Origin of the sequence: Bradyrhizobium sp. A5, assembly GCF_042076515.1 — a bacterium.
Classification (GTDB): Bacteria; Pseudomonadota; Alphaproteobacteria; order Rhizobiales; family Xanthobacteraceae; genus Bradyrhizobium; species Bradyrhizobium cosmicum.
In genome coordinates this window covers 3277379-3390416 of record NZ_CP148990.1, presented here as the reverse complement: position 1 = coordinate 3390416, position 113038 = coordinate 3277379, and the positions used below count along the sequence as shown (strand labels likewise).

Genomic DNA, 113038 nt, shown 5'->3' with positions numbered 1-113038 from the left:
CCTGGTCGATCCGCAAGATGCTGACGGACTCGCTGAAGAGCTGACCGGAGAACGCCATGAGCGAAATTATCGACAACAGGGCCCATCACCGCTACGAGCTTGAGGTCGAGGGCCATCTTGCGACCGAGCACTACAAGCTCGACGGCAACATCATCACGTTCGAGCACACCGACGTGCCGAAGGAGCTCGGCGGCAAGGGCGTCGGCTCGAAGCTCGTGCAAGGCGCGCTCGACCAGGTCCGCGCAGCCGGTTTGAAGGTGATCCCGGAATGCCCGTTCGTGAAGGCGTGGATCGAGAAGCATCCCGACTATCAGGACCTGGTGAAGACGTAGCCGTCATTGCGAAGTGGTCGAGACTGCCTAAATCAGGAAACATACACACCGCTTCTGAAGGACCACGCATGGCCGCATCGGTACGCGACAACAAGGACAGGAGCCGCTTCGAACTCGATGTCGGCAGCGAAATCGCTTTTGCCAATTACAGGCTGACGCCGTCGGCGGTGATCATCACCCACACCGAGACGCCCCGCGCGCTACGCGGCCGCGGCATCGCCTCCGAGCTGGTCAAGGGCGCGTTGGACTTGATCCGCCGCGACGGCAACAAGGTGATCGCCGGCTGCGGCTTCGTCGTCGACTATATCGAGAAGCATCCGGAGGATGCGGACCTCGTCGCCTGACGCAAAGAGGCCCGCGCGAGCGCGGGCCCCCTGGCAAACGAACTCGCGATCGGTCAGTGCTTGATCTCCGGCGGCAGCTTGCCGCCATTGGCAGCGAGCTTGGACATTACCTGCTTGTGCAGCCAGACATTCATGCTCGCCGAGTCGTTCATGTCACCGCTGTAGCCAAGCTCCTTGGCGAGATCCTTGCGTGCAGCGAGGCTGGAGTCGATGTCGAGCGCCTTCATGAGGTCGACGATCGAGGTGCGCCATTCCAGCTTCTCCTTCTGGGCTGCCACCAGCTTGTCGACGACGGCCGCCACGTCCACGGTTGCCATTGGCGCTGCTGCGGGTGCCGATCCGCCCGGCGCGGCTCCTGCAGGCGCGCCGCCTGCGGGTGCGCCACCGGCAGGCGCGGCGGAAGCCGGGTGGCTGCCAAAGATCGCGCCCATGATTTTCCCGAAAATGCTCATGTCTTCTCCCCGAAATGGATCCGCTGGAAGGGCCTTGAGTGGCACTTATAGCCGAAGTTACTGCGTTGCGCCCGCGAAGTTCTGCGAACCGACAGACAGCATCAGCTTATCTGCGGCGAAATGACGACCGAATGACATCGTCGAGGTTGCACTGCGGCATCGAATCTCACCCAAGCGTGAGGGACAGGACTCGGAATTGAGAGTAGCCTTCGCGTACAACTCGCGAGCCCGTCCGGAATTCGCGTCTGGTTGGAATCGCGAAACTCAGAGAAGAGCGGCCGCTCGCGCCGTTTGCTGGCGCAGGATTCGGCCGCCGGCAAGGGAGCTAGCGACAATGGCCACACTCTACCAGGGCAATGTCCCCACGATGGCCCCGCCCGCGGATGCGGCGGGACCGGTGATCCGAACCATCCAGCTCTCCGACCTTCACGACGCACTCAGGCGCGGCTGGGAGGATTTCAAGGCGGTTCCGAGCCACGCCATCATCCTCTGCGTGATCTATCCGGTACTCGGCCTCGTGCTCGCCCGCGTCGTGATGGGCTACTCGGTGCTGCCACTGTTGTTCCCGCTGGCTGCTGGCTTCGCACTGATCGGGCCCTTCGCGGCGCTCGGTCTGTACGAGCTCTCCAGCCGCCGCGAACGCTATGAGGAGGCCAGCGCCTGGGATGCCATGGAGGTGCTGCGCTCGCCTTCCTTCGGCGCCATGCTCGGCCTCGGCACGCTGCTGCTCGCCCTGTTCGTGACCTGGGTCGCGACGGCGCAGGCGATCTACATCGCGGCGTTCGGCTATGAGGGCGCGTCCGGCGTCTCCGATTTTCTGACGCGCGTGCTCACCACCCGGCAAGGCTGGTGGCTGATCGTGGTCGGCTGCGGCACCGGCTTCCTGTTCGCGCTCACCGCGCTCTGCATCAGCGCGGTATCGTTCCCCCTGATGCTCGACCGCCATGCCGGTGCGTTCGAGGCAATGGTCACCTCACTGCGCGTGGTCGCGAAAAACCCGGTGCCGATGGCGGCCTGGGGCCTGATCGTCGCGCTGCTGCTGGCGCTCGGAACGATCCCGGCCTTCCTCGGCCTCGCCGTGGTGATCCCCCTGCTCGGCCACGCCACCTGGCATCTGTACCGCAAGGTGATCGTCTCCGATCCCGGTGCGCGGCCGGTGCCGCCTCCGCCTCATCGCCCGCGCAAGCCGGCCGCCGACTTCCCCGCCAACCTCTTCCCCTGGCGCAATCGGACGGACGCCTGACGATATCGTGACAAGCGATCCTGCCCGGGCCCGGCTCGGGCAGGATCGCGGCCTGTCATACGCCTTGCTTTGGCCGCGGTTACAATCGAGATTGCGCCTGCCGGTCAGATCACTTCACGGAATCAATTTCATCTGATGTCCCCGACGATTTCTCGTCTCGCTCTCGCAGCCCTCGCCCTTTCCGCATCCATCCTGTCAGCCCAGCCCGCGCTAGCCGCCGTCGCTTGCGGATCGGGCAATTTCGACGCCTGGCTTGCGGACTTCAAAACCGACGCAGCGGCCAAGGGCATTTCGCAACAGGCCATTGCCTCGGGCCTGACAGGTGTGACGCTCGATCAGGCCGTGCTGAATCGCGATCGCTCCCAGAAGGTCTTCACCCAGACCTTCGAGGAGTTTTCCGGCCGCATGGTGCCGCCCCGCATGACGCGCGGCTCCAACATGATGAAGCAATACGGCTCGGTGCTTTCCCGCATCGAGCAGACCTATGGCGTGCCGGGCGAAGTGCTGGTCGCGATCTGGGGGCTCGAGACCGATTTCGGCGTCAACACCGGCAAGTTCGCGACGATCCGCTCGCTGGCGACGCTGGCCTATGATTGCCGCCGCTCCGAGCAGTTTCGCGCCGAGTTGCTGGATGCGCTGCGCATCGTCCAACGCGGCGATCTCGCGCCGGCCGACATGAAGGGCGCCTGGGCCGGCGAACTCGGCCAGACCCAGTTCATGCCGTCGTCCTGGATGAAATACGCCGTCGATTTCGACGGCAATGGCAAGCGCGACCTCTTGCACAACGCGCCCGACGTGCTCGCCTCCACCGCCAATTATCTCGCCGGCTATGGCTGGCAGAAGGGCAAGGATTGGCAGCCCGGCGCTCCGAATTTTGCTGTGCTCCAGCAGTGGAACAAGAGCGAGGTCTACTCCAAGACCGTTGCCTATTTCGCGACCCAACTCGCGCGCGCCCCTTAAGCGGACGCTCAATCAAACGCGTAGGGCCGATCGCCCGGCGACCGGCCCTCTCTTGGTGCGCTTGCCTACCCGTTTTACTTCCCCATGGTGGCGTGCATCGCCTTGTTCAGGTGCGCGCCGCACGCACCCATTTTTCCGTTGAGCATGGAGTCCTGCGCGGAAGCGATCTCCTTCTGCGCGACCATCTTGCCGTCACCGTCGGCCATGTTCTCGATCGCGGCCTCGGTCTTCTCCAGATTGGCCGAGCTGCAGCCGCCCATGGCGTGCTTGGCGGCCTGGGCCGGCGCGACGGCGAATGCGACGGCGGCAATTGCGATAACCCCGAGTAACTTCGTCATGATGTTACTTTCCTTCTCTTTTTCTTGAGACAGAACCAGCGACATTGCCGGAATCTGCGACATCACTTTCCTCCTGCCGCGGCAACATGCCGCAATAAAATCCCCGCGAGAATTGCGTGATGTTGCGTGAAGTGCAGAGCCGCATGCGAAATTTCTGACTTTCATTACGGCTGTGTAATCAAGCGCGCATGTCCGAGGTGCGTGCACTGCACTCGGGTGGATTCTCGACGGTAAATCGGTACGAATCCAGTTAGCCCCGCCCAACCGCCTCCTTCGCTGGATCACTTGCCCTAGCGGGGGGTGACGAATCGGTCGTCCATCAGATTGCGGACCAAATCCCATATAAATGAATATAAATTCATTTGTACGGTTCCTGCATCATGCGATTTATGCATGCGAGACTTGGGCGTAGAAGCTGCTTGATCGGCTTGCGAGCGAACCGCGCGCAACTTACTTCTCCTTCGACCAGAACCATCGACTTAGCTATAACTCCGTGGATTCACGGACATTTATGGCAGTTACTTCCTCGTTTCGCCCAACCTTTGGGCGGGCCTGCCCTCGGGTTAATCGTCTGTTACCGATGCCATGCGTTTTCCGCTTAGCTGCATCGCAACATCGGAACTTTCGCAGTGCACCACGCTCACCTATGTTCATTTCAACGATGACGCCCGGGCAAGGGCTGAATCGAACTACAGGAGACTACCAATGCTGCTCTCGCTCATCCGCATGATCCAGGCTTTCCGGGACTATCAGCGCAATGTTGCCGAGCTGTCCCAGCTCAGCGATCGCGAGCTGGCCGATATCGGCCTCGATCGCTCGGACATCCCGCGCGTTGCCGCCGGTCAGTACCAGGGCTGATATCGTTCAGCCCTCACGGGACCAACCGATAGCGCCCGCCTCGTGCGGGCGTTGTCGTATCCGGTGGCAGAAAACTCGATCTCGGCGATTCCACTGACCGCCGAAAAGCGCTACCTGTCCGCACATGACAGGACCCCAATCCAATTCCGTGCACGTCATCGGTGCCGGCCTTGCAGGCTCCGAAGCCGCCTGGCAGGTGGCCCAATCCGGCGTGCCCGTGGCGCTCCACGAAATGCGGCCGAGCCGCATGACTGAGGCACACCGCACCGATGGGCTCGCCGAGCTCGTCTGCTCCAATTCATTCCGCTCGGACGATGCCGCCAACAACGCTGTCGGCCTGCTCCATGCCGAAATGCGCCGACTGGGCTCGCTGATCATGCGAGCGGCCGATGCCAATCAGGTGCCCGCCGGCGGCGCGCTGGCAGTCGATCGCGACGGCTTCTCGGCGGCCGTCACCAAGGCGCTCAACGACCATCCGCTGATCGAAATCGTCCGTGACGAGGTCGCTGGCCTGCCGCCGGCCGACTGGACCAACGTCATCGTCGCAACCGGCCCCCTCACCTCCGCGCCGCTGGCCGACGCCATCCGCGAACTGACCGACGAGAGCGCGCTCGCCTTCTTCGACGCGATCGCGCCGATCGTTCACCGCGAATCCATCGACATGTCCGTGGCCTGGTTCCAATCGCGCTACGACAAGGTCGGTCCCGGCGGCACCGGCGCCGACTACATCAACTGCCCCATGACCAAGGATCAGTATGACGGCTTCGTCGCCGCGCTGATCGCCGGCGAGAAGACCGAGTTCAAGGAGTGGGAAACCAACACGCCCTATTTCGACGGCTGCCTGCCGATCGAGGTGATGGCGGAGCGCGGCCCCGAGACGCTGCGCCACGGCCCGATGAAGCCGGTCGGCCTCACCAATCCGCACGATCCCACCACCAAAGCCTACGCGATCGTGCAGCTGCGGCAGGACAACAAGCTCGGCACGCTCTACAACATCGTCGGCTTCCAGACGAAGCTGAAGTACGGCGAGCAGCAGCGCATCTTCCGCACCATTCCGGGGCTGCAGAACGCCGAATTTGCCCGCCTCGGCGGGCTGCATCGCAACACCTTCCTCAACTCGCCGAAGCTGCTCGACAGTCAGTTGCGCCTGCGCGCGCAGCCGCGACTGCGCTTCGCCGGCCAGATGACGGGCTGCGAGGGTTATGTGGAATCCGCCAGCGTCGGTTTGATCGCCGGCCTCTATGCCGCAGCAGAAGCCCGCGGCGAGACCCTAGCGAGCCCGCCGGGCACGACGGCGTTGGGATCGCTGCTCGGCCACATCACGGGCGGCCATATCGAGACCATCGAGCCGGGCACGCGTTCGTTCCAGCCGATGAACATCAATTTCGGCCTGTTTCCGCCACTTGCGAGCGCACCGACGAAGAAGCCGGACGGCACGCGCCTGCGCGGCAACGAGAAGACGGTGGCCAAGAAGCAGGCGATGAGCGCGCTGGCGCTCGCCGATCTCGATCGCTGGATCGCCGATCACCTGCGCATCGCCGCAGCAGCGTGAGCCTCATGAGTCTGCCGAAAGACGACGCCGCGGCACTGTCGGCGCGCTGGACCGAGGGCGTGCTGCTCAAGCGCGACGTGTTCTCGACCGTCGAGCGCGGCCGCTTTCGTAGTGACAATGGCGAGGTCGACGCCGTGCTGCGCCGGCTCGACGAGGTGCCGTGGTGGTCGTTCCTGCTCGCGCGCCATTTGTTCGCGCGCGAGAAGTATGCGTTGAGGTTGGCCAAGGGCCTGAACGTCGGTCCCGAGTTGCTGTGGGCCGGCCGCCGCGCGCTGGTGCGCGGCTTCGTGGACGGCGTCGCGCTGCATCTTGCAAAACCGCATGGCGACCTCGCCTATTTCCGCTCGGCCAAGGCGGCGCTGCGCAGGCTGCGCCGTGCCGGCATCTGCCACAACGATCTGGCCAAGGAACAGAACTGGCTGGTTGGCCGTGATGGCCGCGCCTATGTCACCGACTTCCAGCTCGCAGCCTGCTTTGAACGGCGCGGCCGGCTCTATCGTATCCTGGCCTATGAAGATCTCCGGCATCTGCTCAAGCACCAGCGCTCCTACGCGCCCGAAGCGCTGACGCCGCGCGAGCGCAAAATCCTGGCGAAGAAATCCTTCGCAGCGAGCCTGTGGCTTGCCACCGGCAAGAAGGTCTACCGGGCGATCACACGCGGCCTGTTCAATTTCACCGACCGTGAGGGCGGTGGCCGCCGGCTCGTCAACGACGCCCCGGTGCTGGCGGAACTGATCCGCAAGAACCCGGCTGTGCGCGACACCGCCATCGTCGCGTTCGCCGATCGACGGTCCGGCGTCGGGCTCTACGCGTTCGTCGAAGGCGATCAGGCTGCGCTCGAGGGCCAGCTCCGCAACGAGCTTGCCGCCGTCAAAGGTCCGAAGCCGCCGGAACACATCCAGGTCGTGCACGCGCTGCCGCGCGACAGCAGCGGCAAGCCCCGCACCGAGATCCTGCAGCTGGTCGCCATGAACCAGCTCGATCTGATCGAGCCGATGATGAAGAACGACCAGGACCGCGCATTCCTCAAGGACATCCTGGAGCAGCGCAAGAACCTGCGCGACCGCTTCAACTTCGAGGCGGACCTGCCGGCGAGCTAGCTCCGTGGTCCGCGCCATGAAGCCTCCACATTGGCGATAGAGAAGCGGTCGGATCATGCGGCTTGGCGGGCTTATGGGCATTCAGAGAACGACACATCGGGTGGTTGGCGGCATGATCGCCGGCCTTGTTCTGCTTGCGGCAGCGCCCGCGATGGCCGAATCCCCGGCCGAATTGATCTCCAGCTTCCGCCTCAAGCACGGTGAGGTCCGCGTCGTGCGCGACGCAACCCTCGACCGCATTGCCATGGACCAGGCGCGCGCGATGGCGGCGAAGGACGATCTCAGTCACGATGCACTCGGCCCGTTCAATCGCCGCGTCGCGCCGGCCGGCGCGGGGCGCGCCGCCGAGAACATCGCCTATGGCTACGACAATTTCGAGAAGACGCTGGGACAGTGGATCGACTCGTCCGGGCACCGCAAGAACCTCTTGCTGCACAACGCTTCCCGCGTCGGGATCGCGAACGCCAGGAATGCCAGCGGCAAGCGCACTTACTGGGCGATGGTGATAGCCGGCGATTACGAGCCGAAGAAGGGCAAGGGCAAGAAGGACACGGAGCCGCTGGTTGCCGTGAAGCGCGAGGCCGCGCCTGCCAGCAGGCCCAAATCGAGCAACTGCCACGTCAAGCTGCTCGGGCTCTGCATCTGAGACGAAGCCAGGCATCGACCCCCGGCCGCAACTTGCTAGCAGTCTCAGGTGCGCCTAATTCATGCAGGAGCATCGCGAGAGGTGGAGGCTCATTTGATTGACATCGACCGAATACGGGCTGACACGCCCACCGCCTCCCGGCTTGCCTATCTCCACAATGCGGGCGCGGCTCTCATGCCGGCGCCCGTCGTCGCAGCAATGAAGCAGCACATCGATCTGGAGAGCGAGATCGGAGGTTACGCCGCCGCTGATCGCGAAGCCGATCGGCTGGAATCGGTTTACGGCTCGGTCGCCCGGCTGCTGAATGCCGCGCCCGATGAAATCGCGCTCGTGGAGAACGCGACCGTTGCCTGGCAGATGGCGTTCTACGCGCTTCAATTTCGTCAAGGCGATCGCATCCTGACCGCCGAGGCTGAGTATGCGGCCAACTATGTCGCCTTTCTTCAGGTCGCCAAGCGCACGGGCGCGATCATCGACGTCGTGCCGAGCGATGCCAGCGGTGAGCTCGATATCGACGCGCTAGAACGCATGATCGACGGGCGGGTGAAGCTCATCGCCATCACCTGGGTTCCGACCAATGGCGGGCTGGTCAATCCGGCGACGGCGATCGGCCGGATCGCGCGGGCGCAGGCAATTCCCTATCTGCTCGACGCCTGCCAGGCGGTCGGCCAGATGGCGGTGGACGTGGAAGCCATCGGCTGTGACATGCTGTCGGCAACCGGCCGAAAATTCCTGCGCGGCCCGCGCGGCACCGGCTTTCTCTATGTCCGCCGGGCGCTGCTGCAACAACTCGAGCCGCCGATGATCGACCACTTCGCTGCACCCTGGGTCTCGCGCGATGAATATCGGCTGCGCGACGACGCGCGACGTTTCGAGACCTGGGAGAACAATTATGCAGCCAGACTCGGACTCGGCGCGGCCGTCGATTACGCGCTCGCCATCGGTTTGGGTCCTATCGAGCAGCGCTGCCGATTGCTTGCGGACCGTCTTCGCGGCGGCCTCGCCCGCATTCGCGGCGTCACAATTCGCGACCTCGGTCGACGTCCGGGCGCCATCGTCAGCTTCACGGTCGATGGACATGAGGCGGGCGCCATTGTCAAAAGCGCTGCCGCCGCCGGCATCATCATCGGCGCGTCGGATCCCGCCAGCACACGCATCGATGCCGAAGTCCGCGCGCTGCCACCGCTCGTGCGCGCCTCCCCGCACTACTACAACACGGAAGCCGAGATCGATCGGCTGATCGACCATCTGGCGAGCCTGGCGCCGCGATAGCGCGTGGTCGCGCGCCGCTCAGGTGCAGCGCGCGCTCAATCCGGATGCACTGAGCCGTGCCATGACCTCGTCGAGATGCGCGCTGTCGCGGGTCTCGATGACGAGTTGCAGCAGCGTCGCCTTGGCCGGAAGGTCGGAGAAGGTCCGCTGATGCGAGACCTCTATGATGTTGGCGCCGGCCTCGGCCAATAGCGCGGCCACGGCAGCCAATTGGCCGGGACGGTCCGGGATGTCGAGCGACAGCTGGGTCAGCCGCCCCTCGCGGGCCAGTTCGCGCGTGAGGACCGACGCAATCAGCCTCGTGTCGATATTGCCTCCGCTCAGGACCAGGCCAACCTTCTGGCCGGCGAAACGGGAGCGATCGGACATGAGCGCGGCGAGGCCGGCGGCGCCGGCGCCCTCCACGACGGTCTTCTCGATCGAGATCAGGGTCGCGACCGCGCGCTCGAGTTCGGCTTCGTTGACGAGCGCAATGTCGTCGACGAGGCGCCGGACGATTTCAGTCGTGATCTTGCCGGGCGATTTGACCGCTATGCCTTCGGCGAGCGTATCACCGCGCGCAGGCAGAGCGCCACCATGGATGGCATTGTACATCGAGGGATAGAGCCATGCCTCGACGCCCAGGATACGCAGCGAGGGCTTGATCGATTTCGCGGCGATGGCGATGCCGCTGATCAGGCCGCCGCCGCCGATCGGGACGACCAGCGTGTCGAGCTCCGGCACGGCCTTGAGCATCTCGAGCCCGACAGTCCCCTGCCCCGCGATGACAAGCGGATCGTCGTAAGGATGGACGAAGATCAGGCCGCGGGCTTCGCCGTGGCTGCGCGCGAATGCGGCCGCCTCCTCCAGCGTCGCACCTGTCACCAACACCTCGGCGCCGTGATGCTTGGTATTCTCGACCTTCACCATCGGCGTGCCGACCGGCATCACGATGGTGGCGGGGATACCGAGCCGCTTGGCGTGATAGGCGACGCCCTGCGCATGGTTGCCGGCCGACATCGCGATGACGCCGCGGGCGCGCTCCTCCGCCGTCAGTGCAGTCAGGCGATTGAGCGCGCCGCGTTCCTTGAACGAGGACGTGAACTGGAGATTTTCGAATTTCAGCCAGATGTCGCAGCCGCAAATATTGCTCAGCGTACGGCTGTAGCTACAAGGCGTCTCGACGACAGCGCCCCGGATGGTCTCGGCGGCAGCGAGAATGTCGTCAGATGCGACCGAAAAGTCGCTCGGATCGGAGGACATGGTTTGGGACAACTCGGCCATGGAACAGCATAGAGCATTTGGCAAATCGAGGCGATAAGCCAACCTCTATTTGGTAAATTCCCGCGATCGTGAGGCTCGCCACAACGTCCAGAGCGTGCGCAGCCGCGACGACGGCTGCGGCGTAAACGGATGACGTCCCGGCTGCGACAGGCGCTTGAGGTCGGCCCGAACCTGGCCGAGCGGCAGAAACGCAGACCGCGCCGATACCGGCACCTCCGGCAGCAGCGACAAGGCGGTGGTCAAATGTTGCTGCGCCTCGCTGATGAGCTGTTCAAGCACGGCATCGAGATTGGCGCTCTCCTTGCCGGCGAACACGTCCTCCATGCTGCAGCCATGGCTCGTCAGAAGTTGCTGCGGCAGGAACAACTGCCGGTGCGCGGCATCGCGCGGCAGGCTCGATATGATCTGCACGATGCCCTGGGCCAGCCCGGCATGCCTTGCCAGATGCTCGGCTGCCTGCGAAGGCGGCGCCATGATCCTCGCAGCGAGCGCGAACAGCACCGAACAGGTCGCCGCCAGATAGCCTTCCAGCGCCGTCAACGTCGGCATCGGATCGTTGTAGAGATCGAACTGGTGCTCGTCGGCGAGCAGCGACAGCGGCTCGACCGGCAGATCGAAATCGCGGATCGCACGCAGCAGCTCGGACGCCACCGGATTGCCCTCGGCGCTGCCATGGACCTGGCCCGACAGCATGTCGGTCCACCATTGCAGCCGGATTTCCCCGGGCAGTGGCTGGCTCACCTGGTCGCGGACGCGGACGATCTCGACGTTGAAGGCATAGAGCGCCAGCAGCGCGCGGCGCTCGGTCGCGGGCGCGAACAGGGTCGCGGCATAGCGCGGAAAGTCATGACTGCGCACGAGATCGGCGCAGAAGGTGACGGAATCGGCCGGAACAGCAGCGCCGCTCATGGCACGGCGATCAGCGCGGCCGCGACGCGCCGCCGTTCGCCGATCATGATGTTGTAGGTGCGCACGGCGGGGCCGGTCTGCATGGTGTCCAGCACCACCCTCACCGCTTTCAAGGCCTGGCGCAGTTCCGGCGGCGGCAGCCAGACCCCCGCTCCAGTGCCGATCAAAAGCGTGTCGATGCTGTTGGCGGCCGTGAACACCCGATCCAGCGAATAGCGGTCAATCTTCGCCGGGTCGGTCACGTCCCAGGCCCAGATCGCGTCCGGCAGGCACAGCAGCGAGCCGCGATGGGACATGCCCGCAAAGGCGAAGCCGCCCTTGCCATAGGCCTCGATCGGCGCGGAGCGCGGGAAATGTGGTGCGTTGGGATCGCCGGCCATCAGCCTCGTCCGAATGAGCTTACTGCCCCCGCAAACGCATGCGGGGCATGCGGTTCGGATCATGCCTTGTTTTTCTTTGCCGGCGTAACCGTATCGGGCGCATCCTCGCGATGCTCGCCGACTCCGAGATAGATCAGGATCGGAGCCGCGATGAAGATCGAGGTATAGGTGCCGACCAGCACCACGCCGAACATCATCACCGCGGTGAAGCTGTGGATGGCATGGCCGCCGAACAGCAGCAGGGCCAGCAGCGCCAGCGTCACCGTGAAGTGGGTGATGATCGAACGCGACAGCGTCGAGTTGATCGATTCGTTGAGAAGCTGCGGCATCGGCATCTTCTTGTACCGCCGCAGCATTTCACGGATGCGGTCGTAGATGACGACGGTGTCGTTGAGCGAATAGCCGAGAATCGTCAGAAGCGCGGCTATGCTGGTCAGGTCGAAATCGACCTGGCTGATCGACATGAAGCCGATCGTCAGCACAATATCATGCACGTTGGCGATCATGGCGCCGAGCGCGAACTGCCATTCGAAGCGGAACCAGAGATAGATCAGGATCGAGACGATCGCGAGCATCAGGCCGAGCATGCCGTAGGCAAGCAGCTCGCCGGCGACGCGCGGGCCAAGCACCTCGACACGGCGGTATTCAATGGAATCGCCAAGAGCGGTGCGCACCTTCTGCACGGCATCTTGCTGCGCCTTGTCGCCGCCGGGCTGCTCGGCGACGCGGATCAAGACGTTCTCGGGACCGCCAAATTGCTGCAGCTGGACTTCGCCAAGACGCAAACCATCCAGTGTCGTGCGCATCGCCGAGATGTCGGCGGCGCCGGATTTGGCCCGTACCTCCAGCAGCGTGCCGCCCTTGAAGTCGATACCGAGGTTCAGGCCGTGGGTAAAGAACAGCGTGATGGCGATGATCGACAGCGCCGCCGAGATCGGGAAGCTGATGCGACGGAAGCGCGTGAAGTCGAAATGCGTGTCGTCCGGGACGATACGCAGCGACGGCAGCAGGCCGAGGGCCGCGACCACGGTGAGAATGGCGATGAGGACGCCGAGCCCGATGAGAACGGTCTGAGTCACAATCAGGCTCCTAGATCGGCACGTTCTGCGGCCGCTTCCACCGCACCCACCAGGCAACGATCAGCCGGGTCAGGGTGAAGGCGGTGAACACCGTGGTGATGATGCCAATGCCGAGCGTCACGGCGAAGCCGCGTACCGGGCCGGTGCCGATGTAGAACAGCACGGCGGCGGCGATGAAAGTCGTGATGTTGGAATCGAGGATGGTCGCCAGCGCCCGCTTGAAGCCGGCGTCGATCGCCGAGATCGCGTTGCGACCGCCGCGCAGCTCCTCGCGGATGCGCTCGTAGATCAGCACGTTGGAATCGACCGCGATGCCGACGGTGAGCACGATGCCGGCGATGCCGGGCAGTGTCAGCGTGGCGTTGAGCAGCGACAGCAGGCCGAAGATCATGGCGACGTTGATGGCCACCGCGATGTTGGCGAACACGCCGAACAGCCGGTAGGTCAACAGCATGAAGATCACGACGAGGATCGAGCCGACGTAAGCCGCAAGCTCGCCCTTCTCGATCGAGTCCTGGCCGAGGCCCGGACCGACCGTGCGCTCTTCGACCACGGTCAACGGGGCCGGCAGCGCGCCGGCGCGCATCAGGATCGCGAGGTCGTTGGCGGACTGGACCGTGAAGCTGCCCGAGATCTGTCCCTGCCCGCCCGTGATGGGCTCGTTGATCCTGGGCGCAGAGATTACCTTGTTGTCGAGCACGATCGCGAAGGGCAGCCCGACATTCTCTTGTGTAGCCTGCGAGAACTTGCGCGCGCCCGACGTATTGAACTTGAAGCTGACGACCGGTTCGCTGGTGCGCTGGTCGAAGGTCGCCTGGGCGTCGATCAAATCGCTGCCGGCGACCAGCACCTGCTTCTTGACAACATAGGGCGTAGGCGGCGGCGACGCGCTCATCAGCAACTCGGATTCCGGCGGCAACCTGCCCTGTTGGGCCTGGTCCGGCGACACGGTCGTGTCGACCATGCGGAATTCCATCTTCGCGGTCTCGCCGAGTATCTTCTTGAGGCGCGTCGGGTCCTGAAGACCCGGGACCTGCACGAGGATGCGGTCGTTACCCTGGCGCTGGATCACGGGCTCGACGGTGCCGAGCTCGTTGACGCGACGTTCCACGATCTGGATCGATTGCTCGATGGTCTTGCGCATGCGGTCGAGCATCGCCGCCTGCGGGACGGTCAGCCGGATCACGCCGCCACCGGCATCGGTCACCTCGAGGTCGCGTTGACCGCTGGATCCCATCAGGCCGCCGAGCGGCTGGGACAGCTCGCGCAGCTTGGCGAGCGCCGGCTGAAAATCGGTGTCCTTGGTGATGCGAACCTCGGCCGCGTCGTTGCGCACGGTGACGCCGCCGGTGAAGCCGATCTTGGCATCGCGCAGCGTGCGGCGGACGTCGTCGCGAACCTGATCCAGGCGCTCCTTCTTCACATAGGCGGAATCGACCTCAAGCAGCAGATAGGAGCCGCCCTGGAGGTCGAGGCCGAGCACGAGCCGACGCTGTGCCCAGGCGGGCCAGGTCTTGACCTGCGACTCCGGGAAGAAGTTCGGGACCGCGCAGAGGCACACGATCAGCGCCGTCAGGATAATCCCCAGCGCCTTCCACCGCGTGAAATACAACATCGACTGGACCTGTCAGATCAGGAGACTTGGGAGAGACTCGCGGAAGTGCTCACTTCGACGCGGCGTCGTCCTTTGCGTTTTCCTTGGCGCTTTCCTTCGCGCTGTCTTTGGCCGGCTCGCCCTTGGCGCGCACGCCGGAGACCATCGAGCGCATCTGCCGCACCCGCACGCCATCGGCGATCTCGAACTCGATCTGGTCGTCGTCGACGACCTTGGTGACCTTGCCGACGAGGCCGCCCGAGGTCACGACGGTGTCGCCGCGGCGGATGTTCTTCACGAGGTCGGCGTGGTCGCGCACCTTCTTCTGCTGCGGACGCAGAATCAGGAAGTACATGATCACGAAGATCAGGGCGAACGGCAGCAGCGACATCAACATGCTGTTGGTATCGCCGGCGCCCGCGGCCTGGGCATACGCAGGGGTAATCAGCATTCGGAACGATCCTCGTGGAAACGGGGGAAAGCCGGTCAGGCCCTCAAAGGCGACCGGTTCGGTCAAATTCGCGCGGACTATAGCGGCCACTGTCCCAATTGCAACGCTGCCAGACCGCCCATTTGGTCACCTTGCGGCGCGGCCTCAGGCCCGATAAGGCTGCATTCTCAGGAACTTCGGACATGCCCAAAAAACCAAGCAAAAGCCCGGCCGGCAAAGGCCCCCGTACCCCTGCCAGGAAGCCTGCCCGCGTCGCGGCAAAACGCCCCACGGCGGCCTCACAGGCAACCCCCGACCTCTCCCAGGACCGCATCGTCCGCGCGCTGGAGACCATCGCGGCGCACCTCGCAGCCCAGGGCAAGCCGCCCGCCGGACGCGAGTCGTTCAGGCAGGCGGATGCCTATGTCTGGCACCCGGACGGCCGCCTTGCGGCGGTGCCGCGCGTCAGCCGCGTTGAGCTGTTCCTGCTCAAGGGCGTCGAGCGGATGCGCGACATCCTGATGGAGAACACGGAGCGCTTCGCCAATGGCCTGCCCGCCAACAATGCCCTGCTCTGGGGCGCGCGCGGCATGGGCAAGTCGTCGCTGGTGAAGGCCGCGCATGCCAGCATCAACGCGCAGCGCAAGGCCTCCGACAAGCTGAAGCTGATCGAGATCCACCGCGAGGACATCGAGAGCCTGCCGGCTCTGATGGAGCAGCTGCGCGCCTCGTCCTTCCGCTTCATCGTGTTCTGCGACGACCTCTCCTTCGACGGCAATGATGCCTCCTACAAGTCGCTCAAGGCGGTGCTCGAAGGCGGCATCGAGGGCCGGCCCGAGAACGTCATCCTCTACGCCACCTCGAACCGCCGTCATCTGCTCGCGCGCGAGATGATCGAGAACGAGCGCTCGACCGCGATCAATCCCGGCGAAGCGGTCGAGGAGAAAGTCTCGCTGTCGGATCGCTTCGGCCTGTGGCTCGGCTTCCACCGCTGCAGCCAGGACGAATATCTCGCCATGGTGCGCGGCTATTGCAGCCATTTCGGCGTCAAGATCGACGACGAGGCGCTGGAGCGCGAAGCGCTGGAATGGTCGACGACGCGCGGCTCGCGCTCGGGCCGCGTCGCCTGGCAGTTCGTGCAGGAGCTTGCGGGACGGCTGGGCGTGAAGCTGACGGGGAAGTAGCGGGAGCTATCTCGCCGCGCTCAACTGTCATTCCCCGCGAAGGCGGGGAATCCAGTACGCCGCGGCTTCTCGGCTTAACAACAATCGTCGCTGGAATACCGGATCGCCCGCTCCAGTGCGCAATTGCGCACAGGGCGGGCGATGACAGCTTGGATGTGGTGACGGCGCGCCCTACTCCGGGCTCGCGCCTTACGCCCCGTTCAGGAATTGAAGCGGGTCAACCGGGGTCGATCCCTTGCGGATCTCGAAGTGGAGCTGCGGCGACGCCACCTCCCCGGATTGACCCGACTTGGCAATGACCTGACCGCGCTTGATGGTATCGCCGCGCTTCACCATCAGCTCACTCGCATGGGCATATGCGGTGACGTAGCCGTTGGAGTGCCGAACCAGGACCAGATTGCCGTAACCTTTCAGCTCGTTGCCGGAATAGGCGACGACGCCGTCTTCAGCCGCCTTGACCGGCGTCCCCTCGGGCACCGCGAGATTGATGCCGTCATTGGACTTGCCGTTGGTCTTGGCGCCGTAGCTCGTGACCACCTTGCCGCGCACCGGCCAGCGGAAGGTCGGCAGCGCGCCGGTGGCTTCCGCAGCCTTTGCCGACGCCTCGGCCGGCTTCTCTTCGACATTGGCCGTGGCCTGAGCCAGGCGCGCGCTCTGCACCGGCGCCGCAACGGAAGCCATCTTGGTGGCAGGAGCGGGAGCGGCAGCAACGGGCTGCAGCGTGCCGGCGACCGGGGCGGCCATGACGGGAGCGACCGGCGCTGCGACGGCGGCAGTCTTTGCACCGGGCACGGTCAGCTTGGTGCCGAGCTTGAGTTTCGCCGAGGGATCGAGACCATTGGCGCGGGCCAGTTCAGCCGCGGAGATGTGGTTCTTGCGCGCGATGCTGGCGAGCGTGTCGCCGCGGTTGATGAAATGCATGCTCGACGGCGCAGCCATGGCTGCAACTGGCCTGGCAGCAGGCGCCGGAGCCGCCGCGACGGGAGCCATCACCGGCGCGGGTGCAGCAGCGGTCGCGCCCGGATGCGGGATGATCAATTGCTGGCCGGGCGAAAGTGCGCGCGGGCCCTTGTAGCCGTTAGCCGCCATGATCGCCTGCGGTGTGACGTGATAGCGCTTGGCGAGCACGTCAAGCGTGTCGCTGGTGCCGACGATGATCTTGGTCCCGCCGGCCGGCTGAGCGGCCGCGACCGAGCGCGGCGGCACGGTGGCCGTGGTCTCCAGATGCGGCTGCGCCGGGGGCGCGTATGAGCTGACGCCGCGGCCACCTCCGGACACGCCGCCACCCGCGGCGACGGGATAGGACGCCGGCGCGGACACCGCCGGCGGCGGCAATGGCTGTGACTGATAATAGCCGGATTGGGTCTGCGGCCGCGAATATTGCGGCAGCTCACGCTGCGGCGGCGGCGCCTGCTGCACCGAGCCGGTCTGGTCAGACGAGAAGGGATTGGAGAAATTCGACTGGGACAGCCGCGACTGCATGTCGGCGCTGCACCCTGCAAAGCTGAACGAGATCAGCGCCAGCACCGCAACCTGCGGCACGCGGCGCGAGTAAAGCAACTCGGCGACAACTGACATGGTTACTCACTCGTACGCAACAGAACTGGTCTTTTAAGTAAACACGCCCCGAGTAAATAACGGCTTAACCCTCCCAATAAGATGTTGGCAGCACAACCGATCCGGATCTACAGCTCTCGCGCCACGCCGGGCAGCGCCGGGACGAAGCGGACCTCGACGAGTTCCTTGCGCTCGACCCCGGCTTCGGTCCGGCTCAACCGGATCAGCGTCTGCACGCCCTGATGCGGGCCCACCGGCGCGATCAGGATGCCTCCGACCTCGAGCCGCTCGACCAGGTTCTCCGGAATCTGCTCCATCGCGGCCGTGACGATGATGCGGTCGAACGGGCCGATATTGGCGGGCAGATTGAGCCCGTCGCCCAGCATCACCTCGACATTGTGGTAGCCGAGCTTCTCGATCCTGGCGCGCGCGACGTCCGCCAGCTTGCGGTAGCGTTCCACCGTCAACACCTGCCCGGCGAGCCGCGAGAGCACGGCGGCCTGATAGCCGGAGCCGGTGCCGATCTCGAGCACGCGGTGGTGCTTCTGAAGCTGGAGCTGCTCGGTCATGTAGGCGACGACGAAAGGCTGGCTGATCGTCTGCCCGCAGGCGATCGGCAGCGCGCTGTCACGATAGGCCCCCTCGCGATCGGCCTCCTCGACGAACTGGTCGCGCGGCACCTCCTCCATGGTTCGCAGCACCGCCTGGTCGCTGATACCCCGACGCCTCAGCGAGAGCTGAAACATCATCTTTTCCGGCGGAGGCTGATTGGAGGTCATCGCTGCTTGTATCGTCCGGATCATCGCTTGCGGAGCCCAAAGCCCGGGCCAAGAATCTTGTTCCTGCTCAGGAACCCATGATAGCCTTTGCTCGCGGTGTTTGACCACAAATTGGCTGGCGGCGGGTTTAGCCGCAAAGGCCATTTTCTCCCGTTCGCCGAAACGCGCATTGCGTCGATTCGCGTTATCTGCGAACGTTTTCCGCAAATGGGCAAGGACTCAACGACAATGACCGCGACAGGGCTTTCGGGCCGCTCTGTATTCCTCGTCGAGGACGAGGTGATGATCAGGATGATGGTCGCGGACATGCTCGAAGAGCTCGGCTTCAAAGTGGCGGCTGAAGCCGGCGATATCGCCGAGGCCATGCGGCTTGCCGAAGCGACCCAGTTCGACATCGCCATCCTCGACGTCAACGTCAACGGCAAGGTCATCTCGCCGGTTGCCGATCTCATCAAGGCGAAGGGCTGCCCGTTCATCTTCGCCACCGGCTACGGCTCTTCCGGCCTGCCCGAGCAGTATCGCGACCGGCCGGCGCTGCAGAAGCCATTCCAGCTGGATGCGCTCGGCAAGACCATCGAAGCCGCGCTTCGCGGCGGCTAGCGGCTACTTCAGCGTCGCGCTCAGCGCTTCCGAAAACGCCTCGTTGGTGCGGTCCAGCCTGAGCGGCGTGACCGAGACATAGCGCTCGCGGAGGGCTGCCAGATCGGTGCCTTCAGCCGGCGTATCCATCATGGCGGCGCGCTCGAAGCCGATCCAGAAATAGGGATTGTTGCGGCCATCCCTGCGCTCGTCGATCCTCAGGAATCCGAGGTTGCGCTTGCCCTGGCGTGTGACACGGATGCCGAGCACGTCTTCCGGCGCGCAGGACGGAAAATTGACGTTGATGACGGTGTCCTTCGGGATGCCGGCAGCGATCACCTTGCGCAGGATGTCGGGCCCGAACCTGCGCGCGGTGTCCCACGGCGGACGGTCGCGGGTCTCGACGCTGAACTCCTGCGACAGCGCAAACGAGGGCAGCCCCAGAATGGTGCCTTCCAGCGCGCCGGCGATGGTGCCGGAATAGACCACGTCTTCGGCGACGTTGCGGCCCTTGTTGACGCCGGACAGGATGAGGTTCGGCGGCTGGGTGCCCAGGATGTGCCGCGCGCCCATGATGACGCAGTCGGTCGGCGTGCCGCGCACGGCGAAGTGCCGCGGGCCGACCTCGCGCAGGCGCAAGGGATCGTTCAGCGACAGCGAATGCGACACGCCGGACTGGTCGAGCTCGGGCGCGACCACCCAGACGTCGTCGGACAGCGCCTTGGCGATCTCCTCCACGACCTTGAGGCCGGGAGCATGGATGCCGTCGTCATTGGTGCAGAGAATGCGCATGCGAAAGATCGATTCCTGTTTGAGCCGTCTTATCCGGCTACGGCCGGGGAGGCAAACCGGCGGCGGTCTGGGATCCAGCTCATTGCGGCGGCGCAGCACGCCGCCCTGGACGAGCGCGATGCCGTATTAACGGCGGATGCGCCATTGCGGCAGGAAGCGCGCGAGCCGGCCTTCGGCACGCAGCGTCATCGCCAGAACGACCGGGCACACGACGGGCGCCTCGACGACGCCGAGCGCCTTCAGCTGCGCCACGATCGGAGCCGCCTCCACCGTCCGCGGAAAACGTTCGCGCGCCACCGTCAGGGCCTTGTCGAAATCCGCAGCGTTGACTCCGGGCTTGGCCCGCCGGCTCTGCACGAGAGTGTCGTCCCACAGCCGCGCGACATCGATGTCGAGCGCGCCGCGCAGCCGCTGGTCGACGGCCTGGATGCCGGCACCTGTCACCGCCCATTGCCTGCCGACCCAGAAGATGTCGCTGTGTAAAGCCATGTACGGTGGTTCGCGTTGTCGGGTGGCCGGCAGGATAACCGGCCGCCCGATCTACGCAACCAAACGTTTCCAACGTTTCAAACTGGCAACGCGATTAGTCGCGCGCCACAACTTTCAGGCCGCCCATATAGGGCTGCAGCACGCTGGGGACCGCGATCGAGCCGTCCTCCTGCTGATAGGTTTCCATCACGGCGATCAGCGCGCGACCGACCGCGGTGCCGGAGCCGTTCAGCGTGTGGACGAAGCGCGGCTTGCCGTCCGGCCCGCGCGAGCGCGCGTCCATGCGCCGCGCCTGGAAATCTCCGCAGACCGAGCAGCTCGAGATCTCGCGGAACATGCCGCCCTCGCCCTGCCCGGGCATCCAGACCTCGATGTCATAGGTTTTTTGCGACGAAAAGCCCATATCTCCTGCGCAGAGCGTCATCACGCGGTAATGCAGGTCGAGCTTCTGCAACACCTGTTCGGCGCAGGACAGCATCCGCTCCAGTTCGTCCTTGCTCGCCTCGGGCGGCGTGATCGAGACCAGCTCAACCTTGGTGAACTGGTGCTGGCGGATCATGCCGCGGGTGTCGCGCCCGGCCGCGCCCGCCTCGGCACGGAAGCACGGCGTCAGCGCGGTCAGCCGCATCGGCAATTGCTTCTCGTCGAGAATGGATTCGCGCACCAGGTTGGTGAGCGAGACTTCCGCGGTCGGGATCAGGCCGAGGCGTTCGGTCTTCAGCCGCTCGTGGTCGGGCGCGGCGAGCAGTTCGCCCTTGATCGCCCAGAACTGATCGTCCTCGAATTTTGGCAATTGCCCGGTGCCGAACATCACTTCGTTGCGCACAAGGAGCGGCGGGTTGATCTCGGTATAGCCGTGTTCAGTCGTATGCAGATCGAGCATGAACTGGCCGATCGCGCGTTCGAGCCGCGCCAGCCCCTTCTTCAGCACGACGAAACGCGCGCCGGAGAGTTTTGCCGCCGCCTCGAAATCCATGTAGCCGAGCGCGACGCCGAGATCGTCATGCAGCTTCGGCACAAAGCTGTAGCTGCGCTTGTTGCCGAACACATGGTGCTGCAAATTGCCGTGCTCATCGACGCCATCGGGCACTTCGTCGAGCGGAATGTTCGGGATCGCGGACAGTTCTTTCGCCAACTCCTCGTCAGCAGCCTTGGCGGCGGCCTCGAGCTCCGGCATCGTGGTCTTGAGCTCGGCGACCTCGGCCATCAGCTTGGCCGCGCGCGCCTCGTCCTTCGCCTTCTTGGCGTCGCCGATCTCCTTGGAGGCCGCATTGCGCCGCGCCTGCGCCTGCTCCGAGGCCAGGATCGCCGCACGCCGCTTCTCGTCGATCGCGAGCAGCGAGGCCGACAACGGCTTCAGGCCCCGCCGGGCGAGGCCGGCGTCAAAGGTTTGCGGATTGTCGCGGATTGATTTGATGTCGTGCATGGCCGTGGTCCTGGATGAGTGCGTGAACCTACAACGGCGAACGTTGCAAGCCAGCGCGTTCCCCCTAGCACAGCTGTCATCGCCCGCGAAAGCGGGCGATCCAGTATTCCAGAGACGGCGGTGATTCCTCGACAGGCCAACGCGTGCTGGATTCCCCGCCTACGCGGGGAATGACACCACGGTTGTGGCCCCTACTCTGCCGGATTGGCCGGTGTCGACACGTCGGTACCGGTGGTGGCCTGCGAGGCCGCCGCCTTCTTCTCCACCATCGCCACCGCGATAATCGAGCCCTCGTACAGCAGGAGCAAGGGGATCGCGAGCGAGCACTGGCTCAGTATGTCAGGCGGCGTCAACACGGCCGCGATCACGAAGGCGATCACGATGAAATAGCGCCGCTTCTCGCGCAGCATTTTTGCCGAGACGACGCCGATCCGGCCGAGCAGCGTCAGGATCACCGGAAGCTGGAAGGCGATGCCGAAGGCGAAGATCAGCGACATCATCAGCGACAGATATTCGCCGACCTTGGGCAGCAGCTGGATCTGCGCGGTCTCGTCGCTGCCGGCCTGCTGCATGCCGAGCGAGAAGCGCACCAGCATCGGCAGCACGACGAAATAGACCAGCGCAGCGCCAAGCACGAAGAAGAACGGGGTCGCGACCAGATACGGCAGGAACGCGTTCTTCTCATGCTTGTAGAGCCCGGGCGCGACGAACTTGTAGATCTGCGTCGCGATGATTGGGAACGAGATGAAGCCGGCACCGAACAGCGCAAGCTTGAGCTGGGTGATGAAATATTCCAGCAGCGCCGTGTAGATGAACTTGGAATTCTCGGGGCCTGCGACCCATACGAACGGCCAGACCAGCACGTTGTAGATCTGCTTGGCGAAGAAAAAGCAAAAGATGAAGGCCACGCCAAAGCCGAGCAGCGCCTTGATCAGCCGCGAACGCAGCTCGATCAGATGGTCCATCAAAGGGGCTTTGCTGGCCTCGATATCGGCGTCGCTCATGACGCTTTGGCGTCCTTGATCGCTTCGGCTGGCGCGGTGTCTTGAGCGACCGTTGCCTGCTCAACCTCACGCGTGATGGCGAGCGGCTCGTTCACTGCCGCATGCGCCTCGGCTTCCACGAAGGTTTCCGGCGTCGGGGCTTCGGGAGTTGTTGGCGTCGTCAGCGCTTCACTTGAAGTCGTCGGCGCTTCACTTGAAGGCGCAGGCGGTTCGACGGCGGTGATTGTCGGTGTCTCGGCCGGCTTGTCGAGCGCATCGACGCGAAGCGCGTCGCTGACGTCCTTCTGGAGCGAGGTCATCAGGTTGTTGCCGGCAAAGCCGGAGGCGGCTTCCTTGACCTCGTCGAAGCTCTTCTTGAGGTCGGCCATTTCGGCCTCACGCATCGCTTCCTGGAACTGGCCCTGGAATTCGGCGGCCATCTTGCGGGCCTTGCCCATCCACTGCCCGACCATGCGCAGCACGCCCGGCAGCTCTTTCGGGCCGATGGCGACCAGGGCCACGACCCCGATCAGGACCAGTTCACTCCACCCGATGTCGAACATGAGGTCTTCCGTTCAGGCCAGCCGCGACCGGCCCAATCCTCTCCACGCAGGATCGGGGGCCGCCCGCGTCCGTCCACGCTTTGGCTCAGACGGCCTTGCTGCCGACGTCGGACCGCGCCGCGGTCGGCGCGGCAGTGTGCTCGATGGACTTGGCCGGCTCGGACTTGTCGGCGACCTTGTCGTCGTCCTGCATGCCCTTCTTGAACGCCTTGATGCCCTGCGCCACGTCGCCCATCAGATCCGAAATCTTGCCGCGGCCGAACAGCAGCAGGACGACTGCGATCACCAGGATCCAGTGCCAAATGCTAAGCGAACCCATCCTGCAACCCTCCAAACACCCATGGCCGGGACCCGGCCGATCTTGACCGGAACGTAGGCTTGGCAGGTGTCAAAAACAAGGACCAAGGCAGCGCCAATTCGCTGTTGGCGCTACGTAATCTTGCTAATGTTAACCTGTCGCAGGGGACTTGAGAAAGGCCGGACGTCAGTCCTCGCTGCTGCTGCCCTCGCCGCCCTCATTGCCGCCTTCTGGCGCATCGGGCTCGACCGCAGGCGCCAGCGCCAGATCAAGCTCCTCACCGGGTTCCAGCGGATCCTCGTCCTCGCGCAACTGCGGGTCATCCGACGGCGTCGGCACGCTGAAGCCGGTCGGCAGCCGCGAATCCAGCAGACCCGTGCCCTTCAGCTCCTCCAGGCCCGGCAAGTCGCCGAGCTGTTCCAGGGTGAACTGCGACAGGAAGTCCTCGGTGGTTCCGAAGGTCAAGGGACGGCCGGGCGTCTTTCGACGGCCGCGCGGCTTGATCCAGCCGGTCTCCAGCAGCACGTCGAGCGTGCCCTTCGAGGTGACCACGCCACGAATCTCCTCGATCTCGGCGCGTGTCACTGGTTGGTGATAGGCGATGATTGCCAGCACCTCGATCGCGGCGCGCGACAGGCGGCGGGTCTCGGTGCTCTCCCGCGTCATCAGCCAGGCGAGATCGCCCGCCGTGCGGAAGGTCCATTTGTTGGCGACCCGCACGAGGTTCACGCCGCGCAGGGAATAGTCGGCCTGCAGCTGCTCCAGTGCAGCCTTGACATCGACACCCTCGGGCATGCGCTTGGCCAGCGTCGCGGTATCCAGCGGTTCACTCGAGGCAAACAGCAGCGCTTCCAGCAGCCGCAATTCCTCGGGACGCGCCTGGGATTCGTTCTCCATCGGCTCGGCCTCGTCTACCCGCACTTCAGCCAGGCTTGCCATGGTAGATTCTCCTTCTTGCACTTAAGCGACCGGCGCGTCGGGCGCGGGAGCTGCGTCCGGAACCGGTTTGGGACGGCCCTTGCGGAAATAGATCGGCGCAAACGCCTCTTTCTGGTTCAGCTCGAGCTGACCTTCACGCACCAGTTCGAGCGCGGCCGCGAAGCTCGAAGCGAACACCGTCGCGCGCTGCGTCGGATCGGCGACGTGCCGGATCAGGAAGTCGTCGAGTACGCCCCAGTCGTCCTGCTCGCTGATGCTGCCGACCAGCCGCTCCAGCGTGGCGCGCGCCTCGGCGAGCGACCACACCGTGCGCTTGGCCAGATGCACGCTCGCCAGCACGCGCGACTGGCGCTGTGAGGCATAGGCGGTGAGCAGGTCGTACAGCGTCGCGGTATATTTCGGATGCTTGATCTCGGCGATCTGCTCGGGCTCGCCGCGCGGGAAGATGTCGCGCAGCAATTGCTGCCGGTTCATCAGACGGTTGGCGGCTTCGCGAATGGCTTCCAGCCGGCGCAGGCGGTTGGCGAGCGCGGTCGCCATCTGCTCTGCGCTCGGACCTTCGGCGCTCGGCGGCTCCGGCAGCAGCAGGCGCGACTTCAGGAAGGCGAGCCAGGCCGCCATCACGAGATAGTCGGCCGCAAGCTCAAGCCGGATCTTTCGCGCGGCTTCGATGAAGTGGAGATACTGGTCGGCCAGCGCCAGGATCGAGATCTTGGCGAGATCGACCTTCTGCTGCCGCGCCAGCGCAAGCAGCAGGTCGAGCGGGCCCTCATAGCCTTCGACGTCCACCACCAACGCCGGCTCACCCTCGGCGAGCTCTGCGGGCCGCCCGGTTTCAAACGATAGGATTTCTGCGGTCATGCGGATGCCGTGTTTGCCCGTGCGATCAATGCGTCCAGTTCGGCGCGTGCGGCTGCCCGGTCGAATGGCTGCGGCGCCTTGCGTGCGGCGAGCGCGACGTTCGCCCGCCCCAGCGCCTTGCCGGACAATTCAGGCGTCTGGCCGGCAACTTCGCGCATCTCCTCGATGTTGCCGTTACAATGCAGGGCGACGTCGCAACCGGCCGCGAAGATGGCGCGGGTCCGCTCGGCAATATTCCCCGACAGCGCGTTCATCGACACGTCATCACTCATTAACAAACCCTGGAACCCGATCACGCCGCGAATCACCTGAGCGATCATTGTCGCAGAAGTCGTCGCCGGATGGGCGGGGTCGACCGCGCTAAACACAACATGTGCAGTCATGGCCATCGGCAGGTCCGCCAGCGGCTTGAACGCGGCGAAGTCGGTTCGCTCGAGCTCCTCCCGGGGCGTATCGACCGTCGGCAGCTTGAAATGGGTGTCGGCGGTGGCCCGGCCGTGGCCGGGGATGTGCTTGAGCACAGGCAGCACGCCGCCCTGCTCCAGGCCCTCGGTGACGGCGCGCGCGATTTCGGCAACCTTGCCCGGCTCGGTGCCGTAGGCCCGGTTGCCGATGACGGCGTCGGCACCCGCGACGGGCACGTCAGCCAGCGGCAAGCAATCCACGGTAATGCCGAGATCGACGAGATCGGCCGCGATCAACCGGGCGCTGAGGCGCGCTGCGGTGAGCCCGAGGGCCGAATCAATGTCGTACAAATTCGCGAAAATGGCGCCTGGCGGGTAGACCGGCCAGTGCGGCGGACCCAGCCGCTGCACCCGTCCGCCCTCTTGGTCGATCAGGACGGGCGCGTCAGCGGCCCCTGCGACTGCCCGCAATTCCGCAACCAGCGCAGCAACTTGAGCTGGTGTCGCGACATTGCGCTTGAACAGGATGAAGCCCCATGGGCGCTCGGCACGGATAAACTCCCGCTCGGCGGCGGTCAGTTCCGTTCCGGATACGCCGGTAATGAAGGCCCGCGTGCTCATAAGGGCCGATTAACCCTGCCCCGCGAGGGGGTCAAGGAAACGGCCGTTAATTCCTCTGGACGAAGCAGGCCGACAAGCCCGCAGACTTCAGACTGTTGCAGGCCTGCGTCGCCTCCTCGGCCGATCCATAGGGGCCAGCGAAGGCGCGGTAGACGACCCCTTTGCCCTTGTCGGTAAGGTCGACCCGCTTGATGACAGGCGAGCGGGAGCCCAGCACGCTGCCATACTTGCTCTGAAGGACGCGGTAGGACGCAGCCGCGCTGTCCTCACTCTGCTGCGAGGAGACCTGCACGACGTAGCCGCCACTGCTGGCGGGCGCGAGCTGTGTCGGGTTGGTTGCGGCCATCCGCTGCGGCGGCTCGGCCGCGGGCGCCGATTGCGGGGCCAGCGAGAGCGGCTGATTGGCGCTGGCGTTGGCCGAGGTCGGCGGACTACGCGGCACGGCGGGCGCAGCCATGGGCTTCGGCGCAGTTGCCGGCTTGGCCGCAGCCGACTGCGGCATGGCGCTATCGGTCTGATCGCCTCTCACGGCCACGGTCCTGACCGGGCGCGGCGAATTGTTCGGCAACGTGCCGTTGCTCGCCAGTTGACCCGCGCCGGGCGGCGGCGCCGCGGACGGCGAGACGCTCGATACCGTCGGCGGGTTCGCATTCTGGTTCAGCGGCGGAAACACCACGCGAGGACCGCCCGCCCTGGCATTGACGTCGACAGGCGCCTCTTCGCGCGGCACGATCTTCTCGGAACCGTCGCCGCTCGCCATGCGATCGGGCACCTTGGCCGCGGAGTCCGTGGGCGCCGGCACGATCTTGGTTGGCGTGTTGTCGGCCTTGATGATCGGCGGCTCGCCGCTGCGGGGCGACCCGACATATGTTTTGTAGGCGAAGGCCGCGCCGGTGCCGACCACGGCAAGCGTGAGGATCGCCGCAACCGTCATCATGCCGCCACGCGGCTTCTTCGGCTCGTCGAGATCAGCCTCGGGATAATCGCTCTGAAAGGCGTAGGGATCGTCGGGATAGGCAGGATCGCGCTGATAGTCCTGCTCGCCCGCCTCAAGCCGTCCGTAGAGCGCATCGTCGTAGCGCGCCGGATCGGGCTGCTGATACGGCTCCTGATAGGCTGGCTCTTGGTAGGCCTGATCCTGCGGCTGGAGCGTATGCCCCTGATACGACTGATCTTGATAGGCTTGGTCCTGATAGGCTTGCGGCTGATGAAAATCAGGTTCGGGCGCGGTCGGCTGGGCTGAATAGCGATGCAATGGATGAACCGGGTTCACGGAGACAGGATAGTCGGACTCTGGCGCTGGCGCCGACTGCACGTTGGCGCGCCGCATCCATGAGGGCGGCCCGGGCGGCGGCGGGGCCTGCTCGGCGTAATCCTGCTGATAATCGTCCTGCGGAGAATCGTCGTCCTGATAACTCTGGGTGGGCGCTGGAACAGCCGGCGCGGGCGCGCTGGGCCGCACCTGCGCCGCGAACGGATCGGTTTGTCCGATCAGGCGGGCGAGCTCGGCCAAGGGATCGGTTTCCGCCTTGCCATGCGGGTCGCCACCGCGACCATAGTCATCGGAAGGAAACCGTCTGTCCTGATATCGTTCGGCCATCGTGATGATGCGTCCCTTCGGGAAAGCCGCGCGCCCCTCGACCAAGGCACGGCCTTCGACCCACAAGGCTTTGAACCAAATCTAAGCGATCCGGCTTCTGCCGGTACCCCCAAAAATTCCCCTTAAGTAGTTCGCCCCAAACTACCGCATCTCGTCCGGAGCATGGACGCCGAGGATGGCGAGGCCCGATGCCAGGACAGAGACGACGCCCTGGACCATGGCCAGCCGCGCCTTCGTTAGCTCTGCATCATTATTGATAATGAAGCGTAAATAGGGCAAATCCCGCCCCTTCGTCCAAAGTGCATGAAATTCGCTGGCTAAATCATAGAGATAAAAGGCAATTCGGTGCGGCTCGTGGGCGCTCGCGGCCGCTTCCAGCAGGCGCGGATAAATTGCGAGCCGCCTGAGAAGGTCGAGCTCCACAGGGTCTGACAGTCGCTCCACAGCCGACTCACCGAGCCAGGCGATCCGCTTCTCCGAGTCCTCGGGCAAGTCCGGGAACACTTCCGTCCGCGCATTGCGGAAGATCGAGTGGCCGCGGGCGTGGCCGTACTGGACGTAGAACACAGGATTGTCGCGCGATTGTTCCATGACCTTGGCGAGGTCGAAGTCGAGCACCGCGTCGTTCTTGCGATAGAGCATCATGAAGCGGACGGCGTCCTGCCCGACCTCATCCACCACCTCACGCAAGGTGACGAAGTCCCCGCTCCGCTTCGACATTTTTACCGGTTCGCCGTTGCGCAGCAACTTCACGAGCTGGACGATCTTGACGTCGAGCGCGCCCTTGCCGGAGGTCGTGGCCTTCACCGCCGCCTGCATGCGCTTGATATAGCCACCATGATCGGCGCCCCAGACGTCGATCATCTCCGCAAAACCACGGTCGAACTTGTTCTTGTGGTAGGCGATGTCGGAGGCGAAGTAGGTGTAGGAATTGTCCGACTTGATCAGCGGACGATCGACGTCGTCGCCGTAGGCAGTCGCCTTGAACAGCAACTGCTCGCGGTCTTCCCAGTCCTCGACCGGCGCGCCCTTCGGCGGCGGCAGGCGCCCCTCGTAGATGTCGCCCTTGGCCTTGAGGAAATCGATGGTCTCGGCGACCTTGTTGTTGCCGCTCTCGATCAGCGAGCGCTCCGAGAAGAACACGTCGTGACGGATGTTGAGGGCGGCGAGATCGTCCTTGATCTCATCCATCATCATCGCGATCGCCTTGGCGCGCACCGTCGGCAGCCATTGCGCCTCGCTCATCGTGCGGAGCTTGTCGCCGTGTTCCTTGGCGAGAGCCTGCCCGACCGGTTTCAGATAGTCGCCGGGATAGAGGCCTTCCGGCATGGCGCCGATATCCTCGCCGAGCGCCTCGCGATACCTCAGGAACGCGGACCGCGCGAGCACATCCACCTGTGCGCCAGCATCGTTGATGTAGTACTCGCGCGTGACATCGTGCCCCGCGAAATCCAGCAGGCTCGCCAGCGCGTCGCCGAACACGGCGCCGCGGCAATGGCCGACATGCATCGGTCCGGTCGGGTTGGCCGAAACATACTCGACGTTGACCTTGGAGCCGCCCCGGACGCGGCCGTAGTCGGCACCCTCGCGCAGCACGGTGCGCAGCGCCTCGGCCCAGGCGGCCGGCTTCAGCGTCAGATTGATGAAGCCGGGGCCGGCGACATCGACCTTGGCGATCAGCGCGTCAGCGCGCAGCCGCTCGGCGATCTGCTCGGCGAGATCTCGCGGCTTGGCCTTGGCCTCTTTCGCAAGCACCATCGCGGCGTTGGTCGCCATATCGCCATGGGAGGCATCGCGCGGCGGCTCGACCACCACGCGGGAGAAATCGATGCCCTCGGGCCAGCTGGCGTCCGCCGCGAGCGCGCGGCAGGCGGCGTGCACGCGTGCGAGTACGTCGGCGAACAAATGCAGGGATGAGGATGTCTCGGGCATGGCCGCCGCCTAACGCAAATCGGGGGTCGAGTCAAAGAGCCGCTGGTGCTCGGTCAGGGCGAAACGGTCGGTCATTCCGGCGATGAAATTGCCGATCCGCCGGGCCCGGTCGCCCTCATCGTCCGCCTCCGCCCCCGCCAGCCATTCCGGCGGCAGTTCGGCCGGCACCTTCAGGTATTTCGCGAACAGGTCGAACAGGATCTGCTCGGCCTCCCCCATCACCCGCATCACGCGCTTGTGGCGGTACATGTGCTGATAGAGGAAGCGCTTGATGGCGGCCTCCTCCTCGGCGACCTCGGCGGGGAACACGACCAGCGCCCGGCTCTGCTGGCGCACGTCCTGGGCCGATTGCGGTTTCACAGCGGCGAGGCTCTTCTGCGCCTCCGTGAACACCGCGCCGATCAGGTGGGAGATCAGCTCGCGCACCAGCTCGGCACCGCGCCTGACGTCTTCGAGGTCGGGGTAGTGCGCGGACGTCTCGGCAATGATCTCCGCGGTGAGCGGCATCACCTTGAGGTCGTCGAGGTGGAACAGGCCGGCCCGCAGCCCGTCGTCGATATCGTGCGCGTCATAGGCGATGTCGTCGGCGATTGCAGCGACCTGTGCTTCGAGTGACGCGAAGCTCCAGAGTTCGAGATCGTAGATCCTGGTGTAGTCGGCGATGCCGACGGGAATGCCATGCTCGCGATAGCGCCCGACCGGCGCGCCGCTGCGATCGGTCAGCGGGCCGTTGTGCTTGACGATGCCCTCAAGCGACTCCCAGGTCAGGTTGAGCCCGTCGAATTCGGGATAGCGGTGCTCGAGCGAGGCGACGACGCGGAGCGTCTGGGCATTGTGGTCGAAGCCGCCAAAATCCTTCAGGCACGCGTCCAGCGCCCGCTCGCCGGCATGCCCGAACGGCGGATGGCCGAGATCGTGGGCGAGCGCCAGCGTTTCGGTGAGGTCCTCGTCGAGCCCAAGCTGCCGGGCCAGCGCCCGGGCGATCTGGGCCACCTCCAGCGAATGGGTCAGCCGGGTACGGTAGTGATCGCCCTCGTGGAACACGAATACCTGGGTCTTGTACTTCAGGCGGCGGAACGCTGTGGAATGGATCACCCGGTCGCAATCGCGCCGGAACGGGCTGCGGGTCCGGCTCGGCGGCTCAGCGACCAGCCGGCCGCGGCTGCGATCGGGGTCGCAGGCAAAGGGCGCGCGGGGGGCTGCCATTCCGACGGACACGGCGAATTTAGTCCCTATCCATTTGATTCTGCGTATGGTGGCACTTAACTATGACGGACGCGGGATACCAAATGAATTGGGCAAGTGAATCGGCCAAGTGAATTTGCCACGTGAATTTGGTATGATTGCGGGCCTATCGGAGAGGACCTATGACGACAGACGTGACCATCAGTGACCGCGCCGCACGCCGGATTGGGGAGATCCTCAAGGGCGAAGGCACAGGCGCGATGCTGCGCATCTCCGTCGAGGGCGGCGGCTGTTCCGGCTTCCAGTACAAGTTCGACATCGATCGCGCCCGCACCGACGACGATCTCGTGATCGAGCAGGAGAGTGCCGTGGTGCTGGTCGATTCCGCCTCGCAACCGTTCCTGGCGGGATCGCAGGTCGACTTCGTCGACGACCTGATCGGAGCCTCGTTCCGCGTCAACAATCCGAACGCGACGGCGTCCTGCGGCTGCGGGACCAGCTTCTCGATCTGATCGCCTACGCCCCCGTCATCTGCCTTTCCTCATCCGTCCACTCCACCTCGACCGGCATCAGCTCCGGTTGGAGCGGCGCGTCTTCCGATGTCACATGGCCGTCCAGCGCGCGCAGCAAGGCGGCGACCAGCGCGGGCTTCCGGAGCGGCTTTGCCAGGAAGTCCGACATGCCCGCTTCGCGGCAGATCTTGACGTCTTCGGGGAAGGCGTTGGCGGTCAGCGCAATGATCGGCAAGGCATCGAAGCGTCCGCCTCGCGCGCGGATCGCGCGGGTGGCGGCAAGGCCGTCCATGCCGGGCATGCGCACGTCCATCAGCACGACATCATGGTCGCTCTCGGAAGCCGCCGCGACGGCCGCGATGCCATCGGTGACCACGCTCAGCTCGACGTCGAAGGCACCCAACATCTTGCTTACGACCATCCGGTTGACGGCATCGTCCTCGGCGACCAGGACCTTGAGCGGCCGATCGAGTTCGACGATACGCGCCTTCAGCTCGTCGGCCTCGTCGCGGTCTGTCGTCTGGTCGGATGCCTGCTCCTGGCTCCACGGCAGCACCAGCGTGAAGCGGAAGGTCGAGCCCTCGCCCGGCGTCGAGGTGACGCCGATGGTGCCGCCCATCTGCTCGATGATGCGCCGGGAGATCGCAAGTCCAAGCCCGGTGCCGCCGAAGCGGCGGCTGATCGAGGCATCGGCCTGGGCGAAGTCGCTGAAGAGCTGCCCGACCTTGTCGGGGGCGATGCCGATGCCGCTGTCGGTCACGGTCCATTCGACGGTCGCGAGCAGATCGCGACGCGCCTGACAGGTCGCCGCTATCGTCACCTCGCCGGCATCGGTGAACTTCACCGCGTTGGATGCGAGGTTGAGCAGCACCTGGCGGATTCGCGCGACGTCGCCGCGCAGCGTCGGCGGCAGGTTCGGGTCGAGCACGACATTGACCGCGAGCCCCTTGCTCTTGGCCCCCGCACGCACGACGGTCGCGACCGTTTCGCCCAGCATCTGCGGCGCGAAGTCGACCGCCTCGAACGTGAAGCGGCCGGCCTCGAGCTTGGAGAGATCGAGGATGTCGTTGAGAATGCGCTGGAGGTTGTCGCCGGACTCGCGGATCGTGGTGACGGCCTCGCGCTGCTCCGGATCGAGTTCGGTTTCGAGCAGCATGCTGGCAAGGCCGAGCACGCCGTTCATGGGCGTGCGGATCTCGTGGCTCATCACCGCGAGGAAATTCGACTTGGCCCGGCTCTCGGCCTCGGCCTTTTCGGCGCGCCAGCGCTCGGTGACGTCGCGGCCGAAACCGCGATAGCCGAGGAACTGGCCGTCGCGGTCATAGGCCGGCTTCGCCGTGAACGACCACAGCCGCGCCTCGCCGCCGGCGACGACCTTGAGGTTCATCTCGTGCAGCGGTTCGGCGTGCTCCATCAGGCCAACGATGTTGTAGGCCGCGCTCTTGTCCTCGGGGCAGAGCATGTCGAGCACGTCGGCGAAGTGCGACCCCTTCAGCAGCGGCAGCGGCAGCTGGGCGACGTCGGCGAAGCGCTGGGGCACGTCGACCAGATGCCCTTCGGCATCGGTCTGCCACAACCAGTCGCTGGCGTTCTCCTGAAAATCCTTCAGCAGCAGCGAGATGATCTCGGTCTGCCGTTCGAGCTCGAGCTGGGCCTTGAGATTGCCGAGGAACAAATTGCCCTGCGAGACGATGTTGCGCGCCATGAAGAACGCGAACAGCAGCAGAAACACCGAGGTCACCAGATACGGCCCGGTGCCGCACAGTAACAGCGCGCCGGCGCAGGCGACCGTCATGGAGGCGAGATAGACCAGGCCCGCACGCGGGAAGGTCGACAGCGTGAAGGCGCCACCGGACATCATGCCGACCATCAGGCAGGCCAGGATCAGCTGGCTGGTCGGCTCGATGTGGCGGAACAGCGCGAGCGGGAGCGTGCCCCAGATCGCGGCAAGGAAGAATGCCTGCCGCAGCATTTGCCGCGCCGCGCGCAGCGAAGCCTCCTGCGGCGGGTTCTTGTGCGACCGGCGCCATGAGCGCACCGCGAGCGAGGCGGTGGCAGTGAGCGTCAGGCCCCAGATCGCGAGGAAATCGTTCCAGCCTTTGCCCCAGAACAGGATCAGCACGATGGCGACGTTGAGCAGGGTGACGCCCATCGTCACCGGGATCAGCCGCGTCACCGCGTCGATCTGCTTGGCGCGGATGCGGCGCATCTCGCGCTCGCTGAGATCGGCGGTCAGGCCGTCCTCGATCTCGAAGCCGCCGAGCCAGTACAGGAACGCGCCGACCAGCCCGTCGCGCGGCTCGCTTTGCTTCATGGATTTGTCCGGCCATCCCATTCGAAACCTCTTCGAGATCAATGGCGCGGCGGCGGCTTAAGCCGGGTTAATTTTGTGGGAGATTTTGCGGCGTCCTTGACGGGCGCGTTTGCAGTTTGTTCTAACCATGGCCCCTGTCCGGAGCCGTCCAAATGCCCATCAGAGTTGCCACCTGGAACGTGAATTCGGTCCGGCAGCGGATCGATCTCCTCCTGACCTGGCTGAAGGAGTGCCAGCCGGACATCGTCTGCCTCCAGGAGATCAAATGCGTTGACGAGGCCTTCCCGCGGCTGGAGATCGAGGCGCTCGGCTACAACGTGGTCACGCACGGGCAGAAGACGTTCAACGGCGTCGCCCTGCTCTCCAAGCTCCCGTTCGACGAGACCAAGTCGGGGCTGGCCGGCGACGACGAGGATGCCCATGCCCGCTTCCTCGAGGGCGTGGTGACGCTGAAGCGCGGCGTGCTGCGCATCGCCTGCCTCTATCTGCCCAACGGCAACCCGGTCGGGACCGAGAAATATCCCTACAAGCTCAAATGGATGTCGCGGCTTCTTGAGTATTCGAGGGAGCGACTCAAGACCGAGGAGCCGTTGATCCTCGCCGGCGACTTCAACGTCATCCCGCACGCCCGCGACGTCCACAACCCAGCCGCCTGGACCGAGGACGCCCTGTTCAAGCCGGAGACGCGGGAGAGTTTTCAGTCCCTGCTCGGCCTCGGCCTGACCGATGCCCTGCGGGCTGTCACCGACGAGCCCGGGCTCTACACCTTCTGGGATTACCAGGCCGGCGCCTGGCAGAAGAACCATGGCCTGCGCATCGACCATCTGCTGCTGTCGCCGCAGGCCAGCGACAAGCTCGCCAATGTCGGGATCGACAGCTATGTGCGGGCCTGGGAGAAGCCGTCGGACCACGTTCCGGTGTGGGCGGATCTGGATCTCGAGGCGGCGTAAGGCCGCCTCAGCGGATCAGTCGCGGCGGCCCTGCACCCACTGTTCCAGCATTTGCAGGCACATGGCGCGGTCGTCGTCGGACGCCTTGGCAAGGGCGCGGCTGTAGCTTTCCTTGATCCAGGCCTCCTCGGCACCGGCGCTGTCACGCGCCAGCGTCAGCCACATCAGGCCGCGCGCCGCCTGCCGCGGCAGGCGGTCGCCGTTGAACAGCATCTGGCCGAGCAGCGCCTGGGCCTCGTGCTGGCCCTTCTGGGCGGCGAGGCCGAGCCAGCGCGCGCCATAGCGGAAATCCTCGCGCGAGGCGTCCGGCGTCTTCAGGTACAGCCGGGCGAGATCGTACTGGGCGTCCGCGTTGCCGAAATAGGAGGCCGCGTAGGAGAACATCTCCCGCGCCCGGTCCTGGTCCGGCTTGATCTTCGAGTTCGGGATGCCGCTGAGATAGTAGCGGCCGAGCGCGACGAAGGCATTGGCCACGATCTGCGCCTGCGGCGCGGACGGGCTGTCCTCGGCATGCGCGTTGGCGATCCGGCTGAAATATTCGAAGGCACGCACGTCGTCCTGAACCACGCCGTCGCCATTGGCGTACATGCGGCCAAGCTTCCACTGCGCGATCGGATGTCCGCCCTCAGCGGCATATTGCAGAGCGCTGAGCGAGGTTTCCTGGGTCGGTGCCGGAACCTTGCTGCGGACGGTCCCCGCGGCGCCCGGCAACGTGGTCACGACCGGGATGGTGGCGTCCTTGTTGTTGGCCGGCGAGCCGTCAAAGGCGAACGCCGGCGCGGCCAGCGCACTGGCCCCCAACACAAACGCAACAATGGCACGCCTAGATGTCCGCATAACACTGTTTCTCGTGCGCGCCGCCCGGATGGGTCACTGCCCCACCGACCGCTGGTCCAACCTGCTGAGCATATTTCCAGAGCGCGCCCGTCGTATGGTTAGTCGCGCGAGCGCTCCATTTGGTCTTGCGCTGGGCAAGCTCCTGGTCGCTCAATTTTACGTTAAGGGTACCGGCGACGGCGTCGATCTCGATGATGTCACCATCCTCGAGCAGCCCGATCGGGCCCCCGATGGCCGCTTCCGGCCCGACATGGCCGATGCAGAAGCCGCGGGTGGCGCCGGAGAAGCGACCGTCGGTGATGAGCGCGATCTTGCCGCCCATGCCCTGGCCGGTCAGCGCCGCGGTGGTCTGGAGCATTTCCCGCATGCCGGGGCCGCCCTTGGGCCCCTCGTAGCGGATCACGATGACTTCGCCTTCCTTGTAGGTGCGCTTCTGGACCGCCTCGAAAGCATCCTCCTCGCGGTCGAAGCACCTGGCCGGACCGGTAAACTTGAGGTTGGACATTCCCGCGACTTTCACGATCGCACCTTCTGGCGCCAGATTGCCCTTCAGACCGACCACACCGCCAGTAACGGTGATGGGCTTGTCCGCCGGGTGCACCACGTCCTGGTGCGGATTCCATTTCACGCTTTTGAGGTTTTCGGCGATCGTTCGACCGGTGACCGTAATGCAGTCACCGTGGAGAAATCCGTTGTCGAGCAGCGTCTTCATCAGAAGCGGTATGCCACCTACTTCAAACATGTCTTTGGCGACATAACGGCCACCCGGCTTCAAATCCGCGACATAAGGTGTCTTTTTGAAGATTTCGGCGACGTCGAACAGGTCGAACTTGATGCCGCACTCATGCGCGATCGCCGGCAAGTGCAGTGCAGCATTGGTCGAGCCACCAGAGGCGGCGACAACGGCGGCCGCATTCTCCAGCGCCTTGAGGGTCACGATGTCGCGCGGCCGGATGTTCTGGGCGATCAGGTCCATCACCTTCTCGCCCGCGGTCATGCAGAAGGCGTCGCGGATTTCATAAGGGGCCGGGGCGCCGGCCGAGTAAGGCAGCGCCAAGCCAATGGCTTCCGAGACGGTCGCCATGGTGTTGGCGGTGAACTGCGCGCCGCAGGCGCCCGCCGAGGGGCAGGCCACGCGCTCGATCTCGTCGAGGTCCTCGTCCGACATCGCGCCGACCGAGTGCTTGCCGACCGCTTCGAACATATCCTGCACGGTAACCTGCTGCCCGCGGAAATTGCCGGGCAAGATCGAGCCGCCATAGATGAAGATCGAGGGCACGTTGAGGCGGACCATGGCCATCATCATGCCCGGCAGCGACTTGTCGCAGCCGGCAAGGCCCACCAGCGCGTCGTAGGCATGACCGCGAACGGTCAGCTCGACGGAATCGGCGATGCATTCGCGCGACGGCAGCGAGGAGCGCATGCCGTCGTGGCCCATGGCGATGCCGTCGGTGACGGTGATGGTGCAGAATTCACGTGGCGTGCCGCCAGCCGATGCCACGCCCTTCTTCACCGCCTGCGCCTGGCGCATCAGGGAGATGTTGCATGGAGCAGCCTCGTTCCAGCACGAGGCGACCCCGACGAAAGGCTGGTGGATCTGCTCGGTGGTCAGACCCATGGCGTAGAAGTAGGACCTATGGGGCGCGCGCGTAGGGCCTTCCGTTACGTGACGGCTCGGCAGCCTCTGCTTGATGTTGGTCTTCGCGTCCATCGCGACCAGTTTCCTTGGCTAACCCTTGTCAGACCTGGAAAATCAGACCCAAGATTTGAATCGACCTTGGGATTTCCCTTCGCCTGTCACGGGCACCGCAGCCCTAAACATTAGAGCGATTTTATTCATGCTCGGGTGTGGCCAAAAAGCGGCGTTGATACGAACGGACTGCGATGACGGTTAAATCGTCCGGAACTGTTGCGCGGACAGCACAATCGTGGCCCGAAGGACACGGATTGCTTACTTTGATACCTCGCGGGAATGACGAGACGCAACTTTCGATTTTATGACGAGAATAATGCACTCGAGTTTGGTTCGGGGATTGAGCGCAGGCAAGTGAGTCGGCATCGACAGCCATTGGCATGGCTGCGTCGCCAAATACCAATGTCATTCGCCGCCACCGGGTCTCGCCTTCGGCGAGCCGATGACAGGCTCCGGCGGGGAATCCAGTACGCTGCGGCCAACTGTCTCGGAATACTGGTTCGTCCGGTCGAGCCGGACGATGACAGCGAGTGTGTGGTTGCAGACACGCCTTCGCGTTCTCGCGGCTGAATTCGCCCGAGCTTTGCTTCTTCTCTCGACCCTCCAATCCAAGAGGGCGCAGGGAAGACCGGGTGCCGGCGGGCACCCGCGGTCCGCTGCGCGAAAAGCACACGCAGAGAAACCGCACAGCAGCATACAGGTGTCGCCGATCACTCGGCCTTCCCTGCGCGATGGTCGGACGGCTTATGCCGCGCTCTCCCGGGAGCCGAACTTTCCTTCTGGCCTCCCTCGCCCCGCGAATTGACGATGCCGTCCACCCGGTTGGGCTCGCGCACATCTCCGCAAAGGCTTGACCGTAGCAACGACGGCCAGGACCACACGGTTTTGCCGTACGCGCTCAGCGCCGCTCGTCCGCACGAAGCCTCGGGTTCACAGGGACTACCCGCCCTGCCCACGCCTCTCGCGCACGACGCTGCCGCGTCCACCGCAGGCCCGGCTCGCATATCGTGACAAGGATGAGCCGGGATGAGCGGCATATACGACAATTCCGAATTTCGGTAAAGTGGAATATTTTCGACGGAAGGGATTGACGGCAATTCAGGTGTTTTGCCCGGCGGGTAACGGGCCATGTTCAGGCTACCCTGCCCTGCGTCACGCGGCATTGGGCTCCGGCCGCAGGATCACACAATCGGGCGCCGCACCGTTGCAGCATGTCGTCTCGCAGCCACTCACCAGCGACGCCACCGTCGCCTCCAGCGCACGCAACTCTGCGATCTTCCGCCTGATCAATCCGAGATGCGTCTCCGCGAAGGTCTTCGTTTCGCTACAGGGCAATCGCTTCTGAACCGACGCGAGCAGTTCGCGCGTCTCGTCGATCGAAAAATCCAGCTCGCGGCAGTGCCGGATCAGATTGAGCGCTTTCAGATCGTCACCGCATAGATGCGCTGGCCACCTTGCCGCGCCGGCGGCGCCATAAGACCGATGCTTTCGTAATAGCGGATGGCGGGGACCGAAACGCCGGCCGTGCTGGCGAGGACGCCAATTCTCATGGAAGCTCTCACTTTTCGCTTGAACCTCAAGTGGCTTGAGGGCGTAGCGATCCGGTCCACGACGCACAAGCATGAGGAGAATCACATGAGCGTTATTGGACCGTCCTGCAACATTCCGTCCGAAACCTCGCCAGGATGCGGCTGCGCGGCCAGGACCGAGCAAGGCGGCGGCAAGGCCGCGGGCACCGCCGTCGCAACCGCAATGGTCGCCGCGGCCTGCACGGCGTGCTGTGTGCTGCCCTTCACATTGCCTGCCGTCGTACTCGCGAGTGCAGGAAGCCTGATCGCGGTGCTCGACCACGCGCACGGGCTGATGACGAAGCTGTCGATTGCCGTGGTGCTCTGCGCCTGGGGCTGGATCGTGTGGCGGGCGCGGACGACGGGCCTGAAAATTCGAACGTCGGTGCTGGCGGCGATGTGCGCCGCCACCGTGCTGACAGCAACGGCGGCGCTGTGGCCCGTGATGGAGCCCGCCGTCTTCCACGCCCTCGGGGTCGCCAAGAAGCCGAAGCCGCCGGCTAGCTGATGGACGCCCTGGCGATCTTCGGGCTGCTGTCGGTCAGCGCGATGCTGCTGTTCTACGCGCTCGAGCCGCGCGGGCCGCACTATGTGCTGGCCTTCGCGGCGGCGTGCGCGCTGAGCGGGATTTACGGCTTTCTCCAGGGTGCCTGGCCGTTCGGGTTTGTCGAGACGGTCTGGACGACCGTCGCCTTGCGGCGGTGGGTCAAGGTCCGGTCATCGCAATGACCGGACTTGAACCACGGAGGCGCCTTACGCGTTCCGCATCGCACGGCCGAACGGATCGACCAGGCGGACGATCTCGCAGACGGCGACGAGGCCGGCGAGCCAGACGGCGCTGGTCAGGCCAATGCGCGTCACGATGGCGGTGGTGAAGGCGCCCTCGCCGCCGAGGAACGGCGTCGCGGCAAGCAGCGCAAGCTCATAGACCGCATAGGCGGCGACCAGCGCGAGCGCCAGCATCAGCGGCGTGCGGCCCTGCGGCAGCATGCGGAGGATGCTCGACGCAGCCGTGGTCGCGAGAAGCGCAGCCGCGCCGATGACAAGGCCCCAGGCGATGGTGCTGCCATCGATGGGATAGTGCAGCACGCCAAAGCCGATGCTCTGGTTCACGAGCCAGGCGCCGGTGACGACGAGCAGCGCCGGACGCAGCGGCAGCATCGCCGCGGCGACGACGGCGAAAGCCGCGAACGGCGTGGCACAGGCGAACGCGAAGCTTGCCAGCGCGCATGACAGTGTCAGCAGCACAAAGCCGAACATCGGCGCAAGGCGCGGCGCAACCGGATGAAGCCGCAGACGGTCGCCGTGAGACGGCAGGATGTCGAGAACCATGGATGATCTCCTTCTGTTTGAACTCTAGTACATTTGATGGAATATGACAGCCCCACCCGAGGTCAGAACGTGGCGCCGGCCTTGAGCAGGTAAGTGCGGCCGGGCAGCGGATACGCGCTGAAGCGGCCGTCAGTGAAGGTGCTTGCGATCGCATAGTCGTAGTAGAGCGCGTTCAGCACATTGTTGGCGCTCAGCGACCAGAAATAGCGCTCGTACTGTCCGCTGAGCTTGAGGTCGATCGTGCCGTTGGCAGGAATCGGCTTCTGGGTTCCGGCCTGGTCGTTGTCCATGCGCCGCTCGCTCCAGAACCGCGCGGTGGCATCGAGCACCACATAGTTCTGCCAGATGTTCCAGGTGACACCCGCACTGGCGGTGTAGCGCGACACCAGCGGCACGTCGTTGCCGGCCCATACGCCTTCGCGGAACACGGCCCGCGTGACCGCCATGGCGGAACGCAGCAGCAGGGCATCGTTGACGCGATAGGACAGACTAGTCTCCGAGCCGTAGCGGCGGGTCGGATCGAGATTGGTGTTGTAGAACAGGATGGGGTTGAAATGGATCTCGTTGCTAAGGTCCATCAGATAGAGACTGCTCTGCAATTGCAGCCCGCCTGCCTTGATGCGCAGCCCGCCCTCGACATCCTGCGAGGTCTGGGTCTTGAGCTGGAACGTCTGCGGGATCGCAGCAAAGCTGAAGGGGTCGAACGACGGACCTGACGACACGCGCTCGTCGACGTCGGGCGTGCGGAACGCGCGCGCGGCACGGCCGAACAACGAGACCGTGTCGTTGAGGCGATGCTCGGCACCGAGATGCAGCGCGTATTGGGTCTCATTGCTGCTGAGCGGGAGCGCGCCGACGTCGGCGTTGAACGGGGCTGCCGGATCGAACTTGTCGCGGGCCGAAAGGCTGACGTTCTGCACCCGCGCGCCGAAGGACAATTCGGTGGTCGGCGCCACGCCCAGTGTGTGCTGGAAATAGCCCGCAACCGTCTGCTGCCTGAGGTCGTAATTGTGCCAGGACGCGAGCCCCTGCCCGGCACCGCGGTTCTGCTGAAAGCTCGCATCGTAATAGTCGATGCCGGTCAACAGCTGCGACGGCAATCCCAGCAGCAGGCTCTTCACGCTGAGCCGCGGCGTGATCGACCAGGTCCTCAGATCCGCGTCGACATAGGTCGACGTGAAGAACGCGGGCACCGGCGCTGGGCTTGCAAAGAACGCGCTCTGCTGCTTCTTGTCGCGCACGCCGCCATCGACGATGAGATCGACGCCGTTGACCAGGGTCTTGGTGAAGCCCGCGGTGGTGCTGAAGCCTTGCTGGTTGGCGTAGTTGAAGGGGGTGCTGGTCCCCCTTCGGTTGCTGGCGAGTTCGTCGACGCCGATGGAGGGATCGACGGTGCGGCCGCCCGGCAACCGCAGTTCCTGATCGTCGCCTGTCACGGTCAGGAAAGCGGTCAGGCCTGATGTCGTGTAATTGAGATTGCCGACGCCGTTCTTCTGGACATAGCGATTGTTGTCGCGGTAGCCGTCGGTGCTGACGGCATTGCCGTAGAACGAAGTCGACCACGGCCCGGAATTGAGCGACGTCGAGAAATTGCCAAGCCTGGCGTTGAACGAGCCGAAGCCGGCCTCGATGCGCGCGGCCACCGGCGGTCCGTCGACGCCGTTTCTGGTGACGATGTTGATCACGCCGCCGACCGCATTGTCGCCGTAGAGCACCGCGCCGGAATTGCCGCGCGTGATCTCGACGCGCTCGATCGAATTGAGCGGGATGGTGGAGAGGTCCACCTGCGCCATGTCGATGTCGTTCAGCCGCCGGCCGTTGACCAGCACCAGCGTGTTGGCGGTGGCAAAGGCGCCGAAGCCGCGCAAATCGACGCCGGTCTTCGCGGCGACCGGGCCGCCGTAGAGCGTCGTGATCTGGGCGCCCGGGACTTGCACCGCAATGATCTCGGCGAGCGTCTGCGACGGCGCATGCGCGATGTCCGCCGCCGTGATTACGGTCGTGGCGGCCCCGACAATGCCGCCGGTGCCGGCGACGGCCTCACTGGCGGCACCGGAGGAACCGGCTGCCGGCGCTCCGCTCCGGGCGGCATTCGCGGGCGCGCGCCGCGTCGTGTCGCCGTCGCCAGTGGCCCGGGCGCGCGTGCGGTTCGGATCGTCGGGCCTGGTAACTTCGATCGGCGGCAACTGCTCGGCGACGGCTTGCTGCGCGCGGGCGAGCGATGGATCGAGCGAATAAAGGGAAGTGGTCGCGAACAGGCCGGCGCTGAGGCGCCTGGCGGCAGAGACAATACGGGACACAGTTGTAACCTCGGTGTGACGTCAGTGGCACGTCACAGCGAACGAGGTTTCACCGCGGAGCGATGGATTGCTCCGATGAAGCCAATGTCTGTACTCCCCGACCGACATCTTCGCGTGTGACCACGGCTGACGGCAGGTCTCCTGGCTCGCGGGTCGTTACCTCTGCGTCGCCTTCCCGGGACCGAGATTCCCAGTGGCACATGACGAGAGATTCACCGCTTACAGTTGCGGGGGCAGCCATGGCATTGAGACAATCCCGGAGTTGGGACATTCCCGCACCACGTTCCCTTTTGATCTCCGTGAGGAGAACCGTCACGTAGCAATCTACGGGCCGGGCAAGCGGGGAGTCAATTGGCCGATTGCGTAAGCACCGAAGTCCCGCACCGAAGATTGAGCTGGCGCAATCAGGCCGGTTCGGTTTCGAGGCGCGTCCGCACCATCGCCCGCTCGCCGGCATCGACGAGTTGACCGATGCCGGTACGGCCCGTCAGCGCGCAGCGGATGATCTTCTCGGCGACCGACCTGCGGAAGCCATGGTCCTCGCCAGCGGGGCGATTGCGGCAGACCCGGTCCAGCGCCAGCTTCATGTTGATCCGTGTGCGGGTGTCGAAATGTTCGCTGATCATTCGCACGGCCTCGATGCGTTGATGTCGAGGCAGAAACGCCCGGGCGTCGCCCGGGTTCCAAAACGGGATCAGCCCTTAAACGGGCGCGCTACGCTCGCCCTCTTGACCGCTGGGCCTTGGGATTGGGCCACGGCCACGTCGTGCGTCGGGATGTCAGCGCGCTTGATCGGCATCAGCTGCCCGGAAGCGGAGATGATGGCGGTCTCCTCGCGGCGGCAGCGCGGGCACATGAAGCGGACCTCGTGCGGGGATGCCGACCAGCTGGCGCGTTTCACATTGGCCGCCATCGGCCAGGCCTCGCAATGCGAGCACGACACCAGAAACCGACCGGGATCGAGCATCCCCATTCCATTGGACTCCGTGTCCTGCCTGCCTGTTCTAATGATGATCCGACGCAATCGTTCCGGTGCCGGGGCACCGTCAGTCCTGCCCCGGGGAATCGAGGCGGCTCAGCGCGCACCCTTGAGCGTGCAGGACGTCGAGCAGGTGACGGTGTTGCCGTGGTCGCACGCCTTGCAGGCCGCAACGCATTGATTGATGTCGCGGGGATTGTAGGAGCTGTAGGTCCGCATCGCGCAGACCGGGGTCGAGCCGGTGATGTCCTGCTCCTGGTTGCAGGCCGCTGTCATCAGCGCGAGGATGATCACCGCAAGGAGGCGCATGGGATTGCCCTATCAGGCACGATTGAACGACATTCCCGAGGGGCGTTGCATCGCAACGAGCCGCGGCATTCCCACAACGGACAAACGCAGCAAGCGTCTCCGCGCGTCAAGAATGCGCGCCAAACGTTAAGAACGGCTTTCAGCTGCGCGGCCCCGTAATGGTTCCACGCATCATGCAGCGGTTTGCATGTCCGAGGCTTACGTTAAGCTCGACCTCAAGCCGCAGTCTTGGTTGCAGCAGTCTTGGTCGCAATCGCCTGCCGCATATCGAGCGCCAGCTGGCGATACTGCTCCGCCAGCTTCAGATAGAACTCGCGCTTGGTGCTGTCGGTGGCGAGCTTGGTGATCAGCTCGCATTCGGCGGTGAGCGTCTCGAACCGTTCCAGCCTGTCCTCAAGATCTGTCATCGGCGTATCCCCATCAAACGCCTCACGGACAGCAAACCTAAGCCCGGGAAATAGGTCACGGCGAACATCGTTATGGGGTAGCATCAATTTTCGTCGGCGCAGAGACGGCCGTCTACTTCTGCTCCATTCGCCAGGCGCCGTCCCACGCCAGGTCCGGCGGATCGGTCTCGAACTGCGCGATGCGGGCGAGCAGCGTGCGCGAAGGGCCGTCGCCGGGCACGGCTTCGAGCGCCGCGTTGAACGCGGCGCGAGCCTCGTCGAAGCGGCGGGCGCGATAGGCGGCGAGGCCTTCGGCATAGCGCGCGCGCAGGCTCTCCTGCGGGACGCTCAGCCCGTGCGCCTTGCTCATCACTTCGAAAATGGCTTGCGGCACGCTCTGGCCTGCGACCGTCAGGCGATCGATCTCGCGCAGCTCGCAAGCCGCGCCGATTGCATCCGCCGTCGCCTGCGCAATCAGGATGCGCGTGCCATAAGTCTTGTTGACGGCTTCCAGGCGCGAGGCGAGGTTCACGGCGTCGCCCATCACCGTAAAACTCATCATCAGCTCGGAGCCGATGCTGCCGGTCAGGACCTCGCCGGTGGCGATGCCGATCCTCAAGTCGCACGGGGCCGGCATGGCGCGGATGCCGAGCAGGTCCGGCAATTGCTTCTGCAGAGCGGGCACCTGGTCGGCCATGTCGATGGCGGCGAAGCAGGCGAGCAGCGCGGGCTCGCCCTCCTCGATGAAGGGCGGGCCCCAATAGGCCATGATGGCGTCGCCGATATATTTGTCGATGACGCCGCGGTTGCTCCGGATCGGAGCGGACATCACGGTGAAATAATGATTCATCACCTTGACGAGGCCGCGCGGGGTCATGCCCTCGCTCATCGCGGTGAAGCCGCTCATGTCGGAGAACATGATGGTCATGACCCGACGCTGGCCGTCGACGTCGACCTCCGGCCGGTCGATCAGCCCCTGCGCCACCTTGGGATCAATGTAGCGGCCAAAGGTCTCGCGGATGCGCTCGTTCTGGCGCAGCTGCTCGATCATGCGGTTGAAGGCGGCGGCGAGCTCGCCGATCTCGTCCTTGGTCGAGACGGTGATGGTCTTGTCGAAGCGGCCCGCCTCGACCTCGCGGGTGCCGGCGAGCAAGAGTCGTACCGGCCGCGTGATGCCGCTGGAGACAAGCAGTGCGAAGGCAAATCCGACCACCGCCGCGAGGATGGTGACGATACCAGAAATGATGATCGCCTGCCGCTGGCGACCGATCACCTGCGATGTGCTGGCGAAGACTTGCCTGAGCATGTCGGCACGGATCGCGTCGATCTTCTGGTTGAACTGGTCGCGTATGGTGTCGAGACGCTCCAGCGTACCGCGCGCTTCGGTCATCTCCTTGGCGTCGACCTGCTTCAGCAGCCGGGAGTGGTCCTCGTTCATCGCCTGCCGCAGCTCGGTGAGCGCGGTTTCGATGCGGGTCTCGATCCGCGCCAGAGCGGCATTGTCGGACGGCGTCCTGCTGTCATCGATGATGGCGTTGATCAGCTTGCGCGCGGCTTCGGCCTCCTCGTCGATCCTCCGGTCCGCTTCCTCGAACTCGCGCAGACGCGCCGCATAGGCCTCCTCCTCCGAGGAGGCCTGCATCTTCATCATGATCATCCGCCGCAGCGCCACCGACCGCTCCAGCGAGCGGATGTTGGCGCGCGCCAGATGCCCGTAGGCCGGGATGTAGCGGTCGGTCAGCTCGTCGAGGAGGACACCGACCTGGCTCGACATCACCATCGACAGGATCGAGGTGACGAGCATCAGGACGATCAATCCGAGGGCGATGCCGACGATCTTGCGCCGGATCGACTGGTTGAAAAGCGGCATGAGGCGGGGCAAACGCTGAAAGGAGGGTCCAGGGAACTCATTACACCGGATTTCGCCGCGGGAACACGCGCAATCTGGTCATTCGCGGCGCTGCGGGCAGTGCGCAACCGTCGCGCGAGCCCCATTCGGTTAACAAAGGTTAAATCACTGCCTTTTCCGATTTCGGAAGTTCCAGAGTTCCCATCGGTATTTTGCCGCATTGTTGCGGGAGCGTGAGGAATGCGAAACGATGTCGTGGCATCGTCTGGTTGCCGTGTTTGATTCTCGATCCGCATGTCGTCGCGGACTTTGGTTTGTACTGGTTTCGCAGGGGGACCACGCAATGAACCAGTGCCTACGCTCGCTCGCGTGTGTCGTTGCAGTGGCCGCGATGGCCCTCCTTCCCGCCGAGCTGGCGGCGAAGAGCAGTCACAAATCGTCCGCGTCGAAGAAGACGCATGAGGCGAAAGCCGGCAAGCAGCGTCACGCTGCGGCGAAGTCGCGCCATGGCAAGCATGCCGAGGCCAAGCGCAAGTCGAAGAGCGACGACAAGGCCTCGGACAAGCCGGCGGCGCCGCCGCTGACCGGCGACCTCGCCGCGCTGAAGGACGCGATCGACCTTGCGCGCAAGGGTAAGACCGACGACGCGAGCGCGGCGCGCGACCGCATTGCCGATCCCGCCGGGGCGAAGCTCGCCGACTGGTTCATCCTGCGCCATTCCGAGAGCACCGCGAATTTCAAGCGCTACGCGGCCTTTCTCGCCGCCAATCCGGACTGGCCGAGCAGCGCCCTGCTCCGCCGCCGCGCCGAGGCGCGGCTGTGGCAGGAGAAGAGCGATGCGGCCACCGTGCACAAATTCACCATGGACCGGCCGACCAGCGCCAAGGGCAAGTTCGCGCTCGCCCGCGTGCTGCTCGCTGAAGGTGACAGCGACAGAGCCGCGCGTCTCGTCCGCGAGGCCTGGCGCACCGACGAGTTGTCGGAGCGCAGCGAGGAGGATTCTTACGAAGCGTTCCGCGACCTGCTGACTGCCGACGACCATCGCGCCCGCATGGACAAGCGCCTCGGCGCCAAGGACTATGCCGGTGCGCGGCGCGCCGCAAAACGGCTCGGCGAGGATGCGCTCGCGATCGTCAAGGCCTGCGCCGCGGTCACCGGCAAGGCCAGCAAGGCCAAGGACTATCTCGAGGACGTCTCGGCCGATGCGCGCCGCGATCTCGGCTACGTGCTGTGCCGCGCGCAATGGCACCTCCAGAACGACCGCATCGACGACGCCGCCGAGGTGATCCTGGCCGCAGCGCCCGACACGATGGCGGCGCAGGACACCGACGCCTGGTGGCGCGAGCGCCGCCTGCTCGCGCGCAAACTGCTCGACCAGGGCAAGTCCAGGACGGCTTACGACGTGGTACGCACGGCGGCCGTGCCGGCGATGGAGGTCTACCGGGTCGACCATCACTTCATGTGCGGCTGGATCGCGCTGCGCTTTCTCGACGATCCCAGAACGGCGATGGTGCACTTTGCCGCGATCGACGAAGGCTCCGCCAATCCGCTCGCGCTGTCGCGCGCGCATTACTGGCGCGGCCGCGCGGCCGAGGCGATGAATGCAACGGCAGATGCGCGCCTGAGCTATCAGGCCGCGGCGCGCTATCCGACCGCCTATTACGGCCAGCTGGCCCGCGCGAAGCTTGGCCTCGACCGCATCGAGCTACGTCCGCCCTCGCCCGTCCTGGCCGCGGCCGACACCCCGCCCTCGGACGAGCGCGTGCGCGCCGCCGAGATGCTCTACGGCATCGGCGAGCGCGACATGGTGTTCTATTACGCCGAGGATTTCGCCAAGGAGAGCACCGACGTCGCGGCGCTCCAAGCGCTCGGCGAGCTCGCCAGCCGGCGCAACGATGCACGCGTGATGCTGGAGGTCGGCAAGTCGGCGCTGGCGCGCGGGCTGGCGCTCGACCATTACGCCTTCCCGACCATCGGCATCCCCGAGCACAAGCAGGTCGCGCCCGCGATCGAGACCAGCGTGATCTATTCGGTGGCGCGCACCGAAAGCTCGTTCGACCAGCGCGACAAGTCGCCCGCCAATGCCGTCGGCCTGATGCAGGTGACGCCGGAAGCGGGCCGCGATACCGCAAAGCGCTTCGGCCTGACCTATGACTGGGACAAGATGGTCTCCGATCCCGTCTACAACACCCAGATGGGCGCGGCCGAGCTGAGCGCGCTCCTGTCGGAATATCGCGGCAACCAGATCATGACCTTCGCCGGCTACAATGCCGGCCGCGGCCGCGTGCGCGAATGGGTGCAGGCGCGCGGCGACCCCAGGGATCCCAAGGTCGATCCGGTCGACTGGGTCGAGCGCATCCCGCTGTCGGAGACGCGCAACTACGTCCAGCGCGTGATCGAGAACGTGCTGGTCTACCGGGCGCGGTTCGAAGGCAGCGGCGTGGTCGCCGGCAAGAGCGACCAGCGCGTGGTGACGAAGGATGCCGCTGCTGTCGCTACGCCGGTAGGGTTTGTCGGATCGGAGTAGGCGCAGGAGCGCCCGCGCCTCAATCCACCTTGATGTTCGCCGCCTTGATGATCGGCCACCATTTGGCGATCTCGGCCTTCTGGCGCGTGCCGAGCGCTTCGGGGGTGAGCTGGTTCTGCGGGGTCATCTCCAGGCCCTGGCTTTCGAGCTGCTTCTTCACGGCGGGATCGTTCAGCGCCTCCACGGCGGCCGCATTGAGCTTGCTGACGATCTCCTTCGGCGTGCCCTTGGGCACCCACAGGCCCGACCAAAGCGTCATGTTGAAGCCCTTCAGCCCCGCCTGCTCCGCAGTTGGAATGTCAGGCGCCGAGGCCAGGCGCTTGTCGTCGGTGATGGCGTAGGCGCGGATGGTGCCGGCGCGGACCTGGTTGATGGAGTTGGAGGTCTGGTCGATGATGACGTCGATCTGGCCGGCGATGAGGTCGTTCAGCGCAGGCGCAGTGCCGCGATACGGCACGTATTGCAACTTGACGCCGGAGACGCTCTCGAAATAGACGCCGGCGATGTGGCTGCCGGAGCCTGCGCCGGCAGTGCCTGCGGTCGGCGATGACGGCCGCGACTTCAGCCATTCGATCAGCTCTTTCAGCGACGTCGCAGGCACTGCGTTCTTGCTGACGACGATCATCGGGTTGCTCGGCAGCAGCACCACCGGTTCGAGATCGGCGACGAGGTCGTAATTGAGCTTGTAGACGGCGCCGTTGGCCACGTGGGTACCGAGATGCCCGAACGAGATGGTGTACCCATCAGGCGGCGAATGCACGGCGCGGCCGACGCCGATCGAGCCGCCCGCGCCGGTGACGTTCTCGATCACCAGCGGTTGACCGAGCGACGTCCGCATTCGCTCGGCGAGCACGCGCGCCATCGCATCGGACGGGCCACCGGCCGCGAAGGGCACGATGATTGTGATGGGATGTGAGGGATAGTCGTCGGCGCGCGCGGCGCCGGTAAACGTGACAATGCCGATCAGCGCAGCCCAGGCGGCCTTCTTCATTGTTTTCTCCCAGCGATTTTTGTTTTTTCTTCACCTCGCCCCGCTCGCGGGGAGAGGTCGAATTGCGAAGCAATTCGGATGAGGGGGAGCCTCCGCAAATTCAGCTGTCACCGTCCCCGCGGAGACTCCCCCTCACCCCGACCCTCTCAGCGCGAGCAAAGCTCGTCGCGCCCCCGCAAGCGGGGCGAGGGAGAAGTTAGGTCAGAACTGCGCGTAGTCGATCGGCTTGTGGCGATCGAGCGTGCGGGTAACCGGCGGCAGCGGGTATTTGAGGCCGGTCGCGCAGTTGAACAGCATCACGCGATCGGTCTTGCTCACGCGGCCATCTGCGAGGCTGTCCTTGTAGGCGGCATAGGTCGCGGCACCCTCGGGACACAGCAGCAGCCCCTCCTCGCGCGCGACCTCGTTCAGCGCAGCCGAGATCTTGTCGTCATCGACCGCGATGGCAAAGCCTTTGCTTTGCCGCACCGCGCGCAAAATCAGGAAATCGCCGATCGCCTGCGGCACGCGGATGCCCGAGGCGATGGTGTGGGCGTCCTCCCAGCGCGTCGCATGCTCTGTGCCGGCCTCATAGGCGCGCACCATCGGCGCGCAGCCGGACGCCTGCACCGCGACCATGCGCGGGCGCTTGCTGCCTATGAAGCCGATCTTCTCCAGTTCGTCGAACGCCTTCCACATGCCGATCAGGCCGGTACCGCCACCGGTCGGATAGAAGATCACGTCGGGCACGTCCCAGTCGAGCTGCTCGGCGAGTTCCAGGCCCATCGTCTTCTTGCCTTCGATGCGGTACGGCTCCTTTAGCGTGGACGTGTCGAACCAGCCGACCTTAGCCTTGCCCTCGCCGACGATCTTGCCGCAATCGTCGATATAGCCGTTGACGCGGTAGACGGTCGCGCCCTGCAGCTCGATCTCGCTGACGTTCACCTCGGGCGTGTCGGCTGGGCAGAAGATCGTGGTCTTGATGCCGCACGAGGTCGCGTAGGCCGCGAGCGCCGCACCGGCATTGCCGTTGGTCGGCATCGCCATGTGCTTGATGCCGAGCGCCTTGCCCATCGACACCGCCATCACGAGGCCGCGCGCTTTGAACGAGCCGGTCGGCAGGCGTCCCTCGTCTTTCACGATGATCTCGCCGCCGCCGAGCTTTTTCCCGAGCTTGGGCAGCCTGATCAGCGGCGTGGTGACTTCGCCGAGCGAGACAATATCCTGGCATTTGCGCACCGGCAGCAGCTCGCGGTAGCGCCACATGTCGGCGGGACGCTGCGCGAGCGCGTCCTTGGTCAGCGCCTTCTTCACGCCGGCGAGGTCGTAGCGCACCAGCAGTGGCTTGCCGGCCTTGGAGAGATTGTGGACCTGATCAGCCGCGTAGTGGTCGCCCTCCAGCGCGCATTCGAGATGGGTGACGAAGTTCGGGCGTTCGATGGTGAGGTTGTCGTTGTCGTGCATGGGGTGATTTCCTTCTTATTCTGCAAGAGTTCTTTCGGCTCGTCATTGCGAGCGAAGCGAAGCAATCCAGACTGTCTCCGCGGAAGGATTCTGGATTGCTTCGCTTCGCTCGCAATGACAGCGGTGGGCGGCGATGGCACCCGTCAAATATTCAACACCCTTCCATACGCATCCAGCACGGCTTCCTTCATCATCTCCGACAGGGTCGGATGCGGGAACACCGTGTGCATCAGCTCTTCTTCCGTGGTCTCCAGGTTCATGGCGACGACGTAGCCCTGGATCAGCTCGGTGACTTCGGCGCCGACCATGTGGGCACCCAGGAGCTGGCCGGTCTTCTTGTCGAAGATCACCTTGACCAGGCCCTGGTCCTCGCCGAGCGCGATCGCCTTGCCGTTGCCGACGAAGGGGAAGCGGCCGACGCGGATCTCGCGGCCGCCCTCCTTGGCCTTGGCTTCCGTCAGACCGACCGAGGCGACCTGCGGATTGCAATAGGTGCAGCCGGGGATCAGGAGCTTGTCCATGGGATGCGGATGCAGGCCCTTGATGGCCTCGACGCAGATCACGCCCTCATGCTCGGCCTTGTGCGCGAGCATCGGGGGTCCCGCGACGTCGCCGATGGCGTAGATGCCGGGCACGTTGGTCTTGCCGTAGCCGTCGATCACGATGCAGCCGCGGTCGGTTTTCACGCCGAGCTTTTCGAGGCCAAGGTTCTCAATATTTCCGACGACGCCGACCGCCGAGATCACGCGCTCGAACTCGGTGGTGACGGGCTTGCCCTTGCCGTCGTCGATGGTGGCGACGACGCTGTCGGCTTTCTTTTCGAGCTTGGTCACCTTGGTCGAGGACATGATCTTGATGCCCTGCTTCTCCAGGCGCTTGCGCGCGAGGCCCGCGATCTCGGCGTCCTCGACCGGGAGGATCTGCGGCAGCACCTCGACCACGGTGACGTCACTTCCCATGGTGCGGAAGAACGAGGCGAACTCGATGCCGATCGCGCCGGAGCCGACCACCAGCAGCGACTTCGGCATCTTCTCCGGCACCATCGCCTCGAAATAGGTCCAGATCAGCTTCTTGTCGGGTTCTAGCCCCGGCAGCACGCGGGGCCGCGCGCCGGTCGCAACGATGATGTGCTTGGCCTGGTAGCTCCCCTCGCCCAGCGCGCCCTTCGGCGCCTCGGCGTCGGATTTCTTCACGGTGACCTTGCCGGGCGCGTCGATCGAGGCGGCGCCCCAGATCACGCTGACCTTGTTCTTCTTCATCAGGAAGCCGACGCCGTCGTTCAGCCGCTTCGAGACACCGCGCGAGCGCTGCACCACCGCCTTCGGATCGAACGAGATGTTGTCCGCCGAGAGGCCGTAATCCTTGGCGTGCTGCATGTAGTGGTAGATCTCGGCGGAGCGAAGCAGCGCCTTGGTCGGGATGCAGCCCCAGTTCAGGCAGATACCGCCGAGATAGGATTTCTCGACGATCGCGGTCTTGAGACCGAGCTGCGCGGCGCGGATCGCGGCGACGTAGCCGCCGGGGCCGGAGCCGATGATGATGACGTCGAAGGATGTGTCGGCCATTGCGGCTCCCGGATCAGATCTGTCTAGCAGGCGACATTGCGCTAAGGGTTTTGAGGATCAGGTGATGCGCGAGGATAGCCGCTGCGAGCGCCCCAGCCTCAAGACTTGTGCCCCCGTCGATCCAACGAAGGCGCCAGCACGTCAAAACAACCGCGAGCAGGAGTACGAGCAGAAGCATCGCAAGACCGCTCGCGCGAAACAAGGCGTAGTACATGGCAAGAGTCGCGATCGCCAGCGCGCCATATGCCGGCAGCGTGAAGAGCAGCATGGCATACCCCACTCCGTCTTCGCCCGGTTGCGGCGAAGGTATGTTCCACCAAAATGGGAGGTACAGCGCTAGCAAGAAACCACAACCTGCGATGATGTGGCGCATTTCAAGCCACCCCCCACCACTACACCATCATCATGACGGGATTTTCGATCAGCTGCTTGAACGCGCCGATCAACTCGGCGCCGAGCGCGCCGTCGATCGCACGGTGATCGCAAGAGAGCGTCACGCTCATCATGTGCGCGATCTCGATCTTGCCGCCGCGCACGACGGGGCGCTCCTCGCTGGTGCCGACCGCGAGGATGGTCGCATGCGGCGGGTTGATCACGGCGGTGAAGTGGCTGATGCCGTACATGCCGAGGTTCGAGACGGCGGTGGTGCCGCCCTGATATTCCTCGGGCTTCAATTTGCGGGAACGCGCGCGCGCGGCAAAATCCTTCATCTCGTTGGAGATGGTCGAGAGCGTCTTGGTCTCGGCCTTGCGGATGATCGGCGTGATCAAGCCGCCGGGCATCGCCACGGCAACGCCGACGTCGGAATGGTGGTGCTTGACCATGCCGCTTTCGGTCCAGCTCACATTGCAGTTCGGGATCTTCTGCAGCGCCACCGCCATCGCCTTGATGACGAAGTCGTTGACCGAGATCTTGTAGAGCGGCTTCTTCTCCTTGTCCTTGGGAGCAGCCGCATTGATCTCCTCGCGCGCGGCCAGCAGCTTGCCGATGTCGCAGTCGATGGTGAGGTAGAAGTGCGGGACGTTCTGGATCGACGCGGTCAGGCGCTGCGCAATGGTGCGACGCATGCCGTCGTGCGGGATGATCTCGTAGGAGCCGGGCTCGAACAGCGACAGGATCTGCTTGTCCGACATGGTCGGCGCGATCGAGGGCGCACCGCCGGACGGCGCCGCCGCGGGCGCCTTGAGGCCCTTGCCGGACTTGGCCTGCTCGACGTCGCGGGCGACCACGCGGCCGTGCGGGCCCGTGCCTGACACCATCGACACGTCGATGCCGGCATCCTTGGCGAGACGGCGGGCGAGCGGCGACGAGAACACGCGGCCACCATGGCCGTTGCTCTGCGCGGTGGGAGCCGCGGCCTGCGGCGCCGGAGCAGCGGGCGGCGGTGCGGCCTTGGGGGCGGCAGACGCAGCGGCCGGAGCCGACGCAGCAGCGGGAGCCTCTGCAGTTTTCTCGGCGGCTTTCGGCGGCGCTGCCGAAGCACTGGGTTTCGCGCTACCTGCGGCCTTCACGTCCTCGCCCTCGCCGGCGAGCACCGCGATCACGTCGTTGACGGGGACGTCCTGCGTACCCTCGGGTACGAGGATTTTGGCGATCGTGCCCTCGTCGATGGCCTCGACCTCCATGGTCGCCTTGTCGGTCTCGATCTCGGCGATGACGTCGCCGGATTTGACCTTGTCGCCTTCCTTCTTCAGCCACTTGGCGAGGTTGCCCTTCTCCATCGTCGGCGAGAGAGCGGGCATCAGGATGTTGATGGGCATGCTGACCTCAAGACAAACTTTTCAAAAATTCGCCCCCGGAAGCGAGGACGAACAGGACCTAGATTTAGTTGCCGATGTCGCCTTGCCACAGGCGCTCATTGGCCGGGACGGAACGCCAATTCTTCATCATGGTGATGGAGCGATCGTCGGCAAGATCGATCCAGGGGATGCCGAACTTGTCGAGGATGTCCTTGGAGCCCTCGAAGGTGACGGATTCCCCGATCACCACCAGCTTGACCTTGAACAGAGCGAGCGCGCCGGCACACATCGAGCATGGCGACAGCGTGGTGTACATGACGGTGTCGTGGAACGTGATCGCGCCGGCCTCGCGCAGGCAGCTCATCTCGCCATGCAGGATCACGTTGTTTTCCTGCACACGATTGTTGTGGCCGCGAGCGATGATCTTGTTATCGCGTGTCAGCACGGCGCCGATCGGCAGGCCGCCCTGCGCGATCGAAGCCTCCGCCTCGCGGATCGCCTCCAGCATGAAGTCGAAATGGTGGGCTTCGATCGCCACGGTCAGTGTCCCTTCCCGCGCGGTGTCGTCGTGCCGGTGTCCGTGGGACGCTCGATCTCGGCCTGGAACATCTCCAGGATCCGGTTCATCGCGTCTTCCTCGGTATATTCGCTCTCACGCGCATAGGCGCGCGCGGCGTGGCGGGCGAGATCGACCAGCAGCAGGCCCCACATGTCGGGCTCCTCGAAGGCGCGCTGGAACGCCATCGACAGCCCGCCGTCCAGCACGAAGACGCGCAGGATCTCGACCGCGTCATCGCGGGCAAGCACGTCGGGTGGCAATGGCTGCTCCTTCGGGCCCGCCATGGCCTACCTGTAGCAGACGGCTTTGGCGGCCTCGACCACTTCCGCGACCGAGGGCAGCGCGAGCTTCTCCAGGTTCGCGGCATAGGGCATCGGCACGTCCTTGCCCGAGACACGCGTAACAGGCGCATCCAGATAGTCGAAGGCGTTCTCCATGATGCGCGCGGCGATCTCGGCGCCAACGCCGCTCTGGGCCCAGCCCTCTTCCACCGTGACGGCTCGCCCCGTCTTTTTGACAGAGTTGATGATGGTCTCCGTGTCCATCGGCCGCAGCGTGCGCAGGTCGATCACCTCGGCCTCGATGCCGTCCTTGGCGAGTTCATCGGCCGCCTTCAGCGCATAGGTCATGCCGTTCGACCAGGAGATGATCGTGACGTGGCTGCCGGTGCGCGCAATACGCGCCTTGCCGATCGGAATCACGAAATCGTCGAGCTTGGGCACCTCGCCGGTGTGACCGTAGAGCACCTCGTTCTCGAGGAAGATCACCGGATTGGGATCGCGGATCGCAGCCTTGAGCAGGCCCTTGTAATCGGCAGCCGAGAACGGCGCGACGACTTTGAGGCCCGGAACGCTCGAGTACCAGGCCGAGTAGTCCTGGCTGTGCTGGGCGGCGACGCGGGCGGCGGCGCCGTTGGGCCCGCGAAACACGATCGAGCAGCCCATCTGGCCGCCGGACATGTAGAGCGTCTTCGCGGCGGAGTTGATGATCTGGTCGATCGCCTGCATGGCGAAGTTGAAGGTCATGAACTCGACGATCGGCTTCAGGCCCGTCATGGCGGCACCGACGCCGACGCCGGCAAAGCCGTGCTCGGTGATCGGCGTGTCGATCACGCGCTTGGGTCCGAATTCCTGCAGCAAGCCCTGGGTGACCTTGTAGGCGCCCTGATATTCGGCGACCTCCTCGCCCATCACGAAGACGTCGGCGTCGCGGCGCATCTCTTCGGCCATGGCGTCCCGCAGCGCTTCGCGGATGGTCTGCGTCACCATCTCGGTGCCGGCGGGCACTTCCGGATCGGGTTCAGCAACGGCCTGGGGCGCCGGAGCGGCCTTGGGCGCAGGCGCTTCGGCCTTTGCAGCGGCGGGCGGAGCGGACTCCGCGGCCTTCTCCTGCTTGGCCGGCGCGGGCGCCTTGGCGAGATCGGCGGCGCTCTCGCCATCGGCGAGAATGGTCGCGATCGGCGTGTTCACGGCGACGTCCGCGGTGCCTTCTGGGATCAGGATCTTCCCGAGCGTGCCCTCGTCGGTCGCTTCGACCTCCATGGTCGCCTTGTCGGTCTCGATCTCGGCGATGACATCGCCCGATTTGATCGTCTCGCCCTCTTTCTTAAGCCATTTGGAAAGGTTGCCCTTCTCCATCGTGGGCGACAACGCGGGCATCAGCACTTGAATTGGCATATCGACTCCAAGAGAAAGCTTGCGCGCGTTCAGCGGTAAATGTCGGTCCAGAGCTCGGCGGCATCCGGCTCGGGATCATGCTGGGCAAAGTCGGCAGACGCGTTGACGATGTCGCGTACCTCGGCGTCGATCGCCTTGAGATCGGCCTCGCTGACCTTGGCTGCCAGCAGGCGATTGCGCACCTGCTCGATCGGGTCCTGGTCGTGGCGGACCTTCTCGACCTCCTCGCGCGTGCGGTATTTTGCAGGGTCGGACATGGAGTGGCCGCGATAGCGATAGGTCTGCATTTCCAGGATCATCGGCCCGTTGCCGGCGCGGCACCAGGCCGCGGCTTCGTCGCCGGCGGCCTTCACGGCGCGGACGTCCATGCCGTCGACCTGCCTGCCGGGGATGTTGAAGGAGGCACCACGCTTGGAGAAATCCTGCTGTGCCGAGGCGCGCGAGACTGCTGTGCCCATGGCGTAGCGGTTGTTCTCGATGACGTAGATCACCGGCAGCTTCCAGAGCTCCGCCATGTTGAAGCTCTCATAGACCTGGCCCTGGTTGGCCGCGCCATCGCCGAAATAGGTGACGCTGACATTGTCGTTACCGCGATAATTGTTGGCGAAGGCGAGACCGGTGCCGAGCGAAACCTGGGCGCCGACGATGCCGTGACCGCCGTAGAAGTGCTTCTCCTTGCTGAACATGTGCATGGAGCCGCCCTTGCCTTTGGAATAGCCGCCGCGGCGGCCGGTGAGCTCGGCCATCACGCCGTTAGCCTCCATTCCGGTGGCAAGCATATGGCCGTGATCGCGATAGCCGGTGATGACCTGATCGCCCGGCTTCAGGGCCATCTGCATGCCGACCACCACGGCTTCCTGGCCGATATAGAGATGGCAGAAGCCGCCGATCGCGCCCATGCCGTAGAGCTGGCCGGCTTTTTCCTCGAACCGCCGGATCAGGAGCATGTCGCGGAGCGCCTTGAGCTCCTGCTCCCTGGTGAATTCCGGAGGCGAACCGCCGTTGGTCTTGTCCTGTGGAGTGCTTGCGGCGGCTTTCTTGGGTGCGGCCATGGGAATTCCGGGTCAGAGAAAACTTTCGACCTCTCTAACCCAGTTCAAACGCGCGCGAAAGCACCGCGGCGACGCGGCGCAAGTTTCGTTATGCCGCACTGCAACGTGGTCGAAATATTGCACAATGTTTGGCTCTGATCGGGCAACATTAGCTCCGCTTGCTCACGCCGAGGTGTATGGAATGCCCCGGCGCAGACAGGCCGGCGTCAACAGCACCACGGCAACGCGCCTTGCGCATGTCTCTGTCGTGACGGATCGATGGAATCAGTGACAGGTCGCTGTGCTCGCGCGGCAGCAGCCTTCATCGACGGCGCATCACTTCGCCGGGATCGTCCGAACGAGATCGTGCGGATTGACATAGTCGAGCTGGAACCGCGCCCGCTCGTCCAGCATATCAGGGTCGATCTTCGCGGTACGCAGCAGCGAGACGCGCTGCTCGCTCCTTGCGCGCTCACGCTTGAGCTGCGCCAGCTCGCTGGTCAGCGCGATGATCTCCTGATCGAGCTCCTGGCGCGCGTTGAGGCCGTATTTGCCGGTATAAGCGTTGACGCCGAAATAGCCGACGATCGCGGCCGCCATCGCATAGAGGGCAAGGCCGGTCAGGATCGATTTCAGGCGGGCGCGGGAGACCATCCCGGCAAGATGCGGCAGGTTGGTTAAGAGCGCACTAATTTCCCCTGCCCGCTGCGTCGATCGTCATGCCCGGGCCTGCCCCGGGCATGACGATCGAGGGCCTCAGCCGTGGTGCTTAGCCACGTGCGCCGCGAAGGCGTCGATATAGGCCTGGAGCACGCCCTTCAGCGAGTCCTTGACCAGATTGCCGTCGGCATCGAAGGCGTCGCCGACCGCGTTTAGATAGATTTCCGGCTGCTGCATGATCGGGCCGGCAATACCCGGCAGGATGTTCTGCAGCGTCTTGGCGGCGCTGACGCCGCCGAGCGGGCCCGGCGAGTTGGAGATGATGCCGACCGGCTTGCCGTTGAACGAGCTCTTGCCATACGGGCGCGAGGCGACGTCGATGGCATTCTTCAGCACGCCCGGAATCGCGCGGTTGTATTCGGGCGTGACGAACAGGACGCCATCCGACTTCTGGAGCTTGTCGCGGAAGGCCAGCCAGTCCGCCGGCGGCGCACCCTCCAGGTCCTGGTTGAAGAACGAGATGCCCGCGGGCGTGATGACCTCGAGCTTGAGCGAGGCCGGCGCGAGTTTGGCGAGCGCATTGGCGATCTTCAGCGAGAAGCTGTCCTTGCGCAGGCTGCCGGCGATCGTGACGATGTTGTAGGCCATGGATTGTCCTTGAGGGCTTGAGCGGGAGTGCCGGGCCGGCACTTAAGCGGTCCGGGCCGATGGATGCAAGTGCATGAACCGATCTGGTTTGGAAACGCTGAGTTTCACGAAAGCGGATGCTCACCCAAAACATTCAGGCCGCCAAGTGGCGGCCTGATGTTTCGTGCGAATCCGCAAAGAGGCTCAGATCGTCGGATTCCACGCCTTCGGGATCAGGCGGTACTTCGCGCCGTCCTTCTCGACATGGCCGGCCGAGGGGAAGGTGAAGTGGAAGCCGATCACGGTCGCCTTTTCGGCGGCCGCCATGTCGTAGAATTTGTGGCGGGTTTCCTGCGCCAGCGCCGGGTCGTTGTCGTATGCGACGTGCCAGTCCGGATTGCGCAGGAAGAATTCCGGAATGTTGGTGACGTCGGACTGGATCAGCACCTTGGCATCGCCCGATGCGACCGCGAACGAGGTGTGTCCGGGCGTGTGACCGGGCGTCGCGATCGAGGTGATGCCGGGCGCGACCTCCTTGCCCCAGTCGTACTTGGTGACCTTGGACTCCAGGCCGGTGAAGGTCTTCTTCACGTTGGCGAAGTAGTTCTTCATCATCGGATTGGACTCGGCCTTGGCGGCGTTCTCCTCGCTGGTCCAGAACGCCCAATCCTTGTCGGGCACCTTGATCTCCGCATTCGGGAACGCGAGCGCGCCGTCGGCGAGGCGGATGCCGTTGGTATGGTCGGGATGCAGATGCGAGAGCAGCACGACGTCGATGCTCTTCGGGTCGACGCCGGCGGCGGCGAGGTTTTGCAGAGTGCGGCCGACCGCGCCCTTGCTCGGCTCGAGATTGGCGACGCCGTTGCCGGCGTCGATCAGCACGAGCTTGGAGCCGGTGTTGATGAGCTGCGGATTGAACGGCACCGTAACCATGCCCTTCGGCATGTAGGACGCCTCGCCGGCGGCGAGCGCCTCGTCCTTCGGCACGTTGACGACGAACTTGTCCGGCATCGGGAAGGTACGCGCACCGTCATTGATCGAGGTGCACTCGTAAGTGCCGACCCTGTAGCGGTAGAAGCCCGGTGCCTGCGTCCCGGCTTGCGGCACTGCGGCACTGGCGGCGGTCGGCCGGAGGCCGGTCATGGCGGCCGCACCGACGGCAGCGGCGCCTGCGAGCAAATGGCGGCGATTGAGATCGGTCATGCAGATGTCCCCTTCTGAGCGCCTGCGGTTTTCACGCTTTCAAATGGCGGCGGAATAATCTCCCGCTTCGCTCAGAAGGCAAGACCTCCTTTGGGTGACGTGCCGTCGCAGATCAGGATTATTTATTTGGGGCGTTGGGGAATTTTTCCCCCGTGGCCTGTCGACGCCAGTATCGCTTCGGTGCATGGCCGTAGACACGTTTGAAGGCATGTCCGAAGGCGCTCTCCGACGCGTAACCCAGCTGCGCGGCGGCTGCCGAAACGGTCGCTCCACGCCGTAGCTGATCGCGTGCAAGCCGCATTCGCCATCGAAGAAGGTAATCGAGCGGCGCCAGCCCCACCAGCGACCTGAACCGCTTCGAAAACGCGGATCTCGACATGGCGACCGCGCCAGCCAATGCATCCAGGGTCCAGCGGTGAGCAGCGTTTTCATGCATCAGCCTGATTGCCTTGCCGATCCTGGCATCGACCAGCGCATTGATCCATCCAAGACCCTCGCCGGCACTCTGGTCCAGCGCCGCGCGGAGCACCTGGACGAGCAGGACGTCTGCGAGCCTGTCGGTGAGGACCGCCGCTCCGATTCCAGTCCCCCTGATTTCAAGGTCGAGAATCTGAAGCGTGGAATGAATGACTGACGCCGACGGACTGCGCGATGGTATGAGCAGAAAGCGAGGCAGCGCATCGAGCAGCAGCTCGGCGTCTGACGCTTCGAAACCGAAACTGCCGGCGAGCAGAACCGTATCGCTGCCCGCGTGACGCGCGACATCTGACTGCGTCCAGTCGAACGCCGCCATACCGTCTTCGGGAGCGAGGCGTTCGTCGTTGGCAAGAACATAGGCGGGTGCATTGGCGAGAAGAAAACAGTCGCCGGTGACAAGCCGATGATGGGCTTCGTGGCCAAAATCGATCCAGCAATCACCTCGGATGACAGCGCCGAACTTCAGAGCGGGTTTTGCTGGAAATCGATACGACCAATTGCCGCCCGCCTCGAACCTGGTGCAACGCGCAGCGCGAACGTCCAAGAGTGAGAAGACCTGAGACAGCGGGTCCGAGGCCTTGCCCAAAGTCTTGCCCAAGGTCTTATCCGAGAGGTTGTCCAAGGCTTGATCCGATCTCGACGATTTTCGGGCACTTCGAGCATAGATCATCCTCGCTTCCGATGCGAACTTCATCCAGCAACGAAACGGATGGAACACCCCATGACAGGCATCGCGGGCAAGGTCATCGTCATCACGGGCGCCAGCAGCGGAATTGGCGACGCCACCGCCCGGCATCTCGCAGAACGTGGCGCCATCGTGATCCTCGGCGCACGCCGCTCCGACAGGTTGGAAATGCTGGCCGCGAGCATCGCGTCAAAGGGCGGAAAGGCGTCGTATCTCGCCACCGACGTCAGGCGACGAGAGGATGTCTCCAGGCTCGTCGAACTCGCGACAGACCGACACGGGAAGTTGGACGTCATGATCAACAACGCGGGGATTGCCCCGATTTCGCGTCTGGACGATCTGAGGGTCGACGACTGGGACGACATGATCGACGTGAACGTGAAAGGCGTGCTCTACGGAATCGCCGCGGCGTTGCCGGTCTTCCGTCGTCAGGGCTACGGCCATTTCGTCAACACCCTGTCGACCGCCGGCATCAAGATCGTTCCGACAATGGCCGTCTACGCGGGGTCGAAGAACGCCGTCAGGGCGATTTCCGAAGGGCTTCGTCAGGAGGCCGGCCCGTCCCTTCGGGTCACCACGATCTCGCCCGGTTATGTCGACACCGAACTGCCATCCTCCATGACGGATTCCGCGTTACGGGAGCAAGGGCAAGCAAGCATGAAGGCGATGGCCATTCCGGCAAGCGCCATCGCGGAGGCGATGGCCTTCGCGATAGCGCAGCCGGACAATGTCGATGTCGGCGAGATCGTTATCCGCCCCACCGCTCAGGCCTGAACTCGATCAGGCCCGGACGCCGTCGCACGTCACGACGACTTACTCGGGTTGATGAGGAATTTTTCGCCGGTGGCACGTTTGGCGTAGACCGCGATATTGGCGGGATCGAGTGCTTCCTGAAGCGACACCACCTTGGTGTAGTGGCTGGCGAAGGTGGTCTTCAATTCGTCGACCACACGCTGGCGCAGCCTGGCGCCGTCCGCCGGCCCGATTTTCATCAGGAACGGAAACAGCAGCCAGCCGCCGACGCCCCAGGCCATGCCGAAGCCGCGCGGCAGCTCGATCGGGCGAACATCGAGCCCGCCGTAGACATAGACCTGCTTGTGCACGTTCGAGCCGTAGCGGCTGTATTCCTTCGCGGTCTTGTTGATCGCGATTTCCATGCAGTTGAGGATGTCACCGGCGAGCTTGCCGCCGCCGATGGCGTCGAAGGCGATGGTGGCGCCGGTCTCGACCAGCGCATTGGTGAGATCGGCGAGGAAGTTCGGCGCGGTGGAATCGACGACGTATTTGGCGCCGATCTTGTGCAGGATGTCTGCCTGCTCCTTGCTGCGCACGATGTTGACCAGCGGGATGCCGTCCTTGATGCAGATCTTGTTCAGCATCTGGCCGAGATTGGAGGCGGCGGCGGTGTGCACCAGCGCCTTGTGGCCCTCGCGCCGCATCGTCTCGGTCATGCCGAGCGCGGTCAGCGGGTTGACGAAGCAGGACGCGCCTTCCGCCGGCGTGGTGCCTTCAGGAAGCGGCAGGCACTCGCGCACTTTCAGGGTGCGATACTGCGCATACATCGCACCGCCGATCATCGCGACAGTCTTGCCCATCAGCGCCTTGGCGGCATCGGACGAGCCGGTCTTGATCACGACGCCCGCGCCTTCGTTGCCGACCGGCATGGACTCGTCGAGCCGGCCGGCCATCGCACGCATCGCGCCCTCCGGCACCTTCGCGGTGATGACGGGGGCTTCCTTGGTGCCGGATGCCTTCGCCGTGCTCATGTCGGCTGCGCCGATCAGGAGCCCGAGGTCGGACGGGTTGATCGGGGCCGCCTCGACGCGGACGACGACCTCGTCCGGGCCGGGCTCGGGGGTCGGCACGTCGAGAAGCGAGATCTCGAGCTCTCCGCTCTTCCTGATCAGCGAACGCAGTTGCAGGCCGGTGTTGCCGTCGCTCATGTCGATCCTCCCCTGTTCTCGTCCAGACGCCGGCTTATGCCAGCGCCTTCAGTGCCGCCTTGCCGCCGTAGAGCGCCTGCTTGCCGAGCTGCTGTTCGATGCGGAGGAGCTGGTTGTATTTGGCGGTGCGGTCGGAACGTGCAAGGGAGCCGGTCTTGATCTGCCCGCAATTGGTGGCAACCGCGAGGTCGGCGATGGTGGAATCCTCGGTCTCGCCGGAGCGGTGCGACATCACCGAGGTGTAGCCGGCCTTGTGCGCCATCTCGACGGCGGCGAGCGTCTCGGTCAGCGTGCCGATCTGGTTGACCTTGATCAGGATCGAATTGGCGCGGCCGGCCTTGATGCCTTCGGCGAGGCGCTTGACGTTGGTGACGAAGAGGTCATCGCCGACCAGCTGGCACTTCTTGCCGATCAGGTCGGTGAGTTCCTTCCAGCCGTCCATGTCGTCTTCGGACATGCCGTCCTCGATGGTGACGATCGGATAGCGGCCGACGAGGTCGGCGAGATATTTGGCCTGCTCGGAGATCGAACGGGTCTTGCCCTCGCCTTCATAGACGTATTTGCCGTCCTTGAAGAATTCGGTCGAGGCGCAGTCGAGGCCGATCACGATGTCGGTGCCCGCCTTGTAGCCGGCCTTGCCGATCGCGTTCATGACGAATTCCAGCGCGGCGTCCGCCGACGGCAGGTTCGGGGCGAAGCCGCCCTCGTCGCCGACATTGGTGTTGTGACCGGCCTTCTTCAATTCGGACTTCAGGGTGTGAAAGACTTCGGCGCCGTAGCGCAGGCCCTCGGCGAAGGAGGACGCACCCACGGGGAGGATCATGAACTCCTGGAAGTCGATCGGGTTGTCGGCGTGCACGCCGCCATTGATGATGTTCATCATCGGCACCGGCAGCAGCCGCGCCGAGGTGCCGCCGACGTAGCGATAGAGCGGCATGTCGAGCGAGTTCGCGGCCGCCTTGGCGACGGCGAGCGAGACGCCGAGGATGGCGTTGGCGCCCAGCCGGCTCTTGTTCGGCGTGCCGTCGAGGTCGATCATGATCTGGTCGATCTGGGGCTGCTGCTCGGCATCGAGGCCGCTCAGGGCCTCGAAGATCTCGCCGTTGACGGCGCCGACCGCCTTGGTGACGCCCTTGCCGAGATAGCGGGCCTTGTCGCCGTCGCGCAGTTCCACGGCTTCGTGGGCGCCGGTGGAGGCGCCGGAGGGCACGGCGGCCCGGCCGAGCGCGCCATCTTCCAGCACGACATCGACCTCGACGGTGGGATTGCCGCGGCTATCCAGGATTTCGCGTCCGATGATGTCGATGATGGCGGTCATGAGGGCCTCTTTTCGGGGAACAACGGGGGCAGTTGGCGGTGCTTCTACCGCAATGCATCGGAGCGGAAAAGGCCGGGTGACGGCCCTCGCATGATTGGCTAAGAGGGCGCCACGGAGGCGGCCTGATGTCGAAAAAACCCAGCAAATCGAACAACTCACCTGATCTGCAGCTCGGCCGCGCCGTGGAATGGCCGGAGACGCCCGAGAAGGCCAGGCTCGACCGCGTGCCGAATCCGCAAGGCGGCACCGATTATCTGGTCCGTTTCACGGTGCCGGAATTCACCTCGCTCTGCCCGGTGACGGGCCAGCCGGATTTCGCGCATCTGATGATCGACTACGCGCCCGGCCCGTGGCTGCTGGAGTCGAAGTCGCTGAAGCTCTACATCGCGAGCTTCCGCAATCACGGCGCCTTTCACGAGGATTGCACCGTGATGATCGGCAAGCGCATCGCCTCCGAGATCAAGCCGAAATGGCTGCGCATCGGCGGCTACTGGTATCCGCGCGGCGGCATCCCGATCGACGTGTTCTGGCAGACCGGCCGGGTGCCGAAGGGGCTATGGGTGCCCGAGCAAGGCGTCGCGCCCTATCGCGGGCGGGGTTGATCCTCAGTGGCCTGCGGGCAAATCAGTGCCCGCTCAGCACCAGCGTCTGCACCGGCAACAGCAGGGCCTGGATCCGCAACAGCATGGCGTGCACGAGACCGGTTGCATCAACGACATGCAATGCGAGACTCTTGAACGAGCCGACTTTCCCTGACGAGATCAGTTCGTGATTGCTGGTATAGGCGTTGGCAACACAACTGCTGCCGGGCGTGACGCCCTCCAGCCCGCCCTTGTAGATCGGTTCCATGAAAACGAGAATGGTGCCCGGACGCGCGACCTGCTGCGCCTCGATCAGTTGTTCACCGCCCCTGAACTGGCCCGCAGCGATGTAGTCCTGCACGCTGGTCACCACCATCGGGATGATCGTCCACGGCCTGGAGATGCAGGTGGCTTCGGCGACCATTCCGACCTTCATGACTTGAGCCTCGATCTGCCCAAATCCTGCCATCAGGGCACGTCGCCCCGCCCCATCCGGAATGAGAACACCGGCCGAACGTATCATTGGATTGACAATGTCGCCCGGCCTCAGTCCGAACTGCTCGACCCGCCCGTCGACGCCAGCGCGAATGAACGTCTTATCCAGATCGACCTGAGCTTCGGCCAACGCCGCCTCTGCGCTCGCCTTTTCCGCCGGGAGCAGAGCGCTCAGTCGGGTCAACGCGGATTGCCTGGAAGCGGTGGCGGCATCGAGAGTGCCTTGGCGACCTGCAACGGCGACACCGAGCTTTTCGATGTCGCGCTGCGGAACGATGCCTGGATTTCGCTTCTGCAATTCAGTTTTGGTATCAAGTTCGTCCTGCGCCTGCTGCAGCGAACCCTTTGCCTCCTGAAGCTGGCCGTCCGCCTTCATGACATCGGCTTGCGCCGCCAGCATGGCGGCATCAACCTCGGCGATCTTGCGCTTCGCGGTCAGGAGCGCGGCTTCCTGCTTGGCGCTATCGAGTCTGAAAAGCACATCACCCTGCTTCACGTCCGCGCTGACATCGACATGAACCTCCGCGACCCGGCCGGTAACTTCCGAGACGATCGGAACAGTCCGGTAGTACAACGTCGCCGACGAGGTCGACGGATGAAAATAGAAGATCATCGTGATCAGAGAGACTGTCAGCATCAGGCAGGCGATGATGCCAAATCGCAACTCGAACCAGACCGAATAGAGCGTGATTTCGTGCCCGATGCGCTTCCCCTGCCGATAGCGGCGGTAGAGATAGTCGGGAAGTATCGTCAGGAGCGAGCAGAGCAGCAGCTCAAGCATGGCGGGCCACCTCGTTCTTGGCGCTCCCCGGCTTGGCATCGCCGGCCGCAGAAGGTTGCTCCGCAGCAGCTTCATTCGGCGGCTCTGTCGGATCCTGCTCCGGTGCTATGCCCGCCATCTTCTCGACCGATCCGGCGATCTTGCGCAGCGGCGTGCTGAAGTCGGGCAGATCGATCATGGCGAGGAACAGGCCGATCACCCAGAACAGGTGGTTGTGCGTAAACAGCGCCAGCAGCCCCAGCACGGCCACGATCTCGAACTGGAATTTCTGCGACTTATGGGCCATCCGCTCCGGCATCGTGTGCAGGTGCAGATAGAGATTCCCGACCGCGAGAACGGCGCCGATGAGGACAATGCCGACCACGACCATCAGGACATCGGTGTCTCCGGGCGCTGTGATGAAGGACGGCAATTGATGGGGTGCAGCAGGATGAAGCTGCTCACTCACGCGACTCTCCCTCAAATTGCATTGGGAGCTCGCCGCTCCAAATTCATTCTTTCACATTACGGTAACTTGGCAAGGGCAAAGCCCACGACGCGCGTGCCAAGGCGAACTCCAGTCACTCTTAGTACGCGCTCAGCAGATCGACCTTCGCATTCGCGAGCACCAGCCTCCGCGCCAAGATGGCCGCGAGATTGCGCATGATCTTCAGGGACGTCTCGGGATGCACCCGCCGATAGTCGGCAAAGCTGTCGAGCGGCAGTTCGAGGCAGGTGACGGGCGTATCGGCGAACACATCCGCGCTGCGGCTTTGCTCCAGGATCGCCATCTCGCCGAACGCCATGCCGGGACCAAGGGACGCCAGCCGCACGCCGCTCCGCAGCTTGACGCTGACCATGCCGCTCTGGAGGAAAAACAGCGAATTGGCGGGCTCGCCGGCGGCGATGATGCGCTGGCCGGCGGCGTAACGGCGGGTGGTCGACAGACCGACGATGGCAGCGATCTCGCCCGTGTCGAGCTCGGCCAGCAGCGCCTGCTCGCCGAGATGCGCACTCTCCTTGACGTCGGTGAAGCCGCCGAAGCGGTAGATCACCTGGTCCTCGGCCCATTCGATGGCATCGTCGAGCAGCGCGAAGCGCCGCAGCCGGCGCGGATCGGCCGTCCGCGCCGAGATCGCCGCCCACACTGCCGAGGTCTCCTCGAAGCCCGACAGGATCGTGGTGACGCCGGCATTGCCGAGCGCGGTCAGAGTTTCGCCAAGCAGCTCCGCGCCCGCCGCGGTGATATCAGGGACACGGCGGAAATCGATGATCAGGAGCGGCGCATTCGGCGGCTCGCTGGCGAGCCTTCGCGTGACGTAGTCGATGGTGCCGAAGTTCATCGCGCCGACCAGCTCGAGCACGCGGATGTCGCTGTGGCGCTCGTCGAGGATCTGCTGCTCGCGCGGCTGGCGGCTGCGGCGCGACGAGATGCCGTAGATGTCGTAGTCCGCCATGATGCTGGAGCGAACGTCGGCATTCCGGTTCAGCATATGCAGGTCGAACCGGGCCGACAGCGCCTCGCAGACCTTCAGGCCGCGCGCGCTGTTGAAATGGCTGTCGAGCAGCGGCGAGAAGGTGCCAAGCCCGAGCTGCGAGGGCAGCGCCGCGACGATACCGCCGCCGACGCCGCTCTTGGCGGGAATGCCGACCCGGTAGGTCCACTCGCCGGCATAGTCGTACATGCCCGAGCTCGTCATCACCGACAGCGTGCGCGCGACGACGTGGGGCGTGATCACCTGCATGCCCGTCACCGGATTGATGCCGCGATTGGCGAGCGTGGCCGCCATCACCGCAAGGTCGCGCGCGGTGACCAGGATCGCGCACTGGCGGAAATAGACGTCGAGCACGGCGTCGACGTCGTCGGGCAGCACCGCGTAATTCCGCAACAGCCAGGCGATGGCGCGGTTGCGGTTGCCGGTCGCGGTCTCCGAGGCATGAACGGCCTCGTCGACGCCGAGCTCGCGGCCGGCGAACTGGCCGAGCTTCGAGCGGACGCGCTCGAAGGCGCCCTTCCCGTCCACCGCATAGATCAGGCCCGAGCAGGCAATGGCGCCGGCGTTGACCATGGGGTTGAAAGGGCGGTTGTCGTTGGTGAGCCGGATCGAATTGAAGGCCTCGCCGCTCGGCTCGACGCCGATGGTGGCCGAGACCCGGTCCTCGCCCACCATCTCCAGCGCCAGCGCGAAGACGAAGGCTTTCGAGACCGATTGGATCGTGAACGGCACCGCGCTGTCGCCGACCTCGTAGACATGGCCGTCGATGGTGACGAGCGCGATGCCGAAATGGTCGGGGTTGGCGCGCTTCAGCTCGGGAATGTAATCGGCTAGCTCGCCGGAATTGTCGGCGCGAAATTCCTCGTGGCAATCGGTCAGGAAACGCCGCAGCGGCGGCTTGGTGGGATATCCGGTGGATCGCAGCGCGCTGGCTGGGCTGGGCGAACGGCTGGTCTGGGCGTCCACGATCTCGCACCTCGGTTTGCCCAAAATCAAAGCAATCCTTGTGCCATGTATACCGCAGGGCGCCGTGGCACCACGATGCCACGAAAAGACGATTGCCGCAGAAGCCGGAGGCCGCGACGGCCTGTCGAATTGGTCGTGTCGCCGGCGCGTTATGCCACCGCACGCACCTTGCTGATGAATCCCTCGACCTCGGAGGTCAGCGAGGTCGACTGGCCCGAAAGGTTCGCGGCGGCCTTCAGCACGCCGGATGCGGCGCGGCCGGTCTCGTTCGCGGCCGACGACACCGTCGCGATGTTGCGTGTCACGGTCGAAGTCGCCTCCGCCGTGTGCTGCACTGTGTTTGCGATCTCGGCGGTCGCCTTGTTCTGCTCCTCGATGGCGGCGGCGATGACGCGGTTGATGCTGGAGACTTCCTCGATGGTCTTGACGATGCCGTCGATCGCCGAGACCGCCTTCTGCGTCGCCCCCTGGATTTCCGTGATCTGGGCGCTGATCTCCTCGGTGGCTTTCGCGGTCTGCGAGGCGAGGTTCTTCACCTCGCTCGCCACGACCGCGAAGCCCCTCCCGGATTCGCCGGCGCGCGCCGCTTCGATGGTTGCGTTCAGCGCCAGCAGGTTGGTCTGACCGGCGATCGATGTGATGAGGCCGATGACCTCGCCGATGCGACCGGCACCGTCGGCGAGCGCGCGCATCGTGCTGTCGGTCTCCTTGACGGTGACGACCGCCTGCTCCGTGGCGCGCGTCGCCTGCTCGACCTGGCGGTTGATCTCGCGGATCGAGGCGTTGAGCTCCTCCGCCGCAGCTGCGACGGTCTGCACGCCGCCGCCGACTTGGTCGGCAAGCGTCGAGGCCGAGCCGGCCTGGGTCTGGGCTTCGGCTGCGGTGCCCGACATCGAGCGCGCCGTCGTCTCCAGCTCGCCCGTGGCGCTCGACAGCGCCTGCACCATCTGGCCGATCCGGCCCTCGAACTGCCGCACGAGGCCGGACAATTCGGACGCGCGCTTCTCCTTGTCGGCGCGCTCGGCGGCCTGGTTGCCGGACAGGCGTTCGGCGTTGATCATGGCCTCCTTGAACACCTGAAGAGCCGCGGCCATGCGGCCGATCTCGTCGTTGCGGTCGAGGCCCGGCACCTCGCCGGCGAAATCATGCGCGGCGAAGCGGGTCATCACGCCGGTGATCGCGGTCAACGGCCGCGTGACGCGGTTGCGCATCAGCATCAGTCCGCCGACGGTCAGCGCGAGCGAAGCCGGCACCAGCAGGCCGAACAGGATCAGGCTGAAGCGGGCGCGCGAGGCGCCATCCTCGGCCCGCGAGATCATGTTGGCGAGCGCGGTCTGCGTGACGATGACGACATTGTTGGCGCCGACCAGCTGGCGATCGCGGTAGTCGATGCCGGCGACGCCGGCGGGCTCACCGGCGAGCAGTTTGGCAGTAATCGCGTTGCGCTCGTCGCTGAGAGCGCCGGAGATTTCCGGCTCGGCGTTACGGATCGCCTGCAGCAGTTCGGGCGAGGCGACGTTCGGGCTGAGGTCGCGCACCACCAGCCAGGACTGCTGGATGCGGCCGCGCAGATCGGCGAAGGCAACGCCGTCGGCTGCCGTCCATGTCTTGTTGGCGAGGATCGAGGAGAACTGGACGAGAATGGTCTGGCCGGCATTGGCGCGGGCCTGCCAGGACGCCTGCTTGGCGATCAGAAGGCGATCGACCACGGGGTCGATCAGCGTCATTGCGTTGTCGACATGGGCGGTGACGTCGCCGATCGCATCCATGTAGGCGTCGCTGATCCTGGCCCAGCTCGGTGTCAGGCTGGCCTCACGCGCCCCCTTCTCCTGCTTCAGAGCGATGATCGCGCGCGGCCGGAGCTCTTCGAGCTGGGCCCAGATAGCGCGGAGCTTGTCGAGCTTCTCGGCAAGCCCCGGTGCTTCGACGGAGGTGAGGCTCTGCAAGGCCTGCGCGTAATTCTTCTGCACCGTGGCCCGCTGCCCGGCGAGGCTGGTCATGACGCTGTCGGGCGCGGGTGCGGCCGCCGCCAGATAGCTCAGCGTGTCGCCGCGCTCCAGGCGAAAGATCACCAGCGTGTCGGTCAGGTCGCGGCTGGCGACCGCGAGCGAGACGATCCGGTTGCTGTCCGAATAGCGCGCAACCGCCAGCCTCAGCGCGTAGGCGCAGATGACGATAAGGACGAGACCGAGAGACCCGACCACCGCCCCGAGGATACGGGCGACCGAACGCTGCTTTTGCATCGACTGATCCACAGATGTTGCCGCCAAGTCGCGGTTCACCGGCAACCTACGGAGCGAACGGTGAGGTTTGATTTAAGATTGAAATGACTGACTACCGTTTTTTCCCGGTGAAACTACGGAGAATCGGTAATTCCATACTTTCGTCAGGCTCGTGCGTCCGACGGTGCCCGCTGCTTCAACAGGCGCGCGCAGACGAGGCCCAGCACCACCATGATCGCACCGCTCGCGAGCAACGTCGGCATCTTCCCGCCATGCTGCAGGCCCAGGCCATAGGCGAGCGGGCCGACGGTTTGCCCCATGAAGAAGAAGAACGAATGCAGAGACATCGCCGTCGCCCGCGCCCCGATCGACAGCTCGCTGGCGAACACCTGCAGGCAGCCATGGATCATGTAGAAGCCAAAGCCCATCGCCAGCAGGCTGACGAATTGCAGCTTCCAGCCCGGACCGAAAGCGAGCGCACCGAGCTGCAAGGCCACTAGGCAGCCGCCTGCGATCATCATCCCCTTGACGCCGAGCCGCGGCAGCATGCGCGAGACGGTGAAGGTGTAGAGCAACCCGCCGACTGCAAACCCCGCGATCACGATGCCAGCGATCGACAATGATTTTTCGCCGAGATCGAACAGGAACGCGGCGATGAAGGGGAACAGGCCGAACACGCAGCAGCCTTCGACGAAGACGGCCGAGTAGCAGTAGCGCGTGTTGGGATTGGCGAAGATGGTGCGATAGCCCTGCCGCAGGGTTTTCAGGTCGGTCTTCGGCGGCGGTGTCAGCGCGGCGCCGCGAAAGCCTGCCGCCACAGCGACGGCCGCAATCAGGCCAAGGGCGCCAAGGGTCACCAGCACGCCGCGCCAGCCGATGAGATCGCCGATGATTCCACTGGCGGATGCCCCGAGCAGATTGCCGGTCATCGACCCCGCCATCGTGCGTCCGATTGCGACCTGCCGCTTGGCGGGCGCGACGAGGTCGGCGGTCAGGCCGAGCGCAACGGGAAACACACCTCCGGAGGCGATGCCGGCAAGGATGCGGGTCGCGAACAGGGCCGAGAAGGACGTGGCGAGCGCGCCCAGAATACATGCGACGCCGAGCAGCGCCAGGCATGCTGTCATCAATCGCGCCTTGCCGAACAGATCGGCGGCAGCGCCGATCGCCGGCTGAACCAGGGCGTAGATCAACGCGAAGCCGGCCGCGATGCTCGCGGCCGTCGTGATGCTGATCGCAAAGTCGTCCGCGACATGCGGCAGGACCGGATCGAGCGCCCGCGTCGACAACGCCGCCGAGAAGCCGGCGAGCGCGATAATATTGATCGCGGGCGGAAACGTCTGCTCGGAGGACGGCCTGACCACAGGCTGCTGCATCAGCCCGTGGTGCTCTTTGACGTGCTCTTGGCCAGCGCGTCGAACGCCATCAGGTTGCGGATCAGTCCTTCGAACTCGCGCAGCGGCACCATGTTGGGGCCGTCCGACGGCGCACGGTCGGGATCGGGATGGGTTTCGATGAAGACGCCGGCAACCCCAACCGCGACAGCCGCGCGTGCGAGCACCGGCACGAATTCGCGCTCGCCACCGGAGGACGCGCCCTTCCCGCCCGGCTGCTGCACCGAATGGGTCGCGTCGAAGATCACCGGCGCGCCGGTGGTGCGCGCCAGGATCGGCAGCGCACGCATGTCGGAGACCAGCGTGTTGTAGCCGAAGGATACGCCGCGCTCGGTGACGAGCACGTTGGGATTGTTCGCGCTGGTGATCTTGGCCACGACATTCGCCATGTCCCAGGGCGCGAGGAACTGCCCCTTCTTGACGTTGACGACCTTGCCGGTCGCGGCGGCCGCGAGCAGCAGGTCGGTCTGCCGGCACAGGAAGGCCGGGATCTGCAGGACGTCCACCGCCTGCGCCACCTCGGCGCACTGCGCGGCATCGTGCACATCGGTCAGCACCGGCAGGCCGAGCGAGGAACGGATTTCGGCGAAGATCGGCAGCGACTGCGCAAGGCCGAGGCCGCGCGCAGCGGATGCGCTGGTGCGGTTGGCCTTGTCGAACGAGGTCTTGTAGACGAGCCCGACCTTCAGCCGCGCGGCGATCTCCTTCAGCCCGGAGGCCACCTCCAGCGCGTGCTGGCGGCTTTCGAGCTGGCAGGGTCCTGCGATGATCGAGATCGGCAGATCATTGCCGAACTTGACCGTGCCAATGGTGACGACCGGCGCCGCCGATGCTGGAGAGCTCAAGGCAATTCCCTCGTTTCGCCGCGACCATAGCTGCGATGAGGGGCGGATCAACCCCATTCGGCCCGGGCTGTCAGAATATCAGGGTTGCGCCGGGGGCCCCCGGCGCGCCCGGTACCGATAGTCGCTACTTGACCGACGAGAAGGCGGTCGGCGTCAGGATCTGGCTGACGATGTTGGCGACGATCTGGCCATCTTCCTCGGTCTTCGCCCGTGCGGAAATCCAGTCCGGATCGCTCTGGAACGCCGTCCACTTTTTCTCGCGGTCGGCGAGCGAGTCCCAGGCGAGGAAATAGGTCAGCTCCTGGTTGGATTCACCGATCAGCGTGGTGAAGAAGCCGGCCTGCTTGATGCCGTGCTTTTCCCACAGTTTGAGCGTCACCGCCTCGAACCGCTTCAAGAGCGCCGGCAAGCGGCCGGGCACGCAGCGGTAGACGCGCATTTCGTAGATCATCGGTGGTCTCCCTGATTTTGTCGTGCGGCCATCTGGCGCGGCCGGGTGAGTGAACGCGAGCGCCTGAACGCCAACCAGTCACCGTCGTGACATGCATCGGAAATATTCTCAAGAGGCTCGGCTTGGGAGGTCTTCACCATGCGGAGAGGTCGGCGCCAAACGCCGGCAATCGCAAAATTCCGTCAGGGGCCCCTGAATGAATCGCCGTGAGCGCCGGTCTGCGGCCAGGCGCGGGCAGATTTCGCCCGGTCAGGCAACGAGCTTCACGAGCGCGCTCAGCACGAGCGCCGCCGAACAGTTCGAAGCCGGAATCTGGCATCATCAGGCGGGCCGGCTGACGGAGGCGGAAGCCTGCTATCGGCAAACGCTCGCCAACCAGCCCAATCATCCGGACGCGCTCTATCATCTGGCCCTGCTCGCGCGCCAGGCCGGACGCGCCGACGTCGCGCTCGATCTGCTCGGCAAGGCCATCAAGCTCAAGCGCACCGATCCGCTCTACTTCCTCTACCACGCGACCACGCTGCAGGAGCTGCAGCGATATGGCGAGGCGCTGGCGAGCTACGACAAGGCGCTGGCGTTGCTCCCGGAGCATGCGGACATCTTTTACAATCGTGGCCTGGTCCTGAAAGCTCTCGGCCGGTTCGACGACGCACTCGGCAGCTTCGAAAGCGCGCTGGCGCTCGAGCCCGACTTCGCCGAGGCCTGGAACAATTGCGGTGTGCTCCAGCAGCAGATGCGGCTGTTCGACCACGCCATCGCGTGCTTCGACCGGGCCGTGGCGCTCAATCCGTCTTACGCCGAGGCGTTTTACAACCGCGGCATCACGTTTCAGGAATTGGGGCGGCTCGACGAGGCCCTCGCCGCCTACGACCAAGCGTTGGCGCTCTCGCCCGACTTTGCCGAGGTCCACAATTATCGCGGCGTGGTGCTTCAGCGCCTGCGCCGGCTCGACGACGCAATGGCTAGCTTCGATGCCGCGCTGGCGCTCCGGCCCGATCACGCCGATACCCACAACAACCGCGCCATCGCGCTGCTGGAGATGAAGCGGCACGAGGAGGTGCTGAAGAGCCTCGCCCGTGCGGTGACGATTGCGCCCGACTTCGTCGAGGCCCATCACAACATCGGCTGCGTGCTGATGGAGCAGAACAAGTTTAGGCAGGCGCTGGCGAGCCTCGACAGGGCCGTCGCGCTCAAGCCCGACTATATCGATGCGCTCAACAGCCGCGGCGTCGCGCTTCAGGAGCTCAAGCAGTTCGAACAGGCGCTGGACAGTTTTTCGCGCGCGCATGTGCTGGCGCCGGACCACCCGAATGCACTCGGCGGTATGATGCTATGCGCCGGCGCGCTCTGCGACTGGGACCGCAGGAACGAGCTCGCCGGTGCCGCAATCGACCGGATCAGGACCGGCAAGCCTGGCGTGATGCCCTTCACCCTGCTCGGCTACACCGGCGACATGGACCTGCAACTGCGCAGCACGCGAAACCTGGTGCCGCGGGCGCCGCCGCTCTGGACCGGCGCGATCCGCCGGCACGATCGCGTCCGCGTCGCGTACCTCTCGGCCGACTTCCACAACCACGCCACGGCGCATCTGATGGCGGGATTGTTCGAACGGCACGACCGCTCGCGGTTCGAGATCATCGCGGTCTCGTCGGGGCCGGATGACGGCAGCGCCTATCGACAGCGTCTCGTTGCTGCCTTCGATCGCTTCTGCGATATCCGGGCGATGAGCGATGAAGCGGTCGCGCGCATGCTGAACGAGATGGAGATCGATATCCTCGTCGACCTCAAAGGGCATACCAAGGATGCCCGGCTCGAGATCCTGGCACACCGCCCTGCCCCGGTTCAGGTCAGCTATCTCGGCTATCCCGGCACCACCGGCGCCGGGTTCATCGACTATGTCATCGCCGACGAGACGGTCGCGCCGTTCGCGCACCAGGCGTTCTATACGGAGAAGCTGGTCCACCTGCCTTATTCCTACCAGGTCAACGACAGCGCGCGGCGCATCGCGGCGCAGACACTGAGGCGCCAGGACGCCGGACTGCCCGAACAGGGCTTTGTGTTCTGCTGTTTCAATCAGAGCTGGAAACTCGGGCCTGAGACGTTCGACGTCTGGATGCGGCTGCTCAGCACTGTGGAGGGCAGCGTATTGTGGCTCCTCGGCGATCATGCGCCGACGATGCAAAACCTGCGTCAGGAGGCCGAAAAGCGCGGCGTCCTTCCGGCGCGCCTCGTCTTCGCGTCGCCCTTGCCGCCGGAGGATCATCTGGCACGGCACAGTCTCGCCGACCTGTTTCTGGATACGCTGCCCTACAACGCCCACACCACCGCCAGCGATGCGCTCTGGGCCGGCCTGCCCGTAGTGACGCAGCTCGGCGAAGGCTTCGCCGGCCGCGTCGGCGCAAGCCTGCTGAACGCCGTCGGACTGCCAGAGCTGGTGACGGAGAGCACTGCGGACTACGAGACGCTCGCCTCGCAGCTTGCCACGAACCCCGCGCGTCTCGGCGAAGTCCGCGACCGGCTCGCCGCCAACCGCCTCACCCAGCCGCTGTTCGACACCGATCGCTTCTGCCGCCACATCGAGGCGGCCTACTTGCGGATGTGGGAGATTGCCCAGCGCGGCGAGCCGCCGCGGAGCTTTGCGGTCCGGGCGGGCAACGTCTCCCAAGGTTAGCCGACGATATCGGTTTGCAAGTGCATGGCTGCGTTCCACCTGGTCGCAGCCGGTTCCCGCAATGCTGCCGCAATGTTACAGGCGGTAGAGTGCCTCCACCAAGGCCGAGGTACCGGATCATGCGGATTCTGCTTGTCGAGGACGAGGCCGAGATGGCCTGTGCGCTGGCGTCTGCGCTGAAGCGCTACGACATGGTAGTGGACCACGCTCCCACGCTTGCGGAAGCAGAAGAGGCCATTTCCGCCGATGTCCATGCCGCCGTCCTGCTCGACCGCCAGCTCCCCGACGGCGACGGGCTCGCCCTGATCCCAAAGCTTCGAGCGCGTGCCGGCGGCGTGCCGATCATCGTCCTAACCGCACGTGGTGAACTCGCCGACCGCGTCGCCGGGCTCGACAGCGGCGCCGACGACTATCTGGCAAAGCCGTTCGCCGTCGAGGAATTGCTGGCACGGCTGCGCGCCGTGCTGCGGCGGCCTGCCGGCCTTTCTCCTGACATCATTCGTGCCGGCCGCCTCGCCTTCGAACTCGGCCATCGCGAGGCCAGCATCGACGGTCAGCCGTTCGAGCTGCCGCGCCGAGAGCTGCTGGTGCTAGAAGCCTTGATCCGCCGCCTGGGCCGAACCGTGCTGCGCTCGGCACTGGAAGAGGCGGTCTACAATTTCGACGACGAAGTCCAGTCGAACGCGCTGGACACGCATATCTCGCGGTTGCGCCGCAAGCTCGCCGAGGCGGACGCCGGTGTCGAGATCCACGGCATTCGCGGCGTCGGCTATCTCCTGAAGAAGCTGCCATGAGCAAGCACGACGATGCCTATTGCCTGCGCTCGCGGCTGAGCTGGCGCCTGCTCTCGCTCCAGGCCGCGCTGCTTCTCGCGCTCGTTGCCGTCGTCGTCGGAGCATTGTGCACGTCCGGTTTCGTGCTCGCCGAGCGCGACGAGGATCGCGTGATCGAATTGGTTCAGCGCGCGCTCGCGCGGGACGCGCAAGGTGGCCTGACCCTCCGGCCGACGTCGGACCTGAAACAATTGCGTAGCGAAACTCCCGACCTCTGGTTCCTGGTCCGCGACCGCCAGGGACATTCACTTGCCGAAGGTGCCGTGCCCGCCGAATTCGCAGCGATCGGCGGCGGCCTCGACCAGATCAGCCAGGCGCGGCTCGGCTGGCAGCTTTTCGAGGACGATCCGCGCAAGCCGGCGGCGCGGCTGAAGCGCGTCGACACCGAGGCCGGCAACGTGCAGATCATCACGGCGACGCAAGGACGGCTGACCGGCACCAAGGCGCTGGTCATGACCTCGCTTGCGTTTCTCGGCATCGCCCTGCCCGGCCTGCTCCTGATGGGAACGGCAACCTTCATCGCGACACCGATGATCGTGCAGCGCGCATTCAGAGGCCTCGATACCACGGCGGACCAGGCACGGCGGATCGACATCCAGCAACGCGGTGCGCGGCTGTCGGTGGACCGGATTCCGTTGGAGGTCGTGCCGCTCGTGACTGCAGTCAACGACGCGCTTGCGCGGCTCGACCAGGGCTATGCCCGCCACAAGCGTTTCGTCGCCGACGCCGCGCATGAGCTGCGCACGCCGATCGCGATTTTGAACACGCGGCTGGAATCGCTTGCCCCTGGGCCGGACAAGACCCGCTTGCTGGAGGACTCCGCGCGGCTGGCAACGCTTGCCGAGCAATTGCTGGACATCCAGCGGCTCGACCGCTGCGGCCATCCGTTCACGCGCGTCGACCTCGTCCGGATCGCGCAGGGCGCGGCTGCCGACCTCGCGCCGCTCGCGATCGCCGCAGGCTACGAGCTGGCGCTCGATGCACCGGCCACCCCAATCGAGACGATGGGCGATGCAGCCGCGCTGGAGCGCGCGCTGACCAACCTCGTGCAGAATGCGATTCAGCACGGCCCTCGCCGCGGCACGATCGGGATTCGCGTGGCTGGCCCCGCCAGCATCGAAGTCTCGGACGAAGGCGCGGGCATTCCGGCCGATCAGCGCGAGCAGATCTTCGAGCCCTTCTATCGGCTCGCACCGCTCGATCGCGGCGCCGGCCTCGGCCTCAACATGGTGCGCGAGATCGTGCTGCTGCATGGCGGCTACGTCTCGGTTGCGGACGGTCGAGGCGGCGGCACGTGCTTCAGGATCTCTCTGCCGCCAACCCGGCACAGTTGATTCAATTTCACCTCGGCATCCCAAGCGCAATGCTGTCGCAATGCACTCCGGCGACTCTTCGACTGCCTCACCTCTGATTGGCGAGGCACAACCAAGATGCCGGAGTGCACATGCCCAACGATTTCCTCTCCTTCTTCCTGTCCTGGCTGTCGGCCCCGCGTCGGGTGGGCGCGATCGCGCCGTCGGGCGCAGCGCTGGCCGATCTCATCACCCGCGAGATCACCGCATCGACCGGCCCAATTCTCGAGCTCGGCCCCGGCACCGGCGCGTTCACCTACAAGCTCCTCAAACGTGGCGTGCGCCAGCAGGACCTCACGCTGATCGAATACGGCTCCGACTTCATGAAATTGCTGCAGATCCGCTTTCCCAATGCGCGCGTCTTGTGGATGGATGCGGGGCGGTTGACGACGGAACGCCTCTACGACGGCGCGCCCGTCGGCGCCGTCGTCAGCGGCTTGCCGCTGCTCAACATGTCGACGCGCAAGGTCGTCTCGATCATCGGCGGTGCATTCAGCTATGTCCGCCCAGGCGGCGCCTTCTATCAGTTCACCTACGGCATGAGCTGCCCGGTCCCGCGGCCCGTGCTCGACCGGCTGGGCCTGCGCGCAACGCTCGTGGACCGCGCCATTCTCAATGTGCCGCCAGCCGCCGTCTACAAGTTGACGCGACGGCCACAGATGAAGCTCGCCACGAGATCGCCGGCGCCCGATGCCTCAACGCCGGTCGAGCCAGAGCCGACGCTTTCGCAGGCCTAGCCAGAACAGCGCACTGGGGCCTTACACCAGCCGGCTCTGCACCATCGCCGCCTGGATGAACGAGGCGAACAGCGGGTGCGGCTCGAAGGGGCGCGACTTCAGCTCGGGGTGGAACTGGACGCCGATGAACCAGGGGTGATCCTCGTACTCGACGATTTCAGGTAACACGCCGTCGGGCGACAGGCCGGAGAACTTCAGCCCGTGCTGCTCGAGGCGGTCCTTGTAGGCGGTATTGACCTCGTAGCGGTGGCGGTGACGCTCGGAAATCTCGGTCGCGCCGCCATAGACCTGCGAGACGCGGCTGCCGCGGCTCAGCGCCGCGGGATATGCACCGAGGCGCATCGTGCCGCCGAGATCGCCGGCCTGCGAGCGCTTCTCGAGCTCGTTGCCGCGGAGCCATTCCGTCATCAGGCCGACCAAGGGCTCCTTGGTCGGGCCGAATTCGGTGGAGTTGGCCTCCTCGATGCCGACGAGATTTCGCGCGGCCTCGATCACCGCCATCTGCATGCCGAAGCAGATGCCGAAATACGGCACGTCGCGCTCGCGGGCGAATTGCGCCGCGCGGATCTTGCCTTCCGCGCCGCGCTGGCCGAAGCCGCCGGGCACCAGGATGCCGTTGACATGCTCGAGGAACGGCGCGGGATCTTCCTTCTCGAAGATCTCGCTCTCGATCCAGTCGAGATTGACCTTCACCTTGTTGGCGATGCCGCCGTGCGAGAGCGCCTCGATCAGCGACTTGTACGCATCCTTCATGCCGGTGTACTTGCCGACGATGGCGATGGTGACGTCGCCCTCGGGATTGCGAATGCGCTCGTTGATCTGCTGCCAGCTCTTGAGCACCGGCGGGATTCGCGATTCGACGCCGAAGGCCGCGAGCACTTCGTCATCGAGGCCCGCCACGTGATAGGCCTCAGGCACCGCGTAGATGCTGTCGGCATCGCGCGCCTCGATCACGGCGCTCTCGCGCACGTTGCAGAACAGCCCCAGCTTGCGCCGCTCTTCCTTTGGAATCTCGCGATCGGTGCGGCAAAGCAGGATGTCCGGCTGGATGCCGATCGAGCGCAGTTCCTTCACCGAGTGCTGCGTCGGCTTCGTCTTCAGCTCGCCGGCGCTCGGAATGTACGGCAGCAGCGTGAGGTGGATGTAGATGGCGTGATCGCGCGGCAGCTCGTTCTTGAGCTGGCGGATCGCCTCGAAGAATGGCAGGCCCTCGATATCGCCGACGGTGCCGCCGATCTCGACCAGCACGAAATCGTAATCGTCATTGCCGGAGAGGACGAATTCCTTGATGGCGTTCGTGACGTGCGGAACCACCTGAATGGTCGCGCCGAGATAATCGCCGCGGCGCTCCTTGGAGATGATGTCTTGGTAGATGCGCCCCGTGGTGATGTTGTCCTGCTTGGTCGCAGGCCGCCCGGTGAAGCGCTCGTAGTGACCGAGATCGAGATCCGTCTCCGCGCCGTCATCGGTCACGAACACTTCGCCGTGCTGATACGGCGACATCGTTCCGGGATCGAGGTTGAGATAGGGGTCGAGCTTGCGGAGGCGGACCTTGTAGCCCCGGGCCTGCAGCAGGGCACCGAGTGCCGCTGAAGCCAAACCCTTGCCGAGCGAAGAAACCACGCCGCCGGTGATGAATATGTACCGCGCCATGGGGCTTAACCTCTAATCCCTCGAATTCGATTCGCCAAAGCGATTCGTATTCCGCCCGAAAGATTCTGCGGGCCTGTGGGTGAGCCAGAACTAAGAGTGGTGACAGAGCCTTGATGGGGATTGTTGATGCAGGACGGTAGCAGTCGCCCTGCATGGCCCCCCTGCTTTATTGCGAACGGGGCACCTGCGGGCCGCTCGGTGCCGGGGCCTGCTGCTGCTCATCGGCCTTCTTCAGCGAATCGAGGATGCCGCCAGATGTCGGCGGCGCGATCGGCCCGCCGCCGGCCGGCTGGGTCTGCGACGCAGGCGCGCCGATGATCGACGTCGGCGCGCGGCTATAACCTGCGTGCCAGGACAGGAACAGGCTGGTGACGAAGAAGCCCGCGGCCAGGATCGCGGTGGTTCGCGACAAGAGATTCGCGGTACCACGGCTCGACATGAAGCCCGCGCCTCCGCCCATGCCGAGGCCGCCGCCTTCCGACTTCTGGAGCAGGACGGCGCCGATCATGACGGCGACGATCATGAGGTGGATGACGATGACAACAGTCTGCATAGTGCCCTTCCGTCACAAGCGGGCGGCGCCTGACGGCGGCCGATCGCGCTTCGCGGGTTTTCCTGAAGTTGCGCGGTGTTACACGATCGGAAACGGCATTGCCACCCCCGATCGGCCAACACCCCGCTTCGAATAACCAACGGTTTGAATTAGCTAGGGGCAGCCCTTCGCAATCGCAAGGAAATCGGCCGCCTTCAGGCTGGCGCCGCCGACCAAGGCGCCGTTGACGTTCTTGACCGCCATCAGCTCGGCCGCATTCGAGGGCTTGACCGAGCCGCCATAGAGGATCCGCATCATGGCGCCGTCGGCCTTGAACCGGGAGGTCAGGAACTCCCGGATAAAGCCATGAATTTGCTTAACATCCTGGGCCGTGGGGGTCAGACCCGTGCCGATCGCCCAGACCGGCTCATAGGCCACGACCAGGTTGGCGGCGGTCGAGCCGTCCGGCAGCGAGCCGTCGAGCTGGCCGCGCAGGATGTCCAGGGTCTGGCCGGCATCGCGCTGGCCTTGGGTCTCGCCGACGCAGACGATCGCGGTGACTCCGGCGCGCCAGGCGGCCTCGGCCTTCTGCCTGACAAGGGCATCGCCCTCGCCATGGTCGGCGCGGCGCTCGGAATGGCCGACGATGATGGCGGTCGCGCCTGCATCCGCCAGCATTTCGGCGGCGATATCGCCGGTATGGGCGCCGGAGGCCTTGGGATGGCAATCCTGCGCTCCCACCGCTACCTTCCGGCCGCGTGCCTTGTCGGCGAAGGCCGCAACAAGGGTCGCCGGCGGGCAGACCAGGAGATCGGCCTTCCCGGCCACCTCTGCCGCACCGTTGAGCATGGCGTCGAATTCGGCAGCCGAGCCCTTCAGGCCGTTCATTTTCCAGTTGCCGGCAATCAGCGGTCGGATGGCGTCGGTCATGTCAATTTCCAGCGAAATGAGGTTTGTGCATGCGCTACCAGAGCTGCCGCGGCAGTTCCAGATTCTTGTTTTGACGCGTTTTCCTGGCGCGAACCGGGGGCCAATCTGCTGGAAAACGCTTTGGGGGCTTTAACCGCAGCTTCAAGCGGCCGCGTGACCTGAGGTTGCGGGCGGAAAGCCGCCACTTTATGATGATTGATCAATTTGGTGACGCGCTTTTGCGGAATCTGCATTAAGACGCGCTCCCGTTCCCCTTCCTGCCAAACAAGTTGGACCAAATGCTTCGAGGAATGCGCAAGGCCTCATCAAACTGGCTCGGCAAGACCATCATGGCCATCGTGATGGGCGTGTTGATCATCAGTTTCGGCGTATGGGGCATCGCCGACATCTTCAAGGGCTTCGGGCAGTCCACGGTGGCCAAGGTGGGCGGTACCGAGATTTCGCTGAATGAGTTCCGCCAGATCTACACCGACCGCCTGCAACAGATCGGCCGCCAGGTCGGCCGGCCGTTGACGCCCGACCAGGCCCGTGCCTTCGGCCTCGACCGTCAGGTGCTCCAGCAGACCATCGCCGAAGCCGCGCTCGATGAAGAAGCGCGCCGGCTCGGGCTCGGCCAGTCCGACGAGCAGATCCGCCAGTTCATCATGAACGACCCCAACTTCAAGGGTGTCAGTGGCAACTTCGATGCGAACCGATTCCAGGCGGTGATCCGCAATTTCGGCTACACCGAGCAGCGCTACGTTTCCGAACAGCGGAAGGTGTCGCTGCGCCGCCAGATCACCGGCACCATCGGCGCCGGCCTCGAGCCGCCGAAGGCCATGCTGGACGTGCTGACGCGCTTCCAGAGCGAGCAGCGCGCGATCGAATTCGTCAAGCTCGACGCCGCGCAGGCCGGCGCCATCGACGCGCCTTCGCCCGAGGCGCTCGCCGCATATTTCGAGGATCACAAGGTCCAGTTCCGCGCGCCCGAATACCGCAAGATCTCCTTCGTCGTGCTCTCGCCGGAAGAGATCGGCAAATGGAGCGAAGTCTCCGACGAGGACGCCAAGAAGGTGTTCGAGCAGCGCAAGGACCGGCTCGGCACGCCGGAGAAGCGCCAGATCCACCAGATCGTGTTCCCCACCCCCGCCGAAGCGGCGACCGCACGCGAGCGCCTCGCAGGTGGCACCTCGTTCGAGGACCTCGGCAAGGAGCGCGGGCTGACCGCCTCCGACGTCGACCTTGGGCTGGTGACCAAATCCTCGCTCGACCCCGCGGTCGGCGATGCGGCGTTCGCGCTGCCCGCCGGCGAGATCAGCCAGCCGATCCAGGGTCGTCTCGGCACGTCCATCGTCAAGGTCGACAAGATCGAGCCGGGCAATGAGGCGAACTACGCGAGCCTTGCCGGTGACATCAAGCGCGAGATCGCCACGGAGCGGGCGCGCGTCAAGGTCGCCGATCTCCGCGACAAGATGGAAGACGAGCGCGGCGGCGGCTCCAGCGTGATCGACGCCGCGCAGAAGCTCGGCCTCACCGCCGTGACCATCGATGCCGTCGATCGCTCCGGCCGCGCCCCGAACGGCCAGCCGGTCGCCAGCATCCCGCAGGGCCTCGATGTGGTGTCGCAGGCCTTCAACACCGATGTCGGCGTCGACAACGACTCGATCTCGTTCAAGGGCGGCTACGTCTGGTACGACGTGCTCGCCATCACGCCCTCGCGCGATCGCAACCTCGACGAGGTCCGCGACCAGGTCGAGGCGCGCTGGCGCCAGGATCAGATCGCCGCCAAGCTGAAGGCCAAGGCGACCGAGATGGTGCAGAAGCTCGAACAGGGCGGCAAGCTCGCCGACGAAGCCGCCGCGGTCGGCGCCAAGGTCGAGACCGCCAGCGGCTTCAAGCGTGACGACTCGCCCGCCGGCGTGCCCGCGACCGTCGTGTCGGCCGCGTTCCGCACCGCCAAGGACGGCGTTGGACAGACCGCCGCAGGCGGCGGCGAAGTCGTCGTCTTCCGCGTCACCGACATCGTCGATCCCACCGTCGATACCGCATCCGACGCGGTGAAGAAGCTGAAGGACAGTCTCGACCGCGCGCTCACCGACGAGCAGGTCGCTTCCTATGTCAACAAGCTTCAAACCGACATCGGGACCACCATTAATCAGGCCGCCTTCGCGCAGGTGACCGGCGCGAACCAGTGAGTTGAAAGCACGCGATGGACGACCTGAAATCGATCATTGGAAAAGTGGCGACCGGCGCCAGCCTGTCGCGTGACGAAGCGGTCTCCGCCTTCGACGCCATGATGTCCGGCGAGGCCACCCCCTCGCAGATGGGCGGCCTCCTGATGGCGCTGCGGGTGCGCGGCGAGACCGTGGAGGAGATCACCGGCGCGGTCTCGGCGATGCGCTCCAAGATGCTGACGGTGACGGCGCCGCCCGATGCCGTCGACATCGTCGGCACCGGCGGCGACGGCTCCGGCTCGGTCAACGTCTCGACCTGCGCCTCCTTCATCGTCTCGGGCGCCGGCGTGCCGGTGGCCAAGCACGGCAATCGCGCGCTGTCGTCGCGCTCGGGCGCCGCCGACGTGCTGGCCTCGCTCGGGGTCAAGATCGACCTCAGGCCCGATCAGGTCGGCCGCTGCGTTCGTGAGTGCGGCATCGGCTTCATGTTCGCCCCTGCCCACCATCCCGCCATGAAGAACGTCGGCCCGACCCGGGTCGAGCTCGCGACGCGGACCATCTTCAATCTGCTCGGCCCCCTGTCGAACCCTGCCGGGGTGAAGCGGCAGATGGTCGGCGTGTTCTCGCGGCAATGGGTTCAGCCGCTGGCGCAAGTGCTCAAAAACCTCGGCTCGGAATCCGCCTGGGTGGTGCACGGCTCCGACGGGCTCGACGAGATCACCCTCACCGGCCCGACCTTCGTCTCGGCGCTTCACAATGGCGATATCCGGAATTTCGAGGTGACCCCCGAGGAAGCGGGGCTGTCGCGCTGCGAGCCCGGTGCGCTGAAAGGCGGCGACGCCGACGCCAACGCGATCGCGCTGCAGAGCGTGCTCGACGGCAAGCCGAGCCCCTATCGCGATGTGGCGCTGATCAACGCAGCCGCCGCACTGATCGTGGCGGGACGCGCCAGGGACCTCAAGGAAGGCGTCGCCATTGGCACGAAGTCACTCGACAGCGGCGCGGCGAGCGCGCGGCTGAAACATCTGATCGCGGTCTCGAACGGCTGAGCCTGACATGTCGGACATCCTGACCAAGATCGAAGCGTATAAGCGCGAGGAGATCGCCACCGCAAAGCGCGCACAGCCGCTCTCGGCGGTCGAGGCGAAAGCCAAGGCGCAAGCCGCCCCGCGCGGCTTCGTGCGCGCGATCAAGGCCAAGCACGCCAAGGGCGACTACGCCCTGATCGCAGAGGTGAAGAAGGCCTCACCGTCGAAGGGGCTGATCCGCGCCGATTTCGATCCGCCGCTGCTCGCCAAGGCCTATGAGGCCGGCGGTGCCGCCTGCCTCTCGGTGCTGACCGACACGCCCTCGTTCCAGGGTCATCTCGACTTCATGGTGGCGGCGCGCGCGGCGACGTCGCTGCCGGTGCTGCGCAAGGATTTCATGTTCGACACCTATCAGGTGGCCGAGGCGCGCGCACATGGCGCGGACTGCATCCTGATCATCATGGCCGCGCTCGACGATGCAGTTGCCAAAGATCTCGAGGACGCCGCCCTCGCCTACGGCATGGACGTCCTGATCGAGATCCACGACCGCGCCGAGCTCGATCGCGCGCTCGCGCTGCGATCACCGATGATCGGCGTCAACAATCGCAATCTACGCACCTTCGAGACCACGCTTGCGACCAGCGAGGCGCTGGCGCCCCTGATCCCTGCGGAACGGCTGATGGTCGGCGAGAGCGGCATCTTCACGCCCGCCGACCTCGCCCGGCTCGAGCGCGTCGGCATGTCGACCTTCCTGGTCGGCGAAAGCCTGATGCGGCAGGCCGACGTCACTGCCGCCACGCGCACGCTGCTCGCGCGCGAGACCGCACGCGCCACGGGCGCGCGCTGACATGGCGCGCAAGCCGGTAAAGGCCAGGACAAAGGCCAACACAAAGCCCCTGTCTGCCCTCACCCATATCGGCGCCTCCGGAGAGGCGCGAATGGTCGACGTCTCGGACAAGCCCGCGACCGAGCGGCTTGCCGTCGCCGAAGGCCGCGTCCTCATGACCAGGGCGACGCTTGACCTCATCGTGTCGGGCAATGCCAAGAAGGGCGACGTGCTCGCCACGGCTCGCATCGCCGGCATCATGGCCGCCAAGCGCACATCGGAGCTGATCCCGCTCTGCCATCCGCTTGCGCTGTCGAAGGTCACCGTCGATATCGAGCCGGACGCAACGCTGCCGGGCTGCCTCGTCCGCGCCAGCGTGAAGGTGAACGGACCGACCGGCGTCGAGATGGAGGCACTTACCGCCGTGACGGTCGCCTGCCTCACCATCTACGACATGATCAAGGCGGTGGAGCGCGGCGTGCGTATCGAGGGCATCCACCTCGTCGAGAAGCTCGGCGGCAAGTCCGGCCACTACCGCGCCTGAAGATCGCGTTCACCTCAGCGGCGCGCTGATCGTGCCATCGCGCCGTTGAAGACCGCCAGTAGGCTGGATGGTTAAGCCCTGGTTGATCGCCGCGACCGGCGGGAAACGATGGCCGCAACAGCTCCCGGCGAATCCTGCGCGCTTCTCGTCCCGTGCATCGATCGCATTTGCGCATCGGATTTGCGCACGGCATTTCATGTCGCGTTAACCGCGCTTGCTAACTTCGCCTCCACATCGTGCCCGTAAACCAACGGATGTTATGGGATCAGGAATTGATCCTGGCGTGTGCACGGCAACGATCTACATCATGACGAACTACGGCAGCCGCCTTTTCGACCAGGCCTTCGTGCGCAGCGGCCCGATCCGCTGGCTCGTTGTGGGCGGCACGCTGCTGATCGCGGCCATCGCCATCGGCTCGGTCCTGATGGCGCAGAATTTCCGCGAGCGCGCTCTGCGCAACAGCGAGCGCGAGCTGAAGAACACCGTGCTGCTGCTGGCTCATCATTTCGATCAGCAATTGCAGGATTTCGCGGTCATCCAGAAGGATTTCGTCGATCACGTCCGCGCCACCGGCATCAACACCGCGGAGGATTACCGCAAGCGTCTCTCGGGCCAGGACGTCCACCGGATGCTGCGCTCGAAGATCGAGGCGTTGCCCTACATGGGCGGCGTCACTGTCGTCGATGCCGAGGGCAATGTGGTCAACTCGTCGACGACATGGCCGGCCCCAAAGGTCAACGTCGCCGACCGCGCCTACTTCCGGACCTTCCGTTATGACCCCAATGCGCCCGATGTCCTGATCGAGCCGGTGCACAGCCGCATTTCCGGGGCATGGACGATCCTGATCGTCCGCAAGATCGTGGGACCGGGCGGCGAATTCATGGGCGTCGTCGGGCGCGGAATCGAGCCGGCGAACTTCGAGAGATTCTTCGAGTCCGCCATGCTCGGCGAAGGCGCCACGATTTCGATGCTGCATCGTGACGGTACGCTGCTCGCACGCTTTCCCCATTCCAGCGAGCTGATGGGGCGCAATTTCAGGAACGGTCCGTTCGAGCAGCAGCGGGTTTTCGGCCGCGACCATTTCGCCGGCCGCTTCATGAGCCCCGTCGATGGCGAGGACCGGCTGATCTCGGCCCGCGCCCTGCCCCATTTCCCGATCCTGATGATGGCCACGACGACACGCGCCGCGGCGCTGATGGACTGGCGCGAGCAGATCGGCATCCTGATCTCGGTCGCCGGCGCATCCGCGCTCGCCATCGCCGGCGTGCTGATCGCGATCGTGCGCAAGCTGCTCGAGCAGCATCGCGCCTCCCGCGAACGGCTGACGCTGGAAAAGCTGCGCCTCGATCGCGCCGTCAACAACATGACCCAGGGCCTGCTGCTGTTCGACGCCGAGCTGCGCCTCGTGGTATGCAACGAGCGCTACATCGAAATGTACGGCCTGTCGGCCGACGTGGTGAAGCCCGGCCGCAGCTTCCACGACATCATCGCCCATCGCAAGGCGACCGGCTCGTTCACCGGCGACACCGACGACTACGTCGCCCGCGTGCTGCGCGACATCCATGTGCGCAACTCCATGGTGGTCGACACCGCCGACGGCCGCTCGATCCACATCCTCAACGAGCCGCTCGCGGACGGCGGCTGGGTGGCGACGCACGAGGACATTACCGAGCGCCGGCGCATCGAGGAGCGCATCACCCATCTTGCGCATTACGACGCGCTGACCGACCTGCCCAACCGCACCATGTTCCACGAGCATCTGCGCGGGGAGCTCGCCGCCATCGGCGCCGGCGAAGAGATTGCGGTGCACTACATCGACATCGACGAATTCAAGGGCGTCAACGACGCGCTCGGCCACCTCGTCGGTGACGAGCTGCTGAAGTCGGTCGCCGCAAGCCTGAGCCTTTGCGCAGGCCCGGCGGATTTCGTGGCGCGGCTCGGCGGCGACGAATTCGCCATCGTCCAGAGCGCGGTGACATCACTCGACCAGGTCAACGACCTCGTCGCTCGGGTGTTCGAGGCGATCCGTACGCCGTTCGACTGCATGGGCCATCATCTCACCTCCGATGCCAGCATCGGCATCGCGCTGGCGCCGGGACATGGAACGGCGCTGGACCAGATCCTGAAGAACGCGGACATGGCGATGTACGCCGCCAAGGCCGCGGGACGCCGCACCTATCGGTTCTTCGAGCCGGAGATGGACGCCAAGGTCCACGAGCGGCGGCAGCTCGAGATCGACCTGCGCCACGCGATCGCCCAAGGCGGGCTCGAAGGCGGCCTCGAGGTCTACTACCAGCCCTGCCTCAGCCTGAAGGACGACCGCATCACCGGCTGCGAGGCGCTGGTGCGCTGGCGCCATCCCGAGCGCGGCATGGTCTCGCCCGCGGAATTCATCCCGATCGCCGAAGATACCGGCCTGATCAACGAGATCGGCGAGTGGGTGCTGGCAACCGCCTGCCGCGATGCAGCCACCTGGCCCGACGACATCCGCCTCGCCGTCAACGTCTCGCCGGTGCAGTTCAAGAGCGGCACGCTGGCGCTGAAGATCATTTCGGCGCTGGCCTCGTCCAATTTGCCGGCGAGCCGACTCGAACTCGAGATCACAGAGGCCGTGCTGATCCGCGACGACGACACCGCGCTTGCGATCCTGCATCAGCTCCGCGCCATCGGCGTGCGCATCGCCCTCGACGATTTCGGCACCGGTTACTCCTCGCTGAGCTATCTGCACCGCTTCCCGTTCGACAAGATCAAGATCGACCGCTGCTTCGTCAACGACATCGCCGGCCCCGACGGCTCCGCCAGTATCGTGCAGGCCGTCGTCAACCTCGCAGCCGCCCGGCGCATGACCACCACGGCCGAGGGTGTCGAGACCGAGGAGCAGCAGCGCCTGCTGCGGACGCTCGGCTGCTCCGAGATGCAGGGCTATCTGTTCAGCGCCGCGAAGCCCGCCGACAAGGTGATGGAGCTGTTCGCGCTGCATCGCAGCCGCCTCGCCCAGCGCGACGGCGCGGAAAGCCGCCGCCGCGAGGCCGGCTAGGTCTGTCCGGGCGCGACAGCCGCGATGAAGCGACCTTTGCGGCTATAAAACCGAGCCGAGACGGCGTCCCAAAACGAATTCGCCCGGGAGCGGTCATCCGCTTCCGGGCGATATCTGAAAATCGTCAATAAGATTTAGTTCGGCACAGCCGCCTTCGGCGCGGGCTTCGCGGCGACAGCATTCGCGGTGACGCCGTGCAGGAAGTCGTAGGCCGCATGCAAGGCCTTGTCGTCCTTCTCTTCCGGCGGGACGTAGGACTGCGAGCCGGTCTGCTCGGTGCCATCGGCGGCCTGTAGGTGGCCGCGCATCTGCGACTCCGCCATCGTGTCCATCCGGCCCTTCAACTCGGGCGGCACGTCCTGGAGAATCTCGATGTCGGGCGCGATACCCTGAGCCTGGATCGAACGGCCCGACGGCGTGTAATAGCGCGCCGTGGTCAGCGCCAGCGCGCCGTTGCCGGTGCCGAGCGGAATGATGGTCTGCACCGAGCCCTTGCCGAACGAGCGCGTGCCGATGATCGTGGCGCGCTTGTGGTCATGCAGCGCGCCGGCCACGATCTCCGAAGCCGAGGCCGAGCCTCCATTGACCAGCACCACCAGCGGCTTGCCCTTGATGAGGTCGCCGCCATGCGCAGTAAAGCGCTGGGTCTCTTCCGGATTGCGGCCACGGGTCGAGACGACTTCGCCGCGCTGCAGGAACGCGCTCGACACCGACACGGCCTGATCGAGCAAGCCGCCCGGGTTGTTACGCAGGTCCATCACGTAGCCGACGAGCTTCTCCTGCGGGATGTCCTTGGAGATCGCGGCGATCGCCTTCTTCAGGCCATCGGTGGTCTGCTCGTTGAACGAGGTGACACGGATATAGCCGATGTCGCCGTTCTCCACGTGGAAGCGGACCGGGCGAACATGGATGATCTCGCGCTTGATCGCGACGTCGAGCGGAGAGTCTGCGCCCTTGCGCACGATGGTGAGCTTGGTCTGGGTGTCGACCGGGCCCTTCATCTTGTTGACCGCTTGCTCAAGCGTCATGCCCTGCACGGCATCGCCGTCGATCTTGCTGATGAGGTCACCGGACATGATGCCGGCCTTGGAGGCTGGCGTGTCGTCGATCGGCGAGACGACCTTCACCAGGCCCTCTTCCATCGTGACCTCGATGCCGAGCCCGCCGAACTCGCCGGAGGTGGTCTCCTGCATCTCGGTCCAGGCCTTGTCGTTCATATAGCGCGAATGCGGATCGAGCGAGGTCACCATACCGGTGATGGCGCCTTCGATCAGCTTGGCATTGTCGGGCTTCTCGACGTAGCTCGCCTTCACCCGCTCGAACACTTCGCCGAACAGATTGAGCTGGGAGTAGGCATCATCCGCGCTTGCCGCCGCCCGTGCCGCCCAGACGCCGCCGTGCGGACTGGCTACCAGAAGGGTCAGACACGCTCCCGTGAGCGCACCCAGGGGGAACAGCAGGGATTTCCGCATGGATCAGGTAGCCTTTTTGCTTCGCCGTTCTGGGGCAGAGGAAGCCGCCATGCAAATGGCGATCCAGCCCGCTTCTCACAATACCATTCTGGTTTCTTCAAGGCCGGGATGCCACGCTGGCTGGTACACCGTAAAAATCCCTTCGCCCGGACCTGAACTTTTGGCAACGTTCCGGGGCCATTTCGCAAGGCGGGAATCGGTCGGCCCACCCTCACCTTGCAGCTATGCGAATTTAGGATGGTTTTGGAGGGCCGGACACGATAGGCGATGACCATAACACTTCAAATTCTCGGGAGGACAACAAATGAACGACGCGCCCCGCATCCGGCCGGAAAGGAACGTCGAGCTCGGCTCCAGCAACGAGCCGTTCCAGAACCTGCACGAATTCATCCGCAAGGCGCGCGCCAACCTCAACCAGAACGCCTGGGACTATATCGTCGGCGCCGCCGAAACCGAGACCACGATGCGCCGCAACCGCATGGCGCTGGACGAGATCGCCTTCCGACCGCGCGTGCTGCGCGACGTGAGCAAGGTCGACGGCTCGGTCGAGCAGTTCGGCCGCAGGATGCGGCTGCCGGTGGTGCTCGCCCCCGTCGGCGCGCTCGAGATCTTCGATCCGGACGGCGCGGCAAGCGTTGCGCGCGCCGCCGGCACTTTCGGTGCGGCGCACATGCTGAGCTCGGTGTCCGAGCCCGGCCTGGAGAAGACCGCCGAAGCCGCCCCGGACGCGCTGCGGCTCTACCAGCTCTATGTGCGCGGCGATGACGCCTTCGTCGCCGATGTCGTCAGCCGCAGCGAGAAGAACGGCTACGCCGCCTTCTGCCTGACGGTCGATACCGCCCATTACAGCCGTCGCGAACGTGACATCGCCAAGCGCTATGTTCGCGAAAGCCGCCTGCGCGCCACCGGCGGCGACTACCAGAAGGGCCTGGAGTGGCGGACCGTGAAGATGGTCAAGGACAGATTCAAAATTCCGCTGATCCTCAAGGGCATTGCCACCGCCGAGGACGCCCGGATCGCGGTCGATCACGGCGTCGAGTGGATCTACGTCTCCAATCATGGCGGCCGCCAGCTCGATCACGGCCGCGGCGCCATGCATGTGCTCCCGGAGATCGTCGATGCCGTGAAGGGCCGCGCCAAAATCATGGTCGACGGCGGATTCTGCCGTGGCACCGACATCGTCAAGGCGATCGCGGCGGGCGCCGACATGGTCGGCATCGGCCGGCTGCAATGCTGGGCCTTGGCGGCCAACGGCGAGGCCGGCGTGACGCGGATGCTGGAACTGCTGGAGGACGAGGTGCTGCGCTGCCTCGGCCTGCTCGGCGCCACCTCGTTCGCCGAAATTGACAAGTCCTGCCTGCACCAGGCCACCGCAACCAATGCGCCCAGCGTGTTCAGCGCGTTCCCGCTGTTCGACCACGATCCGTATCGCTACTGAGTGAAAGGATACAGGTGAACTCGCTCTCTCCCGGCAGCGCGGACGCGCTTCTGTTCGATCTCGGGCGCGTCGTGCTGGACATCGACTTCTCCAAGGCGATCGCCTGCTGGGCGGGACATGCCGGCTGCCCGCCCGAAGCGATCGTCGCGCGCTATGTTCGCGACGAGGCCTACCGGCTGCACGAGGTCGGCAAGATCAGCGACGAGGACTACTTCGCCTCGCTGCGCTCGTCGCTCGGGATCGGCATCTCGGATGCGCAGTTCCTCGAGGGCTGGAACGCGATCTTCGCCGGCGAGATGCCTGACATCGCCGAGCTGTTGCCGCGCGCGGCGAAGCAGCTGCCGCTCTACGCCTTCTCCAACACCAACCGGCCGCATGTGGACTATTTCTCGAAAGAGTATGCCGGGCTGCTCGACCATTTCCGCGGAGTGTACCTGTCGTCCAGTATCGGCCTGCGCAAGCCGGATGCGGAGGCCTTCGACCACGTCGTGGCGGCAATGGGCGTGCCGGCGAGCCGGATCGTGTTCTTCGACGATCTCGCCGAGAACATCGAGGGAGCCCGGGCATGCGGCCTGACCGCAGTGCACGTGACCTCGGCGACGGATGTCGGCAACGCGCTGAGGGCGCTCGGGATCTGACACAGAAGCAAACGGCCAATTCCCCGAACAATTTCAGCCGGCAATTCGGAACCAAAACACTCTGTGCAATTTTATACGCAGTTCCGGGAACGAATGCCCGCTTGCGGACTCATGAGTCTGTTGGGAATTTGGGATCGGACTTATCATCGTGCTGGGCAAAACCTACCTCACCAAGCAGGCCTCCCTGCTGATGAAATTCGCCAGAACCACCTCGGATTCTGACCTTTCCGCAAAACTGATCAGCAAGGCCGCCGACCTGAAAGCCCAAGCCGACCCGATGCCCGACAGGGACCAGGGCGCCGCAGCGCCGGATGTCAGTCCGCGCAGGTAGCCAAGGACGTGACCGACGCTAGCCGTGGCGCTCGTCATTCTCGTGCTTGCCATGGCCAAGCTGTTGCCGGTCTGTCTCGCCTCTCGGATCATGCCGCGGCGGAGCTGACGTCTATCCTTCGTTGACGTCCCCCTTCCTCCGCAAAGCAGACGACGCAGGATAAGTCATCCTGCGCCATCGCTGTTTTGCCTCCGCGCCTGCACTCAGCTAGAACTCTCGCCGCCGATTTGCAGAACGTGCTCGCAGGAGTCTTACCCGTGGCCTTGATGCCGGTTTCCGATGCGCTTGCCTCCGTGCTGGCGGGTGCAGAGCCTCTGGCCGAGGAAGCGGTCGCCCTCGACCAGGCCTTTCACCGCGTGCTCGGGCGCGATGTCGCGGCGCGGCGGACGCAGCCGCCGCAGGCGATGTCGGCGATGGACGGCTATGCGGTGCGCGCGGCCGACGCGGCGAAGATCGATTCCCAACTGACCGTGATCGGCGAGGTCGCGGCGGGCCGGCCGTTTGCGGGAACGGTCAGCGCCGGCGAAGCGGTGCGGATCTTCACCGGGGGCGTCGTTCCTGATGGTGCCGACGCCATCGTGATCCAGGAGGATACGGTTGCCGAGGGCAAGCGCGTCACGATCAAGGAAGCCGCCGTGACCGGGCGTCATATCCGTCCCGCCGGCGTCGACTTCTCGGAAGGAGACGTGCTGTTGCGCAAGGGGGCCCGCCTCACCGAGCGCGACCTCGCGCTCGCCGCCGGCATGAATCACCCGCATTTGCCCGTCCGCCGCCGTCCGAAGGTCGCCATCCTCGCCACCGGCGACGAGCTGGTGATGCCGGGCAGCGCGCCGGGTCCCGGCCAGATCGTCTATTCCAACGGCTACGCCCTGCACGCGCTCGCCCGCAGCGAAGGCGCCGACACCATCGACCTCGGTATTGCCGCCGACACACTTGCAGCGACCACAGCCGGCATCCGGCGTGCCCGCGAGAGTGGCGCCGATATCTTGATCACGACCGGCGGCGCCTCGGTCGGCGACCATGATCTGGTCCAGCAGGCGCTGCGGGACGAAGGCGTCTCGATGGCGTTCTGGAAGATCGCGATGCGACCGGGCAAGCCGATGATGAACGGCCGGCTCGGGGCGATGCGCGTGATCGGCCTGCCCGGCAATCCCGTGTCATCCTACGTGTGCGGCTTCCTGTTCATGGTACCGCTGATTCGTGCGCTGTCGGGCCGCTCGGTGATTCATCACCGCCGCGAGCGCGCGGTGCTCGGCCGCGACGTCCGCGCCAATGACCAGCGCGAGGATTATCTGCGCGCACGCCTCGAGCTGCGTGATGACGGCACGCTCGCTGCCATTCCCGTCAATCACCAGGATTCCTCGCTGCTTTCGAATCTCGCTGCAGCACAGGCACTTCTCGTGCGCGCGCCGTTCGCGCCGATGGCCGAATCCGGCACGCCCTGCGAGGTGCTGCGACTGCCCGTCTGACCGCCTCGTTCGCATGCGTTCTGCGAACTCTGCAGCGTTCACGGTAAATTAAGCAGTTGCGGAACATGTATCGAACATATAGTGTCCGTTCATGATTTGTTTCGAGCATGTAGCGGCTTACTGCTGAATTCAGCGTCTCGGAATCGGACGACATCAACCGGGGGATTTTGGTCGAGATGTTAACGCGCAAACAATACGAGCTTCTGCGATTCATCAGCGAACGGTTGAAGGAAAGCGGCGTGCCGCCCTCCTTCGACGAGATGAAGGACGCGCTCGATCTGCGCTCGAAATCGGGCATCCATCGTCTGATCACCGCGCTCGAGGAGCGCGGCTTCATCCGCCGGCTGCCGAACCGCGCCCGCGCCATCGAGGTGATCAAGCTGCCGGAGCTTCAGGCCGCCGCCGGCAGCCGCCGCGGCTTCACGCCGAGCGTCATCGAGGGCAATCTCGGCAAGGTGCGCACCACCTCCAGCCCGCCCGCCGACGAGGGCGAACGTCCCGTCGCGGTGCCGGTCATGGGCCGGATCGCAGCCGGTACGCCGATCGAGGCGTTGCAGACCCGCAGCCACACCATCAGCGTACCGCCTGACATGCTCGGCTCGGGCGAACATTACGCGCTGGAAGTGCGCGGCGATTCCATGGTCGACGCCGGCATCCTCGACGGCGACATGGCGCTGATCCAGCGCAACGAGAGCGCCGACACCGGCGATATCGTCGTGGCATTGATCGACGACGAGGAAGCGACGCTCAAGCGCTTCCGCCGGCGTGGCGCCTCGATCGCTCTCGAGCCCGCCAATGCGGCCTATGAAGTGCGCATCCTGCCGCCCAACAGGGTGAAGATCCAGGGCAAGCTGATCGGGCTCTATCGCAAGTACTGAGCAAATGCTGAACCTGTCGCCCGACCGCCGATTTGCGAGCGCGCGTTGACGATTGGAGCGGACGATTGTCCGCTCCCGCTGGATAGTCTTTCTGGTTTCGCGCAGATTATCCGGCCCTTCTTCCGGCGCTACATCCTCGACACGCCGCACAAAGCAGCGCTGCTTTGCGGCCTCAGGGCCCGAGGGGACGTCATGCGCAAGATCATCTCAAGTATAGTCGCGGCGGCGCTGATCGCAGCATCAGCGTCGCAGGCCTTTGCCGCACAGGCACGGCGCCCGATCCGCAAGGAGACAGTGGCCAGCCAGCAAATCCGCAGTGCCCACAACGCGACCGAGCAGTCCTCGCAACCGGGCTGGCAATATTCCGGCTGGTCGGCGCCTGCTGGCCGCTGACACGCGCGGCCTTTATGCACGGAAGCAGGCTTTGGTCCGGTGCATCCGAAAAAGATAATGTGATCGCAGATTGCGGCGGCGAGCCGCAGATTTGCCTACAACCGGGCAGACGCTTGGTGCTTCCACTCTGATAGAGGCCTCCGCCTCAGAAGAGGCGCGGGCTGCTATCTCGCATGAGGAGCACCCCGATGTGTGACTACAGCCTGCATGCCGTCGCATCGCGTCCCGCGGAAGTCGGCGAGACGATCGTCTCGACAACCTTTCGCGGCACCTCGACGCGAGGCTTTGCCTCCGCAGCAGATCCGGCCGTTGCGGTCTGCCTGTTGCCGGGAACGGAGCTCGCCTTCGCCGACAATGTCCGCTACGACAATCGCTGGATCTGGACGCGCAGCGTCAACTCCCGCGTCGGCAAGTTCGGCAAGATCGATCCGCACATTCCCGACCGTCATCATGATGCGATCGAATTCCCCGACGGCAAATACGTGCTGGTGACGCAGCTCGTCGAAGGCCAGCACGCGACCGTGCTGCAACTGCCGGTGACCCAGCCACTTGGCGAAAATAAGCCGCAGTCCAACGCCGACGGCCGACCGACGGTCACCCGCCTACCGATCGGCTGACGCAGCCATCCCCGGCCTTCCAGTCGGGACACAGGATTGAAATCGCCATCGCCGGCCGAGGCCGGCGACACGGATTGGCTTGCGTCTCCAAAACCCGAAGCGGCGAAGCCAGCCCACCATTCCTCCCCGCCGCACGAAGTTTGCGCGGTCCTGCCTGAATTTTGAACGTCCGTTTCCGCAAACAAATGGCCGATGCTGTCCCGGCTGGTGTCTTGGTTCGAGGCGGCGGGCACGTTCGATGAAGACCTTCATTCGCGTCGTTGAACTCTGGGTGCCCGACCGGACGCGGATGCGGTTGGAATTCGGCGGCGGCCTCTACAGCCAAGGGTTATCCGCGTTCAAGGCCGCCAGCGAAGATCTGCGTTTCGGGTATGACGAGGGCCTTCCCGGCAAGGCCTGGGCCTGCGGCCATCCCGTGATCCTCACCAAATTCGCCAACTCCTACTTCAAGCGGACCGATCAGGCCCTCGCAGCCGGCCTCACCTGCGGCGTGGCCGTGCCGGTGTTCGCCGGCGAATTCCTGCAAGCCGTCATGGTGCTCTTCTGCGGTGACGACGAGGCACATGTCGGCGCGATCGAGCTCTGGCACAACGACGCTCAAATCTCCCACGAGATGGCGCTGGTCGACGGCTATTACGGCGCGGCGGAGATGTTCGAGTTCAACTCCCGCCACACCAAGTTTCCGCGCGGCTTCGGCCTGCCCGGCCGCACCTGGAAAGCCGGCCTGCCGCTGATCATCAAGGATTTGCACGACGCCAAGAGCTTCCTGCGCTGGGAGGACGCTGCCAAGGTCGGGATCAATCTCGGTGTCGGCGTGCCCTACCGGACCGGCGCCGATCAGACATGGGTCCTGACCTTCCTCTCGGCGCAGGCAACGCCGATCGCGCGACGCTTCGAGATCTGGGTCCCGAACGAGGCCCGCTCGGCGCTGGTGTTTCGCGCCGGCGATTGCAGTGCGCAGAACGACCTCGCCGCGCTTTATGCGGATAAATCCATCGCCAGGAGCGACGGCAGCATCGGCGGCGCCTGGGCTACCGGCATGCCCGCGCTCAACGACGCGCATGACGGCTCGATCGCGGCAGCTCAGGCCCGCACAGCTGGGCTGAGCCAGATGGTGGCCCTGCCGGTGATCGGGAACGCCCGGCTCGAAGCCGTGCTCGCCTGGTACCTGTAAGCCGCCCGCTCAGTCCTCGGCCTGCAAGTCCGCCTCGGACGGCGTCGCGTCCCGGTTGCGGGGAGCGGCCACCTGCGGCGCGAGGCTCGCGCCGAAATCAGCCTCACCGGCGGTCGCCGGCGACCACGGGCGGTCAGTGCCCCTCGCCTTCATCGCCTGAACCGCAAAACCATCCCCTCGCTGTGTCAGTGCAAGCGCGCCCTGGGCCGAAAGACGCAGCCGGTCGACCACCATCGCCGCGCAATCCGGCGGCGCGGGCCGAGCCGTCACCACCAGCGCGGCGCGGCTGCAATCGTCCGCAAGCGCATCGATGCGCAATGCCAGCGCGACCAGGCGCCCGTCGGCAAGCGGCGTCACGCAACCTGACTCGTCGCAGGACACGCCGTCGCTGAGCGAGGCGCCGCCGGCGCCGCGCGGATCGGCGTCGGCCGCCAGCCACTCCTTCAACAGAAAGCTGTCCCTGCTCGCCCGGATCAGATGCAGGTGTCCGTCCCTGCCCCGCACCGCAACGCTCTGGCCGTCACCGGCGATGAGAATGTCAGGTTGCCGAACGAATAGGCCCCAGGCGATCGCAGCCAACAGCAACAGCCCGCCCGACCAGCGCAGCGGCGTGCGCAGCAGGCCCATCACAATGATCCCGAGGCTGGCCGCGATCAGTGGCGCAATGCCGAAAGCCGGGATGCGGCCGATCGCGCCCGGCAACGCCGCCACCCAGCGCGACACCGCGATCATCCAGTCGATGCCGATCCCCATCAGCCACCAGAACACACCATCTAGTCCGAACGGCGCCGCAATTAGTCCCAGCAGTCCGGCCGGCATCACCAGCGCGATCCGCGCCGTCGCCGAATGATCGGGCGAGACGAACAGGTTCGGCATGCCGATCTGCACCAGCGCCACCAGCCCGAGCGTTGCCGCGAACGACATCTGAAAACTGGGATGAACGAGCGACTCCGGCGCCACCGCGAGCACGATCAACGCGGCCACCGCCAGCGTGCGGAAGGTGATGGCGCGCCTATCGACCATCACCGCGATCAGGACCACAGCCGTCATGAAGAACGATCGTTGCGTCGCGACCTCCGCCCCCGACAGCAGCAGGTAGAACGCGGCTGCGACGAGCGCCGCAGCCGCCGACCACTTCTTGATGGCAAAGCCGACCGCCAGTCCCGGGATCAGAGCCAGCAGTGCACGCACCGCGAAGAAGACCACGCCGGCGACGACGGCCATGTGGTAGCCGGAGATCGAAAGCACGTGACCGAGCCCCGAGATGAACATCGCATCGTTCACGGGCGTGGTGATCGCATCGCGCCGACCTGTCAGCAGCGCGGTCGCGATCGCGCGGTTGTCGCCGTCGAGCGTGGCCCGAATGCGCGCATCGATTGCATCGCGCAGCCCCTGCATGATCGCGGCATAGCGCAGCCGCAGTCCACCGGCATCAGGCGGCACGGAGGCAGCGATCGCGCCCATCACGAAGCCGGACGCACCGATGCCCTGAAAGAACATGTCGCGTGAGAAATCGTAGCTGCCCGGGCGCACCGGCGAAATCGGCGGCATCAACCGCGCCTTCAGCTGCACGAAGCTGCCGACCTCGGGGGCTGTCCCCTTGCGCACCGAGAGGCGCACGCGCTCGAGCTTGACGTCGCTGCGCTGCGCCTCCATCGCGGTGACGCGCAGCACGAAACGGTCGGTGCGCTCGCGGATGTCACGGGTCTCGACGAAGCCCGACAGCGACACCGAATAGAGCGATTTTGCCAGCACCGTGTGCGCGATGCGCGCCGTCTTCCAGGTCGCCACGGCAAAGCCGGCCGCGACCGCCGCGATCATGATCGCAGGCGCAAACAGTCGGCTTCGTCGCAGCAGAACCGCGCCAAGCGCGAGCGCGATGGCCGTCGCCGCAACGACCCAAAGCACGGGCTCATGATCGGCGGCAAAGTACAGCGCAATGCCGCCACCGAAGGCGACGGGGACCCACGGCAACAGCCGCCCGGCGCCGGCCTCCGCGCGTCCCCATCCGCGCAGCGTCTCGACGATGGCAGGCCAAAGGCCAGACCCTGCCGGCGCGAGGCCGCCAGCCGACGCAGGTCTGCCGACGGGCCAGGTCCCCGCGACACTCTGGGACCGTACTGGCCAGCCCGGCTCCGCCATTCCCTGCACCTTGCGATACGCGACGGGGCCAGAGGCTACCGGAACGTGCAGGCACGCGAATAGCGGAACGGATCAGGAACGGGCGGGCGCGAGCCCTACTTTTCCTCTTCCATCGTCACGGCGACGTCAGCCTTGGCGGACAGCCGGACCTTGTTGCCCTCGACACCGGCGACGAGGCCCTTGTCGATGAAGTGATGATGGCCCTTGTGGCTGCCCTCGCCGCTGTCCTTCTTGGTCAGCTTGATGCGGTTGCCCTCGACCTTGTCGACGGTGCCGATATGGACGCCGTCGGCGCCGATGACTTCCATATGCTCTGAGATATTGTTCATGGTGGTTCCTCTTCTGGACCCACACAACGCACGGAACGAGCTTCGGTTCGTATTCTTCTGTCATTCCGGGATGGCCCGGTGGGCCAGGCCCGGAATCCATAACCCCACGCTGTGGTTATGGATTCCGGGCTCGCGACTTCGTCGCGCCCCGGAATGACGAAACTGATGGAGTGACGCGAACGTCAGATCAGCGGCGCCTTCGCCGAGGCGTGGTGATTGACGATCTTCCAGTCGCCGTCCTCGCGGATGATGACCCAGCTCATCTTGACGACGAGATCGGGGCGTTCGCCGGCAAGATCGAACGAGATGGTCGCGCCCATGTTGATCAGGTCAGGGCCGGCCTGCGCGGCCTGCACCTCGGAAAACACCGCGCCCGGCCTGCGCCAGCGCGGCAGGCCGTTGAAATAGTCGGCGACGCCGTCCCTGCCCCTGTAGAGCTTTGGGTTGGAGCCGAAGAAGAACGCGTTCTTGGCATAGAGCGACGACAGCGCGGCGGCGTCGAGCGTGGCGAAGCCGGCGCACCATCTCGCGATGATGGCGGAAACGATGGCGTCGGCTTCACTGCCCATTGTGGTCCCTCAGCCCTTCTCAGCCTTTGGCGACTTCCTTCGCGAACGTGTCGCGCAGACCGATGGTCCTGGAGAATACCGGCTTGCCCGGCGTCGAGTCCTTGTCGCGCACGAAATAGCCCTGACGCTCGAACTGCATCGGCTCGGTTGAATTACTCTCCGCAACCGATGCCTCGATCCGGGCGTCCGCCAAAATCTCCAGCGACTGCGGATTGAGGTCGGCCGCGAAATTCGAGGCGTCCGGGCTCGGGTTGGCGAACAGCTGGTTGTAGATGCGGATCTCCGCCGGCCTGGACGTTGCCGCAGGCAGCCAGTGCATGGTCGCCTTGACCTTGCGGCCGTCGGGCGCGTTGCCGCCCTTGGTCGCGGGATCGTAGGTGCAGCGCAGCTCCACCACCTGGCCGGCATCGTTCTTGATCACGCCGGTGCACTTGACGAAATAGGCGTAGCGCAGCCGCACCTCGTTGCCCGGTGACAGGCGGAAGAACTTCTTGGGCGGGTTCTCCATGAAGTCGTCCTGCTCGATATAGAGCTCGCGGCCGAAGGTGATCTTGCGCGTGCCGGCGCTGGGATCGTCGGGATGGTTGATCGCCTCGAGCTCCTCGGTCTGCCCTTCCGGATAGTTGTCGATCACCACCTTGAGCGGCCGCAGCACCCCCATGCGCCGCTGTGAGGTGCGGTTCAGCTCCTCGCGGATGCAGAATTCGAGCATGCCGACATCGACCACGCTGTTGGCCTTGGCGACGCCGATGCGCTTGACGAATTCGCGCAAGGCCGCCGGCGGCACGCCGCGGCGGCGCATCCCCGCCATGGTCGGCATCCGCGGATCGTCCCAGCCGGCGACATGGCCGTCGCGCACGAGCTGGGTCAGCACGCGCTTGGACAGCAGCGTGTAGGTCAGGTTGAGCCGCGCGAATTCGTACTGATGCGGCTTCGACGGCACCGGCAGCTTCTCGATGAACCAGTCATAGAGCGGCCGGTGGTCCTCGAACTCCAGCGTGCAGATCGAGTGCGTGATGCCTTCAATGGCGTCCGACTGCCCGTGCGCATAATCGTAGCTCGGATAGATGCTCCACTTGGTCCCGGTGCGCGGATGGTGCGCATGCAGGATGCGGTACAGCACGGGGTCGCGCAAATTGATGTTGCCCGCCGACATGTCGATCCTGGCCCGCAGCACGCGCGCGCCGTTGGGGAATTCGCCGGCCTTCATGCGGCGGAACAGGTCGAGATTCTCGTCCACGGAGCGATCGCGGAACGGCGAGTTCTTGCCGGGCTCGGTCAGCGTGCCGCGCGCAAGACGGATCTCCTCCTGGGTCTGGTCGTCGACATAGGCGAGCCCGTCGCGGATCAGCTTCTCGGCCCATTCGTACAGGCGGTCGAAATAGTCCGAGGCGAAGAACAGGTTCTTGCCCCAGTCGAAGCCGAGCCAGCGCACGTCGGCCTGGATGGAATCGATATATTCCTGCTCTTCCTTGACCGGGTTGGTATCGTCGAAGCGCAGATGGCAGCGGCCCGGAAACTCCTGGGCGATGCCGAAATTGAGCGCGATCGACTTGGCGTGGCCAATATGCAGGTAGCCGTTCGGCTCCGGCGGGAACCGGGTCACGATCTCCTTGTATTTGGCCTGATCGAGGTCTGCCTGGATGATGTCGCGAATGAAATCGCGCCCAACCTCAGTCGCCACCGGTTCTGTGCTCATCCTGGAATCCTGTAGGGAAATCAGCGGTCCTTCTGCCAAATCCGCGTGGCTGAGCCAAGGGCTTAAGCAAGGCTTTGGCGGTCCGCTGCCGGGCTTTAGTTATGCTCCGGTCCTGTTATATACCACCGCCTCCAATGCATAGGCCCTGCCAAGAATGACCGATTCCGTCGTCACCCGCTTTGCTCCCTCCCCGACCGGCTTCCTCCATATCGGGGGCGCCCGCACGGCGCTGTTCAACTGGCTCTATGCGAAGAAGCACGGCGGCAAGATGCTGCTCCGGATCGAGGACACCGACCGGGAGCGCTCCACGGAGGCCGCGATCGGCGCGATTTTGGACGGGCTGAAATGGCTGGAGCTCGGCTGGGATGGCGACGTCATCTACCAGTTCAGCCGCGCCGCTCGTCACCGCGAGATCGCCGAGCAGTTGCTGGCCGACGGCAAGGCCTACCGTTGCTACGCCACGGCCGAGGAACTCACCGCCATGCGCGAGAAGGCGCGCGCCGAAGGCCGCACCCGCCTGTATGACGGCCTGTGGCGCGACCGCGATCCTGCGACCGCGCCGTCCGACGTCAAGCCGACCATCCGCCTGCGCGCACCGCAGACCGGCGAGACCGTGATCGAGGACCAGGTCCAGGGCCGCGTGGTCTGGCAGAACGAGAACCTCGACGATCTCGTCCTGCTGCGCGGCGACGGCAACCCGACCTACATGCTCGCGGTGGTGGTGGACGACCACGACATGGGCGTCACCCATGTCATTCGCGGCGACGACCATCTGATCAACGCCGCGCGCCAGAAGCAGATCTACGATGCGATGGGCTGGGCGCTGCCGAGCATGTCCCACATCCCCCTGATCCACGGCCCGGACGGCTCGAAGCTCTCCAAGCGGCACGGCGCGCTCGGCGTCGATGCCTACCGCGCCATGGGGTACCTCCCGGCGGCGCTGCGCAACTACCTCGTCCGCCTCGGCTGGAGCCATGGCGACCAGGAGATCTTCTCGACCGAGGAGATGATCGCCGCGTTCGACCTCGCCTCCGTCGGCCGCGCCGCCGCCCGCTTCGATTTCGCCAAGCTGGAAAACCTCAACGGTCACTACATCCGCCACGCCGACGATCAATCGCTCGTGAAGATGTTCGAGGACGTGCTCGACCATTTGGTGCCGAGCCGCGACGAGCTTAAGGCCAAGTTAAACGACGGCACGCGGGCTCAGCTTCTCAAGGCGATGCCGGCCCTGAAGGAGCGCGCCAAGACGCTGATCGAGCTGATCGACAGCGCCTATTTCATCTTCGCCGACCGCCCCCTGGAGCTCGATCCCAAGGCTGCCGCGCTGCTGACGGCGGAAAACCGCAAGCTGATCGGCCAGCTTCATTCCGCGCTGGAGAAGGTCGAGACGTGGAGCGGCGCCACCACCGAAGCCGCGCTGCGTGCTTTCGCCGAGGAAAATAGTCTCAAGCTCGGGGCGGTCGCGCAGCCATTGCGGGCAGCGCTGACGGGGCGGACGACGTCGCCTGGTATATTCGAGGTTTTGGACGTGCTGGGACGCCAGGAGAGCCTCGGCCGGCTTAACGATCAGTCTACGACGTAAGTAGGCCATGCCTGCCATGATCTTGCAGCGCACACAGCAATAATATACCCATCTCCCCCATACCTTCTGGAATATCCGGCCTGCCTCACCATGTCTTCGGGGCCTTCCGGGTCCGGCCCGTTTCACCACACATCGGGGACCTCTGATGGACGCAAAAGCAAGCAATAAGACCGCCACGCTGACGGTCGGAAACAAGAACTACGATCTCCCGATCCACAGCGGCAGCGTCGGGCCTGACGTCATCGACATCGGCAAGCTCTACGGCCAGTCCGGCCTGTTCACTTACGATCCCGGCTTCACCTCGACCGCGAGCTGCCAGTCCAAGATCACCTATATCGATGGTGACGCGGGCGTGCTGGAATACCGTGGCTATCCGATCGAGCAGCTCGCCGAGAACGGCGACTTCCTCGAGACCTGCTATCTCCTGCTGTTCGGGGAGCTGCCGACCGCCGCGCAGAAGAAGGATTTCGACGACCGCGTGATCCATCACACGATGGTGCACGAGCAGATGGCCCGCTTCTTCCAGGGCTTCCGCCGCGACGCCCATCCGATGGCGATCATGGTGGCCGCGGTCGGCGCGCTCGCCGCGTTCTATCACGACTCCACCGACATCAACGATCCCAAGCAGCGCATGATCGCTTCCATGCGCATGATCGCGAAGATCCCGACGCTGGCGGCGATGGCCTACAAGTACACCGTCGGCCAGCCCTTCGTGTACCCGAAGAACTCGCTCAAGTTCGCCGAGAACTTCCTGCACATGTGCTTCGCCGTGCCGTGCGAGGACTACAAGATGAATCCGGTGCTCGCTGAAGCGCTGGACAAGATCTTCATCCTGCATGCCGACCACGAACAGAACGCCTCGACCTCGACGGTGCGCATCGCCGGCTCCTCCGGCGCCAACCCGTTCGCCTGCATCGCCGCCGGCATCGCCTGCCTCTGGGGCCCGGCGCATGGCGGCGCCAACGAAGCAGCTCTTGCGATGCTCGCCGAGATCGGCACCGTGGACAAGATCCCCGAGTTCATCGCCAAGGTGAAGGACAAGAACAGCGAAGTCCGCCTGATGGGCTTCGGTCACCGCGTCTACAAGAACTACGATCCGCGCGCCAAGATCATGCAGAAGATGTGTCACGCCGTGCTCAAGGAGACCGGCCATGGCGACGACCCAATGCTGAAGGTGGCGCTCGAGCTCGAGAGGATCGCGCTCAGCGACCAGTACTTCATCGACCGCAAGCTGTACCCGAACGTCGACTTCTATTCGGGCATCACGCTGAAGGCGATGGGCTTCCCGGTCTCGATGTTCACCGTGCTGTTCGCTGTCGCCCGCACCGTCGGCTGGATCAGCCAGTGGAGCGAGATGATCGAGGATCCCCAGCAGAAGATCGGCCGTCCGCGCCAGCTCTACACCGGCGTCACCAAGCGCGACTACGTCGCGATCGGAAACCGGAAGTAAGTTCAGCCTCAGGGCTTCCGAAGCGGCGCCATCTCGCGATGGCGCCGTTTTCGTTTGTAGGGATTGAAGGGTGCGCGAAGCGCAGGCTGCCCACCCGTCTCGCAACGACAGCGAAAGATTCCTACCGCCGCCCCTTCCGCATCGTCGCGAGCACGATGTCGGCGGCGAGCACGCTCGGCGGCTTGTTGCCGGTGGACATGATCGTGTCGAGCTGCGCAAATGCCTCGACCTGCTGCCGGCGCAGCGGGGAATCCGTCAGCACCTCGGACAGCGCCGGTGCGAGCTTCTCCGGCGTGCAGTCCTCCTGCAGAAACTCCGGAATGACCTCCTTGCCGATCACGAGATTGGCGAGGATCACGGAGGAGACCTTGACCGCACGGCGCAGGATGAAGGCTTCGATCGCGCTGACGCGATAGGCCGTCACCATGGGAATATTAGCCAGGGCGAGCTCCAGCGTCACCGTGCCGGATTTCGCCAGCGCCGCGTGCGCGATGCGGAAGGCGGCACGCTTCTCGGTCTCGCCGACCACGATCTGCGGCTTGACCGGCCAGTTCGCCACGCCCTCTCGAATGGTGGCTTCGAGGTGCGGCATGGTCGGCAGCATCAATTCGAATGCGCGGCCTGCGGCGTGGAGTCGTCCAAGTGTTGCGCCGAACATTTCGAGGTGATGCCTGATCTCGCTGCGGCGGCTGCCGGGCAGCACCAGCAGCACCGGCGGCTCGGCATCACGGCGCTTCTGCTCCTCGGCATTCGGCCGCAGCGACGGCAGCTCCTCGATCAGGGGATGGCCGACATAGCTGCACGGCGGCCCGCCGAGCTTGCGGTATTCCGCCGGCTCGAACGGCAGCAGGCCGAGCACATGGTCGACATAACCGAGCATGGCGCGCGCCCGGCCCGGCCGCCAGGCCCAGACCGAGGGTGAGACGTAATCGACGACAGGGATCGCGGGATTCGTCGCGCGCACGCGGCGGGCGACGCGATGGGTGAAATCGGGACTGTCGATGATGACGAGCGCGTCGGGCGCGGCCTCCAGCACGGCGTCCGCGGTCCCGCGGATCAGCCGCAGGATTTTTGGCAGTTGCTGCACCACCGCGGCGAAACCGACGATCGACAGCTCTTCAATCGGAAACAGTGTCTCGAGCCCCTCGCGCGCCATGGTGCGACCGCCGACGCCGACGAATTGCACGCCGTCGCCGAGGCGCTGGCGCAGCACCTTCATCAGCGCCGAGCCGAGCCGGTCGCCGGATTCCTCCGTCGCGATCAGGAAGATCTTCCGTTTGGGATCGCGCGTCTGCGTCACGCCGGCAGACCGATGACGAAGAGATATTTGGCGTCGGCGAACGCGATCATCGCCTGCGGCTCGGCGGCGATGGTGTTGCCGGCGATGACGGCGATTCCGGCAAGGCCGGCCTTGGCGACGCCTTCGAGCGTGCGCGGGCCGATCGTCGGCAGGTCAAAGCGCAGGTCCTGACCGCTCTTCGGCGCCTTCACCAGCACGCCCCGTCCGGTGGCGGCGCGGATGCGGCCCTCCTCGCGCAGGCGCGCCACGCGCGCCAGCAGCGCGTCAGTGCCCTCGATGTCCTCGACCGCCACCACGTGGCCGTCGATCACGACCGCGGCCTGACCGATGTCGAACGGGCCGAGTGCGGTCAGCACCGCGCGGCCGCGCTCGATGTCGGCCTTGCTGTTGTCGCTCGGCCAGGCGCGGCTGATGCAGCCCTCGGGCATCAACAGATCGGGCGCGACATCCTTGATGCCGACCATGCGAAAGCCGCCCTGCTCGAGGATGCGGCCGACGCCGGACAGCAGATGATCGTCGCCGCCGCGGAAGGCGCGGATGACGTTGCCGAGCAGCCGCAGCGTCGTGACGTCGAACCGGATCTCCGTCAGCGAAGGCCGCACCAGGGTGCCGATGAAGACCAGGTCGCGGCAGCCCTCCTCGCGGAACAGCCGCATGGCGCGGCCGAGCTGGCCGACCGAGATCCAGCGATGGCGGAATTCCTTCACCCGCGCCGGATCGCAGGCGCCGCGCAGCGGGAACAGCACCGGCGTGATGCCGTGCGCGGCAAGCGAATCGGCGACCGCGAACGGCATCGCGCCGCCCCCGGCGATCACGCCGACCGGCGATGAAATATCAGAAGCCGCCGATGTTGCGTCCGCGGCCATCCCGGACTCACTTTGCGATGGCGGGAAGACAGAGCGGGCGTTTGCCCTTGCCGATGAAGCCGAGGATTTCGGCAATCGCCGGATCCTCGCCGGCGAGCGGCCGCACCGCCTCCAGCCGCTCGGCGAACGTGCCGGCGCCGTGGAAGAGCTTCTGGTAGAATGCGCGTACAGTCGCAAGCCGCTGCTTGGTGAACTTGCGCCGCTTCATGCCGATCAGGTTGAGGCTCTCCAGCACCGCATACTGGCCGTTGACGAGGCCATACGGGATGACGTCGTCGCGCACGCCGCAGACCCCGCCGACCATCACGTAGGGACCAATCCGCGTGAACTGATGCACCGCGGACAGGCCACCGATATAGACGGCATCGCCGATCTCGCAGTGGCCGCCGAGCGTCGCTGAGGTCGCGAAGATCACGTTGTTGCCGACCATACAGTCATGACCGACGTGACTGTTGTTCATGAAGTAGCCGTCATTGCCGACGCGCGTCAGCCCGCCGCCCTTGATGGTGCCGACGTTCATCGTCGCGCCTTCGCGGATGGTGCAACCCGAGCCAATCTCGAGCTTTGTGGGCTCGCCCTTGTAGCTGAGATCCTGGGGCGCACCGCCGAGCACCGCGAATGGCGAGATCACGCAGTTGTCGCCGACCGAAGTGTGGCCGATGACCGTGACCTGTCCGATCAGCTTGCAGTTCTTGCCGACCACGACATGCGGGCCGATGATGCAATAGGGCCCGATCTCGGTGCCCTCGCCGATGACGGCGCCGTCCGCGACCCGTGCGGTGGGATCAATCTTACTCATCAAGCAATCTGACTCATCAAGAAGGTCTGGTTAGGTGTTGAAGTCGCTTGGTTTTCCGGTGGTTAGCGCGACTATGCCCGATCTGTCCAGTGGCGTATCATCTCGGCGTGTTTCAGGCGCCGGGTGAACCGGCCTTCGCATCCCTTCAACGCGCTCATGTGGAGGTTTAAGTCATCGTGGTCAGGGCTCTGGCAATCCTGCTCGCACAACTCGCGACCGCACCGATCGTGTCGGAGACGGTCGAGACCGGCGAACGCCGTCTTGTCGATCTCGGGACATTCGAGTGCCGCGATATCACCCGCAGCACGGTGCTGCAGCGGGTCTGCTACGACCCTGCGCAGCAGGACCTCATCGTCGCGGTTGGCGGCGCTTATGGCCGCTATTGCGGCGTGACCGCGGACATGGTCGAGCGCCTGCTGGGCGCTCCGTCCATGGGCCGGTTCTTCAACCAGAATCTCAAGCGCGAGGCTGTGTCCGGCCGTTACGACTGCCCGACGTAAGAAGCCGCCTTAGTCCGTGAGCATGGCGCCGACGTCGGCTTCCGCAACGACCTGGCCGTTGACCTTGGCGTCGCCGTGAAACCACCACATCGCCTTGCGGCGTCCGATCGAGCGCATGTGATATTCGATGGTGTCGCCGGGCAGCACCGGCTTGCGGAACTTGCACTTGTCGATGGTGAGGAAATACACCGCGCGCGGCTTCTCCGTGCCCTCGACCGAGGTGATGCCGATCACGCCGGCGGTCTGCGCCATCGCTTCGATCATCATCACGCCGGGATAGACCGGGCGTTCCGGGAAATGCCCCTGGAAGGCCGGCTCGTTGAAGGTGACGTTCTTGATGCCGATTCCGCTGTAGTCGGCGCGGATGTTGATCACCCGGTCGATCAGCAACATCGGAAAACGGTGCGGCAACGTCCGGAGGATCGCATTGATATCCACCAGCTCGAACTTGATGGGTGATTCCGCCGTCATTCCCGTCCCTCGTTCTTCGGATCGGCCTTGCTGTCGCGTACCAGGCGCTCCACCGCGATAATTTCCTTGAACCACTGCTTGGTCGGCTTGGCAAAAAAGCCACCCCAGCGACCGTTCGGCGGGATGTCGTCCTTGACGCCGCTCATCGCGGTGACCTGGGCCCCGTCGCCGATCTTGAGGTGATTGTTGATGCCGACCTTTGCTCCCAGCGCCACGTTGTCGCCGATCGTCAGGCTGCCCGCGAGCCCGATCTGGGCCGCGAGCAGGCAATTCCGGCCGATCGTCACATTGTGGCCGATCTGGACCTGATTGTCGATTTTGGTGCCCTCCCCGATCACGGTGTCGCGCAGAGATCCGCGATCGATGGTGGTGCCGGCGCCGACTTCCACATTGTTCTGGATCAGCACGCGGCCGGTCTGGGGCACTTTCACATGGCCCTCGGGGCCGAAGAAGATGAAGCCATAGCCGTCCTGGCCGATCGAGCAGCCGGGGTGGATGAGCACGTCATTGCCGATCAGCGCACACTGGATGGCCGTACGGGCGCCGACATTGCAGTCCCGGCCGATCTTGACCCCGGGACCAATGACAGCGCCGGCGCCGATCACGGTGCCACTGCCGATCTCGACATCCGGGCTGATCACGGCGAGGGGATCGACAATGACGTCGTCTTCCAGCCGCGCCGAGGGGTCGATGATGGCCGACGGCGCAATGCCGGCATTGCCGACCCAGGACTGCGGGCGCAGGGCATCGCCGTGCCATTGCCGGGCGATCCCGACGAAGGCACGGAACGGCTGCGCCACCCGTAGCACGGCCACGTGCGCGGGCACCTGGGCTTCGAAGCGCGGGCTCACCAGGCAAGCGCCGGCCTTTGTCGCCTTCAGATCGTCGGCATATTTGAGGTTGTCGAAGAACGCCAAGTGCATCGGGCCGGCCTCGTCGAGCGAAGCCAGACCCGTGATGACGTGGTCGCCCCTCGCGGGATCGACCAGTTGCGCCTTGGTCAGCGCGGCGATGTCAGCCAGCGCTGAGGCAGGCGGTTTCTTGAAGAAGGTCGGCTGCGCCATTCCACCCCGTCGCGGTCCGGCTTCGGCATGAAGCGGTCAGGCCGCATCATGCCTCATCTCTTTAAGTGGCACGATCCCTTTCGGAAACCGGCTCCGCTGGTCCGGATCGTGCCGTGCTGATCGAATTAGAACGAGGTGCCGCCGCCGAACCTGAACTCCTGCGTACGGTCGTACTTGCCCTTAGTGAGCGGCACGGCGTAGTCGAAGCGCAGCGGTCCAAATGGCGACTGCCAGATCAGGCCGACACCCACCGACGACCGGACGACATTGCCGTTGTCATACACGAGGCCGGTACAGGTTCCAGCCGTGGCCGGGTTGACCGTCGATGCCGTGCAGTTCGAGTTCTTGGTCGTGGTCATTTCGTTGGTCAACGACCACGTCGTCGGGCCCTGATAGTCGAACAGGCCGCCGGCGTCGGCATAGACCGCACCCTTCAGACCCACTTCCTTCGGCAGGAACCAGAACGGCATCTGCAATTCGAGCGATGCCCCCCAATATTTGGTGCCGCCAAGCGCGTCCTGCGTGCCGAAGGGGTTCAGATCACGCGGACCGATGCCGTTCGGGGCAAAGCCGCGCACGAGGTTCGGGCCCATCTGGAAGTGATCGAGCATGCGCAGATCCTGGCTGCCGATCTTGTTCAGCATGCCGCCCTGGAGGCGAGCGAGGCCGACGATGTCAGACACCAGCGGAGCATAGTACTTCGCATCAACAACAGTCTTCAGGTAGGAGACGTCGCCGCCCACGCCCGCGAAATCCTGACGGAAGTCGACGAGCAGGCCGTCGGTCGGGTTCTTGTTGTTGTCCAGCGTGTTGTAGGTCAGCGTGTAGCCAAGCGCCGAAGTCAGGGTCTTGCCGTTGGCAAGCTCCTTGCGCACCGGCAGCGAGGCTTCGCCATCGCTGTAGCAGCCGAGGCCGTTGGTAGCGCTCAGGTCGATCGGCGGCGTCTGCGATGCGGCGAAGGCCGGGCTCGGGTTGAAGGCCGAGGAACCGAGGACGTTGTTACAGTTCGACAGATAGCCCGGCAGCTGGATTTCCTGCTGGTAGATCGAGTAACGCAGCTGGAGCGCCAGATCTTCACGCAAGGAGAAACCGAGGCGCGGCGAGAAGCCGAGCGTCTTGGTGCCATAGGAGATGTAGCTGTTGGAGAGCTGCTGGCGCTGATAGAGGTCGAGGCCGAGCGCGACGCGGTAGTCGAGCAGGTACGGCTCGACGAACGACAGCGAATAGCCGCGGGCATACTGGCCGTAGGTCACCGACGCCTTGGCGAACAGGCCGCGGCCGAGCAGGTTGCGCTCGGAGACCGAGACTTCGGCCAGCGCACCGTCGGTCGTGGAGTAACCGCCCGAGACCGAGAAGTCGCCGGTCGATTTCTCTTCGAGATCGACGATCAGGACCACGCGGTCGCTGGATGAGCCGGGCTCGGTCGTGATCTTCACGGTCTTGAAGTAGTCGAGGTTCTTCAGGCGGCGCTCGGCACGGTCGACCAGCGCACGGTTGTAGGCATCGCCCTCGGAGATGTCGAACTCGCGACGGATCACGTAGTCGCGCGTGCGAGTGTTGCCGCGGATGTTGATGCGCTCGATATAGGTGCGCGGGCCTTCGTCGATGTTGAACACGACGGAAACGGTGTGCGCCTCGAAGTTGCGGTCGCCGCCGGGACGGACCACGGCGAAGGCAAAGCCGCGACGCGACGCCTCGATCTGCATCTCCTCGACCGATTTCTCGACCGTTCGACGTTGTAGAGCGCGCCGACATTGACGCGCGAATAGGCGCGCATCGAGGTCGGGTCGAAGTTCGCAATGCTGGAGCGGAAGTCGACGGTGCCGACGCGGTACTGCGAGCCTTCCTCGATCTTGAAGGTGACGTTGAAGCCCTTCTTCTCCGGATCGTATTCGGTGAGCGCGGCCACGACCTGGACGTCGGCAAAACCGTTC

Annotated in this window: 109 protein-coding genes, 1 pseudogene and 1 riboswitch (2 of these 111 cut by a window edge); of the genes and pseudogenes, 39 read left to right on the top strand and 71 right to left on the bottom strand. The window is 65.0% G+C overall.

Annotated elements, in window-relative coordinates:
• The 3 genes from WHZ77_RS16220 to WHZ77_RS16210 all read left to right on the top strand — a co-directional run.
• Nucleotides 1-44, top strand: partial view of a DUF3828 domain-containing protein gene (locus WHZ77_RS16220; RefSeq protein ID WP_375314524.1) — the 3' end only. It extends 472 nt beyond the left edge of the window; 44 of the gene's 516 nt are visible here — the last part of the coding sequence; the start codon falls outside the window, past its left edge; it ends in the stop codon at nucleotides 42-44.
• A gap of 12 nt (nucleotides 45-56) precedes the next feature.
• Nucleotides 57-332: a GNAT family N-acetyltransferase gene (locus WHZ77_RS16215; RefSeq protein ID WP_015685932.1), complete on the top strand. Its 276-nt coding sequence runs from the start codon at nucleotides 57-59 to the stop codon at nucleotides 330-332.
• A gap of 68 nt (nucleotides 333-400) precedes the next feature.
• The gene (locus WHZ77_RS16210; RefSeq protein WP_143845566.1) at nucleotides 401-676 is read left to right on the top strand and encodes a GNAT family N-acetyltransferase; all 276 of its coding nucleotides are present in this window, start codon (nucleotides 401-403) and stop codon (nucleotides 674-676) included.
• 53 nt (nucleotides 677-729) lie between these two features.
• Here WHZ77_RS16210 and WHZ77_RS16205 read toward each other — a convergent pair whose 3' ends face one another.
• On the bottom strand, nucleotides 730-1128 hold the full coding sequence (locus WHZ77_RS16205) for a DUF3597 domain-containing protein (RefSeq protein WP_168213672.1): 399 nt from the start codon (nucleotides 1126-1128) through the stop codon (nucleotides 730-732).
• Nucleotides 1129-1462: 334 nt separating this feature from the next.
• Here WHZ77_RS16205 and WHZ77_RS16200 point away from each other — a divergent pair, with 334 nt between their 5' ends.
• Together WHZ77_RS16200 and WHZ77_RS16195 are read left to right on the top strand one after the other, a co-directional pair.
• Nucleotides 1463-2371 carry a DUF2189 domain-containing protein gene (locus WHZ77_RS16200; protein ID WP_375314523.1) on the top strand — a complete coding sequence of 303 codons (909 nt, stop codon included), beginning with the start codon at nucleotides 1463-1465 and terminating at the stop codon, nucleotides 2369-2371.
• Between the two features lie 135 nt (nucleotides 2372-2506).
• Complete coding sequence (locus WHZ77_RS16195; protein ID WP_375314522.1) at nucleotides 2507-3331, top strand: lytic murein transglycosylase; 825 nt, start codon at nucleotides 2507-2509, stop codon at nucleotides 3329-3331.
• 74 nt (nucleotides 3332-3405) lie between these two features.
• Here the strand turns inward: WHZ77_RS16195 and WHZ77_RS16190 are convergent, their stop codons facing one another.
• Nucleotides 3406-3732, bottom strand: a complete 327-nt coding sequence (locus WHZ77_RS16190; RefSeq protein ID WP_375314521.1) for a hypothetical protein — start codon at nucleotides 3730-3732, stop codon at nucleotides 3406-3408.
• 642 nt (nucleotides 3733-4374) lie between these two features.
• On the opposite strand from WHZ77_RS16190, the gene WHZ77_RS16185 reads away from it, so the two are divergent.
• The 5 genes from WHZ77_RS16185 (at nucleotide 4375) to WHZ77_RS16165 (ending at nucleotide 9097) form a co-directional block, all read left to right on the top strand.
• Nucleotides 4375-4527 (top strand): DUF1127 domain-containing protein, encoded by a 153-nt coding sequence (locus WHZ77_RS16185; RefSeq protein WP_007590701.1) that lies wholly within the window; start codon nucleotides 4375-4377, stop codon nucleotides 4525-4527.
• Nucleotides 4528-4651: 124 nt separating this feature from the next.
• Nucleotides 4652-6079 carry a methylenetetrahydrofolate--tRNA-(uracil(54)-C(5))-methyltransferase (FADH(2)-oxidizing) TrmFO gene (gene trmFO / locus WHZ77_RS16180; protein ID WP_375314520.1) on the top strand — a complete coding sequence of 476 codons (1428 nt, stop codon included), beginning with the start codon at nucleotides 4652-4654 and terminating at the stop codon, nucleotides 6077-6079.
• Nucleotides 6080-6084: 5 nt separating this feature from the next.
• Entirely contained in the window at nucleotides 6085-7179 is a 1095-nt protein-coding gene (locus tag WHZ77_RS16175) for a serine/threonine protein kinase (RefSeq protein ID WP_375314519.1), read from the top strand.
• Nucleotides 7180-7252: 73 nt separating this feature from the next.
• Nucleotides 7253-7825 carry a CAP domain-containing protein gene (locus WHZ77_RS16170; RefSeq protein WP_375314518.1) on the top strand — a complete coding sequence of 191 codons (573 nt, stop codon included), beginning with the start codon at nucleotides 7253-7255 and terminating at the stop codon, nucleotides 7823-7825.
• A 93-nt stretch (nucleotides 7826-7918) separates the two neighbouring features.
• Nucleotides 7919-9097 carry an aminotransferase class V-fold PLP-dependent enzyme gene (locus WHZ77_RS16165; protein WP_375314517.1) on the top strand — a complete coding sequence of 393 codons (1179 nt, stop codon included), beginning with the start codon at nucleotides 7919-7921 and terminating at the stop codon, nucleotides 9095-9097.
• 18 nt (nucleotides 9098-9115) lie between these two features.
• Here WHZ77_RS16165 and WHZ77_RS16160 read toward each other — a convergent pair whose 3' ends face one another.
• From WHZ77_RS16160 to yajC, 6 genes are read right to left on the bottom strand one after another with little or no spacing between them, the layout of a single operon-like run.
• Nucleotides 9116-10360: a threonine ammonia-lyase gene (locus WHZ77_RS16160; RefSeq protein WP_375314516.1), complete on the bottom strand. Its 1245-nt coding sequence runs from the start codon at nucleotides 10358-10360 to the stop codon at nucleotides 9116-9118.
• Between the two features lie 45 nt (nucleotides 10361-10405).
• A complete protein-coding gene (locus tag WHZ77_RS16155; protein WP_375314515.1) occupies nucleotides 10406-11269 on the bottom strand; it encodes a phytoene/squalene synthase family protein in 864 nt (287 codons plus the stop codon).
• Nucleotides 11266-11649: an Mth938-like domain-containing protein gene (locus WHZ77_RS16150; protein WP_375314514.1), complete on the bottom strand. Its 384-nt coding sequence runs from the start codon at nucleotides 11647-11649 to the stop codon at nucleotides 11266-11268. The genes WHZ77_RS16155 and WHZ77_RS16150 overlap by 4 nt, the downstream gene beginning before the upstream one ends.
• 59 nt (nucleotides 11650-11708) lie before the next feature.
• The gene (secF, locus tag WHZ77_RS16145) at nucleotides 11709-12728 is read right to left on the bottom strand and encodes a protein translocase subunit SecF (protein WP_375314513.1); all 1020 of its coding nucleotides are present in this window, start codon (nucleotides 12726-12728) and stop codon (nucleotides 11709-11711) included.
• Between the two features lie 10 nt (nucleotides 12729-12738).
• Entirely contained in the window at nucleotides 12739-14343 is a 1605-nt protein-coding gene (secD, locus tag WHZ77_RS16140; protein WP_375314512.1) for a protein translocase subunit SecD, read from the bottom strand.
• A 49-nt stretch (nucleotides 14344-14392) separates the two neighbouring features.
• Nucleotides 14393-14773 carry a preprotein translocase subunit YajC gene (gene yajC / locus WHZ77_RS16135; protein ID WP_375314511.1) on the bottom strand — a complete coding sequence of 127 codons (381 nt, stop codon included), beginning with the start codon at nucleotides 14771-14773 and terminating at the stop codon, nucleotides 14393-14395.
• 182 nt (nucleotides 14774-14955) lie between these two features.
• On the opposite strand from yajC, the gene WHZ77_RS16130 reads away from it, so the two are divergent.
• Nucleotides 14956-15936 carry an ATP-binding protein gene (locus WHZ77_RS16130; RefSeq protein ID WP_375314510.1) on the top strand — a complete coding sequence of 327 codons (981 nt, stop codon included), beginning with the start codon at nucleotides 14956-14958 and terminating at the stop codon, nucleotides 15934-15936.
• Nucleotides 15937-16125: 189 nt separating this feature from the next.
• Here WHZ77_RS16130 and WHZ77_RS16125 read toward each other — a convergent pair whose 3' ends face one another.
• Both WHZ77_RS16125 and WHZ77_RS16120 read right to left on the bottom strand, forming a co-directional pair.
• A complete protein-coding gene (locus WHZ77_RS16125; RefSeq protein WP_375314509.1) occupies nucleotides 16126-17514 on the bottom strand; it encodes a peptidoglycan DD-metalloendopeptidase family protein in 1389 nt (462 codons plus the stop codon).
• Between the two features lie 107 nt (nucleotides 17515-17621).
• Nucleotides 17622-18272 (bottom strand): protein-L-isoaspartate(D-aspartate) O-methyltransferase, encoded by a 651-nt coding sequence (locus WHZ77_RS16120; RefSeq protein ID WP_375314508.1) that lies wholly within the window; start codon nucleotides 18270-18272, stop codon nucleotides 17622-17624.
• A 228-nt stretch (nucleotides 18273-18500) separates the two neighbouring features.
• Here WHZ77_RS16120 and WHZ77_RS16115 point away from each other — a divergent pair, with 228 nt between their 5' ends.
• Nucleotides 18501-18872 carry a response regulator gene (locus WHZ77_RS16115; protein ID WP_375314507.1) on the top strand — a complete coding sequence of 124 codons (372 nt, stop codon included), beginning with the start codon at nucleotides 18501-18503 and terminating at the stop codon, nucleotides 18870-18872.
• Between the two features lie 3 nt (nucleotides 18873-18875).
• Here the strand turns inward: WHZ77_RS16115 and surE are convergent, their stop codons facing one another.
• The 12 genes from surE to WHZ77_RS16055 form a co-directional block, all read right to left on the bottom strand.
• Nucleotides 18876-19643 (bottom strand): 5'/3'-nucleotidase SurE, encoded by a 768-nt coding sequence (surE, locus tag WHZ77_RS16110; RefSeq protein ID WP_375314506.1) that lies wholly within the window; start codon nucleotides 19641-19643, stop codon nucleotides 18876-18878.
• Nucleotides 19644-19769: 126 nt separating this feature from the next.
• Nucleotides 19770-20132: a hypothetical protein gene (locus WHZ77_RS16105; RefSeq protein ID WP_375314505.1), complete on the bottom strand. Its 363-nt coding sequence runs from the start codon at nucleotides 20130-20132 to the stop codon at nucleotides 19770-19772.
• A gap of 94 nt (nucleotides 20133-20226) precedes the next feature.
• Complete coding sequence (gene serS / locus WHZ77_RS16100) at nucleotides 20227-21558, bottom strand: serine--tRNA ligase (RefSeq protein ID WP_375314504.1); 1332 nt, start codon at nucleotides 21556-21558, stop codon at nucleotides 20227-20229.
• Nucleotides 21559-21749: 191 nt separating this feature from the next.
• Complete coding sequence (gene tatC / locus WHZ77_RS16095) at nucleotides 21750-22562, bottom strand: twin-arginine translocase subunit TatC (RefSeq protein ID WP_375314503.1); 813 nt, start codon at nucleotides 22560-22562, stop codon at nucleotides 21750-21752.
• Nucleotides 22559-23104 carry a Sec-independent protein translocase protein TatB gene (gene tatB, locus WHZ77_RS16090; protein WP_375314502.1) on the bottom strand — a complete coding sequence of 182 codons (546 nt, stop codon included), beginning with the start codon at nucleotides 23102-23104 and terminating at the stop codon, nucleotides 22559-22561. Before tatB ends, tatC begins: the two co-directional genes overlap by 4 nt.
• Nucleotides 23105-23189: 85 nt before the next feature.
• A complete protein-coding gene (locus WHZ77_RS16085) occupies nucleotides 23190-23423 on the bottom strand; it encodes a twin-arginine translocase TatA/TatE family subunit (RefSeq protein ID WP_375314501.1) in 234 nt (77 codons plus the stop codon).
• Nucleotides 23424-23588: 165 nt separating this feature from the next.
• On the bottom strand, nucleotides 23589-24341 hold the full coding sequence (gene scpB / locus WHZ77_RS16080; RefSeq protein WP_375314500.1) for an SMC-Scp complex subunit ScpB: 753 nt from the start codon (nucleotides 24339-24341) through the stop codon (nucleotides 23589-23591).
• A gap of 21 nt (nucleotides 24342-24362) precedes the next feature.
• Nucleotides 24363-25202: a ScpA family protein gene (locus WHZ77_RS16075; RefSeq protein WP_015685905.1), complete on the bottom strand. Its 840-nt coding sequence runs from the start codon at nucleotides 25200-25202 to the stop codon at nucleotides 24363-24365.
• Entirely contained in the window at nucleotides 25199-26227 is a 1029-nt protein-coding gene (gene nagZ / locus WHZ77_RS16070; protein ID WP_375314499.1) for a beta-N-acetylhexosaminidase, read from the bottom strand. The genes WHZ77_RS16075 and nagZ overlap by 4 nt, the downstream gene beginning before the upstream one ends.
• Nucleotides 26228-26273: 46 nt before the next feature.
• Nucleotides 26274-27827: an SPOR domain-containing protein gene (locus WHZ77_RS16065; protein ID WP_375314737.1), complete on the bottom strand. Its 1554-nt coding sequence runs from the start codon at nucleotides 27825-27827 to the stop codon at nucleotides 26274-26276.
• 141 nt (nucleotides 27828-27968) lie between these two features.
• Entirely contained in the window at nucleotides 27969-29759 is a 1791-nt protein-coding gene (gene argS, locus WHZ77_RS16060; protein WP_375314498.1) for an arginine--tRNA ligase, read from the bottom strand.
• 9 nt (nucleotides 29760-29768) lie between these two features.
• Nucleotides 29769-30965 (bottom strand): deoxyguanosinetriphosphate triphosphohydrolase, encoded by a 1197-nt coding sequence (locus WHZ77_RS16055; protein ID WP_375314497.1) that lies wholly within the window; start codon nucleotides 30963-30965, stop codon nucleotides 29769-29771.
• A gap of 161 nt (nucleotides 30966-31126) precedes the next feature.
• Here WHZ77_RS16055 and erpA point away from each other — a divergent pair, with 161 nt between their 5' ends.
• Nucleotides 31127-31456 (top strand): iron-sulfur cluster insertion protein ErpA, encoded by a 330-nt coding sequence (erpA, locus tag WHZ77_RS16050; RefSeq protein WP_143845586.1) that lies wholly within the window; start codon nucleotides 31127-31129, stop codon nucleotides 31454-31456.
• 4 nt (nucleotides 31457-31460) lie between these two features.
• On the opposite strand, the gene WHZ77_RS16045 is transcribed toward erpA, so the two are convergent.
• Nucleotides 31461-33791, bottom strand: coding sequence for an ATP-binding protein (locus WHZ77_RS16045; RefSeq protein WP_375314496.1), 2331 nt, complete (start codon nucleotides 33789-33791; stop codon nucleotides 31461-31463).
• Nucleotides 33792-33922: 131 nt separating this feature from the next.
• On the opposite strand from WHZ77_RS16045, the gene xth reads away from it, so the two are divergent.
• Nucleotides 33923-34720, top strand: coding sequence for an exodeoxyribonuclease III (gene xth / locus WHZ77_RS16040; RefSeq protein WP_375314495.1), 798 nt, complete (start codon nucleotides 33923-33925; stop codon nucleotides 34718-34720).
• A gap of 15 nt (nucleotides 34721-34735) precedes the next feature.
• Here the strand turns inward: xth and WHZ77_RS16035 are convergent, their stop codons facing one another.
• The 4 genes from WHZ77_RS16035 to WHZ77_RS16020 all read right to left on the bottom strand — a co-directional run bounded on the left by WHZ77_RS16035 (nucleotide 34736) and on the right by WHZ77_RS16020 (nucleotide 38800).
• Entirely contained in the window at nucleotides 34736-35557 is an 822-nt protein-coding gene (locus tag WHZ77_RS16035) for a tetratricopeptide repeat protein (RefSeq protein WP_375314494.1), read from the bottom strand.
• Nucleotides 35544-37268, bottom strand: coding sequence for a dihydroxy-acid dehydratase (gene ilvD / locus WHZ77_RS16030; RefSeq protein WP_375314493.1), 1725 nt, complete (start codon nucleotides 37266-37268; stop codon nucleotides 35544-35546). Before ilvD ends, WHZ77_RS16035 begins: the two co-directional genes overlap by 14 nt.
• A gap of 1134 nt (nucleotides 37269-38402) precedes the next feature.
• Nucleotides 38403-38627: a MerR family DNA-binding protein gene (locus WHZ77_RS16025; RefSeq protein ID WP_375314736.1), complete on the bottom strand. Its 225-nt coding sequence runs from the start codon at nucleotides 38625-38627 to the stop codon at nucleotides 38403-38405.
• Nucleotides 38628-38671: 44 nt separating this feature from the next.
• Nucleotides 38672-38800, bottom strand: coding sequence for a MerR family DNA-binding transcriptional regulator (locus WHZ77_RS16020; RefSeq protein ID WP_375314735.1), 129 nt, complete (start codon nucleotides 38798-38800; stop codon nucleotides 38672-38674).
• Nucleotides 38801-38885: 85 nt separating this feature from the next.
• Between WHZ77_RS16020 and WHZ77_RS16015 the strand changes: the two genes are divergently transcribed.
• A complete protein-coding gene (locus WHZ77_RS16015) occupies nucleotides 38886-39326 on the top strand; it encodes a hypothetical protein (RefSeq protein ID WP_375314492.1) in 441 nt (146 codons plus the stop codon).
• Nucleotides 39326-39547, top strand: a complete 222-nt coding sequence (locus WHZ77_RS16010; protein ID WP_375314491.1) for a hypothetical protein — start codon at nucleotides 39326-39328, stop codon at nucleotides 39545-39547. Before WHZ77_RS16015 ends, WHZ77_RS16010 begins: the two co-directional genes overlap by 1 nt.
• A 24-nt stretch (nucleotides 39548-39571) precedes the next feature.
• Here WHZ77_RS16010 and WHZ77_RS16005 read toward each other — a convergent pair whose 3' ends face one another.
• The 7 genes from WHZ77_RS16005 to WHZ77_RS15975 form a co-directional block, all read right to left on the bottom strand.
• Nucleotides 39572-40150, bottom strand: a complete 579-nt coding sequence (locus tag WHZ77_RS16005) for a hypothetical protein (RefSeq protein ID WP_375314490.1) — start codon at nucleotides 40148-40150, stop codon at nucleotides 39572-39574.
• A 62-nt stretch (nucleotides 40151-40212) separates the two neighbouring features.
• Nucleotides 40213-42450 carry a TonB-dependent receptor gene (locus tag WHZ77_RS16000; protein WP_375314489.1) on the bottom strand — a complete coding sequence of 746 codons (2238 nt, stop codon included), beginning with the start codon at nucleotides 42448-42450 and terminating at the stop codon, nucleotides 40213-40215.
• 113 nt (nucleotides 42451-42563) lie between these two features.
• A riboswitch (cobalamin riboswitch) is annotated at nucleotides 42564-42779 on the bottom strand.
• A 75-nt stretch (nucleotides 42780-42854) separates the two neighbouring features.
• Nucleotides 42855-43076, bottom strand: a complete 222-nt coding sequence (locus WHZ77_RS15995; protein WP_375314488.1) for a hypothetical protein — start codon at nucleotides 43074-43076, stop codon at nucleotides 42855-42857.
• 68 nt (nucleotides 43077-43144) lie between these two features.
• Nucleotides 43145-43423: a hypothetical protein gene (locus WHZ77_RS15990; RefSeq protein WP_375314487.1), complete on the bottom strand. Its 279-nt coding sequence runs from the start codon at nucleotides 43421-43423 to the stop codon at nucleotides 43145-43147.
• A gap of 102 nt (nucleotides 43424-43525) precedes the next feature.
• Complete coding sequence (locus WHZ77_RS15985) at nucleotides 43526-43738, bottom strand: hypothetical protein (protein ID WP_375314486.1); 213 nt, start codon at nucleotides 43736-43738, stop codon at nucleotides 43526-43528.
• 215 nt (nucleotides 43739-43953) lie between these two features.
• On the bottom strand, nucleotides 43954-44145 hold the full coding sequence (locus tag WHZ77_RS15980) for a hypothetical protein (protein ID WP_375314485.1): 192 nt from the start codon (nucleotides 44143-44145) through the stop codon (nucleotides 43954-43956).
• 112 nt (nucleotides 44146-44257) lie between these two features.
• Nucleotides 44258-45994, bottom strand: a complete 1737-nt coding sequence (locus WHZ77_RS15975) for an adenylate/guanylate cyclase domain-containing protein (protein ID WP_375314484.1) — start codon at nucleotides 45992-45994, stop codon at nucleotides 44258-44260.
• Nucleotides 45995-46316: 322 nt separating this feature from the next.
• Here WHZ77_RS15975 and WHZ77_RS15970 point away from each other — a divergent pair, with 322 nt between their 5' ends.
• Complete coding sequence (locus WHZ77_RS15970) at nucleotides 46317-48500, top strand: transglycosylase SLT domain-containing protein (protein WP_375314483.1); 2184 nt, start codon at nucleotides 46317-46319, stop codon at nucleotides 48498-48500.
• A gap of 19 nt (nucleotides 48501-48519) precedes the next feature.
• Here the strand turns inward: WHZ77_RS15970 and WHZ77_RS15965 are convergent, their stop codons facing one another.
• From WHZ77_RS15965 to WHZ77_RS15905, 13 genes are all read right to left on the bottom strand, one after another.
• A complete protein-coding gene (locus tag WHZ77_RS15965; protein ID WP_375314482.1) occupies nucleotides 48520-49491 on the bottom strand; it encodes a tripartite tricarboxylate transporter substrate binding protein BugD in 972 nt (323 codons plus the stop codon).
• Nucleotides 49492-49692: 201 nt separating this feature from the next.
• On the bottom strand, nucleotides 49693-50934 hold the full coding sequence (locus WHZ77_RS15960) for a threonine synthase (protein ID WP_375314481.1): 1242 nt from the start codon (nucleotides 50932-50934) through the stop codon (nucleotides 49693-49695).
• A gap of 143 nt (nucleotides 50935-51077) precedes the next feature.
• Nucleotides 51078-52499 (bottom strand): dihydrolipoyl dehydrogenase, encoded by a 1422-nt coding sequence (gene lpdA, locus WHZ77_RS15955; RefSeq protein ID WP_375314480.1) that lies wholly within the window; start codon nucleotides 52497-52499, stop codon nucleotides 51078-51080.
• A gap of 13 nt (nucleotides 52500-52512) precedes the next feature.
• Nucleotides 52513-52872 (bottom strand): hypothetical protein, encoded by a 360-nt coding sequence (locus tag WHZ77_RS15950; protein WP_375314479.1) that lies wholly within the window; start codon nucleotides 52870-52872, stop codon nucleotides 52513-52515.
• A gap of 19 nt (nucleotides 52873-52891) precedes the next feature.
• A complete protein-coding gene (locus tag WHZ77_RS15945) occupies nucleotides 52892-54259 on the bottom strand; it encodes a pyruvate dehydrogenase complex dihydrolipoamide acetyltransferase (protein ID WP_375314478.1) in 1368 nt (455 codons plus the stop codon).
• Between the two features lie 64 nt (nucleotides 54260-54323).
• A complete protein-coding gene (locus WHZ77_RS15940) occupies nucleotides 54324-54776 on the bottom strand; it encodes a nucleoside deaminase (protein ID WP_375314477.1) in 453 nt (150 codons plus the stop codon).
• A gap of 2 nt (nucleotides 54777-54778) precedes the next feature.
• Nucleotides 54779-55081 (bottom strand): DUF5076 domain-containing protein, encoded by a 303-nt coding sequence (locus tag WHZ77_RS15935; protein ID WP_015685879.1) that lies wholly within the window; start codon nucleotides 55079-55081, stop codon nucleotides 54779-54781.
• Nucleotides 55082-55084: 3 nt separating this feature from the next.
• Nucleotides 55085-56473 (bottom strand): pyruvate dehydrogenase complex E1 component subunit beta, encoded by a 1389-nt coding sequence (locus WHZ77_RS15930; protein ID WP_375314476.1) that lies wholly within the window; start codon nucleotides 56471-56473, stop codon nucleotides 55085-55087.
• A 29-nt stretch (nucleotides 56474-56502) separates the two neighbouring features.
• Entirely contained in the window at nucleotides 56503-57525 is a 1023-nt protein-coding gene (gene pdhA, locus WHZ77_RS15925; protein ID WP_375314475.1) for a pyruvate dehydrogenase (acetyl-transferring) E1 component subunit alpha, read from the bottom strand.
• A 315-nt stretch (nucleotides 57526-57840) separates the two neighbouring features.
• Nucleotides 57841-58158 (bottom strand): septum formation initiator family protein, encoded by a 318-nt coding sequence (locus WHZ77_RS15920; protein ID WP_375314474.1) that lies wholly within the window; start codon nucleotides 58156-58158, stop codon nucleotides 57841-57843.
• A 102-nt stretch (nucleotides 58159-58260) separates the two neighbouring features.
• Nucleotides 58261-58812: an NADPH-dependent FMN reductase gene (locus WHZ77_RS15915; protein ID WP_375314473.1), complete on the bottom strand. Its 552-nt coding sequence runs from the start codon at nucleotides 58810-58812 to the stop codon at nucleotides 58261-58263.
• Nucleotides 58813-58995: 183 nt separating this feature from the next.
• Complete coding sequence (locus tag WHZ77_RS15910) at nucleotides 58996-59994, bottom strand: MBL fold metallo-hydrolase (protein WP_375314472.1); 999 nt, start codon at nucleotides 59992-59994, stop codon at nucleotides 58996-58998.
• 118 nt (nucleotides 59995-60112) lie between these two features.
• A complete protein-coding gene (locus WHZ77_RS15905; protein ID WP_375314734.1) occupies nucleotides 60113-61093 on the bottom strand; it encodes an AraC family transcriptional regulator in 981 nt (326 codons plus the stop codon).
• Nucleotides 61094-61192: 99 nt separating this feature from the next.
• On the opposite strand from WHZ77_RS15905, the gene WHZ77_RS15900 reads away from it, so the two are divergent.
• The gene (locus tag WHZ77_RS15900) at nucleotides 61193-61930 is read left to right on the top strand and encodes an SDR family oxidoreductase (RefSeq protein WP_375314471.1); all 738 of its coding nucleotides are present in this window, start codon (nucleotides 61193-61195) and stop codon (nucleotides 61928-61930) included.
• A 29-nt stretch (nucleotides 61931-61959) separates the two neighbouring features.
• On the opposite strand, the gene WHZ77_RS15895 is transcribed toward WHZ77_RS15900, so the two are convergent.
• Complete coding sequence (locus WHZ77_RS15895) at nucleotides 61960-63099, bottom strand: zinc-binding dehydrogenase (RefSeq protein WP_375314470.1); 1140 nt, start codon at nucleotides 63097-63099, stop codon at nucleotides 61960-61962.
• Nucleotides 63100-63133: 34 nt separating this feature from the next.
• Nucleotides 63134-64417 (bottom strand): phosphopyruvate hydratase, encoded by a 1284-nt coding sequence (eno, locus tag WHZ77_RS15890; RefSeq protein WP_375314469.1) that lies wholly within the window; start codon nucleotides 64415-64417, stop codon nucleotides 63134-63136.
• Between the two features lie 125 nt (nucleotides 64418-64542).
• Between eno and queF the strand changes: the two genes are divergently transcribed.
• Entirely contained in the window at nucleotides 64543-65019 is a 477-nt protein-coding gene (gene queF, locus WHZ77_RS15885) for a preQ(1) synthase (protein WP_375314468.1), read from the top strand.
• A gap of 22 nt (nucleotides 65020-65041) precedes the next feature.
• Here the strand turns inward: queF and WHZ77_RS15880 are convergent, their stop codons facing one another.
• The 7 genes from WHZ77_RS15880 to WHZ77_RS15850 form a co-directional block, all read right to left on the bottom strand.
• Nucleotides 65042-66274, bottom strand: coding sequence for an HlyD family secretion protein (locus WHZ77_RS15880; RefSeq protein WP_375314467.1), 1233 nt, complete (start codon nucleotides 66272-66274; stop codon nucleotides 65042-65044).
• Nucleotides 66267-66722: a hypothetical protein gene (locus tag WHZ77_RS15875; protein ID WP_375314466.1), complete on the bottom strand. Its 456-nt coding sequence runs from the start codon at nucleotides 66720-66722 to the stop codon at nucleotides 66267-66269. The genes WHZ77_RS15880 and WHZ77_RS15875 overlap by 8 nt, the downstream gene beginning before the upstream one ends.
• Before the next feature lie 118 nt (nucleotides 66723-66840).
• Nucleotides 66841-68715: a glutaminase A gene (glsA, locus tag WHZ77_RS15870; RefSeq protein WP_375314465.1), complete on the bottom strand. Its 1875-nt coding sequence runs from the start codon at nucleotides 68713-68715 to the stop codon at nucleotides 66841-66843.
• Between the two features lie 149 nt (nucleotides 68716-68864).
• Nucleotides 68865-70958 (bottom strand): methyl-accepting chemotaxis protein, encoded by a 2094-nt coding sequence (locus WHZ77_RS15865; protein WP_375314464.1) that lies wholly within the window; start codon nucleotides 70956-70958, stop codon nucleotides 68865-68867.
• 143 nt (nucleotides 70959-71101) lie between these two features.
• Nucleotides 71102-72313 (bottom strand): MFS transporter, encoded by a 1212-nt coding sequence (locus tag WHZ77_RS15860; protein WP_375314463.1) that lies wholly within the window; start codon nucleotides 72311-72313, stop codon nucleotides 71102-71104.
• Nucleotides 72313-73176 carry a 3-deoxy-8-phosphooctulonate synthase gene (gene kdsA / locus WHZ77_RS15855; RefSeq protein WP_375314462.1) on the bottom strand — a complete coding sequence of 288 codons (864 nt, stop codon included), beginning with the start codon at nucleotides 73174-73176 and terminating at the stop codon, nucleotides 72313-72315. Before kdsA ends, WHZ77_RS15860 begins: the two co-directional genes overlap by 1 nt.
• Nucleotides 73177-73300: 124 nt before the next feature.
• Entirely contained in the window at nucleotides 73301-73627 is a 327-nt protein-coding gene (locus WHZ77_RS15850; RefSeq protein ID WP_375314461.1) for an NIPSNAP family protein, read from the bottom strand.
• Nucleotides 73628-73823: 196 nt separating this feature from the next.
• Here WHZ77_RS15850 and WHZ77_RS15845 point away from each other — a divergent pair, with 196 nt between their 5' ends.
• The 4 genes from WHZ77_RS15845 to WHZ77_RS15830 all read left to right on the top strand — a co-directional run bounded on the left by WHZ77_RS15845 (nucleotide 73824) and on the right by WHZ77_RS15830 (nucleotide 79220).
• Entirely contained in the window at nucleotides 73824-76298 is a 2475-nt protein-coding gene (locus WHZ77_RS15845; protein WP_375314460.1) for a tetratricopeptide repeat protein, read from the top strand.
• Nucleotides 76299-76417: 119 nt separating this feature from the next.
• Nucleotides 76418-77092 carry a response regulator transcription factor gene (locus WHZ77_RS15840; protein WP_015685862.1) on the top strand — a complete coding sequence of 225 codons (675 nt, stop codon included), beginning with the start codon at nucleotides 76418-76420 and terminating at the stop codon, nucleotides 77090-77092.
• Nucleotides 77089-78465 carry a sensor histidine kinase gene (locus tag WHZ77_RS15835; RefSeq protein ID WP_375314459.1) on the top strand — a complete coding sequence of 459 codons (1377 nt, stop codon included), beginning with the start codon at nucleotides 77089-77091 and terminating at the stop codon, nucleotides 78463-78465. The genes WHZ77_RS15840 and WHZ77_RS15835 overlap by 4 nt, the downstream gene beginning before the upstream one ends.
• A gap of 110 nt (nucleotides 78466-78575) precedes the next feature.
• On the top strand, nucleotides 78576-79220 hold the full coding sequence (locus tag WHZ77_RS15830) for a class I SAM-dependent methyltransferase (RefSeq protein ID WP_375314458.1): 645 nt from the start codon (nucleotides 78576-78578) through the stop codon (nucleotides 79218-79220).
• Nucleotides 79221-79241: 21 nt separating this feature from the next.
• Here the strand turns inward: WHZ77_RS15830 and WHZ77_RS15825 are convergent, their stop codons facing one another.
• From WHZ77_RS15825 to WHZ77_RS15810, 4 genes are all read right to left on the bottom strand, one after another.
• On the bottom strand, nucleotides 79242-80873 hold the full coding sequence (locus WHZ77_RS15825) for a CTP synthase (protein WP_375314457.1): 1632 nt from the start codon (nucleotides 80871-80873) through the stop codon (nucleotides 79242-79244).
• Nucleotides 80874-81039: 166 nt separating this feature from the next.
• The gene (secG, locus tag WHZ77_RS15820) at nucleotides 81040-81426 is read right to left on the bottom strand and encodes a preprotein translocase subunit SecG (protein ID WP_375314456.1); all 387 of its coding nucleotides are present in this window, start codon (nucleotides 81424-81426) and stop codon (nucleotides 81040-81042) included.
• A 153-nt stretch (nucleotides 81427-81579) separates the two neighbouring features.
• Nucleotides 81580-82335, bottom strand: a complete 756-nt coding sequence (tpiA, locus tag WHZ77_RS15815) for a triose-phosphate isomerase (protein WP_375314455.1) — start codon at nucleotides 82333-82335, stop codon at nucleotides 81580-81582.
• A complete protein-coding gene (locus WHZ77_RS15810; RefSeq protein ID WP_375314454.1) occupies nucleotides 82332-82568 on the bottom strand; it encodes a hypothetical protein in 237 nt (78 codons plus the stop codon). Before WHZ77_RS15810 ends, tpiA begins: the two co-directional genes overlap by 4 nt.
• Before the next feature lie 45 nt (nucleotides 82569-82613).
• Here WHZ77_RS15810 and WHZ77_RS15805 point away from each other — a divergent pair, with 45 nt between their 5' ends.
• From WHZ77_RS15805 to WHZ77_RS15785, 5 genes are all read left to right on the top strand, one after another.
• The gene (locus WHZ77_RS15805; RefSeq protein ID WP_375314453.1) at nucleotides 82614-84509 is read left to right on the top strand and encodes a SurA N-terminal domain-containing protein; all 1896 of its coding nucleotides are present in this window, start codon (nucleotides 82614-82616) and stop codon (nucleotides 84507-84509) included.
• Nucleotides 84510-84523: 14 nt separating this feature from the next.
• Nucleotides 84524-85537 carry an anthranilate phosphoribosyltransferase gene (trpD, locus tag WHZ77_RS15800; protein WP_375314452.1) on the top strand — a complete coding sequence of 338 codons (1014 nt, stop codon included), beginning with the start codon at nucleotides 84524-84526 and terminating at the stop codon, nucleotides 85535-85537.
• 7 nt (nucleotides 85538-85544) lie between these two features.
• Entirely contained in the window at nucleotides 85545-86363 is an 819-nt protein-coding gene (gene trpC / locus WHZ77_RS15795) for an indole-3-glycerol phosphate synthase TrpC (RefSeq protein ID WP_375314451.1), read from the top strand.
• A 1-nt stretch (nucleotide 86364) separates the two neighbouring features.
• Nucleotides 86365-86886, top strand: a complete 522-nt coding sequence (gene moaC / locus WHZ77_RS15790; RefSeq protein ID WP_375314450.1) for a cyclic pyranopterin monophosphate synthase MoaC — start codon at nucleotides 86365-86367, stop codon at nucleotides 86884-86886.
• Nucleotides 86887-87190: 304 nt separating this feature from the next.
• A complete protein-coding gene (locus WHZ77_RS15785) occupies nucleotides 87191-89923 on the top strand; it encodes an EAL domain-containing protein (RefSeq protein ID WP_375314733.1) in 2733 nt (910 codons plus the stop codon).
• A gap of 134 nt (nucleotides 89924-90057) precedes the next feature.
• Here WHZ77_RS15785 and WHZ77_RS15780 read toward each other — a convergent pair whose 3' ends face one another.
• On the bottom strand, nucleotides 90058-91395 hold the full coding sequence (locus tag WHZ77_RS15780) for a S41 family peptidase (RefSeq protein ID WP_375314449.1): 1338 nt from the start codon (nucleotides 91393-91395) through the stop codon (nucleotides 90058-90060).
• Between the two features lie 304 nt (nucleotides 91396-91699).
• Here WHZ77_RS15780 and WHZ77_RS15775 point away from each other — a divergent pair, with 304 nt between their 5' ends.
• The 8 genes from WHZ77_RS15775 to WHZ77_RS15740 all read left to right on the top strand — a co-directional run bounded on the left by WHZ77_RS15775 (nucleotide 91700) and on the right by WHZ77_RS15740 (nucleotide 98333).
• Nucleotides 91700-92833: an alpha-hydroxy acid oxidase gene (locus tag WHZ77_RS15775; protein WP_375314448.1), complete on the top strand. Its 1134-nt coding sequence runs from the start codon at nucleotides 91700-91702 to the stop codon at nucleotides 92831-92833.
• Between the two features lie 8 nt (nucleotides 92834-92841).
• Nucleotides 92842-93471, top strand: coding sequence for an HAD family hydrolase (locus tag WHZ77_RS15770; protein ID WP_375314732.1), 630 nt, complete (start codon nucleotides 92842-92844; stop codon nucleotides 93469-93471).
• 148 nt (nucleotides 93472-93619) lie between these two features.
• Nucleotides 93620-93802 (top strand): hypothetical protein, encoded by a 183-nt coding sequence (locus WHZ77_RS15765; RefSeq protein WP_375314447.1) that lies wholly within the window; start codon nucleotides 93620-93622, stop codon nucleotides 93800-93802.
• A gap of 257 nt (nucleotides 93803-94059) precedes the next feature.
• Complete coding sequence (gene glp / locus WHZ77_RS15760) at nucleotides 94060-95271, top strand: gephyrin-like molybdotransferase Glp (RefSeq protein WP_375314446.1); 1212 nt, start codon at nucleotides 94060-94062, stop codon at nucleotides 95269-95271.
• Between the two features lie 176 nt (nucleotides 95272-95447).
• Nucleotides 95448-96149 (top strand): transcriptional repressor LexA, encoded by a 702-nt coding sequence (lexA, locus tag WHZ77_RS15755; protein ID WP_375314445.1) that lies wholly within the window; start codon nucleotides 95448-95450, stop codon nucleotides 96147-96149.
• Nucleotides 96150-96194: 45 nt separating this feature from the next.
• Nucleotides 96195-96542 carry a hypothetical protein gene (locus WHZ77_RS15750; protein ID WP_375314444.1) on the top strand — a complete coding sequence of 116 codons (348 nt, stop codon included), beginning with the start codon at nucleotides 96195-96197 and terminating at the stop codon, nucleotides 96540-96542.
• Between the two features lie 188 nt (nucleotides 96543-96730).
• A complete protein-coding gene (locus WHZ77_RS15745; RefSeq protein WP_375314443.1) occupies nucleotides 96731-97159 on the top strand; it encodes a hypothetical protein in 429 nt (142 codons plus the stop codon).
• A gap of 238 nt (nucleotides 97160-97397) precedes the next feature.
• Nucleotides 97398-98333, top strand: coding sequence for a GAF domain-containing protein (locus WHZ77_RS15740; RefSeq protein ID WP_375314442.1), 936 nt, complete (start codon nucleotides 97398-97400; stop codon nucleotides 98331-98333).
• Between the two features lie 9 nt (nucleotides 98334-98342).
• On the opposite strand, the gene WHZ77_RS15735 is transcribed toward WHZ77_RS15740, so the two are convergent.
• The 4 genes from WHZ77_RS15735 to WHZ77_RS15720 form a co-directional block, all read right to left on the bottom strand.
• Nucleotides 98343-100475, bottom strand: a complete 2133-nt coding sequence (locus WHZ77_RS15735) for a ComEC/Rec2 family competence protein (RefSeq protein ID WP_375314441.1) — start codon at nucleotides 100473-100475, stop codon at nucleotides 98343-98345.
• Between the two features lie 95 nt (nucleotides 100476-100570).
• The gene (locus WHZ77_RS15730; RefSeq protein WP_375314440.1) at nucleotides 100571-100804 is read right to left on the bottom strand and encodes a DUF2171 domain-containing protein; all 234 of its coding nucleotides are present in this window, start codon (nucleotides 100802-100804) and stop codon (nucleotides 100571-100573) included.
• 182 nt (nucleotides 100805-100986) lie between these two features.
• Entirely contained in the window at nucleotides 100987-101373 is a 387-nt protein-coding gene (locus WHZ77_RS15725; RefSeq protein ID WP_375314439.1) for an SgcJ/EcaC family oxidoreductase, read from the bottom strand.
• A 19-nt stretch (nucleotides 101374-101392) separates the two neighbouring features.
• On the bottom strand, nucleotides 101393-103072 hold the full coding sequence (locus WHZ77_RS15720) for a glutamine--tRNA ligase/YqeY domain fusion protein (RefSeq protein ID WP_375314438.1): 1680 nt from the start codon (nucleotides 103070-103072) through the stop codon (nucleotides 101393-101395).
• Nucleotides 103073-103226: 154 nt separating this feature from the next.
• Between WHZ77_RS15720 and gltX the strand changes: the two genes are divergently transcribed.
• Together gltX and gltA are read left to right on the top strand one after the other, a co-directional pair.
• Nucleotides 103227-104654 (top strand): glutamate--tRNA ligase, encoded by a 1428-nt coding sequence (gene gltX, locus WHZ77_RS15715; RefSeq protein WP_375314437.1) that lies wholly within the window; start codon nucleotides 103227-103229, stop codon nucleotides 104652-104654.
• Between the two features lie 145 nt (nucleotides 104655-104799).
• Entirely contained in the window at nucleotides 104800-106104 is a 1305-nt protein-coding gene (gene gltA, locus WHZ77_RS15710; protein ID WP_015685836.1) for a citrate synthase, read from the top strand.
• Nucleotides 106105-106225: 121 nt separating this feature from the next.
• On the opposite strand, the gene lpxB is transcribed toward gltA, so the two are convergent.
• From lpxB to lpxA, 3 genes are read right to left on the bottom strand one after another with little or no spacing between them, the layout of a single operon-like run.
• Nucleotides 106226-107404, bottom strand: coding sequence for a lipid-A-disaccharide synthase (gene lpxB / locus WHZ77_RS15705; RefSeq protein WP_375314436.1), 1179 nt, complete (start codon nucleotides 107402-107404; stop codon nucleotides 106226-106228).
• A complete protein-coding gene (locus WHZ77_RS15700; RefSeq protein WP_375314435.1) occupies nucleotides 107401-108270 on the bottom strand; it encodes an LpxI family protein in 870 nt (289 codons plus the stop codon). The genes lpxB and WHZ77_RS15700 overlap by 4 nt, the downstream gene beginning before the upstream one ends.
• Before the next feature lie 7 nt (nucleotides 108271-108277).
• On the bottom strand, nucleotides 108278-109069 hold the full coding sequence (gene lpxA / locus WHZ77_RS15695; RefSeq protein WP_375314434.1) for an acyl-ACP--UDP-N-acetylglucosamine O-acyltransferase: 792 nt from the start codon (nucleotides 109067-109069) through the stop codon (nucleotides 108278-108280).
• A 176-nt stretch (nucleotides 109070-109245) separates the two neighbouring features.
• Between lpxA and WHZ77_RS15690 the strand changes: the two genes are divergently transcribed.
• Complete coding sequence (locus tag WHZ77_RS15690; protein ID WP_375314433.1) at nucleotides 109246-109569, top strand: KTSC domain-containing protein; 324 nt, start codon at nucleotides 109246-109248, stop codon at nucleotides 109567-109569.
• Nucleotides 109570-109578: 9 nt separating this feature from the next.
• Here the strand turns inward: WHZ77_RS15690 and fabZ are convergent, their stop codons facing one another.
• From fabZ to bamA, 3 genes and pseudogenes are all read right to left on the bottom strand, one after another.
• Complete coding sequence (gene fabZ / locus WHZ77_RS15685) at nucleotides 109579-110040, bottom strand: 3-hydroxyacyl-ACP dehydratase FabZ (protein ID WP_008131325.1); 462 nt, start codon at nucleotides 110038-110040, stop codon at nucleotides 109579-109581.
• Nucleotides 110037-111104, bottom strand: coding sequence for a UDP-3-O-(3-hydroxymyristoyl)glucosamine N-acyltransferase (gene lpxD / locus WHZ77_RS15680; RefSeq protein WP_375314432.1), 1068 nt, complete (start codon nucleotides 111102-111104; stop codon nucleotides 110037-110039). The genes fabZ and lpxD overlap by 4 nt, the downstream gene beginning before the upstream one ends.
• Nucleotides 111105-111229: 125 nt before the next feature.
• Nucleotides 111230-113038, bottom strand: a pseudogene (gene bamA, locus WHZ77_RS15675) (outer membrane protein assembly factor BamA); it runs 731 nt beyond the window's last position.

Coding starts and splice junctions, on each gene's coding strand:
- WHZ77_RS16215 (WP_015685932.1), top strand. CDS start 57: ATGAGCGAAATTATCGACAACAGGGCCCATCACCGCTACGAGCTTGAG.
- WHZ77_RS16210 (WP_143845566.1), top strand. CDS start 401: ATGGCCGCATCGGTACGCGACAACAAGGACAGGAGCCGCTTCGAACTC.
- WHZ77_RS16205 (WP_168213672.1), bottom strand. CDS start 1,128: ATGAGCATTTTCGGGAAAATCATGGGCGCGATCTTTGGCAGCCACCCG.
- WHZ77_RS16200 (WP_375314523.1), top strand. CDS start 1,463: ATGGCCACACTCTACCAGGGCAATGTCCCCACGATGGCCCCGCCCGCG.
- WHZ77_RS16195 (WP_375314522.1), top strand. CDS start 2,507: ATGTCCCCGACGATTTCTCGTCTCGCTCTCGCAGCCCTCGCCCTTTCC.
- WHZ77_RS16190 (WP_375314521.1), bottom strand. CDS start 3,732: ATGTCGCAGATTCCGGCAATGTCGCTGGTTCTGTCTCAAGAAAAAGAG.
- WHZ77_RS16185 (WP_007590701.1), top strand. CDS start 4,375: ATGCTGCTCTCGCTCATCCGCATGATCCAGGCTTTCCGGGACTATCAG.
- trmFO (WP_375314520.1), top strand. CDS start 4,652: ATGACAGGACCCCAATCCAATTCCGTGCACGTCATCGGTGCCGGCCTT.
- WHZ77_RS16175 (WP_375314519.1), top strand. CDS start 6,085: ATGAGTCTGCCGAAAGACGACGCCGCGGCACTGTCGGCGCGCTGGACC.
- WHZ77_RS16170 (WP_375314518.1), top strand. CDS start 7,253: ATGGGCATTCAGAGAACGACACATCGGGTGGTTGGCGGCATGATCGCC.
- WHZ77_RS16160 (WP_375314516.1), bottom strand. CDS start 10,360: ATGGCCGAGTTGTCCCAAACCATGTCCTCCGATCCGAGCGACTTTTCG.
- WHZ77_RS16155 (WP_375314515.1), bottom strand. CDS start 11,269: ATGAGCGGCGCTGCTGTTCCGGCCGATTCCGTCACCTTCTGCGCCGAT.
- WHZ77_RS16150 (WP_375314514.1), bottom strand. CDS start 11,649: ATGGCCGGCGATCCCAACGCACCACATTTCCCGCGCTCCGCGCCGATC.
- secD (WP_375314512.1), bottom strand. CDS start 14,343: ATGTTGTATTTCACGCGGTGGAAGGCGCTGGGGATTATCCTGACGGCG.
- yajC (WP_375314511.1), bottom strand. CDS start 14,773: ATGCTGATTACCCCTGCGTATGCCCAGGCCGCGGGCGCCGGCGATACC.
- WHZ77_RS16130 (WP_375314510.1), top strand. CDS start 14,956: ATGCCCAAAAAACCAAGCAAAAGCCCGGCCGGCAAAGGCCCCCGTACC.
- WHZ77_RS16125 (WP_375314509.1), bottom strand. CDS start 17,514: ATGTCAGTTGTCGCCGAGTTGCTTTACTCGCGCCGCGTGCCGCAGGTT.
- WHZ77_RS16120 (WP_375314508.1), bottom strand. CDS start 18,272: ATGACCTCCAATCAGCCTCCGCCGGAAAAGATGATGTTTCAGCTCTCG.
- WHZ77_RS16115 (WP_375314507.1), top strand. CDS start 18,501: ATGACCGCGACAGGGCTTTCGGGCCGCTCTGTATTCCTCGTCGAGGAC.
- surE (WP_375314506.1), bottom strand. CDS start 19,643: ATGCGCATTCTCTGCACCAATGACGACGGCATCCATGCTCCCGGCCTC.
- WHZ77_RS16105 (WP_375314505.1), bottom strand. CDS start 20,132: ATGGCTTTACACAGCGACATCTTCTGGGTCGGCAGGCAATGGGCGGTG.
- serS (WP_375314504.1), bottom strand. CDS start 21,558: ATGCACGACATCAAATCAATCCGCGACAATCCGCAAACCTTTGACGCC.
- tatC (WP_375314503.1), bottom strand. CDS start 22,562: ATGAGCGACGCCGATATCGAGGCCAGCAAAGCCCCTTTGATGGACCAT.
- tatB (WP_375314502.1), bottom strand. CDS start 23,104: ATGTTCGACATCGGGTGGAGTGAACTGGTCCTGATCGGGGTCGTGGCC.
- WHZ77_RS16085 (WP_375314501.1), bottom strand. CDS start 23,423: ATGGGTTCGCTTAGCATTTGGCACTGGATCCTGGTGATCGCAGTCGTC.
- scpB (WP_375314500.1), bottom strand. CDS start 24,341: ATGGCAAGCCTGGCTGAAGTGCGGGTAGACGAGGCCGAGCCGATGGAG.
- WHZ77_RS16075 (WP_015685905.1), bottom strand. CDS start 25,202: ATGACCGCAGAAATCCTATCGTTTGAAACCGGGCGGCCCGCAGAGCTC.
- nagZ (WP_375314499.1), bottom strand. CDS start 26,227: ATGAGCACGCGGGCCTTCATTACCGGCGTATCCGGAACGGAACTGACC.
- WHZ77_RS16065 (WP_375314737.1), bottom strand. CDS start 27,827: ATGGCCGAACGATATCAGGACAGACGGTTTCCTTCCGATGACTATGGT.
- argS (WP_375314498.1), bottom strand. CDS start 29,759: ATGCCCGAGACATCCTCATCCCTGCATTTGTTCGCCGACGTACTCGCA.
- WHZ77_RS16055 (WP_375314497.1), bottom strand. CDS start 30,965: ATGGCAGCCCCCCGCGCGCCCTTTGCCTGCGACCCCGATCGCAGCCGC.
- erpA (WP_143845586.1), top strand. CDS start 31,127: ATGACGACAGACGTGACCATCAGTGACCGCGCCGCACGCCGGATTGGG.
- WHZ77_RS16045 (WP_375314496.1), bottom strand. CDS start 33,791: ATGGGATGGCCGGACAAATCCATGAAGCAAAGCGAGCCGCGCGACGGG.
- xth (WP_375314495.1), top strand. CDS start 33,923: ATGCCCATCAGAGTTGCCACCTGGAACGTGAATTCGGTCCGGCAGCGG.
- WHZ77_RS16035 (WP_375314494.1), bottom strand. CDS start 35,557: ATGCGGACATCTAGGCGTGCCATTGTTGCGTTTGTGTTGGGGGCCAGT.
- ilvD (WP_375314493.1), bottom strand. CDS start 37,268: ATGGACGCGAAGACCAACATCAAGCAGAGGCTGCCGAGCCGTCACGTA.
- WHZ77_RS16020 (WP_375314735.1), bottom strand. CDS start 38,800: ATGAGAATTGGCGTCCTCGCCAGCACGGCCGGCGTTTCGGTCCCCGCC.
- WHZ77_RS16015 (WP_375314492.1), top strand. CDS start 38,886: ATGAGCGTTATTGGACCGTCCTGCAACATTCCGTCCGAAACCTCGCCA.
- WHZ77_RS16010 (WP_375314491.1), top strand. CDS start 39,326: ATGGACGCCCTGGCGATCTTCGGGCTGCTGTCGGTCAGCGCGATGCTG.
- WHZ77_RS16005 (WP_375314490.1), bottom strand. CDS start 40,150: ATGGTTCTCGACATCCTGCCGTCTCACGGCGACCGTCTGCGGCTTCAT.
- WHZ77_RS15995 (WP_375314488.1), bottom strand. CDS start 43,076: ATGATCAGCGAACATTTCGACACCCGCACACGGATCAACATGAAGCTG.
- WHZ77_RS15990 (WP_375314487.1), bottom strand. CDS start 43,423: ATGGGGATGCTCGATCCCGGTCGGTTTCTGGTGTCGTGCTCGCATTGC.
- WHZ77_RS15985 (WP_375314486.1), bottom strand. CDS start 43,738: ATGCGCCTCCTTGCGGTGATCATCCTCGCGCTGATGACAGCGGCCTGC.
- WHZ77_RS15980 (WP_375314485.1), bottom strand. CDS start 44,145: ATGACAGATCTTGAGGACAGGCTGGAACGGTTCGAGACGCTCACCGCC.
- WHZ77_RS15975 (WP_375314484.1), bottom strand. CDS start 45,994: ATGCCGCTTTTCAACCAGTCGATCCGGCGCAAGATCGTCGGCATCGCC.
- WHZ77_RS15970 (WP_375314483.1), top strand. CDS start 46,317: ATGAACCAGTGCCTACGCTCGCTCGCGTGTGTCGTTGCAGTGGCCGCG.
- WHZ77_RS15965 (WP_375314482.1), bottom strand. CDS start 49,491: ATGAAGAAGGCCGCCTGGGCTGCGCTGATCGGCATTGTCACGTTTACC.
- WHZ77_RS15960 (WP_375314481.1), bottom strand. CDS start 50,934: ATGCACGACAACGACAACCTCACCATCGAACGCCCGAACTTCGTCACC.
- lpdA (WP_375314480.1), bottom strand. CDS start 52,499: ATGGCCGACACATCCTTCGACGTCATCATCATCGGCTCCGGCCCCGGC.
- WHZ77_RS15950 (WP_375314479.1), bottom strand. CDS start 52,872: ATGCGCCACATCATCGCAGGTTGTGGTTTCTTGCTAGCGCTGTACCTC.
- WHZ77_RS15945 (WP_375314478.1), bottom strand. CDS start 54,259: ATGCCCATCAACATCCTGATGCCCGCTCTCTCGCCGACGATGGAGAAG.
- WHZ77_RS15935 (WP_015685879.1), bottom strand. CDS start 55,081: ATGGCGGGCCCGAAGGAGCAGCCATTGCCACCCGACGTGCTTGCCCGC.
- WHZ77_RS15930 (WP_375314476.1), bottom strand. CDS start 56,473: ATGCCAATTCAAGTGCTGATGCCCGCGTTGTCGCCCACGATGGAGAAG.
- pdhA (WP_375314475.1), bottom strand. CDS start 57,525: ATGGCCGCACCCAAGAAAGCCGCCGCAAGCACTCCACAGGACAAGACC.
- WHZ77_RS15920 (WP_375314474.1), bottom strand. CDS start 58,158: ATGGTCTCCCGCGCCCGCCTGAAATCGATCCTGACCGGCCTTGCCCTC.
- WHZ77_RS15915 (WP_375314473.1), bottom strand. CDS start 58,812: ATGGCCTACAACATCGTCACGATCGCCGGCAGCCTGCGCAAGGACAGC.
- WHZ77_RS15910 (WP_375314472.1), bottom strand. CDS start 59,994: ATGACCGATCTCAATCGCCGCCATTTGCTCGCAGGCGCCGCTGCCGTC.
- WHZ77_RS15900 (WP_375314471.1), top strand. CDS start 61,193: ATGACAGGCATCGCGGGCAAGGTCATCGTCATCACGGGCGCCAGCAGC.
- WHZ77_RS15895 (WP_375314470.1), bottom strand. CDS start 63,099: ATGAGCGACGGCAACACCGGCCTGCAACTGCGTTCGCTGATCAGGAAG.
- eno (WP_375314469.1), bottom strand. CDS start 64,417: ATGACCGCCATCATCGACATCATCGGACGCGAAATCCTGGATAGCCGC.
- queF (WP_375314468.1), top strand. CDS start 64,543: ATGTCGAAAAAACCCAGCAAATCGAACAACTCACCTGATCTGCAGCTC.
- WHZ77_RS15880 (WP_375314467.1), bottom strand. CDS start 66,274: ATGCTTGAGCTGCTGCTCTGCTCGCTCCTGACGATACTTCCCGACTAT.
- WHZ77_RS15865 (WP_375314464.1), bottom strand. CDS start 70,958: ATGCAAAAGCAGCGTTCGGTCGCCCGTATCCTCGGGGCGGTGGTCGGG.
- WHZ77_RS15860 (WP_375314463.1), bottom strand. CDS start 72,313: ATGCAGCAGCCTGTGGTCAGGCCGTCCTCCGAGCAGACGTTTCCGCCC.
- WHZ77_RS15850 (WP_375314461.1), bottom strand. CDS start 73,627: ATGATCTACGAAATGCGCGTCTACCGCTGCGTGCCCGGCCGCTTGCCG.
- WHZ77_RS15845 (WP_375314460.1), top strand. CDS start 73,824: ATGAATCGCCGTGAGCGCCGGTCTGCGGCCAGGCGCGGGCAGATTTCG.
- WHZ77_RS15840 (WP_015685862.1), top strand. CDS start 76,418: ATGCGGATTCTGCTTGTCGAGGACGAGGCCGAGATGGCCTGTGCGCTG.
- WHZ77_RS15835 (WP_375314459.1), top strand. CDS start 77,089: ATGAGCAAGCACGACGATGCCTATTGCCTGCGCTCGCGGCTGAGCTGG.
- WHZ77_RS15830 (WP_375314458.1), top strand. CDS start 78,576: ATGCCCAACGATTTCCTCTCCTTCTTCCTGTCCTGGCTGTCGGCCCCG.
- WHZ77_RS15825 (WP_375314457.1), bottom strand. CDS start 80,873: ATGGCGCGGTACATATTCATCACCGGCGGCGTGGTTTCTTCGCTCGGC.
- secG (WP_375314456.1), bottom strand. CDS start 81,426: ATGCAGACTGTTGTCATCGTCATCCACCTCATGATCGTCGCCGTCATG.
- tpiA (WP_375314455.1), bottom strand. CDS start 82,335: ATGACCGACGCCATCCGACCGCTGATTGCCGGCAACTGGAAAATGAAC.
- WHZ77_RS15810 (WP_375314454.1), bottom strand. CDS start 82,568: ATGCAGATTCCGCAAAAGCGCGTCACCAAATTGATCAATCATCATAAA.
- WHZ77_RS15805 (WP_375314453.1), top strand. CDS start 82,614: ATGCTTCGAGGAATGCGCAAGGCCTCATCAAACTGGCTCGGCAAGACC.
- trpD (WP_375314452.1), top strand. CDS start 84,524: ATGGACGACCTGAAATCGATCATTGGAAAAGTGGCGACCGGCGCCAGC.
- trpC (WP_375314451.1), top strand. CDS start 85,545: ATGTCGGACATCCTGACCAAGATCGAAGCGTATAAGCGCGAGGAGATC.
- moaC (WP_375314450.1), top strand. CDS start 86,365: ATGGCGCGCAAGCCGGTAAAGGCCAGGACAAAGGCCAACACAAAGCCC.
- WHZ77_RS15780 (WP_375314449.1), bottom strand. CDS start 91,395: ATGCGGAAATCCCTGCTGTTCCCCCTGGGTGCGCTCACGGGAGCGTGT.
- WHZ77_RS15775 (WP_375314448.1), top strand. CDS start 91,700: ATGAACGACGCGCCCCGCATCCGGCCGGAAAGGAACGTCGAGCTCGGC.
- lexA (WP_375314445.1), top strand. CDS start 95,448: ATGTTAACGCGCAAACAATACGAGCTTCTGCGATTCATCAGCGAACGG.
- WHZ77_RS15745 (WP_375314443.1), top strand. CDS start 96,731: ATGTGTGACTACAGCCTGCATGCCGTCGCATCGCGTCCCGCGGAAGTC.
- WHZ77_RS15740 (WP_375314442.1), top strand. CDS start 97,398: ATGAAGACCTTCATTCGCGTCGTTGAACTCTGGGTGCCCGACCGGACG.
- WHZ77_RS15735 (WP_375314441.1), bottom strand. CDS start 100,475: ATGGCGGAGCCGGGCTGGCCAGTACGGTCCCAGAGTGTCGCGGGGACC.
- WHZ77_RS15730 (WP_375314440.1), bottom strand. CDS start 100,804: ATGAACAATATCTCAGAGCATATGGAAGTCATCGGCGCCGACGGCGTC.
- WHZ77_RS15725 (WP_375314439.1), bottom strand. CDS start 101,373: ATGGGCAGTGAAGCCGACGCCATCGTTTCCGCCATCATCGCGAGATGG.
- WHZ77_RS15720 (WP_375314438.1), bottom strand. CDS start 103,072: ATGAGCACAGAACCGGTGGCGACTGAGGTTGGGCGCGATTTCATTCGC.
- gltX (WP_375314437.1), top strand. CDS start 103,227: ATGACCGATTCCGTCGTCACCCGCTTTGCTCCCTCCCCGACCGGCTTC.
- gltA (WP_015685836.1), top strand. CDS start 104,800: ATGGACGCAAAAGCAAGCAATAAGACCGCCACGCTGACGGTCGGAAAC.
- WHZ77_RS15700 (WP_375314435.1), bottom strand. CDS start 108,270: ATGGCCGCGGACGCAACATCGGCGGCTTCTGATATTTCATCGCCGGTC.
- lpxA (WP_375314434.1), bottom strand. CDS start 109,069: ATGAGTAAGATTGATCCCACCGCACGGGTCGCGGACGGCGCCGTCATC.
- fabZ (WP_008131325.1), bottom strand. CDS start 110,040: ATGACGGCGGAATCACCCATCAAGTTCGAGCTGGTGGATATCAATGCG.
- lpxD (WP_375314432.1), bottom strand. CDS start 111,104: ATGGCGCAGCCGACCTTCTTCAAGAAACCGCCTGCCTCAGCGCTGGCT.